The sequence below is a fragment of the Myxococcus sp. CA023 genome (assembly GCF_010998615.1).
Taxonomy (GTDB): Bacteria; Myxococcota; Myxococcia; order Myxococcales; family Myxococcaceae; genus Myxococcus.
The window spans coordinates 1-89,642 of the sequence record NZ_JAAEAH010000032.1 but is presented as its reverse complement, the minus strand read 5'-3'; the positions used below and the strand labels follow the sequence as shown (position 1 = coordinate 89,642).

84 protein-coding genes, 1 tRNA gene and 2 pseudogenes are annotated in these 89,642 nt (G+C 66.5%); 52 read left to right on the top strand and 35 right to left on the bottom strand.

What is annotated here, in order from left to right; genetic code table 11:
- The first annotated feature begins 173 nt into the window (after positions 1–173).
- Both F8M74_RS16140 and F8M74_RS16135 read left to right on the top strand, forming a co-directional pair.
- The gene (locus tag F8M74_RS16140; protein WP_141255328.1) at positions 174–1,439 is read left to right on the top strand and encodes a hypothetical protein; all 1,266 of its coding nucleotides are present in this window, start codon (positions 174–176) and stop codon (positions 1,437–1,439) included.
- Positions 1,440–1,462: 23 nt separating this feature from the next.
- On the top strand, positions 1,463–2,077 hold the full coding sequence (locus tag F8M74_RS16135; protein WP_141255329.1) for a polysaccharide biosynthesis/export family protein: 615 nt from the start codon (positions 1,463–1,465) through the stop codon (positions 2,075–2,077).
- A gap of 14 nt (positions 2,078–2,091) precedes the next feature.
- Here F8M74_RS16135 and F8M74_RS16130 read toward each other — a convergent pair whose 3' ends face one another.
- From F8M74_RS16130 to F8M74_RS16105, 6 genes are all read right to left on the bottom strand, one after another.
- Positions 2,092–2,913 (bottom strand): inositol monophosphatase family protein, encoded by an 822-nt coding sequence (locus F8M74_RS16130; RefSeq protein ID WP_141255330.1) that lies wholly within the window; start codon positions 2,911–2,913, stop codon positions 2,092–2,094.
- An 11-nt stretch (positions 2,914–2,924) separates the two neighbouring features.
- Positions 2,925–3,482 (bottom strand): TlpA disulfide reductase family protein, encoded by a 558-nt coding sequence (locus tag F8M74_RS16125; RefSeq protein WP_141255331.1) that lies wholly within the window; start codon positions 3,480–3,482, stop codon positions 2,925–2,927.
- A gap of 1 nt (position 3,483) precedes the next feature.
- The gene (mpl, locus tag F8M74_RS16120) at positions 3,484–4,956 is read right to left on the bottom strand and encodes a UDP-N-acetylmuramate:L-alanyl-gamma-D-glutamyl-meso-diaminopimelate ligase (protein ID WP_141255332.1); all 1,473 of its coding nucleotides are present in this window, start codon (positions 4,954–4,956) and stop codon (positions 3,484–3,486) included.
- Positions 4,949–6,130, bottom strand: coding sequence for a serine hydrolase (locus F8M74_RS16115; protein ID WP_141255333.1), 1,182 nt, complete (start codon positions 6,128–6,130; stop codon positions 4,949–4,951). The genes mpl and F8M74_RS16115 overlap by 8 nt, the downstream gene beginning before the upstream one ends.
- Positions 6,127–7,038: an LD-carboxypeptidase gene (locus F8M74_RS16110; protein WP_141255334.1), complete on the bottom strand. Its 912-nt coding sequence runs from the start codon at positions 7,036–7,038 to the stop codon at positions 6,127–6,129. Before F8M74_RS16110 ends, F8M74_RS16115 begins: the two co-directional genes overlap by 4 nt.
- A 108-nt stretch (positions 7,039–7,146) precedes the next feature.
- The gene (locus F8M74_RS16105; RefSeq protein WP_141255335.1) at positions 7,147–8,430 is read right to left on the bottom strand and encodes an RsmB/NOP family class I SAM-dependent RNA methyltransferase; all 1,284 of its coding nucleotides are present in this window, start codon (positions 8,428–8,430) and stop codon (positions 7,147–7,149) included.
- Positions 8,431–8,481: 51 nt separating this feature from the next.
- On the opposite strand from F8M74_RS16105, the gene F8M74_RS16100 reads away from it, so the two are divergent.
- Positions 8,482–8,554: transfer RNA gene (locus F8M74_RS16100), tRNA-Asn, on the top strand.
- 1,042 nt (positions 8,555–9,596) lie between these two features.
- Here F8M74_RS16100 and tnpB read toward each other — a convergent pair.
- The 4 genes and pseudogenes from tnpB to F8M74_RS16075 all read right to left on the bottom strand — a co-directional run.
- Positions 9,597–9,800 carry an IS66 family insertion sequence element accessory protein TnpB gene (gene tnpB / locus F8M74_RS16095; RefSeq protein ID WP_141255336.1) on the bottom strand — a complete coding sequence of 68 codons (204 nt, stop codon included), beginning with the start codon at positions 9,798–9,800 and terminating at the stop codon, positions 9,597–9,599.
- A gap of 1,850 nt (positions 9,801–11,650) precedes the next feature.
- Complete coding sequence (locus F8M74_RS16085; protein ID WP_141255337.1) at positions 11,651–12,916, bottom strand: hypothetical protein; 1,266 nt, start codon at positions 12,914–12,916, stop codon at positions 11,651–11,653.
- 634 nt (positions 12,917–13,550) lie between these two features.
- On the bottom strand, positions 13,551–15,443 hold the full coding sequence (locus tag F8M74_RS16080) for an AAA family ATPase (RefSeq protein ID WP_162295003.1): 1,893 nt from the start codon (positions 15,441–15,443) through the stop codon (positions 13,551–13,553).
- 1,044 nt (positions 15,444–16,487) lie between these two features.
- Positions 16,488–16,697 (bottom strand): annotated as a pseudogene (locus tag F8M74_RS16075) (hypothetical protein); the annotation flags it as partial.
- 377 nt (positions 16,698–17,074) lie between these two features.
- Between F8M74_RS16075 and F8M74_RS16070 the strand changes: the two are divergent.
- On the top strand, positions 17,075–18,094 hold the full coding sequence (locus F8M74_RS16070) for an SMEK domain-containing protein (RefSeq protein WP_162295004.1): 1,020 nt from the start codon (positions 17,075–17,077) through the stop codon (positions 18,092–18,094).
- A gap of 243 nt (positions 18,095–18,337) precedes the next feature.
- Here F8M74_RS16070 and F8M74_RS16065 read toward each other — a convergent pair whose 3' ends face one another.
- The 6 genes from F8M74_RS16065 to F8M74_RS16040 all read right to left on the bottom strand — a co-directional run bounded on the left by F8M74_RS16065 (position 18,338) and on the right by F8M74_RS16040 (position 28,425).
- Positions 18,338–19,591 carry a putative sensor domain DACNV-containing protein gene (locus tag F8M74_RS16065; protein WP_141255340.1) on the bottom strand — a complete coding sequence of 418 codons (1,254 nt, stop codon included), beginning with the start codon at positions 19,589–19,591 and terminating at the stop codon, positions 18,338–18,340.
- A gap of 150 nt (positions 19,592–19,741) precedes the next feature.
- On the bottom strand, positions 19,742–21,076 hold the full coding sequence (locus tag F8M74_RS16060; RefSeq protein ID WP_141255341.1) for a hypothetical protein: 1,335 nt from the start codon (positions 21,074–21,076) through the stop codon (positions 19,742–19,744).
- Positions 21,073–23,409, bottom strand: coding sequence for a hypothetical protein (locus tag F8M74_RS16055; protein ID WP_171410484.1), 2,337 nt, complete (start codon positions 23,407–23,409; stop codon positions 21,073–21,075). Before F8M74_RS16055 ends, F8M74_RS16060 begins: the two co-directional genes overlap by 4 nt.
- A complete protein-coding gene (locus F8M74_RS16050) occupies positions 23,399–24,835 on the bottom strand; it encodes a hypothetical protein (RefSeq protein ID WP_141255342.1) in 1,437 nt (478 codons plus the stop codon). The genes F8M74_RS16055 and F8M74_RS16050 overlap by 11 nt, the downstream gene beginning before the upstream one ends.
- A 637-nt stretch (positions 24,836–25,472) precedes the next feature.
- A complete protein-coding gene (locus F8M74_RS16045; RefSeq protein ID WP_141255343.1) occupies positions 25,473–26,393 on the bottom strand; it encodes a DUF2381 family protein in 921 nt (306 codons plus the stop codon).
- A 73-nt stretch (positions 26,394–26,466) separates the two neighbouring features.
- Positions 26,467–28,425, bottom strand: a complete 1,959-nt coding sequence (locus F8M74_RS16040) for a serine/threonine-protein kinase (RefSeq protein WP_141255344.1) — start codon at positions 28,423–28,425, stop codon at positions 26,467–26,469.
- Positions 28,426–28,678: 253 nt separating this feature from the next.
- Here F8M74_RS16040 and F8M74_RS16035 point away from each other — a divergent pair, with 253 nt between their 5' ends.
- Together F8M74_RS16035 and F8M74_RS16030 are read left to right on the top strand one after the other, a co-directional pair.
- Positions 28,679–28,996, top strand: a complete 318-nt coding sequence (locus tag F8M74_RS16035) for a helix-turn-helix transcriptional regulator (RefSeq protein WP_228560062.1) — start codon at positions 28,679–28,681, stop codon at positions 28,994–28,996.
- A 51-nt stretch (positions 28,997–29,047) separates the two neighbouring features.
- On the top strand, positions 29,048–29,395 hold the full coding sequence (locus F8M74_RS16030; protein ID WP_141255346.1) for a helix-turn-helix domain-containing protein: 348 nt from the start codon (positions 29,048–29,050) through the stop codon (positions 29,393–29,395).
- Between the two features lie 196 nt (positions 29,396–29,591).
- Here the strand turns inward: F8M74_RS16030 and F8M74_RS16025 are convergent, their stop codons facing one another.
- Together F8M74_RS16025 and F8M74_RS16020 are read right to left on the bottom strand one after the other, a co-directional pair.
- Positions 29,592–29,975, bottom strand: coding sequence for a hypothetical protein (locus F8M74_RS16025; RefSeq protein WP_141255347.1), 384 nt, complete (start codon positions 29,973–29,975; stop codon positions 29,592–29,594).
- Between the two features lie 7 nt (positions 29,976–29,982).
- Entirely contained in the window at positions 29,983–31,152 is a 1,170-nt protein-coding gene (locus F8M74_RS16020) for a serine/threonine-protein kinase (protein ID WP_141255348.1), read from the bottom strand.
- Between the two features lie 254 nt (positions 31,153–31,406).
- On the opposite strand from F8M74_RS16020, the pseudogene F8M74_RS16015 reads away from it, so the two are divergent.
- Positions 31,407–31,783 (top strand): annotated as a pseudogene (locus F8M74_RS16015) (DUSAM domain-containing protein); the annotation flags it as partial.
- A gap of 39 nt (positions 31,784–31,822) precedes the next feature.
- On the opposite strand, the gene F8M74_RS16010 reads toward F8M74_RS16015, so the two are convergent.
- The 10 genes from F8M74_RS16010 to F8M74_RS15965 form a co-directional block, all read right to left on the bottom strand.
- On the bottom strand, positions 31,823–32,380 hold the full coding sequence (locus F8M74_RS16010; RefSeq protein WP_141255349.1) for a PspA: 558 nt from the start codon (positions 32,378–32,380) through the stop codon (positions 31,823–31,825).
- A 116-nt stretch (positions 32,381–32,496) separates the two neighbouring features.
- Positions 32,497–32,922: a hypothetical protein gene (locus F8M74_RS16005; protein WP_141255350.1), complete on the bottom strand. Its 426-nt coding sequence runs from the start codon at positions 32,920–32,922 to the stop codon at positions 32,497–32,499.
- Positions 32,919–34,466 (bottom strand): recombinase family protein, encoded by a 1,548-nt coding sequence (locus F8M74_RS16000; RefSeq protein WP_141255351.1) that lies wholly within the window; start codon positions 34,464–34,466, stop codon positions 32,919–32,921. Before F8M74_RS16000 ends, F8M74_RS16005 begins: the two co-directional genes overlap by 4 nt.
- Positions 34,463–34,666, bottom strand: coding sequence for a hypothetical protein (locus F8M74_RS15995; protein WP_141255352.1), 204 nt, complete (start codon positions 34,664–34,666; stop codon positions 34,463–34,465). Before F8M74_RS15995 ends, F8M74_RS16000 begins: the two co-directional genes overlap by 4 nt.
- Positions 34,663–35,223: a DUF2924 domain-containing protein gene (locus F8M74_RS15990; RefSeq protein ID WP_141255353.1), complete on the bottom strand. Its 561-nt coding sequence runs from the start codon at positions 35,221–35,223 to the stop codon at positions 34,663–34,665. The genes F8M74_RS15995 and F8M74_RS15990 overlap by 4 nt, the downstream gene beginning before the upstream one ends.
- A gap of 380 nt (positions 35,224–35,603) precedes the next feature.
- Positions 35,604–38,792 carry a hypothetical protein gene (locus F8M74_RS15985; protein ID WP_141255355.1) on the bottom strand — a complete coding sequence of 1,063 codons (3,189 nt, stop codon included), beginning with the start codon at positions 38,790–38,792 and terminating at the stop codon, positions 35,604–35,606.
- Positions 38,793–38,815: 23 nt separating this feature from the next.
- A complete protein-coding gene (locus F8M74_RS15980) occupies positions 38,816–40,333 on the bottom strand; it encodes a DEAD/DEAH box helicase (RefSeq protein ID WP_141255356.1) in 1,518 nt (505 codons plus the stop codon).
- Between the two features lie 87 nt (positions 40,334–40,420).
- A complete protein-coding gene (locus tag F8M74_RS15975) occupies positions 40,421–41,155 on the bottom strand; it encodes a hypothetical protein (RefSeq protein WP_141255357.1) in 735 nt (244 codons plus the stop codon).
- A 5-nt stretch (positions 41,156–41,160) separates the two neighbouring features.
- Positions 41,161–41,439: a hypothetical protein gene (locus tag F8M74_RS15970; RefSeq protein WP_228560064.1), complete on the bottom strand. Its 279-nt coding sequence runs from the start codon at positions 41,437–41,439 to the stop codon at positions 41,161–41,163.
- Between the two features lie 259 nt (positions 41,440–41,698).
- Positions 41,699–42,460, bottom strand: coding sequence for a sigma-70 family RNA polymerase sigma factor (locus F8M74_RS15965; RefSeq protein WP_141255359.1), 762 nt, complete (start codon positions 42,458–42,460; stop codon positions 41,699–41,701).
- A gap of 1,563 nt (positions 42,461–44,023) precedes the next feature.
- Between F8M74_RS15965 and F8M74_RS15960 the strand changes: the two genes are divergently transcribed.
- The 6 genes from F8M74_RS15960 to F8M74_RS15935 all read left to right on the top strand — a co-directional run bounded on the left by F8M74_RS15960 (position 44,024) and on the right by F8M74_RS15935 (position 48,713).
- A complete protein-coding gene (locus F8M74_RS15960) occupies positions 44,024–44,635 on the top strand; it encodes a hypothetical protein (RefSeq protein WP_141255360.1) in 612 nt (203 codons plus the stop codon).
- Between the two features lie 130 nt (positions 44,636–44,765).
- Positions 44,766–45,941, top strand: coding sequence for a PD-(D/E)XK nuclease family protein (locus F8M74_RS15955; protein ID WP_141255361.1), 1,176 nt, complete (start codon positions 44,766–44,768; stop codon positions 45,939–45,941).
- Positions 45,942–46,601 carry a 3'-5' exonuclease gene (locus F8M74_RS15950; RefSeq protein ID WP_141255362.1) on the top strand — a complete coding sequence of 220 codons (660 nt, stop codon included), beginning with the start codon at positions 45,942–45,944 and terminating at the stop codon, positions 46,599–46,601.
- Between the two features lie 68 nt (positions 46,602–46,669).
- On the top strand, positions 46,670–46,936 hold the full coding sequence (locus F8M74_RS15945) for a hypothetical protein (protein ID WP_228560066.1): 267 nt from the start codon (positions 46,670–46,672) through the stop codon (positions 46,934–46,936).
- Complete coding sequence (locus F8M74_RS15940; protein WP_141255364.1) at positions 46,912–47,742, top strand: hypothetical protein; 831 nt, start codon at positions 46,912–46,914, stop codon at positions 47,740–47,742. Before F8M74_RS15945 ends, F8M74_RS15940 begins: the two co-directional genes overlap by 25 nt.
- 8 nt (positions 47,743–47,750) lie before the next feature.
- Positions 47,751–48,713, top strand: a complete 963-nt coding sequence (locus F8M74_RS15935; protein WP_141255365.1) for an AT hook motif domain protein — start codon at positions 47,751–47,753, stop codon at positions 48,711–48,713.
- Positions 48,714–48,983: 270 nt separating this feature from the next.
- On the opposite strand, the gene pru is transcribed toward F8M74_RS15935, so the two are convergent.
- Together pru and F8M74_RS15920 are read right to left on the bottom strand one after the other, a co-directional pair.
- The gene (pru, locus tag F8M74_RS15925; protein ID WP_141255366.1) at positions 48,984–49,517 is read right to left on the bottom strand and encodes a fruiting body spore coat protein U; all 534 of its coding nucleotides are present in this window, start codon (positions 49,515–49,517) and stop codon (positions 48,984–48,986) included.
- 1,807 nt (positions 49,518–51,324) lie between these two features.
- A complete protein-coding gene (locus tag F8M74_RS15920) occupies positions 51,325–51,939 on the bottom strand; it encodes a tyrosine-type recombinase/integrase (RefSeq protein ID WP_141258634.1) in 615 nt (204 codons plus the stop codon).
- Between the two features lie 129 nt (positions 51,940–52,068).
- On the opposite strand from F8M74_RS15920, the gene F8M74_RS15915 reads away from it, so the two are divergent.
- The 5 genes from F8M74_RS15915 to F8M74_RS15895 all read left to right on the top strand — a co-directional run bounded on the left by F8M74_RS15915 (position 52,069) and on the right by F8M74_RS15895 (position 55,307).
- Positions 52,069–52,605, top strand: coding sequence for a hypothetical protein (locus F8M74_RS15915; protein WP_141258635.1), 537 nt, complete (start codon positions 52,069–52,071; stop codon positions 52,603–52,605).
- A gap of 11 nt (positions 52,606–52,616) precedes the next feature.
- Complete coding sequence (locus tag F8M74_RS37845) at positions 52,617–53,627, top strand: terminase family protein (RefSeq protein ID WP_228560070.1); 1,011 nt, start codon at positions 52,617–52,619, stop codon at positions 53,625–53,627.
- On the top strand, positions 53,509–54,051 hold the full coding sequence (locus tag F8M74_RS15905) for a terminase (RefSeq protein WP_240462291.1): 543 nt from the start codon (positions 53,509–53,511) through the stop codon (positions 54,049–54,051). Before F8M74_RS37845 ends, F8M74_RS15905 begins: the two co-directional genes overlap by 119 nt.
- A 324-nt stretch (positions 54,052–54,375) precedes the next feature.
- Positions 54,376–54,828 carry a hypothetical protein gene (locus tag F8M74_RS15900; RefSeq protein ID WP_162295005.1) on the top strand — a complete coding sequence of 151 codons (453 nt, stop codon included), beginning with the start codon at positions 54,376–54,378 and terminating at the stop codon, positions 54,826–54,828.
- A gap of 32 nt (positions 54,829–54,860) precedes the next feature.
- The gene (locus F8M74_RS15895; protein ID WP_239004920.1) at positions 54,861–55,307 is read left to right on the top strand and encodes a TIR domain-containing protein; all 447 of its coding nucleotides are present in this window, start codon (positions 54,861–54,863) and stop codon (positions 55,305–55,307) included.
- An 86-nt stretch (positions 55,308–55,393) separates the two neighbouring features.
- Here the strand turns inward: F8M74_RS15895 and F8M74_RS15890 are convergent, their stop codons facing one another.
- Positions 55,394–55,663 (bottom strand): hypothetical protein, encoded by a 270-nt coding sequence (locus tag F8M74_RS15890; protein ID WP_228560074.1) that lies wholly within the window; start codon positions 55,661–55,663, stop codon positions 55,394–55,396.
- 262 nt (positions 55,664–55,925) lie between these two features.
- Between F8M74_RS15890 and F8M74_RS37840 the strand changes: the two genes are divergently transcribed.
- Entirely contained in the window at positions 55,926–56,678 is a 753-nt protein-coding gene (locus F8M74_RS37840) for a thrombospondin type 3 repeat-containing protein (protein ID WP_228560076.1), read from the top strand.
- 937 nt (positions 56,679–57,615) lie between these two features.
- On the opposite strand, the gene F8M74_RS15870 is transcribed toward F8M74_RS37840, so the two are convergent.
- Complete coding sequence (locus tag F8M74_RS15870) at positions 57,616–57,828, bottom strand: hypothetical protein (RefSeq protein WP_153881041.1); 213 nt, start codon at positions 57,826–57,828, stop codon at positions 57,616–57,618.
- Between the two features lie 244 nt (positions 57,829–58,072).
- On the opposite strand from F8M74_RS15870, the gene F8M74_RS37835 reads away from it, so the two are divergent.
- From F8M74_RS37835 to F8M74_RS15855, 4 genes are read left to right on the top strand one after another with little or no spacing between them, the layout of a single operon-like run.
- Positions 58,073–58,273: a hypothetical protein gene (locus F8M74_RS37835; protein WP_163973518.1), complete on the top strand. Its 201-nt coding sequence runs from the start codon at positions 58,073–58,075 to the stop codon at positions 58,271–58,273.
- Positions 58,270–60,069 carry a phage portal protein gene (locus F8M74_RS15865; RefSeq protein WP_163973517.1) on the top strand — a complete coding sequence of 600 codons (1,800 nt, stop codon included), beginning with the start codon at positions 58,270–58,272 and terminating at the stop codon, positions 60,067–60,069. The genes F8M74_RS37835 and F8M74_RS15865 overlap by 4 nt, the downstream gene beginning before the upstream one ends.
- Complete coding sequence (locus F8M74_RS15860) at positions 60,066–60,347, top strand: hypothetical protein (RefSeq protein ID WP_141258646.1); 282 nt, start codon at positions 60,066–60,068, stop codon at positions 60,345–60,347. The genes F8M74_RS15865 and F8M74_RS15860 overlap by 4 nt, the downstream gene beginning before the upstream one ends.
- Entirely contained in the window at positions 60,328–61,407 is a 1,080-nt protein-coding gene (locus F8M74_RS15855; RefSeq protein WP_141258641.1) for a head morphogenesis protein, read from the top strand. The genes F8M74_RS15860 and F8M74_RS15855 overlap by 20 nt, the downstream gene beginning before the upstream one ends.
- 32 nt (positions 61,408–61,439) lie before the next feature.
- Here the strand turns inward: F8M74_RS15855 and F8M74_RS15850 are convergent, their stop codons facing one another.
- Positions 61,440–61,958, bottom strand: coding sequence for a hypothetical protein (locus F8M74_RS15850; protein ID WP_141258642.1), 519 nt, complete (start codon positions 61,956–61,958; stop codon positions 61,440–61,442).
- Positions 61,959–62,484: 526 nt separating this feature from the next.
- On the opposite strand from F8M74_RS15850, the gene F8M74_RS15845 reads away from it, so the two are divergent.
- From F8M74_RS15845 to F8M74_RS15775, 15 genes are all read left to right on the top strand, one after another.
- A complete protein-coding gene (locus F8M74_RS15845; RefSeq protein ID WP_141258643.1) occupies positions 62,485–62,670 on the top strand; it encodes a hypothetical protein in 186 nt (61 codons plus the stop codon).
- On the top strand, positions 62,663–64,015 hold the full coding sequence (locus tag F8M74_RS15840; RefSeq protein WP_141279690.1) for an XkdF-like putative serine protease domain-containing protein: 1,353 nt from the start codon (positions 62,663–62,665) through the stop codon (positions 64,013–64,015). The genes F8M74_RS15845 and F8M74_RS15840 overlap by 8 nt, the downstream gene beginning before the upstream one ends.
- The gene (locus F8M74_RS15835) at positions 64,012–64,692 is read left to right on the top strand and encodes a hypothetical protein (RefSeq protein ID WP_141258998.1); all 681 of its coding nucleotides are present in this window, start codon (positions 64,012–64,014) and stop codon (positions 64,690–64,692) included. Before F8M74_RS15840 ends, F8M74_RS15835 begins: the two co-directional genes overlap by 4 nt.
- 45 nt (positions 64,693–64,737) lie before the next feature.
- Entirely contained in the window at positions 64,738–65,598 is an 861-nt protein-coding gene (locus F8M74_RS15830; RefSeq protein ID WP_141258999.1) for a phage major capsid protein, read from the top strand.
- 88 nt (positions 65,599–65,686) lie between these two features.
- On the top strand, positions 65,687–66,064 hold the full coding sequence (locus F8M74_RS15825; RefSeq protein ID WP_141259000.1) for a hypothetical protein: 378 nt from the start codon (positions 65,687–65,689) through the stop codon (positions 66,062–66,064).
- 1 nt (position 66,065) lies between these two features.
- A complete protein-coding gene (locus tag F8M74_RS15820; protein ID WP_141259001.1) occupies positions 66,066–66,704 on the top strand; it encodes a hypothetical protein in 639 nt (212 codons plus the stop codon).
- On the top strand, positions 66,704–67,228 hold the full coding sequence (locus tag F8M74_RS15815) for a hypothetical protein (RefSeq protein WP_141259002.1): 525 nt from the start codon (positions 66,704–66,706) through the stop codon (positions 67,226–67,228). Before F8M74_RS15820 ends, F8M74_RS15815 begins: the two co-directional genes overlap by 1 nt.
- Positions 67,225–67,533 (top strand): hypothetical protein, encoded by a 309-nt coding sequence (locus F8M74_RS15810; protein WP_141259003.1) that lies wholly within the window; start codon positions 67,225–67,227, stop codon positions 67,531–67,533. Before F8M74_RS15815 ends, F8M74_RS15810 begins: the two co-directional genes overlap by 4 nt.
- Positions 67,530–68,171, top strand: coding sequence for a hypothetical protein (locus F8M74_RS15805; protein WP_141259004.1), 642 nt, complete (start codon positions 67,530–67,532; stop codon positions 68,169–68,171). Before F8M74_RS15810 ends, F8M74_RS15805 begins: the two co-directional genes overlap by 4 nt.
- 7 nt (positions 68,172–68,178) lie before the next feature.
- The gene (locus tag F8M74_RS15800) at positions 68,179–68,784 is read left to right on the top strand and encodes a hypothetical protein (protein WP_141259005.1); all 606 of its coding nucleotides are present in this window, start codon (positions 68,179–68,181) and stop codon (positions 68,782–68,784) included.
- Positions 68,784–69,686 (top strand): IPT/TIG domain-containing protein, encoded by a 903-nt coding sequence (locus F8M74_RS15795; protein ID WP_141259006.1) that lies wholly within the window; start codon positions 68,784–68,786, stop codon positions 69,684–69,686. Before F8M74_RS15800 ends, F8M74_RS15795 begins: the two co-directional genes overlap by 1 nt.
- The gene (locus F8M74_RS15790) at positions 69,683–70,015 is read left to right on the top strand and encodes a hypothetical protein (protein WP_141279692.1); all 333 of its coding nucleotides are present in this window, start codon (positions 69,683–69,685) and stop codon (positions 70,013–70,015) included. The genes F8M74_RS15795 and F8M74_RS15790 overlap by 4 nt, the downstream gene beginning before the upstream one ends.
- A complete protein-coding gene (locus F8M74_RS15785) occupies positions 70,012–71,547 on the top strand; it encodes a phage tail sheath protein (RefSeq protein ID WP_141258072.1) in 1,536 nt (511 codons plus the stop codon). The genes F8M74_RS15790 and F8M74_RS15785 overlap by 4 nt, the downstream gene beginning before the upstream one ends.
- Positions 71,438–72,229 carry a phage tail sheath family protein gene (locus F8M74_RS15780; protein ID WP_228560080.1) on the top strand — a complete coding sequence of 264 codons (792 nt, stop codon included), beginning with the start codon at positions 71,438–71,440 and terminating at the stop codon, positions 72,227–72,229. The genes F8M74_RS15785 and F8M74_RS15780 overlap by 110 nt, the downstream gene beginning before the upstream one ends.
- Positions 72,230–72,240: 11 nt before the next feature.
- Positions 72,241–72,702: a phage tail protein gene (locus F8M74_RS15775; RefSeq protein ID WP_141258074.1), complete on the top strand. Its 462-nt coding sequence runs from the start codon at positions 72,241–72,243 to the stop codon at positions 72,700–72,702.
- Here the strand turns inward: F8M74_RS15775 and F8M74_RS38460 are convergent.
- Positions 72,671–73,114 (bottom strand): helix-turn-helix transcriptional regulator, encoded by a 444-nt coding sequence (locus F8M74_RS38460; RefSeq protein ID WP_228560088.1) that lies wholly within the window; start codon positions 73,112–73,114, stop codon positions 72,671–72,673. The two genes, F8M74_RS15775 and F8M74_RS38460, sit on opposite strands and share 32 nt — an antisense overlap.
- 721 nt (positions 73,115–73,835) lie before the next feature.
- Between F8M74_RS38460 and F8M74_RS15765 the strand changes: the two genes are divergently transcribed.
- The 9 genes from F8M74_RS15765 to F8M74_RS15720 all read left to right on the top strand — a co-directional run bounded on the left by F8M74_RS15765 (position 73,836) and on the right by F8M74_RS15720 (position 82,754).
- Positions 73,836–75,014, top strand: a complete 1,179-nt coding sequence (locus F8M74_RS15765) for an MFS transporter (protein ID WP_141258076.1) — start codon at positions 73,836–73,838, stop codon at positions 75,012–75,014.
- 277 nt (positions 75,015–75,291) lie between these two features.
- Positions 75,292–76,065: a hypothetical protein gene (locus F8M74_RS15760; protein WP_141258077.1), complete on the top strand. Its 774-nt coding sequence runs from the start codon at positions 75,292–75,294 to the stop codon at positions 76,063–76,065.
- A gap of 191 nt (positions 76,066–76,256) precedes the next feature.
- On the top strand, positions 76,257–78,941 hold the full coding sequence (locus F8M74_RS15750; RefSeq protein WP_141258078.1) for a phage tail tape measure protein: 2,685 nt from the start codon (positions 76,257–76,259) through the stop codon (positions 78,939–78,941).
- Positions 78,942–79,026: 85 nt separating this feature from the next.
- The gene (locus F8M74_RS15745; protein WP_228560082.1) at positions 79,027–79,470 is read left to right on the top strand and encodes a peptidoglycan-binding protein; all 444 of its coding nucleotides are present in this window, start codon (positions 79,027–79,029) and stop codon (positions 79,468–79,470) included.
- Positions 79,470–79,811 (top strand): hypothetical protein, encoded by a 342-nt coding sequence (locus F8M74_RS15740; RefSeq protein WP_141258080.1) that lies wholly within the window; start codon positions 79,470–79,472, stop codon positions 79,809–79,811. The genes F8M74_RS15745 and F8M74_RS15740 overlap by 1 nt, the downstream gene beginning before the upstream one ends.
- Before the next feature lie 29 nt (positions 79,812–79,840).
- Positions 79,841–81,091, top strand: a complete 1,251-nt coding sequence (locus F8M74_RS15735) for a phage late control D family protein (protein ID WP_228560084.1) — start codon at positions 79,841–79,843, stop codon at positions 81,089–81,091.
- Between the two features lie 10 nt (positions 81,092–81,101).
- Positions 81,102–81,680: a phage baseplate assembly protein V gene (locus F8M74_RS15730; RefSeq protein WP_141258082.1), complete on the top strand. Its 579-nt coding sequence runs from the start codon at positions 81,102–81,104 to the stop codon at positions 81,678–81,680.
- Between the two features lie 8 nt (positions 81,681–81,688).
- A complete protein-coding gene (locus tag F8M74_RS15725) occupies positions 81,689–82,363 on the top strand; it encodes a hypothetical protein (protein ID WP_141258083.1) in 675 nt (224 codons plus the stop codon).
- 10 nt (positions 82,364–82,373) lie between these two features.
- Complete coding sequence (locus F8M74_RS15720; protein WP_141258084.1) at positions 82,374–82,754, top strand: GPW/gp25 family protein; 381 nt, start codon at positions 82,374–82,376, stop codon at positions 82,752–82,754.
- A 110-nt stretch (positions 82,755–82,864) separates the two neighbouring features.
- On the opposite strand, the gene F8M74_RS15715 is transcribed toward F8M74_RS15720, so the two are convergent.
- Positions 82,865–84,754, bottom strand: a complete 1,890-nt coding sequence (locus tag F8M74_RS15715) for an HNH endonuclease (RefSeq protein WP_141258085.1) — start codon at positions 84,752–84,754, stop codon at positions 82,865–82,867.
- A gap of 344 nt (positions 84,755–85,098) precedes the next feature.
- Here F8M74_RS15715 and F8M74_RS15710 point away from each other — a divergent pair, with 344 nt between their 5' ends.
- The 5 genes from F8M74_RS15710 to F8M74_RS15690 are packed head-to-tail and all read left to right on the top strand — an operon-like array spanning position 85,099 to position 89,542.
- On the top strand, positions 85,099–86,628 hold the full coding sequence (locus F8M74_RS15710; protein WP_171410379.1) for a baseplate J/gp47 family protein: 1,530 nt from the start codon (positions 85,099–85,101) through the stop codon (positions 86,626–86,628).
- A 1-nt stretch (position 86,629) separates the two neighbouring features.
- Positions 86,630–87,160, top strand: coding sequence for a hypothetical protein (locus tag F8M74_RS15705; RefSeq protein WP_141258087.1), 531 nt, complete (start codon positions 86,630–86,632; stop codon positions 87,158–87,160).
- 7 nt (positions 87,161–87,167) lie between these two features.
- Positions 87,168–87,863, top strand: coding sequence for a hypothetical protein (locus tag F8M74_RS15700; protein ID WP_141258088.1), 696 nt, complete (start codon positions 87,168–87,170; stop codon positions 87,861–87,863).
- A 5-nt stretch (positions 87,864–87,868) separates the two neighbouring features.
- The gene (locus tag F8M74_RS15695; protein ID WP_141258089.1) at positions 87,869–88,264 is read left to right on the top strand and encodes a hypothetical protein; all 396 of its coding nucleotides are present in this window, start codon (positions 87,869–87,871) and stop codon (positions 88,262–88,264) included.
- Between the two features lie 9 nt (positions 88,265–88,273).
- Entirely contained in the window at positions 88,274–89,542 is a 1,269-nt protein-coding gene (locus tag F8M74_RS15690; RefSeq protein ID WP_228560086.1) for a phage tail protein, read from the top strand.
- Positions 89,543–89,642 lie beyond the last annotated feature (100 nt).

Below are 89,642 nucleotides of genomic sequence, written 5' to 3'. Positions count from 1 at the left end.
CCCGTCCCCCTACGCCCGACATCGTCCTGGTGCGCCCACCTCCCGCCAGCCCCATCCGGTAACCCCGCCAACAAACGTTCGGTCCGGCCTGACCCGCATGTTATGACGCCGCCGGCCGCAAGCACGAAAGGTGGGAGGAGATGCGCCTCACACCTGGGAAGCCCTTCTGAGCCATGAAGCAGCCCGCGACATTCTGGGGAGGACTGGGTGCACTGGCGCTGCTCGCGCTGGGCGGCACGGCCTCCGCCCAGGGCATCGCGACGCCGCCCACCGGGGGCAACGGCTTCAAGGTGGGCAACGGGCGGCTGCACCCCTACTTCGACCTGGAGACGCGGCTGGACAGCGGCGTGGGCTACTTCTCGCCCACCTCCAACGCGGAGCCCAACAGCGACCCGGTCTCGGCCAACCTGGCGAGCGACGTGGCGCTGCGCTTCCGCCCTGGCTTCCGGCTGGAGATTCCGTCGTCCACGCTGGCGTTCAACCTGGGCGCCAACCTGGACTACGTGCTGTACACGGGCCTGGTGACGAAGAACTCCAGCGCAGCCTCGCGCATGGAGGGCGCGGCGGACCTCAACGCGCGCCTCAACCCGGACGCCCCGCTGTCGCTGGAGGTGTCGAACCAGTTCGCGCGCTCGGACCGCACGCGCACCGCGGCCGTGGGCGTGGGCGTGCTCAGCCTCTTCAATGAAGCGCGCGTGAAGGCCCCGTGGCGCCCCGGCGGCGGCGCGCTGGAGCTGACGCCCAGCGTGGCCTACGCGGTGGAGTTCTTCCAGCCGCTGAGCTCGGTGAGCCCCGTTGGCTGCGCCGAAAGCGTGTGCGACCCGGCCGCCGTGGAGCGCTTCGACTACGGCAACCTGCGCGTGGGCGCGGAAGGCCGCTGGCGCTTCCTGCCGAAGACGGCGGTGGTGCTGGACACCCACCTGGACGTGCGCAGCTACTTCAACGACAGCACGCCGGGGGCCTCGCTGTTGCGCATCATGGGCGGCGTGGCGGGCCTCGTGTCCCCCAAGGTGGCCGTCACGGCCAAGGCGGGCTGGGGCCAGAACTTCGGCAGCACCGGCGGCGGCACCTTCCTGGGGCAGATGGAGGGCACCTACCTCTACAGTCCCACCCTGAGCTTCAAGGCGGGCTACCTGCGCACCCTGGAGCCCGTGGCCGCCTACGGCTTCTTCACGGACAACCGGGGCTACGGCGAGGTGCGCGCCCTCTTCGGCGGCAAGCTGACGGTGTCCGGCGGGCTCGCCGTGGACTTCCTGCGCTTCGACGGCGGCCGGAAGGACACCGTCGTCGGCGTGAATATCGGCCCGGAGTACCAGTTCTACCCGTGGCTGACGGGCGCTGCAGGCTACATGCTGGGTCGCCGCTCCTCCTCGGTGGATGGCGGCGGTCTCAACTACTCGCGGCACGAGGGGTACGCCCGCCTCTCCGTGACGTACTGAGTGAGCGTCTGTCCCTCCTGGAGATGAACAGCTTCCGCGCCGCCCTCACCGTGCTGTCCCTGCTGACGCTGCCCGCCTGCTTCGGCACGTCGCAGCGCCCGCCGCCGCCCGCTCCCACGCCCGCCGCGGAGGCGGAAGCCGCGCGCTCCAGTGGCGGCAAGCTGGGGCCCGGAGACGTCGTGGAGGTGCGCGTCTTCCAGGAGCCCGAGCACTCCGGCACCTGGCGCCTGTCCAGCGAGGGCACCATCGACTACCCGCTGTGCGGCAAGGTGCCGCTGTCGGGGACGACGCCCAGTTCGGCGGCGGACCAGCTGCGGGACTGCCTGGCGCGCTACGTGCGCCGCCCCCAGGTATCGGTGCTCATCCGCGAGTACAACTCGCAGAAGGTGTTCGTCTTCGGCGAGGTGCAGAAGCCGGGCACCTTCTCCGTGGACAACGAGATGTCCATCGTCCAGGCGATTACGCTGGCTGGCGGCTTCACCAAGCTGGCGGCGAAGAACAACACGCTGGTGACGCGCGTGGTGGACGGGCAGGAGCGCAAGATTCGCGTGCCCGTGGAGGACATCGGCGTGGGGCGGGAGAAGAACTTCATGCTCCAGCCCGGCGACATCGTCTTCGTGCCGGAGAGCTTCTTCTAGCCTTCGCCTGAACCTCAGCCGCGCGGAGGCTGTTCGCGAAGCCCGTCCACGAAGCGCTTCGCCTCGGACAGCAGCGCCGGGGCCAGCGCGGGCGCGGAGGCAATCACGTCACCGCGCAGCACGTCGAAGGGCTCGCCGGAGATGTGGCGGACGACACCGCCCGCCTCCTCCACCAACAGCGAGCCCGCGGCGATGTCCCACGGCTTCAAGCCGAACTCGAAGAAGCCGTCGAAGCGGCCCGCGGCCACGTAGGCCAGGTCCATGGCGGCGCTGCCCGTGCGGCGCATGCCCTGCGCGTGGAGGATGAGGCGGGTGAAGAGGCCCACCGGCCCCTCCGGGCGTTCGCGCACGTCGTAGGGGAAGCCCGTGCAGAGCAGCGCCCGGTCCAACGAGGACACGGTGCTGGCGCGCAGCGGACGGCCGTTGAGCGTGGCGCCCTGCCCGCGCGCGGCGGAGAACAGCTCGTCCAGCATCGGGTCATAGACGACGCCAGCCAGCACGCCGCCGGGGCCCTCCACCGCCACGCTGACGCAGAAGTGCGGCACGCGGTGCGAGTAGTTGGTGGTGCCGTCCAGCGGGTCCACCAGCCAGCGCAGGCTGTCGGTGCCCTGCGTGGCGCCGCTCTCCTCCGCGAGGATGGCGTGGTCGGGGTGGCGCTCGCGGATGAAGGCGAGCAGCGCTTCCTCGGAGGCCTTGTCCGCGTCCGTCACCAGGTCGATGCCACCCTTGAACTCGATGGTGCGCTCGCCCAGGAACCGGTCCGCGAGGATGCGGCCAGCGAGCCGGGCCCCCTCCTCGGCGGTGCGGCGCAGGCTGTCGGGCGAGTCCTGGGACATGACGCTCTCCTCTACGGGGTGGGCTCGGCGAGCAGCGCCTCGAGCTCCGTCTGGTACTTCGCGAGGAACTCCTCGGCGAAGCCTTCATGGACGTGGCGCACCATGCCCTTGCGGTCGATGAAATACGTGGTGGGCATGCCCCGCACCTTGAGGGTGCGCTCGGCCACCTGGGCGTTCTGGTCCAGGAGGATGGGCAGCGTCACGTTCGTCTCCGCCAGGAAGGCGGGGATGGCGCGCGGGTCCTCGTCGATGTTGAGCGCGTACACCTTCAGGCCCTGGGCCGCGTACTCGTTCGCGAGGTCCTGGTAGTAGGGGAGCGCGTCCTTGCAGGGCTCGCACCAGGTGGCCCACACGTCGAGCACCACCACGCTGCCCCGGTCCGAGGCGAGGTCATACGGCTCGCCGCCGGGATAGCGCTTCACCTGGAAGTCCAGCGGCTGCGAGCCCTTGAGCCCGCTGCGCTGCGAAGTCCCCTGCCCCTCTGGCCCCAGAGGCGGAATGGAGGGAGCGCTCGCACAGCCGGACAGCGCGAGCGCCCCAACGACGACGGCGAATGGCAGGCGCGGCATGTCAGGCTCCCTTCTGCGCCCGGGCCGCGAGGGCCGCGAGCACCTTGTCGATGAAACCACCAAAGGCCCCGTTGCTCATCACCAGCAGCACATCGCCGGGACGGGCCTCGCGGGCGGCCAGGTCCACCAGGGCCTGCACGTCCGTGGCGCCCTCGGCGGGGATGCCCTGGGCCTGGAGGTCGGTGACGAGCTTGCGCACGTCGAGTTCCTCGCCCACGGGCACCTTGTCGTGGCGCTCGGGCACCTTGAGGCTGGCGCGGGCCGCGCCGGGGAAGGCGTGGGCGTAGTCCTCCTGGTGGATGTTGCGGCGGCTGGTGTTGGAGCGCGGCTCGAAGATGGCCCACAGCCGCCGCTCCGGGTAGCGGTGGTGGATGGCAGCGATGGTCTCCCGCACCGCCGTCGGGTGGTGCGCGAAGTCGTCAATCACCATGACGCCGTCTGGCTCGCCGCGAATCTCCTGCCGGCGCTTCACACCGCTGAAGGTGGCCAGCCCCTGCGCGATTTCGTCGAAGGTGAGCCCCAGGCCCTGCGCCGCGGCGATGACGGCCAGCGCGTTCTCCACGTTGTGCGCGCCGCCCATGGGGAGCTGCACCGTGCCCTGCACCTCGCCGCGCGCCACCACATCGAAGCGCGCGCCATCCGGGCCGAAGGACAGGTTGCGCGGCGTGTAGTCCGCGTCCGCGCCCTCCTTCGCCACGTACGTCACCACGCGCCCCGGGCAGCCCTCGCGCGACAGCTTCACCGCGTTGGGGTAGGCGGCGCAAACGACCAACTGCCCGTCCTGGGGGATGAGCCGGACGAACTTCTCGAAGGTCGCCTCGTAGTGCGGCAAGTCGCGGAAGATGTCCGCGTGGTCGAACTCCACGCTGGTGAGGATGGCGGTGCGCGGCCGGTAGTGGAGGAACTTGGAGCCCTTGTCCCAGTACGCGGTGTCGTACTCGTCGCCCTCCACGACGAAGTGCGGCCCCTTCCCCACGCGGTAGTTGCCCGCGTAGTTCTGCGTGACGCCGCCCACGAGGAAGGACGGGTCCTTGCCCGCCGCCACCAGCACGTGGGCCATGAGCGAGGACGTCGTCGTCTTCCCGTGCGTGCCGGCCACGACGACGGAGTGCGACCGGTCGAGGAAGAGCGAGCCCAGCGCGGCGGGGAAGCTCATCTGCTTGAGGCCGCGCTCGCGCACGGCGGTGGCCTCGGGGTTCACGCGGCGGATGACATTGCCGATGATGACGAGGTCCGGCTTCGCCGCGTCCAGGTTCTCCGGACGGTACGGCGTGGCGGCGGGGATGCCCCACGTCCGGAGCATGTCGCTCATGGGCGGGTAGACATTCTCGTCGCTGCCGGTGACGTCGTAGCCGGCGGCCTTGAGCATGCCGGCGAAGGAGCCCATGCCCGTGCCCGCCACGCCCACCAGGTGGATGCGGCGCACGCTGCCGGGTTCGAGGGTGTCGAGGACGTTTCCGTTGTCGTCAGCCATGGTGTCCCTGCTTCGTTTCAGTGAGTTCGAGCGCCTCCACGACGAAGTCATGGAAGAGCGGTCGGAAATCCCGGATGCGCGTTTCCTGGCGGCCGTTGGCCACGCGGTTCGTCACCAGCGCCACCACCAGCGAGCGGCGCAGGTCCACCCAGAGGCTGGTGCCGGTGAAGCCCAGGTGCCCCACCGCGCCCGGCGGGGTGTCGCCAATGTAGTGCCCGGCGCTGGACACGCCCTCGGAGGGCGAATCGAAGCCCATGGAGCGGGTGCTGGCCTGCACCTTCGGGTCCGTGGCCAGCGCCCGGTGCCACAGCGGCCCCGGCGCGATGATGGCCCCACCCGCGCAACCGTCCAGCACGGCCTGGCCGAAGCGGGCCACGTCCACGGCGGTGCCGAAGAGGCCCGCGTGGCCGGCGACGCCGTCCATCACCCAGGCGTTGTCGTCGTCCACTTCGCCCGTGCGCGTGGGCTGGGTGGGCACGTCCTTCCACAGCGTCTCCTGCCCCGGAGCGGGCTCGCGCGGGCGGGTGGCGCCGGTGGGCGCGGGCATGGCGTCCGCGGGGAAGTCGGTGAGACGGTGGAAGCGGGCGCTGAGGCCCAGGGGCTCGGCGATGTGGCGGGAGAAGAGCGTGTCCAGCGGAGCGCCCGCGGCCCGCGAGAGGATTTCGCCCAGGAGGATGAAGCCCACGTCGCTGTAGGCGGCGCGCGTCCTGGGCTCGGCAGCGAGCGGCGTGGCGGCGGCGGCCTGGATGACCTCGTCGCGGACGCGTGCGCGCAGGGCGGAGGGACAGTCCGCGTCCAGCAACTCGGGGTGCGCGGTGAGCGCCTGCGCGAAGAAGGGCACGAAGGGCGGCAGCCCGGAGCGGTGGTAGAGCAGGTCCGCCACGGTGACGCCCGCGTCGCCCACGGGCGTGCCCGGGAAGTAGCGGGACACCAGCGTCTCCGGCCCCACCTTCCCTTCCGTCCAGAGGCGGAGGAAGAGCGAGGTGGTGCTGATGACCTTGGTGAGCGACGCCAGGTCGAAGCGCGTGTCGCCGGAGACCTTGCCCGCGACGCCGCCGAACACCTGGACGCCCCGGTGCAGCACGACGGCCTGGGCCGAGGGGAAGACGCCCAGGTCACAGGCGTCATCGAGGACCTTCTGCAGAATCGCGATGGGGTGGGTACCGCCACTCATGCCCGCACGGCTCCTTCGAGGAAGGTGAGGCGCGCGGCGTCCGCGTCCAGGCGGACCTGGGTGCCGAGCGCCACGGGGTAGTTGATGTCACCGTGGCCGATGGGGAAGCCCGCCGCGCAGGGAAGGCCCGCCTCGCGCGCGAGCTCACGGAGCACGTCGGCGCTGGAGTAGTCCGCGCCCTTCTCCTCGCAGCCGGTGAAGTCGCCCAGGACGATGCCTCGCACGCGGGAGAAGACACCCGCCAGGCGCAGGTGGGTCCACATGCGATCGATGCGGTACGGGCGCTCGGTGACGTCCTCCAGCAGCAGCACCGCGCCGTCGAGCGGCGGCATGTACGAGGTGCCGATGAGGCGCGACAGCACGGACAGGTTGCCTCCCACGAGGTGCCCCTCCGCCATGCCGGGCACGTAGGTCGCCGAGCCCGTCAGCGGGGGCGGCGCCTCGGGGGACTCGAGGAGTCGGAACAGGTACTCGCGCACCGCGGGAGGCTGCCGGCCGAGCTGCGTGAGGACGGGCCCGTGGAAGGAGACGCGCCCCAGCGCCTGGAGCGCCCCATGCACGGAGGTGAGGTCGGAGAAGCCGACGAAGGCCGCGTGCGAGGCGTCCGCGAAAGGAAGGTCCGGCAGGAGCCGGGCGCTGCCGTAGCCACCGCGGGCGCTGAAGATGGCGCGGGCGTCCCGGTCCAGCAGGGCGCGCGACAGCTCCCCGCCCCGGCGCGCGTCATCCCCCGCGAGGTAGCGGTGGGCGGCGAAGATGTCGGGGCCGTGGACGGGGCTGTAGCGCTCCGCGATGACGGCCAGGCCGGCCTCGAAACTCGGGCGGTCGAAGGGCCCGGAGGGGGCGACGACATGCACGGCGTCGCGAGGACGGAGCGGAAGGGGCTTGAGCCAGCGCACGGGGCGCTTCATAGCACCCGGGGCCCGAGGGGCACCGTGATTCGAGGCCCGGACGGGCGAAGCGTTGAGTTCCCCCGTCCGTCGGGACACGGACACTGCGACCGCCTGCCGCCCCCGCCCCTACCCTGCCGACCGCTCCAGGACCGCCGCGAAGAAGGCGTCCGTGCCATGCCGGTGGGGCGCGACGAAGAGGAATCCGTCGCGGAGACACGCGTCGGAGAGCCACCCCGCCCCGGGCCGTACGAGGCGGAAGTCCAGGCGAGAAGCCAGGAAGGCGGCGACGACGTCCTCATTCTCCGCGCGGTTGACGGTGCAGGTGGCGTAGACGAGCCGCCCGCCGGGCCGCACCAGACGGGCCCCACGCTGGAGGATGTCCTGCTGGAGCACCGGAAACCGGGTGAGCACCTCCGGCTGGATGCGGAAGCGCTGGTCGGGGCCCCGGCGCAGGGAGCCCAGCTCCGAGCACGGCGCGTCCACGAGCACCCGGTCCGCGTCCAGTCCCTCGGGAAGGCTCCGGAGCACCTGGACTCGGGTGAGGTGAGCCCGGGCGGAGCGCTGGAGGAGCCGGTCGAGCCGCTCGGGGTCCGGGTCATAGGCCAGGAGCCGCCCCGAGTCCTTCATGTCCGCGCCCAGTTGGAGCGTCTTGCCGCCCGCGCCGGCACAGAGGTCCAGCACCGTCTCCCCGGGCCGGGCCTCCACGAGGAGCCCCAGGAGCTGGCTGCCCTCGTCCTGGACTTCGAACAGGCCCTCCTGGAGGGAACGGAGCCCATAGAGGTTGGGCCGGGGACCCTCGATATGGAGCGCCAGCGGGCTCCAGGGCCCCGGGCGCGTCTCGACGCCCTCGGAGCGCAACCGCTCGGCAAGGGCCTCCCGCGAGGTGCGCAGCACGTTGGCCCGGAGGGTGATGGGCCCGGGGACGTTCAGGTGGGCGCAGAAGTCGTCGGCCTCGGGACCGAACTCCCGGGCGAAATGGTCGGCGAGCCAGTCCGGCAGGGAGGCGCGGAGTGCGAGCGTGGGGGGGAGCGCCGAAACCAACGGGGGCGGCGCCTCAGCCCCGAGCCCGGCCAGGGCGGCGGACTCCACAGCCGGGACGCCCGAGAGGCCGTGCATCAAGGCATGGAGCAGAAAGGGAGGGGCGGCATCCTCGCGGCCCAGGAGGAACCCGAGGTGGCGCCGCCAGAGCCCGACGTTGAAGACGGCCTCCTTGAGGGCCTGGCGCTGCTCTCGGGTCAGGGAGCGACGGTCACGTAGAGTACGGTCGAGCACGCGCTCAGCGGCAGAGCCGGCGAGCACCTGGGCGATGGCATCGGCCGCCACGGGGCCCAGGCCGGTGAGTGCGGACCAGGGCTGGAGGCGAAGCCGAGAGAGCGGATCAAAAGGGACTGTTGACAGAGCGGGCACCATTCTCTAGAAAGCGCCTCATCACGGCAACGCGGTTCCGCCGTGAGGACATATTCCCCGATAGCTCAGCCGGTAGAGCGGGTGACTGTTAATCACTAGGTCCGTGGTTCGAGTCCACGTCGGGGAGCTGAACGAAGGGCCCTACCAACCGGTAGGGCCCTTTTGTTTTACACGGGCCTCGCGATGAATATCGCGGGGCCTTCGTGCTTAAGCCCCTGAATCACAAGGGATTCTGGCTCGCGGTGCTGCAGAGGGCGCTCTTGGCTCTCCGCTCTGCAGAGCGAGATGCCCCCTCTCCTCCGCCGCCAATTGGGCTCTCTGGACCGCTCTTTCACCCGTTCTGGGGAGAGAGAGGCCGAGAGTGGTTAACAGGTGCTGTTAACTTTTGGGGAGGCGGTTAACAACATTCCCCTGGAGACCCGCTCTTTCCGCTCTGAATTTTCTGAGAAGGCGTCTCTCTCCGCTCTCTAGATTCGTCTCTCACTTGGTTTGCGGCTCCCGGCAAGCGCGCCGCAAGGCGGCGATGGACGCCTCAACCCCATACTACCGGTGATATCGTATGCAGCGGGCCACTGATCGCGCAGCGCCAGTCCACGTCGCCGCCTCTGCGCGCCCCGCGATGCCACCGGTCTAGGCATCAGTCCGCTTTCGAGAGCGTCTCGCCGAGACCTTTGAGCCTGTGGAGCACAGGCAATTGACGTTCGCAGTCGTTCGCTGTCTCCGGCTCGCGACTCCTTGTGTTGGGCCTCGGCCCGAGCCGCCGTCGAGTCCACGTCCCCTCGCAAATCAGGCGCCACCGCCGGCACCGTCTCCGCCCTACGGCCGAAGACGTGGCGCTGCAGTGCAGCAAGCTGCCACTTGCGCGCGCCTACCTCGCTACCCATGCGGCTCACCTCGGCCTTGAGGTACTCAGCCTCCTCACGCCAAGCACAGCAGTGGCCTTGAGGCAGCTCTTGAGTCACCAGGCATCAACACACCGCAGCCGCACCGCATACCGGGCCGGGCACGTCAGGTATCCGTACGCCCCGGAGGAGCCCGGGCAGGCTGGCGCCTGACTTGGGCCAAGTAGCTGCCGTCCACCAGCATCGCCAACTGCGTTGCGTCCAGGTGCACCGTCTGCGCGCCCTCGCCACCGGTGGCAGTTGGACGCGCCCCGTCTCCAGCCGATTTTAAAGCAACACGAAGCCGCCCCGGCGCCACGTCAGCACTTTGATTCTGTCCCCTTTGTGCGAGACAAAGGCGAAGAGGTGGTCCGAGTAGACGTCCTCGCCCCACGCTGCGCGCACCAGCGCCGTGAGGCCATCTATCGGCTTGCACATATCCACCGGCTGAGTCGCCAGCACCACGCGCACCGACGCAGGCGGCGAGAACACCGCCTCACCGCCTCACCGCCCCAGCGCGGCGACGGGTCTGGACGCGAACTCCACGTCGGTGCTGTCCGCGAAGCGCACCCGCGCCGATTGCCATTACCACATTGAGCTGCATCGTGCGCGGCTGCGACGCACCAGCCACCTCCACCGGCAGTAGGCGCACCGGCTCCGTCTTCCCAGCCTCCTGGCGCCGACGCCAGTACATCCACGACTGCAACGTGCTCAACCGCATGCATCTCTGGTGGGAGAACTCCTTCTGCGTCAGTCGGCTCGTCTCAAAGGCTTCCGCAACCCGCAACCATTCCGGCTTCGACATGCACGCCAGCGTCCACGGCGCCGACGCCTCACTCAACACCTCTCAGCACGTCCTTGGCCGGACGGACACAGTGCAGACGCACCCCAACTCGCGCATAGGAGAGCTGCTACCCCACGAGTGGAAGCGGCGACGTGCCGCCGACCCGGTCGAGTCGCCCCTCCAGCCCAGTCCCTGAACACCTCCCGGTGCTCGCCGAACACGGTCCTCGTCCGCCATAAAGCGTCACGGCACTACGTCCACCGGACGGTTACGAAACAACTCCACTACTTGTGAAGGATGATGAGCGACTCTCGAAGTGGAGGTTTCGCTCCGGGAGAGAGATGCCTCCAGTGTTGGCCTGAGGCCCTGAGCCCCCTGAGTACATTGACTGAAGTCAATGACCAGCGCTGGCGCGTCGCAATATCTGCGATGATCAGGTCAACTGGAATCTCGACTCCATCGTAAGCTGATGTGCTCACTACGATCCACGCTTGGCCACCTTTCCTCGTCACACGGTGACCCTCCCGAAGGATGATCTGCATGTCCTCGAAGTATGCCTGTACCATGCTCGGGATACGATGGTCCCACAAACGCTCCGACCCCACGAGCCGTTCCAACAATGGAACAAGCATTGGGGATACAATATCGCGCGGTTTCCGCCAGTTAGCCTGAACGTGAGAACGAATGGTGCGCAATCGAACCTGATAGAGTTCTTGATTGTTCTGCACAAATCCGCCCAGAAACATTTCCGGGCGGTAGACATCGGTATAATCGAAGGAGTTGAGGTACGGGGGGGACGTCACTAGGAGGTCATGGCTCTCGCTTCGGAGCCTCCGGATTAATGACCTAGCGTCTCCATGGCGTACCTTTACGGCGTTGCGAGAGAGTGGCTGGGCATTCAAGTCATCGAAGATGATGCGCGCCCGTCTCTGAAACGAAGAACGCAGGTCCTCAGAAGAATAGCCGAGAGATTCCCAATTCTGCCTGTATCGAAGACACTTGCCGTCAGGCGTAGCGTTGCAGCACTCCATTGCAGCCGCTAGTAAGGCAAGTTTAAGAGGCGCATAGGGGCCAATCCTTCGGTCCAACCTGGAATTGATCGCAGAGAAGCCGCGGGCAACGCTTCGGTTGAACAACCACCGCGAAGCACCCTCGCGCTGAGTGAAAGTCGAAAGCCCCTCCAATGGGGATCGGATTTCAAGCCGCCCTTTGCTGCACAGGCGCTCAAGCGTTCGATTGAAGCCCTTCTCTGCCCAGGCACCGACATGACACTTCGCGCCAGCCGCGAACGCTAGAAAGGGATTTACCTCAAGCCCCGTTGCCGAATGCCCCAAACGCGCGGCAGCAACAAGAGATGTCCCACTACCCGCGAACGGGTCAAGGAGTCGAAGTCGCTTGCCGTATCCGCGCATCTCTGCAAGCGCCTCCTCAACAAGTTCATCGGAGAATCCCTCTTTGAACTCGTACCATCTGTGCCGTGGCTTGCCGCGGTTGGGGGCAAAGACAGAGAGTTCTCGACCCACAAAACGATTATCAAAATTCGGCTGAATCACTTTATCTAGACTTTCTTCTTCCGCCTCTTTGGTGTTGAAGAGGCGCTGCGAAGTGCCTTCCGCATAGATGGCTTGGCTGCACTCGGCGATGAGTTCTTAGGCGCAGTTGCCGCCCGACTCTTCTTCCGCGTAGATGGCTTAACGGCACTCGGCGAGGGGCTCTTGGGCGCAGTTGCCGCCCGGATTTTCTTCCGAGTTAAAGGTTCAGGCGTGCTTGGTGAAGACACTTTCAGGGCAACTGCCGACCTGCTTGACTTCTCAGCTGATTTGCTCGGGGTGTCGCTCTTGAGAAAGACGATGTGCGGAATGGAACACTTCAGATGCCGAATCCGGTCGTCGTGGGCAGAGTTTGACGCATGTATATCAGGCTCCCGCGCGTCGTATACGACAACGTGTCCAGCCACCAGTTGCGGGTCTTTCTTAAGATAGGTGTCGACCTGAGCAAGCCCCTCATTGATCCTGGGCGGGTGCTTGTATTCAGTCGAGGCTTCGTTTCGACCTAGCCACTTAATCTCGATAACGTGACTTCCTGATGCGGTAATCACGGTAATGTCGGTTGCGTCCTGCCCTAAACCCCGAGTTTCGCCAACTACCTTAAGCGCATCATTCACATAGTTATCGAGCCACCAGAAAAGAGGCAAATGGAAGATGTGCTCCGTTCCCTTCCTGCCTGCCAAAAGAACTCTGTTCTTCTTGTCCGCCCAGTATTCCACTCCCCGCTCATAAGATATGCTGTTCTCCACATGATCTTTGAGGATTTTGTCAAAGTCTCCAATGGGGCGGTTCCAAAGCGCAGACAAGCGGCGATTGTTCTCATCTGGGGGTTGCCAAACAGCAACCAGGACCCCCTGAACTACAATCCGTGAGTACCCCCCCACTGCCGTCAGCACCTCGACGATACCTTGTTGCTCCGAACGTTGCGTAACGTCGAGCTCGGAGACGGATGCCGTTTCGACCTGAACCAATCTCAGCTTAAGGTCCACTGTAAATCTATTTAGCTTCAGGGCCAAGGATGCCGCAATCGTTGCGCTAGTTAGGGTGGCCGAACCGGTCCCCGTCGGAAGCAGTGCAACGGAGTAATCACCCTTCGCGATTCCTCGCGTATCTTCTGTGTGCTTTCGCAGGAGGGCAAAAAACTCCTGAGTAATGTCGAAGTCCAGGCCAAGGCGGCTTCCCACCTTGGTCCCCAGTTCTCCTAGCACTGACTTCAGAACTTGCTGTTGGTCAATTGTGAGGCTCAAGCTCAGCTCCCTTCGGAGTTGAAGTTCCACGTCTTGAGTAGGCATCCAAGTAGCGAAAGAAGACGTCGGCAATAGCATCTTCGCTGACTCGAAAGTCAGACCAACCGGCCTCAAGAGCCTCGCAGATTACGCTAACAAGCTCGCGAGTAGATGCGTCGAAGGCAGTCGCAGGGGAAAGCTCCTGACCGTATCCAACTGAGGCGCGTTCGACAAACGTAGGCTCTGCGTAAACTAGTTCGCGAAGCCGCGTCCACCCAATCCGCTCAACTCGTCGAGCGATAGCATCCCCAGCGCGAAACCTCCGACTCAACAATTCTGTTTGGCGAAGAGAGTCAACCCAATAGTTACCGTCACCCGTGAGACGATATCGGGCCATCACACCTCCGCCACCATGACGCTTAACTGCTTCAATTCTGACCAGCCCCCGAAAGGAAAGACTGTCAACCGCGTCTTGAATGGCCCAATCATATGGACCATGCAGATAAGTGCGGTGCCCCTCCGAGGGAGCCAATGTTTCAAAGACCCCACCCAGGGCGTCAAGCAGGTAAATGTACTTTTGTAACTGGAGCTTACCCAGCGGCTGATTGAACACGCCAGCTGAGGCAAGTGCTACGCCGACATCGCGCATTCGCAGCGCAATCCGAACTGCTCTCATAAAGCAACCTCAGATTTTCGGGGAGTGTTTCCGCAAGTCGTTGACCGCAGCCTCGTGGACTTTGCTGAGACGCCCATAATCCAGCAGATTCAGCACTCGCTGTTGAATTTGTTCCCGCTTAATGCCGCTCAGGAGATGATGATACAGGCCTTGCTCTTGGATATTTGCCGTAAGCACAACTGAGTGACGCTCTTTGGCAAACGCGGTAAACATAGTTGCCACATTCTTGACGTAGCTCATATCCAGGGCATTCTCCGGCGTCTCGCACAAGAAGGTTGCAGGCTCTCCAGAGAGCGTCCGGCTAAGGCTGATGAATGCCATGCGAAGCGCAATGTCGAGGAAGAACTGCTGCGCTTCAGAACAAGACTCCGGCTGATGCCGAACGACACCATGAAAACGCGGGACCAGTTGCTCAAGGCGAAACAGTCGGTCGTTATTGGGGACATCCACGAGCGAGCATTCGTATCCCAGGAATGCGGTGGCATACTCGGCATATAACTTACGCAGCTCTTCGAGACGGTCCGCTATCCCCCCCTTGAAGCGCGAGTATGATCTAGCGAGTCGATGCTGGTAGCCCTTCACCTCCGATAAAAGCAGGGCTTCAGTTTCTTGAGCAGTTACAAGCCGTTGGCGCAGCTCTGTTGGGCGCGGTCGACCCTTAACGTCACTAGTAGGCGACAGAGGTTCGATTCGCGCCGGCGATTTGAGCGCTCTGGCAGTGACTCGCAGAGACAGTCGATCCTCCTCGCGCTGGGCAAGTTGTAGCTGTCCCAGTGCGGCGCGCCTTCGCTCGTCCAGTGCACGTTGAGCGCGCAGCTTTTCGGAAAGCTGTGAGTGCAAACTCGAAAGATTCTGCCAGTCAACAGATTCCTCTGCCGTCCCGCAGACTAGACACTGGGAGTCATTGGCGTGCTTGTGTGCGAGCCGCTGCAACTCTGTGCTATGCGTCCCGCACGCGGGGCACAGCCCTCGCTCCAGCAGCTTTGCCAGCGGGAGTCGCCGCTCAGTCTCGATTTCGCCTAACGATTCCTGAACAAGAGCAACCTCCGCTGCGTCGATTTGTGCTCGAAGTTGGTCAACTTCGTTGCTTCGTTGGCCGAGGCTGCGATCAAGTTCCTGGAGCACCTGCTCTGCAGCCGCCCGCGCGCTAATTGCGCGTTCGAGCGATTCAAGCACTGCTGTTGCACTTACCTCGGATTCGTCCTGATCGTCCGTTCCAAGGACCGACTGTGGCACTTCATTGGGTCTAGGCTTAGGAGGTTCCGCCTTTTGCCCAAGCAGGCTCTGAAGCTTGCCCACCGCAACATGCGCGTGCCGTCGGCTCGAATCCACCCGCTTAAGGTTCTCCCTGCTCTTTCGGAACTGCTCCTCGCTAATCGCTTCAGGGCTAAGCAGCATCAGGAGGCGTACTTGGGCAGATGCATCCCAGGCTATCGCACGCCGGTCTTCTGCAAGGTAAAGCAACCGATGCACAACAAATGCAAAATCATCCACCGAGCTAAAGCCCGCAACTGCCAATTCATTCGCAAGCGCAGAGGCCGCTTCTGGCTTATCCGTGATCCACTCGCTTGAATCAGCAAGCTTTACGGCGGAAACGGCTGATGAGGAAAACTGCCTGCGGATCCCAATACGCCGCTGTCCTAGATAGAATTCAATCTCAACGAATGCACTTGATGCATTGTCTGGGTCAACGCGTCCGGAAAACCACTTGTGGTTCCAGCGAAAGGAGCGATCAGGCTCGAAGTGCTTTGTGATGCCGCCGCTCAGTGCGAATACAAGGGCCTGTATGGTGGTGGTTTTTCCGAGACCGTTGCCACCTAGAATGAAGTTGATACCTGACGTAACCTCTCGCTCAATGTCGCTTCTGAATACCGGTGAGGCACCGGAGACTTTGAAGGACACGAGCCTCGGAAGTAGCACCTTAGTGTTCATATCGACTTCTCTGGGGCATGGTCCCCCAAGGGCCTCCATGGGTCTGAATCGACTCAGCAGGTTCTGCTGAAGTATCCACTTGGCGGAAAGTGCAGTTCCGTACAGTCGAAGCGTGCCCTTTTTGGAATTCCCAGTAAAGAGGGGACACCGCTTGGAGCCGGTTTTTCTCATTTCACGAAAGTTCTATGCTGGTGCTCGTGCCACCAGTCGCTGCCGACCCAGCCATACATGGGAGGGCGCCCTGTCGGTGATTGAGAAACGGGTGGTGTCAGGGTCGACTGAACGGATCGCAGCCGCAGAGTGCTCAGGCCTGGCCGCTGGCAGTCGGTCGCCCTACGCCCGCGCCCAGAGGGATGTTCAAGGGCGCAGAACCGTTCGGGATTCGGCGCAGCCTTCGCTTAACGCTGCTGATGATTCGCGAGAGATACGACCGGGTCCCCCATGACTGCTTAGCACGCGCCGCCCGTCGGCGTTTTTGCGCCTTTCGATATGCCTCAAGCTCGAAAATGTGCGACGACTACATGAATCCGTCCAATGCCTTTCCTGGAGCATCGGGAAGAGGTGCCGACAAGCCGGTGTGCCCCTCCATCTGCTGCGTCAGAGATGCGCATGACAACGCCCTGTACGAACCCTTGACATCCAGATTGGATAGAAGAAAGGCAAGGAACAGCGTGGCTCAAGAGTGCGTAAGCCCGAGCTTGCGACACGGTCGGCAACGGCGCCTCGGACGATGGCGCCCCGCGGGCGGTGCTTAGTGGTGAGCATCAAGGCAACCCACCGCCATCGCGGACTCTCGGTAAACTCGATGCACAAGCTACTAAGCCTTAACAGAATGCCGTAAATACCTAACGGCCAGACAGCGGCGTGTTCTTCGTGCTTCCTCTGCCGCGCCCAAACGTCGGCACCGACCTCTCCAGTTCCTCTTCGTAGGCGCCACACTCCTCGTTCACACAAACTGCCGCAACCTGCGCGCCAGCCGCCACTGCCTAGCGCGCAAAGAGCGGCAGCACCAAGTCAGGGCCAGTACCGCTCCGCCTCCTTGAAGAACTGCGTGAGCGAATACTCCAAGAGCGATTCGCGCGACTGCATGTACCGGCGAGTTCGCAGGAAGGGCAGCCAGACGCGCATTCCAACGCGCAACTGGGGCTCCTCCATCTCCTGTCGCTGCACCCACGGACATCCCTGTCGCCGCACCAGCACCGCTCCCAGGCAGGCTCCAGTGGCCCCAGGGTAGGAGTAGTGCGGCGCGTTCGAAGGCACCGCCGAGCCTCCTGGTCCATACCACTCAGGGGTTAGGCCCGAGCGGCCAGCCGCTCCTCGACGTCTCATGGAGGGCTCGCTACTGTCCCCACGGTGAGCGGCAGCAGCGCCATGCGCGCGGGGAATGCCCAATGCCCAAGAGGGTCCAGAGCGAGCTGAATGGCTGGCCTGGGGGGTAGTGGCCGATGCTGCGAAGAAGCAGGAGGTGGAGCTGCCGCCAGAGCCGGGGCAGAATCCACCGCGTCCTGCTCCAAGGGGAAAGCGCCCAATATACTCACTCACCAGGAACGCCTGGCGGAGCGGCTACAGTTCAAATCGCACCAACCACACAGGAATCAGAAATGCTTACTCGAGGCCACCTCATCGGCCAGATCGTCGATGACTTGTCGGGCATTGCAACGCAGGCCAAGCAGCGGGCGCGCCTACACCTGTTCGACATCCACACGCATGTCGAAAACTTCGCCATGGAATTGCTCAATCGAGTCCTCAGCCTCGGGCTGTCCAACCTCAACGGCGAGCGTTCCAACAATCCTGGTCTTGATCTCGGAGACGCCACCAACGGATGGGCCTTCCAAGTCACCACCGACAAGTCCGGTGCCAAGGTAAAGGAGACGCTAGAGAACATCGACGATGTAGAGCGCGCGAAGTATCCGAACATCCGCATTCTGATTATCGGGGAGAAACAGGGCTCCTACACCATGAATGGTGAGCCCTATGAACGCTTCGGCTTCAAAGAAGAGATGGTCTGGGACTTCAATGACGTATGCAGCCGCATCATGACGCTTTCGATTGACGCCCTGGTGGACCTTGCCCGCTATGTATCGAGCGAGACACGTCGAGTCAAAATTGAGCTGGAGATACCCGACGAAGAAGGTCGTTTCCCTACCAGCATAGACAATCTTATTGAAGCGCTTCCGAAGCCGCAGCTCTCGGACGCCTCTAAAATGGAGGCACATTTTGCCGCCAAGAAAGAGCCGATTGATCGCAACGAAGCGAAGAACGCGATTGCCGAATTGAGTACCAAGCTCGCAGCGCTGCCTCGGCTGACGCGCGAGGTATTCAAGCTCCTCATTGAGCGCCGAGACAATGAATTATCGAGAGCCACCGAGGATTATCGGATCAGCGAACCCAAGCTGCGCCGCATCTATCATGGCGACGACCTCGACGGAGATCTGGCGCTTCTGACGGAAGCCGGCCTGATCGACATCAACGAGCCACATGATTCAGACGGCACCTATTATTACCGCATCCTTTTCCCCGGCCGAGGGAACGCTTTCCATCTGCTGTTCATCCCGTATGCAAAGGAACTGGGGCTCAACCTTCGCAAGTCGCTCGTCACTCTTGATTTCTCGGACTTCTAAATTTCGTGTCCATCGCGAAGGAGGAACCGCGTGGCCGGTGCGCTTGCGGTTCACAATTAGGGGCGTCGGCGAAAGTTGGGCGCCTAGCTTGAGCATGCCGCCAGGAGCGAGCCCGACTGAACCGGGCCCCTCCTGCGGCGATCACAACTGCTAGTACGACCTGGTCACGTGTCCCGGGTCGTACAGCGGCTCTGCTCCTGTAACTCGCCAGCGCTTCACCCGATGACGCGCAGGCGGACGACCTCAGTACTCAGGAAGCTCCACGCGCCAAAGGAGGATACGATCCTCGTGGCGTACGAGGACCTTCAGCGGCCCATCCTCGGAGGCGATGAACGCGAACCCACCACTCTGGGAAACGAAAGTGGCTGCAGCCTTGTGCCGCGCCCCATGTTGTTCGAGTGCATACGGCTTCTCGCTGACGCGCTTGCCCTCGGCGTCGGAGGCTTCAAAGATGTCCAACACCTTTCCCGTTCCGGTGCCCGTCACCATGTAGCCAGCTCCGAGGACGGCGAACTCAGGCCCCATCAGTAGCGCACCATCCGGGGCTGTGAGCCGCGCAATGTCGTCCACTGCCGCCTCGAGGTTTGCTTCGGCGACGTCCTCTTGCTGCTTCCACCGTTCGAACGGAAACTCGTTCGGGTCCTCCGCACCAAACTGCGCCTTGAACCTCTCAGTGTGGACGTCGACGTACGCTTGGGCTTGTACGGCCAGCACGTCCGCTCGAAGCAGTCGGTACTTCGGCTTCGGTGCCGCCTCGCCGTCGGGAACCGCAGGCAGAACGAGTACAGAACCGCCATGTCCTGTCGCCCGCATCCCCCGCACCAAGCGCGAGAAGACGCGCTCCCCAACGTTGTGAGGCGAGAAGAGGGAGTTCTTCATCCGCGCCAGAAACTCTGGAATTGAGCTGCGGATTGCGCGGGTCACTACCCCAGCCTCCGAGAAGACGTCCACCACGGGCGGCACGAGCAGTCCACGCTCGTAGCGCATGATGCGTCGCCCCTCGAAGTAGACGGACACCGCACCCGGTGCCGATGTGGAGACGACGAGCACCCTGCCGCCATTTGTTCGAGGATTGCGTCGTGCAACTCCGAAGATCCAGAGCTGGCCATCTTCGTTGCGCTGGTCGAGCACCAAGGCCGTGCGCCCGAACTCCGTAGCCCCTGCGAGTTTCACGAGGGCCTTGGGGTCGACCCGGTGCGGCTCGATCCGCATGACCGTCCAGGCCAGCTCCTGCTCCTGCTCCGGGATGGCGTCAGGCCACTCCGTGTCCGTCACTTCCTCCAACTTCTTCTTGCCTGCGACGACCACATGGAAGCGGAGGTTCTCGCCCTCCTCCGTCGCGAGACTCGCGAAGAAGACCTGGTCCACTAGCTCGCCGAGGTCCTCAAGAAGGTCGGCGTGCTCGAGCCATTCGGGCACAGAGGCTGCCAGGGCAGCGTGGAGGTGCTCCCTTGGGTATTTTGGTTTATCCATAACGTGGTGGTGTAGCCCGGACACGTCGCTTCGGCGCACCCTAGAAATGCGCCGTCACATCGACCGCGCTGACGGGCGAGAAGCGCTTGTGAGAGAAATCCTCTGCGTCCCTGGCACCCAAGCTCCATGCTGCCAGATGACCAGGTAGTACTAGGCATCCATGTCGGAATCGCTTCAGGGCCGGTACCGCTCCACCTCATGGAAGAACTGCGTGAGCGAGTAGTCCAGCAGCGACTGGCAGGACTGCATGTACCGGCGGGCGCGGAGGAAGGGCAGCCATACGCGCTTGCCCACCCGAACCTGGGACTCTTCCATCTTCTGCCGCAGCACCCATGTCCCGCCCAACCGCCGTACCAGCACGTCCCCCAGGTAGGCTCCGAGCGCCGGTGCGGTGTGTCCATCGATGAGGTGCCGCTCGTACCGTTCGGGGAAGTCTTCCCTCCAGAAGAAGAGGTCGAGATCCGTGAGGGACTCGGCCGTCTCGTCCATGATGGAGGGCACCTTCGTGTGCAGCGCTGCCACAAGACTTTCGGACAGGTCTCCGTAGGATTCGAGGACGCGCTCCGGATTCGCCACGTCCGATGGAAGGGCGACCGGCAGCCACTCATCCGGCACAGGAGGCTGGAAGGCGTTGAACTCGGCGATCTTGCGTTGCCGCTCGCTGATGGCGAACTCGTCCGTCAGCCGCGAGAGGAACGGCGCCACGTCGGGGTGGAAGCGCGACTCGACGGGTACGAGTGCGGCGCTCCTCTCCCGCAGCGTGCGCAACACCGTGTCGAAGTCGAGGTCCGGCCGCAGGTGAACGTGCGCGCGGGCCTGGGCCACACGCGCCTCATCGCTCGCGAATTCGGCGGGAGTTGGCCACAGCACCAGGAGGACAGAGCCATTGGGCAGTTCCTCCACGAGGTGCACAGGAGTCGAGAGCATCCGCTCGCGACCTACATTTTCCACGAGCTTGGGGCCGAAGACGTTCAGCCAGAACAACTCATAGATTCTGTCGAACCCATCCCGTTTCCATGTCGCGTCGTCACGACCGAAGGAAGGAGCCCCCGAAAGTTGCCGGTCGGCCACACCATGCGCTGCAGCATGTTCCGCCGGATATCGGGATGCCCAAGCCCGAGCCATTGCCACCAGGCCGCGGCAGGCGTCCACATCTTCAAAGAAAGAAAGCGGCTGCACATCAAGACTGGCGCGCAAGGTGGACTGACCTTGTGCAAGCGTGAGATTGAGCACCAGCGACACTGCCGGGCTCTCTGAACGGTACAGTCCGATGATCGATCCATACTCATCGCGACGTTCCTCTATCGCACGCCACACGGCCTCTCTTGAATACCTACGCTTCCGGGTCGACTTGACGAGCGTCGGCATCCATCTGTCCGCATACCTCTCAAGAGCATCAACCAGAGGCGTCAATGCAGGTTCCACTCCCTCGGTCGAGTCGAATGCGCCCTTGAAGGAGAAGGTCAGGCTATCTGCCTTGTTCAAGTCGTTCAGCGTCAGCAGTTTCATTGAAACAGCACCTCCACGCCCTTGATTCTCTCCTGTGCCGCATCGACCGCATTGACCAGCATTTCCCGATCTTTAGGCAGAAGCTTTTCGCCCTCGTAGACAAGGCGCACCCGCTTCACAGTCGCTTGCTGTCGCATACCGTCCCGAAGAATTTTTAGCGACCCACCGTAGTACCTCGTCGCATTGCTCGCATCCGTATTCACCTGCACTTCCAAGTCCTCCTTTTTCAGGATGCTGAGGTTCCGGCTCTTGAAGCTGAACGTCTCCACCCGGGGCGACTGGCCCGCTGGAGGGCGCTCCTCGATGACAAGGACGTCGGCATACCGGAAGTCCACCTTCGACACGCCCACGTGCGTCTCGATGCGCGGCTGCTCGAAGTCGCCGAGCCAGCGCCGCTGTGAGCGGGGCAGCGCAGCGTCCGCCTCCAGGATGGCGACCATGGTCCTCTCGAAGGCCATGCCCCGAGCATAGTAGGCGCGCATCCCTTCGTAGCCCTCCCACTTCAGGGGGCCCTTGACGGCGTCGCCGTCCTGAATCTCCTTCAGCCTCCTCTTGCGGTAGGCGACGTACTCCTGCCAGAGCGGCGCCCCCTTCTCGACTCCCGGCGGCGGCGCCTCCAGCTTCGGGGCCATCTGCTTCAGCAGCTTCGCGTCCTTCGGGAGACGGGGCCCCTGGGACTCCAGTTCCGCCAGGAACAGCTTCGCCTTCGCGGCCTCAGCAGCGCCTACCTTGGCGTCCTGGGCGAAGAGGTCCAGGTTGTCGAACTGCTGCCTTTTCGCCGATGACCGGGCGGGCTCGCGATTCGCCCCTTCCCTCGTCGTTGCAGCTTTGGAGGACTCGCGGCTGGCCGCCTGCGACTCCGCGGCGGACACCTCGGCGTTCTGCTCGAAGAGGTCCAGGTTGACGGGCCGCTTCCCCGCAGAGCCCCTCGTGGCCACGGCCTGGGCGGCCTCGCGGCTCGCCGTCTCCATCAGCACGGCCTGCGCCTTCGCGGGGTTTCCGCGGGCCTCGTACAGCGCCAGCAGTCCCGCCTCCCCCCACTCAGCGGCCAGCAGGGCCCCCTCGCGGCTCGCCTGGAGGTAGCGCAACAAATCGCGCGCGGCGTTGATGCCGACCTGCTCCTCCAGGCGCGCCAGCAGCGCCTTCATACCGGCCACGTCGAGCGCCGGCATCTGGAGTCGCCTCAGCCCTCCGCGTGACTCCACCAGGGCCCGCGCACCCTTCCCCCCGGCGTACACCGCTACCGCCAGCGCGGCCGGCGCAAGCTCGCGCGTGGCCTGCTCGTACTTGCCTTGCGCCAGCGAATACGCCCCGTGCCCCGTCCCCACCGCCAGGTGGTAGAAGCCCACCGGCACACCGAAGGTGAGGGAGTCAAAGGCTCCCGCCGAGACACTTCCCGGCGAGTAGTGCCTCTCCAGCAGGGCCTTCTCCACCTCTTCGATGGCAAATTGGTAGGGCGACGGCATGTGCTGACGCCTCGCCATGAGTTCCGTGTACCGGGCCTCACCACTCACCAGGCTGCTGGAGAGCATGTCCCGACCCGCTCGCCCCAGCCCGCGCAGCACGTCGCGAGCTCTCTCTCCCCGCTCCGGGAAGCCTTCCAGCTTCAGGCCCCGCCGCTTCAACTCCTCGCGGACAGAGGCCATGGCGCCCAGTGTGTCTTCCAACTGTTTGTCGCGGGCCAGCCGCTGCACTACCTCGCGCAGTTCGTCGTCGAAGGATGCGTGGAAGACGAAGAGGGTGAACACCTCGGCGTACGGCACGCCGTACCTCTCCACGGACGCGACGATGAAGTCCGCGCGCTTGCGACTGAGGACTTCCGAGGCGTGCTCGTCCAGAGGCCCCAAGGCGCCCAGGCGGACCGCGTCCCAGGGAGAGAGGGACTGCACCAGCGCGGCCATGTCCACCCCACGCTGCATGGCAACGAACTCCGCAGGCGAGGTACACGCCAGGAAGGGCGCCAGCACTTCGCGGCTTTGAGTCAGGCGGGGCCAGCCCGAGGGCAAAGCCTTGCCGCCACAAGCGAAGGCCCCGCCCCCGCCGTTCGAGCCGCGCGCGCCCTCCTCGTTGAGGGCCCTGCCGATGACTCCACGTCGAAAGCCCATCGGCCCTGGCTCTGGCGTCCCATCCGCGGAGTCCGACGCATCCCCCTGGTACACACCCGTCGCCGCGCTCCTCGCCGCCTGGGAGGGCACGGAGAGGGGACTGAAGGCCAGGATGGCCCCACGGCCCGCCGGCCCCGGCCTCGCCGGCAACGAGGCGCACCCGGAGGCCAGGAGGGCCACCAGCAGCGCCGCGCCAAACCCGCCGCACCAAGGCCGCTCAGCGCGCATTGTCCACCCCCAGTCCCACGGAGGCGAAGGCGCCTGGCCGCAGCGACCCTTCCGCCGTCGGGAACAGCAGCGTGCCCCCCTGCCCCACCGCGTACAGCTTCCCGCCCAGGAAGCGCCACCGCGCGTCACCCGAGGCGAGGTAGCGCGCTCCTGGCTGGCCCGCGCCCACCGCCAGGCCGCCCACGCCCACCGAGAGGTTGCGGTGGAAGAGCTGCGTCTCCAGCCGGCCGTCCACGTCCACCCGGCCCCAGTTGAACACCTCGGCGCCCATCGACAGTCGGAAGTGGCGCTGCCCCAGCACGCCCAGACTCTCCGCGTCCCAGCTCACAATCAGCTCGCCGTGGGCCGAGTACCCATCCGGAAACGGCGCGTCCGCCTGCGGCAGGGCAGTCGGGCCCGCCACCTGGAAGCGCGCCAGCTCGTAGTCCGGGCCGAAGGCGCCCTGACGGAAGCCTCCACGCTGAAGGCGGCCCTCCAGGCGCGCGCGCATGTCCACCGTCGAGGACATGTACTCCGCACCCAGTCCCGCCACCGCGCCCCACGCGCCGCCCTCTCCGGGACGCCCGCCCCAGCCCGCGTTCGCCTGCAGCTCGAAGCCCCCTTGCCCTTTGCGACGGCTCACGAGGATGGCCGTCCCGTCGAGGTGGGCCAGCGTCATCGGCTCCGACACCCCTCCCGCCTTGCCCCAGTCGTGCACCGCCGACAGCGACAGGGCGTATTTCATGGGGTACGGCTGGCGGCCCATGAGGATGTGCTGCACGTCCAGGACGACTTCCGCCCCCATCAGCCGCGCGCCCAGCACGTCCGAGGCGAAGGCCTCGACGTAGAGGGGCCTCAGCATCCCCGTCACCACCGCACCGGCTGGGTTGTAGTTGGGGTTGCCCCGGTTGTTGTAGCGGCGCACCAGGTGCCCGGACAGCAGCGTGTACGACTCCAGGGCGCCCACCCACACGAAGTTCGGCGCGTCGCCTCCCACCATCAGGTTCTGCACCACCTGGCCCCAGTCGGAGAGCTCGTCCCAGTCCTCTTTGCGCACCAGACTGCCCCCCGCCTCCCCGCCCCACATGCGCAGGCGCACCGGAGCGCCCAGTTCGACTTGGAGAAAGCCCGGCTTGACGAACTCCAGCCGCGGATGCACCTGCAGGAAGCCTTCGTCCCTTCCGGCCCCTCTCCGAGGCAGCAGTGCCCACGTCGTGGTCTCCAGGCTCAGCCGGTTCGCCCAGCCAGAGCCCAAGCCGGACGTGGCCGGCGCCTCCTCGACCAGGGCATTACCCTCGTCCATGGAAGGCTCGAGCAGCGCATCCCCATCTGCCTCGACAGGGTCGACTTCCTCTTCGGCCACGTAGTCATCAGGATAGACAATCTCCTCCGCCCACCCCGCTCCGGGAACCACCAGCAGCAACACGACGACCCAGCGCATGAACATCGACGTCTCCTGTGAAGGCCCCGAAGGAGGGGCAATGGACAGAGGCCTCCCGTTCAGTCCGGCAGGGCGCCGGACTGCGGGGTGAATGCATTGCATTGCGGGAGCCGTCGGCAGGCCGACTGGGCCAAGCAATAGGCAGACGTGTCACGTCTCGGCGCCAGGAAGCCCGGCCCGACCCGACAGCGGACAGACGCGTCACGTCTCGGCGCCCGGAAGCCCGGCGCCGACCATGACTCCAAACGCGAATAGGGATGACTGAGGAAGGGCTCCTCAGCGCCCGTCAGGCATGCGGCCCAACGAAGCGCAGACGGCATCTCGGCGCACGATGACCGTCCACACGTGCCTCACATGACAAGTGCGGGAGGTCCTCTGCGCAGCGCGAGAGCCCAACGCCTACTTCGATGCGGAGTTAGGAAGGTGGATCAAGCGCGTCGCCCTCCGGGCGCTCTCCGCAGCCACCAAGGAAGCGCGCAGCCGCGCGCATGCACTCCAGCACAGTGGGGAACACATCGCCCTCCAGGGCACGCCAGAATGGACTAGACCAATAGGTATAGTCCATTGGACCCCAGATTGGTATTCGGCACAAGCCCCCGATGCCGGAAACCCACGAAAGGGTTTGGAGGTAGTGCTCGCAGGGCTAAGGAAAGGTGACGTTGCCCAACGTGACGGTGCGGCGCCCGTCCGCATCCCAGAGCTTCAGCGTGAAGGGTCCTCGAGGAGACTCGGATGCTGCCTCAGCCTCTACCACTACGCGCTGGGTATCCGCTCCCGGTGCGATGGGGCCCGACTGCCATACTTGAAGCACCTTCAGCTCCTCGTTGGCCTTGCCCCTGAGCATCGCCCCCACTGCTGTCCATGGTTGGGCGTCCCCGCCTGACTTGAGGGTGACCTCAACAGCTACCCTGCGGGCTGCGCGATATGCATAGACATACTGCTTGGCTGCGGCCCCTCCTGGGGCCTGGGTCACCCCCTCGGCCAGGTCGCGGAAGTCAACGCCTCGCTTGCTAAGGACTGCTGTCGAGATGAGTCCCGTCAGCCCATCAGGAGCACTTCGCTCCGCGCGCAGACGCTCATTCTCCTCTTTGCACTTCTCAGCTTCGATGCGTGCCTGACGGACTTCCTCCTGGTACGTCTCGACGCTCCTTTTGCGTCGATAGACTTCGACCTGCGCCTCCGACCGTGCGGGGTGCGCGACCAAGACAAACGTCGCACTTGCCGGGGCCGCGCCATCCTGAAAGCGCACCGTTAACTTGAGCCGCTCTCCCGCCGAGATTTTCTCTGACGGAATCAGGCGCAAGGTAGTGAGCCCAGCGTCCACCATCACGAAGCGCTCGCGTCCCTCGAGCGTCAGCCCCTCTCGACTCACCTCCGAATCAAAGAGGAACACCGTCGAAAGCCCTGGGCTCACCGCCACTTCAACTGCTGGCTCAGCATCATCCGAGACCAGCTCGATTCGGCGAAGGCTCAGCCCCACGGTGGATGCGGGCGACTGCGCTAGGGCCGTCCCCTCTCCTGCGAGAAGGAGGAAAAGCAGCACGGCCGACACGGAATGATGCACTCGACGTTTCTCCTGGACCAAGCCAGCGGCGGCACCGCTGGCGACTCACGAGCGCCTGCCCAACAGCGACACCTCACTCAAACTCACTCACTGCCTTGACGGAAACGGCAGAGAACACGCGAGCTTTTCCGGACTCCCCTCCTCCGTCCTTTATCGCCAGCCCGCGGTTGCCTGAGCTGTCCAGCACCTCCAAGCACACGGGAAAGCTCTCTCCGCGAAATCGCGCTCGAGTCAGTCGGACATAGACGCGGTCGGCAATAACGAGCCGCCCAGACAAGGTGGCCTTGTCCGAGCCAAGGATGATCTGCGCAGTGCCTTCCCTCACCGTTACGGGCTTTTCTTCTCCCCTGACGAAGCTCGCCCCCGCATCGTCCCCAATCTCCATGCCGAGCTTCTTCATGCCCTTGGTGGCGCCTGCCGGGCACGGTTCAGGGTCCGGAGCCGGGCGCACCTGGGGACCAGAGCAGGCCAGCGCGCCGCAGAGGGCCGTCGCCGCCAGGGCAGTGCGGACGCTCCTCGCGGCCTTCTTCGCAGGCACTGGCTGGGAGGAAGCGGTGTCGTTCTGGGGGGTCGTCACGGTTGCAGTCACCTCGGGAAGCGTCGCAGGGGGCGCGACGGCCGCAGGTGTTGCCTCCGGCCCGATGGGAGCTGCGGCCGGGGCAGCTTGAGGTTTCTTGGCATATGTCGCTACTTCTTGGCCGGGGCCGGCCTGCGGCTGCGGCGAAGCCGTCCGCTGTGAGAGGTACGCCCCAGACGCGAGGGCCATGGCCAGCAGCCCAGCGCCCAGCAGCCGCCCTTTCCTGATGCGAGCGAAGAGGGAGCGCCGTCTCACTTCGACGACGGGGCCCACGAGCGCCGCTTGCGCGGCTTCCGCCTCCATTGCAGCTTCCGCTCCCACCCCCGCCTCATGCGCCAAGCCCAGCACCTGCGTCTCCACGGGCCACGTGGCCGCAGGCGCCAGCGGGGCCTCGGGCGGCAATGCCGCGGGCCTGCCTTCGCCTGGGACTTCCGGCAGCTCCGGCCCCGGCGCCTTGCCACGACGCATCTGACGCAGGGGCCGCTTCGCCCACCGAGCGAACCCATTCACCTTGCCCTCATTCTCCGTGGTGGCCGAGTTAGGGCCATACGTGTCGAACAAGGGGGTGTCCCACGCCTCGCCTTCTGCCCCGGGCAGCAGCTCCTCCAGGGCCGCACAGACAGCGCTCGCGGTGGGACGTGCAGCAGGCTCCTTTTCCAACAACCGCATGCACAGCTGACTCAGCCGCTCCGGGACGAAGCGGTTGACGAGGTGAGGGGGCACAGGCGACTTGCCCATGACGCCCTCGACGTACTCCGCGTCCGTCCCCGCGTCGAAGGGCAGCCTCGCCGTGAGGAGGCGGTAGAGGACAGTGCCCAGGGCCCACATGTCGTCCGAGGGGACGGACACGTAGCGGGCGCCCGACTGCTGGCCCAGGTGCTTCCTCATGAAGGCCCAGGCCTCGGGGGGCCGGTACTCCATCGTCCCGGGCGGCAGCATGGACTGGGTGACGCCGGGGGCGCCCTTGTAGTCCCCAATCCCGTAGTCCACCAGCACCGCCAGGCCGTCCGCGTCACGCACCATGACGTTGGCGTCCTTCACGTCCCGGTGCACCACTCCCGCCTCGTGCGAGGCCTCCAGCGCCCGCGCCATGTCGAGCGTCACCTTCGCAATTCGCCGGGCACAGGGGTTCTCATCCTTCACCCACGCGCTCAGCTTCCGGCCCTCCACGTACTCCATTGCGATGAGGGCGAAGTCGCGCTCCTCGGCATGCCAGTAGGTGAAGCCGCGAATGCCCACCACGTTCGGGTGCGTCAAGCGCAAGAGGATGGAGACTTCCTTCTCCACCCGCCCCTCCACGCGCTGCCGCTCCACGAGCTTCAGCGCGCAGGGCTGCCCGCCGTTCGTCGCGAGGTACACGGTGCCGAAGCCACCTCGGTCCAACTGCCTCACCACCGTGTAGCCCATCACCGAGTCCCCAGGGGACAGCACGGCTGGGGGGCCGTTGTCCCTCATGGCGACTTCCTCGAGACTCTGTAGGACAGCAGGACTGCGGCCACGCGCATGCGACTCCCTCCCCGGCGCCGGCCCACGCTACCAGAAGCCCAGGGAAATCGCGCGAAGTCTTATCCCCCCCAGCCACCAGCCGCAGAGGGTTTCAAGCCTATCTCAAGGTAAATCAAACTATACTATCAGGTACAGTTGATTGGGAATGTACATCCACCCTGACGCCCGTGGCTTCGCCCTTCCGAAGGAGCCCTCCCGTCCCTTGCCCAGCATCGTCGGCGGCACCCTCCGCGCAGCCCGCCTTCGCGCTGGCCTGAAGCAGACAGAGGTGGCCCAGCTCATCGACATCTCCCCTATCGTCTACAGCCGAATCGAGCGCGGCCGAATGCTTCCCAGCGTCCAGACGCTGTACCGTCTGTGCTCCGCGCTCCGCACCACTCCCAACGAGTTACTTGACTACCCCGCCTCACTGCCACCGGACGTCGTCACCGCCGCCAAGGAGGCCCTGCTCCGCCGTGTGCGCCAGTTGGACGCGCACCAGGCGCTCGCCCTCATCCAACTCCTGCCGGACGTGCGCTGATGGATGATACTCCCTTGACAACTAGCAATTCAGGTATACTCCCTTGTACCTATGAACGAACAGCTTGCAGCGCACCTGGGCTCCATCGCCCGCCTTGCTCGGGAGCAGATGAGTCTGACGCAGGTCCAAGTCGCGGAGCGCGTGGGGCTGGCCTCTGCCGTCTACAGCCGGATTGAGCGCGGGCACATGATTCCCAGCGTCGAGACGCTGAAGAAGTTGTGCATCGAGTTGATGGTTAGTCCCGAAGACATGATGGGGCTCACCGAGTCCCCCAACAGCGGGAGTCCAACTCGTCCGGACGACGACGTCACCTTGCGCCGGCTTATCTTCCTCGCGCGGAAGCTCGATGCGGCGAAGCTGGACGCCCTCGTCCGCATCACCACCGAGCTGGCCCGCTGAAGCTGCGCCCCGTGGGCGCCCGCCCTTGCAGCGCCAAGGCTGCTTGCGGCCGGCGCTCCGGCGTCTCCGAGCAGGGAGCAGGCCTGGCGGGCAGAGCCCCATACCTCGGGGCTCTGCACCGGAGCACGCGCGCCCCCAACCGAGCGGACCCCGGCGATGACGGAGCGACTCCCCGTCCGAAGGAGGAGGCACCCCGCTACGCCGCGCCGCGCTCCCGCAACTCCGCATCCACCTCAGCGAGTAACTTCTCCAGGCGCGTCTTCTGCAACTGAAGGCGGGAAACGTCGTCCAGCCCCGCCTCTGGGTCGCTGCGGCGCTCCTTCGGTGGGTCGGCTTCCAAATCCTCACGCACCTCCACGATGAGGACATCGCCCGCGCGGATGTTCGCGTCACACCACGTCAGGTGCTCGCGGTACTCCCTACCTTCAGAGCCGCCCACGTGGAGTGTGAATTCAGGGATGGCGCTGGTCTCGTCGTCAGGGCGGCGCACCCACGACAGGATGGTGTGGAGGACTCCGAAGTCCGGCAGCCCCGCGGTGGTGAGGTGCTCGCCATTGCGAAGGACGCGAAAGCAGAGCATCGGCGGCCTACTCCTTCTTCGGGAGACCCAACTCGTGCTTCTCCAGCCCATCCGGGTAGATGCCAGCCTCGCCGAACTCCACCTGGTCGCGCAGTACCCCGCCCTCGGACACGACACGGGCGGCCTCCTTGGCGGCTTCCGCTCGCCCATAGGGCTCGAGGAGCTCGGCGTGGGCGACACCACGCAGCGCATCCCTCATGTCCGCCGCCGTCGCGAAGCGCTCCTCGGGGTTGCGGCGCAGCGCGGTGTGCAACACCGCCTTGATGTCCTGGCTGAGGTGGCCCACCGCCTTCTCGACGACGTCCGGGTTGAACGCCTCCATGAGGGCCTGCATCTGCTGCAGCGGCAACGAGGGCTGCGACTCCGCGACAAACCGGCTCTCTTTCGCCACCACTGGGACGTCGCGCACCTCGAAGAGGTGTTTGCTCGTCAAGACTTCCACGAGCAACACCCCCAGACTGAAGACGTCGGAGCACGGCGTCAGCCCTTCCTTGCGCAGGTACTCCGGAGAGGCGTAGGCCACGTCCCCTCGCAGCAGATTCTCGGGCGACTCCTCCCGCCCCACCAGCAGCGAGAATGCCGAGCCGAAGTCCAGCACCTTCACCTCTCCATGGAGACCCAAGGCGATGTGCCGGGGACTCACGTCACGGTGGACGATGCCCAGGGGCACACCCTTCTCTGACGTCAGCGTGTGCGCGTAGTGCAGCGCGTCCGCCACCTCCGCCCCCACGTACAAACCAAAGCCCTCGGAGAGGGGCTGCCCTCGCACCAACGCCGCACACACCAGCGTCTCCAGCGAGGGCCCACCCACGTACTCCATGATGGCGTAGGGGGCGTCCTCCTCCTCATCCACCTGCATATGGAAGACTTGCGCAATGTTGGGGTGATTGAGGCGAAAGGCCAGCTGCACCTCTTCAATCATCCGCTTACGCATCATGTACGTGGATGGGCTGGCAATTCGGCGAACGAGGGAGAGGCCAGCCAAGACTCCATCCGCCACTCGCCGCTCCACCTTCAGGAGCTTCTCGCCATTCGACCGCACCTCGACCTCCCGCACCGCCTCGTAACGCACGCCCTCCACTTCGAAGAGGAAGCGCGGCGCGCTGGGGCTAGGCGGGGTGGAGAGTCTGGACGGAAACTCCTCCGTCGACACTTCATCTTCCGAACGCTTCGTCATGGCTGTGAATCCTCCTGAAAGCAGGGGCGCGGCCCCACGGACACCGAGATTCGCCGCCGCGGCAAATCTCCCGGGGCAACAAGGTCTAGTTGACTCGACCGTCGAATTAACATGACCTTTGGGAGTCTGTGAAGCCCTCTACCACTCGTAGCGAACAGGCCACCCCAAGCGCGCCTATCCCTATCCAGGGTGAAAGAGACCCAGCCTCGGCCTCACGCGCTGGGCTGGGCAGCCCCGCAAAGGAAACATGCATCGTGAGTAAAACCATTAACGGGGGGCAATTCGCACATTGGCGCGTCGTGTCCTCACCGAAGGAGAGCGCCTGGCCCTCACGCGGAAGGAGAAGGCGCTGCTGAAGCGCACGGCCGCCGAGGTGGGCATCAGCGCCAGCGAAGCCAAGAGCGCGCTCGCTACGGAAGAGGTGGCGCTGGGCCTGTTGCAAGAGGAGTCTCAGCGCATCCGCGAGGGCACTCGCCGGCTCATGGACGCGCTGCACCGGATGTACCAGCACAAGGACAAGGGGGACTTCGTCAGCGCCCGCCAGGAGATGCGGGACGTGCTCGAGGTGGAAGTCGTGCCCCACTACCGCGCCATCGCCCAGGGGCAGCTCGACGCCATGGCCGACGAGCCGCAGGAGCGCCCTCCGAAGAGGGCGCTTCGCGGCCCAGACTCAGGCTGGCGTCACCTTGTCGAAGGGACGCACCACCTGCTTGCCGTCGGAGACGCGCTCCACCGTCACCGTCTTCGCCTTCTCGTCGACGGCCTTCACCTTCGCATTGAAGGCGCCCCGCCCTTGCTTGTAGCGCACCTCCTGTCCCACCGCGAAGGAGACGGGTGCCTCGGGACTGGGACTGGCGCTGGGGGCTGCGGCCGTCGCAGTGCGTCCCGCTGCGCGCGGGCGCCCGCGGCTCTTCTGGGGCGCGGGGCCGGCCCGCGTGGGCTTCGGCGCAGCCTCCGGCCTCACATACTTCCGCACGGGCACCGAGGGCGTGCGCTTCGGCGTGGACGCTGGCGCGGGCGCGGGTATGCGCTTCGACGCGGGAGGCGGCACGGGGGCCCGCTTCGGCGCGGACGCCGCATGAGCCGAGCCGGACTCAATCCCCAGGAACTGAGCAATCTTCCCCAGCAGCTCCAGCTGCCGCTCCTGTAGCTCCAGTTGCCGGCCCATCGTCTTCTCCACCGCCTCCGCCACCGCAGCCTGGATGATGCCCTTCATGTCGTTCTGCATGTGCTCTCGCTCACTTTCCTCGCGGGGCTTACAGCCCGCGCACTCTCAACGCGTACAGCAATTCAGCCTCTTCCACTCACGCTACACCAAGGATTTCGAGTATTCCGGCTCCAGCTTCAAAATGAAGCCTTCACCTCGCGCCAACGCGAGCGCTGCACCTCCCACGTCCCCGCGTGTGCAACAGCCCGGAGGACTCGCTCGCTGAGGGGCTCCTTCCCTTCGACGGCTTCGAGAAACAGCACCTCCTCCTGGATGTCCGGCGCCAGCAGCAGCAAGTCCAGCAGGTGCGTCACACGCGCTCGAGTAAAGCCCAGTTGACCTGCGACGTCCGCTGCGCTCGCCACGAGGCCCCGCCCAATGGCGGACTCCAGATGGTGCGCCAGGGCCAGCATTCGCGCGACGTGTGCTGGCCGGCGCGCCACCTCTCGCGGCGGGGGTGGCGCCCCCCCTCGGAGGCGCACCACCTTCGCGCGACGCACGCGGTGGAAATGCGCACTGACGAGGCCGGCCTCCGCCGGCTGAGACTCCGGACTCGCGCTCACGCCGCCACCTCCTCGCGCCCAGTCGCTGCGGCCTCACCAGCGTGGGCCATATGCACGTCGACCTGGCCCGTCGCCTCGTTCACCACCACCCGGCCAACGAGGGCCCGCAGCAGGCGCCCCCGATTCGTAGAGGTGAGGGCGTCCCACACCGCGTCGAAGTTCGCCAGAGCCTGGGCCACCCACTCCGCCTCCACCTTCTCCCCCTCAATGGCGTCCAGGGCGCGCTCCACCTCCGCCAGCCGCTTCCGCATACCGGCGACCTCCTCTTCCGCGGCCGTCAGCTTCTCCTCAACGAGGCGCCGGGCTGGGCCCTCCAGCTTCGAGAGGGAGTCCACCCACTTCGCGGACGCCGCAGCGCGCTTGGCCACGTCTCTCGGAAGCTGCGCGCGCTCCGCGCGCAGAGCCTGGTGCTTCTCCTCCAACCGCGCCGTGAGGCGGGCATGCACCTGGGCGGCGAAGCCGTCACCTACCGAAACCTCCCGCAGCTGCGCGACGACGAAGTCCTCCAGGGCGCCTGCCGGCAGGGGAGCGGCCCGGCACCCCTCCTTCCCTTGCTTGTCCCGGGTGACGCAGCGGTAGTAGCGGTACTCGCGCTCGCCCTTGCGCGTGCTGCCGGGCGTCATCGCCTCGCCGCACAGGCCGCAGCGCAACAGCCCTCGCAGCACGTAGTCGGGGTTGCGCCCGTGATACTGGAGGCCAGGGCCCTCCAGCATGTCCTGCACCCGGTGGAAGGTGGCCCTGTCTACAATCGCCGGGTGCTCGCCTGGGTGCGTCTCCTCCCCATAGGGAACGAAGCCCGCGTACAGGGGACTCCTCAAGAGGCGCAGCACATCCTGCGTCGTCCACCTCCGGGCCGCGCGTGTCGCCCCGTTCTGCGCCTCGTACCGCTTCGTCGTGCGCCCCTTCTCGTTGAGGAGGCGCGCCACCGCCGAGGCCTGCTGGTGTTGGAGGTACAGCTCGAAGGCCTCCCGCACCACCACCGCCTCGTACTCATTCACCACGAGGCGCTTGTCCTTCACCTCGTAGCCCAGCGGCGCGCGGCCTCCCGTCCACTTCCCCTTGCGTCGCGCAGCAGCCACCTTGTCCCGCGTCCGCTCGGAAATCATCTCCCGCTCGAACTCGGCGAAGGACATCAGCATGTTCAACGTCAGCCGGCCCATGGCATCCGCCGTGCTGAAGTTCTGCGTCACCGAGACGAAGGAGGCGCCTGCCGCGTTGAGGCGCTCCATGACTTTCGCGAAGTCGAGGAGGCTGCGGGAGAGGCGGTCCACCTTGTACACCACCACCACGTCTACCCGGCCCGCGTCCACGTCCTGCAGCAGCCGCTGGAAAGCGGGCCGCTCCATGTTGGCGCCGGTGAAGCCACCATCGTCGTAAGACTCGTCCACCAACACCCAGCCGGGCTGGCGCTGCACGTAGGCGACACAGGACTCGCGCTGGGCGTCAAGGCTGTTGAATTCCATCTCCAGGCCCGCTGCCGTGGACTTGCGCGTATAGACGGCGCAGCGCTTCTCCTCGGTAAGCGGTGCTTTGCTCTTCCTCATGGCTCCTCCGTCCCCGCTGTCGTTGTCGGCTGCACCGGCTCGGCGCTCGAGGCATCCTTCTGCCCGGCGAGCTGCTCCGCGACGGCCACAAGCCGCTCCAGGTTGTTGTTGAGGCGCGTCAGCTGGCGGACGAGCTGCGGCATCGTCGTCTCGTAGAAGCGCTGGCCCATGTACGTCTGGAAGAAGGCGGGGCCGCTCACGGTGTCACCGCGTTGGTGCTGCCGGCCTTGAGGCCGAAGAAGGAGAAGCCATTCCAGGCCGTGCCCGTAATCAGCTTGGCCACGCTGGAGAGGCTGCGGTGAAGCTGTCCCTCGTATTCGATTCCGCCCTCGCGCACCGTCACCCGATGCTGCGTGCCCTTGAACACGCGCGTCAGCACCGTGCCCAGCGGAGGAAGGCGTGCGTCGCGCCCGTCCGCAGCGGCTGCGCGTCCGGCCCCAACGGCAGGCGAAGGCGGCGGCGCGCAGGGCTTCGTCTCCTCCACCTGCCGCATCCGCCAGCGCTCGGGCAGCTTGTCTCCCAACTCCGAGATGCGTGCGACGGCGCGCGCGGAGAGGCCCCCTTCGGCCAGCTCCTGAATTCGGAAGGCCAGGCGCTTCTTCAGGTAGTCCCGGTTCCGGCTGCGCGTGGGCTCGCCGTACACCTCCAGATACTTCTCCGCCAAATCCGGCACTGACATGCTGGCCAACGCAGCCAGTTGCTGCGGAACGTCCGCCAACTGCTTGCGCGCGGCGCGCGCAGTCTCCTTCTTCGCCATGGTGGTGTCTCCTTCGTCCGGGGCAGCACGCCCTCGGGCGAAAGCCATGGACGCTCTGTCCCCAGAAGAAGACAAGTCGAGAGTCTGCGGCTCAGCCATGCGCGCTCTCCTCCGCGCCCCACGTTGGCGTCTGTCGTTGCGACTGCGCATGTCGACGCAGCCACAACTCCCACAGGACCTCGGCCAGCACGTCGACGGCATCCTCGCGGCGTTGCCGCCGGAGGCTCGGCCGCTCAGCCACCGTGGCGTCATCCTCAACCTGCTTTGACATTCTCGGGTCCATCACCATGACAAGAGCCACCTGCAGGCATTTGGGGACACGCCCACGCGTCTCCACGCCCCACGGCTGCCAGCCGTAGGGCACTCACCGCTCGGGCCGGCTATCCGTTGACGTCATCCGCCGTGTAGTCGCCGTTGCGCGCGCGCCAGTCGTGGGAGTGCGGGAAGTCCTCTGCCGAGACGAGGCGCGTGCGCGACAAGTCCATCACCACGGCGCGGCGGCGGTTCATTCTCCCGTCGAAGCAGACGCGCTCGTTCAGGGCGACGACGTAGCCCCCCTCGCGGAGATTCTCGTGCATCAGGCGCCGCAGCGCCTTCGTGTCCACGATTTCGCCCTCGTAGTCGATGCGCTTGCAGTGGGCGCGGAAGGCGTCGTAGGCGCTCTCCAGGTGCAGGCAGAAGCGCTCGCCCTCGAAGGCGTAATGCACCCGGTGCCGCAGCTCCCCCTGAACGGCCATGACGCCCAGCATCTCCAGGAAGACGTCGAGGGCATTCTTCACCCCGGCTTCCGTCTCAAGGATGTCCGCCAGCACGGCGTTGACTGCTTCGCGGGCCCCCAAGTCCACGGGCAGCTCGTAGCCGCACTCTTGGGCGAATGTCTCGAAGAGGTGCAGCCCCAGCAGCATGGCCACCACGTTGTCGACGACGCGCGGTGGCACTTCACGTCCCTCAAGGAAGTCGTCCGCCACGGTGCGGGCCACGCGGTAGTCCGCGTCGAAGTTTCGCCCCAGGCAGAATTGAATGTAGCGAGGCGCGAAGAGGGCCAGGTTGGCGGCCTTCAACTTGCGGAAGGCCGCCCGGCAGTCACGCCGCTTCAGCGTCGCCTTCTCGGGGTTGACGGTGAGAAGGCGCTCGAGGAGAGCGGCCTCCGTGGGGCGTGTCTCGCCGGCCACGCACAGCGGCGCTTGCAAGCGGTAGCTCACCACCGACAAGTCCGAGCGGCCACGCTCCTCTGTCTCCCCGCGGTAGAGGCGCCGCATGTAGCGGTGCAGCATCTGAAGGCGGTGCAGCGGCATGTCGTAGGGCTTGTACTCGTCGGCCACCACGGGCACGGAGCGCGTGGCGGACAGCAGCTTCACCAAGGCGAACTCCGTTTCCGTCACGCTGTAAGCGTCCGAGGCCGGCACGCCGAAGAGGGGCCAGAAGACGTCGGTGCACATGCTCGACTTGCCGCTACCTTGAGTCCCGTGGATGAAGAGGAGCGGGAAGGAGCCCACCTTCTCCATCAGGCGCGGCTTCATGGGCGTGGCGAAGAACCAGCCCAGCATGGGCAGCACCACCTGGGGCGTGTTGATTTTCAGGAGGCACTCGAAAACCGTTCTCGCCACCTCGTGAAAGGTGTCGTCGTCCGTGGCCTCGTAGCGAATGCGCGATTCCAGCGAGGTGCCATTCGGCAGGTACGCCACGGGGGAGTCTGAGAGGAAGCCTCCCACCCCAATGGTGCACTCAGGCGCCACCCAGACGTGGTGCGCTCCCCGCTTGAAGTCCCCAAGCATCGTGGTGCCTGGCAGCCGCGGCGCCGGCCGGCGAGCCACCACGCGCAAGAGGCCCTGCACGTTGTTGTCGCTGCCCGTCCACTGCGTGTGGACGGAGGGCAGGTGGTGCAGCAACTCCTTGCGCGAGCTGAAGGCCCGTCGCGGCAAGCGCGCCCCGTCCAGGTGGGTGCCCTTGTCCGTGCGGATGTCCCCGAGGAACACCTCCCCCTCCTCGGTTTCGACGACGGCCCTGGGCGTGAAGGTGAAGGAGGAAATGGCCTTCGCCTCACCCCGCTGCGTCACCGTGTAGTAGCAGTAGGCGTCCTCGTACACCTCGCCGTCGATGGTGTCGTCGCCGCTGCTGCCCTTCCCGCCTCCCTTGGAGTCCGCGCCCTCCGCACCCTCTCCCGCTGCTGAAGTGCGCACGGCACGGGCCATGGACAGCCGCAGCTTCTGCGCGGGCAAGCCCGTGCGCACCTCCAGCAGGCCCAGGTACTTCTCCTGTGCGGACGGAGGCCGGTGGGCGATGGCCTCCAGAATCGGCTTGAGGCGGTACTCGACGTCCTGGGCCGGTACCGTGGCGAGCGCCTCCACGGCCTTCTCCACGTCGAAGACGACGTCGTAGAGCTCGCAGCGCACGTCCGGCTCGCGGTTGACGCGGCAGTAGCCCATGCCCTGGAGGGAGTGGCAGGGCGGCGCCACGGCGCCATCCTCGCGGGCGGTGGCCACCACCTTCTCGTAGGCCTTGCGGATGTAGCCGACGCCGTCCCGGCCCTTCAGCTTCCCCAGGCCCCGCCTGTCGTACTCGAGGACGAGTTCGGTGATTTCGTCGAGGCCCAGCCCCTTGTGCGCGAAGAAGCGCACCATGTTGAAGATGGCGACGCTCCGGTCCTCCGCACCCTCCTGCCACAAGCGCAGCACCGGGCCGCACATCTCCACCGGCTGCGCCCAGTCGTACTCGCCCGTCGCCGTCCGGCGGGCCTTCACCGTCCCCAGCGGTGCCGAGGCGGAGGGTGCCAACGGCAACGTCACCTGGGCCGGACGCGCCAGGTTCGCCACGGGCTGCTGCACCGGCGCGCGCAGCAGGCGCTCCAGGAGAACTGCGTCTTCCATGCGCTCGAAGCCGGCGAGCGCCCGAGCTGCTCGGTGAGGCCGCTCCGCTGTCCCCACCCCTTTCCGGCTGACGGTGCCCACCACCTTGATGATGCGGGCCACGTCGTGGATGGAGTCCACGTGCACGCATTCGGAGGCGAATCGGGCACGCACCTCGGCTTCGAAGGCCTTCAGGCCCGCCTGCACCCGCTCGTGGCTCTCGCCCTCCAGGGACTGCGGCGGCAGGGCGAACCAGAGCTGCGCCCCGTTGCCGCTCATCATCAGCCGCGGCCGAACGAGGCCCTGCTCTTCGCACCAAGCCGCAGCGGCCTCAGCCACCTGGAGCGTCAGCGAGAGCTCGTGCTCGGTGCTGGCCGTGTCCTTGGGGCGCACCGGGTCCAGGTCCACCACCGTGGCCGTCACCACCTCGATGTCCTTGCTTCCCGCCCCAGTCCGCAACGGGCGCAGGACGTTGGGGGCCAACTCCAGCAGGCGCCGGGGGCGCGGCTGAATGCCCACGTACACGTTGCCGGCAGCATTGGCCTCGACGCATGCCGCGACGAAGGACTCCTCGTCGTTGAAGTAGCCAATGCCCACAATTCCTCCGCCACCCGGGCGGATGACGCGGACTTCGCTCACACCATGCGGCGCGTGTGCCAGCCACCGCCAGATGGAACGAATGGATTCGGGATTGGGAGTGGTTTCAGTAGGTGTCGTCGTCATGGGTGTGCACTCCTTGCTTCAGTTCAATGAGGGACAGCCGCGGGCGCTGCTCCTACCCCCAGCACTGCGGCGTACTGCTGGCGGCGCTTCACGTGGTGGCGCCGCAAGAGCGGCACCTTCCTGTCGAGGAAGTCGATGAGGACAGCGCTCTTCTTCTCCGGATGGGGACGCATCAGGCGTCCGAGGCGCTGGACGGTGCGTCCCTTGGCGCAGCCGGGGTACGCCACGAAGACGCGCGAGAGGCGCGGCAAGTCCAGCCCCTCATCCGCCAGGCTGGTGGCCACGAGGACGCGGACGCGTCCATCACGAGCCTTGTCCAGGAGGGCCTTGCGCTCCTCGCGCGGCACCGCGCTCGTCAGCGCGGCGGCGGGAATGCCCGTGGCCGACAGCCGCTGCGCTAGCAGTTCGCAATGGTCCACCCGCCCCGTGAGGACGAGGCACAGGTGGCCTGCCCATGCTTCGCGGGCCACGGCGCCAAGGACGAGGTCATTGCGAGCCTTGTCCTCCACCAGCGCCCCCAGCATGGGCGCGTAGTCCGCCGAGCCGACGTAGGGGTACTCGAAGGCCGTCTCCACGGCGCGCACCTCGGGCACCACCAGCACGCCGCGCGCAACGAGGTCCTCGTGCTTCACCACGGCCAAGGGGGCGCCCAGGTAGAGGCGCAAGAGGGGAGTCAGCCCGTCCTCCCGCGCGGGCGTCGCCGTCAGGCCCAGCCGGTAGCGCGCCGGGCAACGGTCCACGATTCGGTGGAAGGCGCTGGCGGCGATGTGGTGGGCCTCGTCCAGGACGATCAGGCCGAAACGGTGGAGGAAGGCGTCGAGCTTCGCGTCCTCCCATCGGGTGAGGGACTGGACGACGGCCACGGTGACGGGCTGCACATCTTCCTCGCCCGCGCCCACGAGGCCTGCCTCCAGGCCCAGGCGCTCACGCACGTGCTCTCGCCACTGCTCCGCCAGGTCCAAGGTGTGGACGAGGATGAGCGTCGGCGTGCGGAGCCGAGAGATTGCGCCGACGGCTAGGACGCTCTTCCCCGCCCCGCATGGCAGCACTGCCGTCCCCTGGGTGGCCTTCGCCAGCCGCTCCACAGCCTCGGCCTGGTAGTCGCGCAAGGACACCGCCGGCAGCTTCGCCAAGCGCTTGGGCGGCAGCACTCGCGCGTCCTCGAAGGACAGCGTCAGGCCCGCCTCGTCGGCGGCCCGGCGCAGCAGGTGAATGGCCCCGCGCGGCAGCACCAGCTCGCGCCCCTCCTGGCGGAAGAAGTACAGCGTCTGGGGCTCTGCCCCCGGGCGCTTGCGTAGCCGCACCAGCTTCCAGTACGCGGGGTTGGGCAGGGAGAGCGCGCGGCAGAGGCCCTCCAGCACCTTGGGCGGCACGTCGCCCACCGCGAGCCGCAGCCCGGCATCCACACGCACGCGCAGCGTCCGCTTGCCCGTGCTCGTGTTGCGCGTAGGCGCAGACGGCGCGGCCCCCACGCTGGAGTCATGGGTGCGAGAGACAACACGTCCCCCGTCCCCGCGCATTTCGGAGAAGTCTTCCACCATTCTTGTCTTCCTCAGAGAAGCGCGTCGGGGGCACGCAACAGGCCCCCTTCGCGCACAGCTACGGCAACCAACTTCAGTGGGGCGTGCTTACGGCCCGAAGGGGTCCACGTCCGCGACACTCTCCGCGGAGTATTCGGCGACGAGGGAGTCGACGAAGGCGCGCGCCAGCTCGCCCTTCGACGCCGGGATGTCCCGGATGCGCTGGACGGCGAACTTCTGGAGGAAGCGGTCCACGGCCTCTCGCGGCAGCGCCTTCAGCGCGGTGGCCATGGCCTGCGCGAGCTTCACGTCGACAGGCTCGCTCGCCTTCGCGCTGGAAGCGCCCGTTGGCGACGCGCCGCTCACCGCGCCAGCCGCCTCCGCCGCGTACAGCTTCGGCAGGTCATGCTGGTGCAACGACTGAAAGGCCGACATCTCCTCTGGAGTGAGTTGCCGGTCCGGGAGAATGCTGTACGTCGTCTTCGGGTCCTTCGGCGCCCCGCGCCGCTTCACCTCGAAGGCCCACTTCTCCAGCCCGTACTTTGCCCGGAGCTCCATCAGCGTGTTGAAGAAGGTGACGGCCTGCTCCACCACCTTCACCTCGCGGCTGTCGTAGAGGGCCACGTTGAGGGACACCCGCAGCGAGGGCTTGTGCCCCTGGGCCTTCAGCTTCTCGTCGAAGGGGACGAACTTGTTGTCGACGAAAACCACCTCGCGCGGGTGCGGCTCCCCGAGGAAGACGACGACGGCGGTGTCCCCGTCATTCGCGAGCTTCAGCCAGGCACCGCCCTGCTGCTCATTCTGCTTGGCCATTGCGGCCGTCTGTTCCCACATGTTGGCCATGTGCTTCACTCCTCCTTCTGGCAGTGCGTGGTGGTGGGGTGCTCGCGCCGGTACACGGAGAACAACTCAGTGCCATCCTCCGCGCAGCCCGCAGGCTCGACGTTGAAGTCCGCTTCGGCGTCCACCACATGCTGAATCTCCCAGCGGCGGTAGAGGCCCGGCAGGCGGACATAGTCATTGTCCTCGGGCGCTGCGTACTCACTGCAGTGGCATACGCCCCTGTCGGCCGCAGCAGTCCCTGCCTCGTCGCCAGCGACTCGGAGGTAATGGGAAATGAGGCGCACATGCGTCTCCTCACGCTCAAATGGTCTTCGCGTGGCTGTCTTCACTCCAGCCCTCCAAGCCCTCTCGGCAATAGGAATGCGGCGCTGTCCACGGGAGGTGGACAGGCTGCGTAAATGCACTTCCGGAATGGGGCCCGAGAATGGCCCCGTCATTCAGTCAAAGGCAGGCTGTAACGAATCGGGGACATCAGCCGCCTGACATTGCAGGCCACCGCGCCGTCTCCCGCTCTGCTGAGCCTTCAATCCCGTCCAGGTTGTTTCAAATCTCACCACTACTAAAAGCACTTTCGCGAAGCGATTTGGGACAACGAAATTTTCCGGGCATTTTTTTCTTCATTTTTCGCAGACGCCCCAGGGCCCGCTGGACGCGCTTGCGCACTGCCGCAGGCGCAAGCCCCAAGCTCGTCCCCACCTCGACATAGCCCTCCTCATAGAGAAGGACGGACACCAGCAACTCCGTGTCTTCTCCAACAAGTGGGCGGAGCCATGCGCGCAGCTCCTCCACCTCCGACTCGAAGGAGAGGACGAGTGACACGGAAGGTGTCGGTAGGTCCAGTTGGGGCTCCCCGCTCCCCGACGCTGCCAGCACGCCATGGAGTTCAGCCCCTCGCTCCTTGCTCAATGCCTTCAGGACGTCGCGCTCCGTGCCCAGCACGAGTGTCGCGGCTACCCGCTGGACGCTGGACAGGTTGACGCGCGTCACCAGCCCCAGGAAGGACGCGGCAGTCGCGGAAACCACTTCCGCGGGCGAGACACGTAAGCGCCTGAGACAGCGGCGGTACACGCCGTCCAGCCCGGGCCATACTCCCAGCCACAACAGCGCCGTGAAGAAGCCAGACTCCGCCCGCATCTGCACCAGCGTGACGAGGCCGGCAAGCACCGCGTCCTTGACGTGGGAGTCCCCCTCGCGCGCGGTGAGAAATGCAACAAGTGCCTCCGGCTGCTCGAAGTCCGTGAGCGCCGCCCAGTTGCGGCGCAGCAGGCGGTAGGCGCGCTGCGCCTCGGCCGTCCGAATGGACACGCCGAGTTCCTCGTGAAGTCTGTTCCAGCATCTACGCACAGGCGCACGTCGTCCCGGCCCAGCGCTCGGCAGGGGCCAGCGGAATGGGGAAGCGTGGCGAGTCCCACAGGAGAAGCGACGTCAGCGTCCAGCAGCTCCCGTATTCGTGGGAGCGCCAGGACGCTGTGGGGACTCAATCGGGATTCGGCCAGACGCGGCACAGGCCCAAGTCAGCGGCCAGTGGCTCCGCGACAGCAACGAGCGAGCCCTATTGAGACTATCGGAGCGACTGCTTGGGCAACAGGAGCAGGACAGGCCAGCCCCCACAGGTCGCGCCGAAGCCGGGCGACGACTTGGACACCCAACACCACCGACAGCACCAGGCCGGCCGCAGTTGTTCCACACATCTCGCTGAATCCGGAATTCGCGGCACCTTCTCCACAACCCTCAATACCACCGCGCTGATACATGCCCGCACACTACGGACGAGATGTCGAAACCTGAGCGCGACAAGCCCGACAACACGGACAAACGCAGTACCGGCGTCGCCATACCGGGGGCATTCACACGTCCCTTCCACGGGATGCAGACCACGCGCACCATGCAGCCTTCGAGCATTGGCATACACGGCCAAACGCGAATTCAGTGCTATGCCGACGCACCCAGATTCTCGGGCGAAGGCGCCGTCACGTGAAAAAATCTGCTGTCTCAGCGTCGGGGACATGCGAGCGCCGCTCTGCGACTTTCATGCCGAGACGACACCGCCCGGGGCACCCTCTACACGGGAGGGAGAAGCTCCAACGGCTCCATCCGCCATCCACGCAGGCAGAGACGCGCCGTCCATGAATCAGGACGCGCACTCCGTGAAACACAATCCCCTCACAGCTCAATCATATCCACCGCCCAGGGGCTGCGGCCCTTCCGTTGGCCCTCCCCAGGTGGATAACGGCCCAGCAAGCCCCAGGAATCGCCGAGGGCCCTCTCCCCAGGGGGGAAGGCGCCCCCTGCCCCTTTCTCGTGCCAGGAGGCCGTTTCCGGCCGTTCTGAGGCCATTCACAGGCCATGGCATAGCCGCGGCCACCCACGCCACGTGCACGCTCGCGTGCGCCTTCACAACCAGCCACACCCGCTTTTACATCGCGAGTGGGTGTGGACAGCACTCTGTCCACACTTAACTCCATGAGTTCTTTAAGGAAAACACCACTGTGGACAGTGTGGACAGCTTTTATAGGGAGAGACACGTATGCGTGCGCGCGCACTTGTACATAGAGCCTTCGCGTGCGCGCGCACATGACGTAGGGGTACTCTTCAAAAGCTGTCCACACTGTCCACAGCCACTTATCCCCCGGCAATCACTCGCAAAACCTGTGGACAGCAACCTGTCCCAGGGCTGTCCCGGGGCTGTCCACAGACGAGGGGATGTCCCCGATTCTTCGCCGGATGCCTTTGTGCTTCTTTCCCTCGGCGCTTCGCTCGTCCGGGAAAATCAAAAATAAAATCGGGCAAAAAGATTTCTTGTCCCAAATCGAAGGGATGGGGTGCTTTTAGGGTGTATCGGCAAACACGCGCCGCCGACCTCCGCGCATGGCCCTTACACACCTCCTCCAGCCCACCCCCGCCCCGCAACGTCCGTCCGGCGTGACGTGCGAGGCCTACGTCCGCGGCGAGGGCAAGCACTGCCTGCACTACCGGCCTGGCGGTGGCTGCACGCTGCCCGGCGTGGGCACCTGCACCGAGTGGCTGAAGGTGAATCGGCAGGCACGGCCTCATCGTGACGTGGCCGCGCCGCCCGCCCTCGTGCCTCCGGCGAAGGCCGCTCCAGTCGCTGTGGATCTCTTCGGTCATCCCCTTCCCGAGTCGGACTCGAAGAAGCCCGCCCCGGCTCCCGCCTCCAGGCCCTCGACGCCAGCGGCGTCTCCCGATGTGAAGCTGCCGGAAGTAGAACCCTCGCTCTCCGCCCTGCGCGGCCTCGCCGACGAGGACATCGCCAGCTTCAAGTCCCTCAACGCCGAGGTGTGCTTCCGCTCCGAGACCTACGGCGAGGTGTGGCTCGTCCCGGCCTACACCGGCCAGGCTCGAAAGGAGCTCACCCCGGAGCACGCCGCCACCCTGGTGCGCGTCCTGTCTGCCTTCCCGGGCTCTCGCGTCATGTCCTTCGAGAAGCGGCAAGCCTCCGCGGACGAGGTGTCGCCATGAGCGCGCCCCGCGCCTGTGAAACACACGCAGGTGGCCGCGCTGCCTGCCCCCTTCGACTTGATGTGTCTCTCGAAAAGAGCGTGATGACTGTCTCGCGACACGCGACTGCACCGGCCCGGAGGCCCACGTCATGAGCGCTCTGCGAAACGAGCATTTGTCATACAGCCGGCTGAGCCGCTTCGAGGCCTGCCCGCTGTCCTACCAACTCCACTACCTCGACAAGCGCACGGCGGAACCTGGCGTGCCGCTGAGTTTCGGCAAGGCGCTGCACGCCGTCCTTGAGCGGCTCCTCCAGGAAGTCATCGACACCGAGTACGCGGGCCCGCTCTCCGAGGAGCGCGCCCTCCAGCTCTACCGTGAAGCGTGGGCCGCCTCGGGCCTATCCGGCCTCACCCTCTTTCAGCAGGGCCTCGGCATCCTCCAGGACTTCGTCCGCCAGCAGGGCCGCGTGGACTCCCGCGACATCCTCGCGGTGGAAAAGGAGTTCCGCCTGCCGGTGGGGCCATTCACCGTCCTGGGCTTCATCGACCGCGTCGACTGGGTGGACGATGAGACAGTCCACGTCATCGACTACAAGTCCAACCACCAGCTCTTCACCCGCGAGGAGCTGGACTCCAGCCTCCAGCTCAGCCTCTACGCCCTCGCCGCGCGCCGCATGTGGCCTTGGGCGAAGAAGGTGCGGCTGTCCATGTGGATGCTGCGCCATGGCGTGCGGCAGGAGACGACGCGCACCGAGGAGCAGTTGGACGCTTCCCTCGCCTATGTCGAGACGCTGGGCCAGCAGATGGAGAAGGCGGAGTCCTTCCCCGCCCGCCTCAACCCCAACTGCGTGTACTGCGACCACCGGCGCAACTGCCCCGCCTACGCCCAGGCGCTGGAGGGCCGACGTGAAGTTGTCTGCGAGGACACCTCCGACCTGGAGTCCGTCGCCCGCGAGCGCCAGGAAGTCGCCCATCTCGCGAAGATTCTCAACGCGCGCAAGGCGGAGCTGGAGGGCGTCCTCCGCGCGCACCTCGCCGAGCAGGACGAAATGGTCCTCGCCGGCACGCGCTACCGCATGTTCAACACCACCAGCCTCGACTACCCGCTGGAGCCCACCGTCGCGGTGCTGGCCCGGGCCACCGGCCTCCCCCGTGAAGAGCTGATGCGGCGCCTCGCGAGCGTCGAGAAGAAGGCCCTCGACGCGCTGCTGAAGGACGCGGGCAAGCGCCTGGGCACCGCGCGCGTCGCGCTGCTGAAGGCCGAGCTGGACTCCCTCGCCGCCAAACACCACTCGCCCAGGTTCTGGGCCAAAGAGGTCGCATAGATGCTGCTCGCTCATCCTGCTTCCGACACCACTCCTGTCTCCGCTCTCCACCAGCCGCTCTTCCCCAGCCTCCCGCCGCACCTGCGGACGCTCGCCTTCATCGACCTGGAGACGACAGGCTTGGACGCCTCCCGGCACGAGGTGCTGGAGGTGGCCATCCTCCGCGTCGACGCTCGCAGCCTCAAGGTGCTGGCTGAGTACGAGGCCCGCGTGAAGCCCACCCGGCTGGCCGACGCGCACCCCGAAGCCCTGGCCGTGTGCGGCTACTCCGACGCGGAGTGGCGGGATGCGTTGCCGCTCCAGGAAGTCTTGGCCACCGTGACGCCTCTTCTGGCTGGCACTCTCGTGGCCGGCCACAACACCAGCTTCGACTGGGGCTTCCTCACAGAGGGCTACCGCCGCACCGAGCTGCCCCTGCCCTCCGTCGACTACCACCGCCTCGACACCGCCAGCCTCGCGTGGCCGCTGCTCGCCACAGGCGAGGTGGAGTCCCTCTCCCTCAACGCCCTGGCGAAGCGCTTCGGCCTCCACCGCCCCACGCCGCACCGCGCCATAGCGGACGCCCGCTGCGCGCTGGAGGTGGCCCGCTGCCTCGCGGTGCGCATGGCCCGGGGCGGCCACATGGAGCGGCTGATGGAGGAGTCGGGAGGTGTCTCGTGAGTGGCGCGTCCTCCCGTCGAAAGGGTGCAGATTTTGAGAGAGCCCTCGTCCACCGCTTCCGCGAGGCCATGCCCGAGGCCCTCATCCGCCGCGGCCTCCAGTACCGCACCGGGCAGGAGATGTCCGACGTCGAGGTGCCGTGCTTCTGGGTCGAAGCAAAGGCCCACCAGCGCACCAACGTCCGGGAGGCCATGCGACAGGCGGTGGAGACGTGCCCGCCGGGCCGCTGGCCCCTGGCCGTGTGCAAGGACGACGGGCAGCCGCCCCTCGTCACCATGCAGTTGGATGACTTCCTTGAGCTGCTGCGCGAGTGGTGGGAGGCCCGTCCTCGGTGAGTGACTTCTTCGGCCACCTCCTGGGCCTGCTGCGTGTGGAGGCGCTCGCCTCTCGGCACCAGGCCGTCTTCGCGACTGCGCGCACGCGGCGGCCGGCCTTCGCCCGCCATGCCACGCTCGAATCGGTGCTGGCCGCCATGGCTAACGCATGCGAGGAGACGTACCCGGAGCGGGAAGCCCTCACCCGGGCCCTGGTGGCCGAAATCCAGGCCTCCTCCAGCCCGGCGTGGACGGCTGCCCTCGCCTCCGCCTACGCCCCCATGCTGACGCGTCTGCGCCGCCGCATCATCGGCAACGCGGTGCCCCGGGAGGACCTCGACCAGCTCGTCCTCGCCACCTTCCTCTCCGTCGCGCGCGCCTTCCCCCTCTCGCGCTGGGGCGACTGGACTGCCGCCCGCCTGCGCCAGCAGACAGCGCGCGAGGTGTTCCGCTACCTCCGCAAGGAGCGCGCGGAGCAGCACGACACGTACACGCAGGCGCAGCTCGCTGAGTGGCTGCCCGACTCACGCCCCTCCGCGCCGGTGGAGAGCGTCAGGCGGCCCAGCGTCCGGCGGAGCTTTGTCCGGAGGGACGCGGTGCTGGTACACCTCGCCCGGGCCACGCTGCCTCGCAGCGACGTCGAGGTCCTCATGGCCACCGTCGTTCGGAGGGAGAAGCTGCGCGCCTACGTCAGCCGCCTCGTCGAGGGCGACGCCGCCGAGGCCGAGAGGACGTACCAGCGGCTGAAGCGCCAGCGTACACGGCTGATGCAGCGCCTGCGCACCCAGGACGTGGACGCCGCAGCACAGCCCCCCGGAGGCTGCTGAGGGAAGGCATGGCCCAGAAGAAGCCCCTCAAGAAGCTGGGGCGCCCCACCAAGGCCGAAGGCCCTCGGCTGCCTCATGACGAGGTGGACAGGCTCCTCGTGGAAGGCGAGGAGGTGCCCACCACGCGGGGCCGTGTGAAGCGGCGCTTCCCCTCATTGCGCGAGCTGGCCGAGCGCTTCGGTGTCGCCCACAGCGCCGTCGCCCGGTACGCCCAGCAGCACGACTGCCTCGGCCGCCGCAAGCGCCTCCTCGCGGGCCAGCAGCCGGACGAGACGCCCGCGCCGGCAAAAGCACCACCTCCCCCACCTCCGAAGCGCAAGACGGGTCGCCCCCGCAAGTCCGAGGAGCCCGCGCTCCCGCGCCAGGAGTTGGACCGCGCCCTCGTCTTCGGCGACGTGAAGACGCTGCCCGATGGCTCCACCATGACGAGCTACGCCTCGTACCGCGAGCTGGCGGAGCGCTTCGGCGTCGCGACCTCCCTCGTCGCGAACTACGCCAAGGAGCACAACTGCCTGCGCCGCCGCGAGGAGGCCAAGACGCGCATCGCCACCAAGGCGGACCAGAAGCTGATTGAAATGCGCGCCAACGCCATCGCCGTCTCCAAGGACGACGCCCTGAAGATGATTGACGGCTACCTCCTCGGCTTCGAGGAAGCGCTGTCCGAGGGCCGAGTGCGCGTCGACAACCCCACCGACTTCAACACCATGGTGAGGCTCAAGGAGTTCGTCATGGGCGGCGCCGACTCCCGCCAGGAGCTGCACGCCAGCTTCTCACTGGAGGGCCTCCAAGCCCGGCACGCCCACGCCCTGCGTGCTGCGCGCGAGACGACGCCCGCCGAGCGCGGCGAAGTGGACGCGGAGGTGACGGCAAGCGACGACGAAGACATCGACACTGCTTCACCGGAGGACTTGAGGGGCGACGGCCTCGTGGCTCCTTCCGAGGACGCCATGTCCCCCGCCGCCCCCGATTGAGACACCCCTCCGGGACTCACCGACGACGGCGCGTACCGCCTGCCTGGAGGAGTTCGGTGTCCTGTGGAGCCGAGAAGCTGTCCACCCGAGTGGGGCGGGACTCCCCGGGCTCATCACCACTCCACAGGCGCCGGAATCAAGCTCAAGCCGGACCAGACTGGCATCGAGCTCGGGGGCGCTCGCGATGACGGCCCATTCCAGGGCGGCCGTTGCCGTCAGACCGCCAGTCCAGAACAGAAGATGGTTACGAATGCTCTATCGCCCTCCAAATCAGAACGTGATGGTGGCAACCACGGTGTCGTTGTAGGTGCCAGAGGGGACGTTCTGGCCGCGCGGAACCGTGCCATACACGAGCACGGGGACGGGCAGGCCCGTGCCGAGGAACGGGAGGCCCGTACCGGCGGTGTTGCCCGACGCGATGAGCCGGGTGACGTCCATGTACAGGCTGTACGCGAGGTAGTCCGCCGAGGCCGTGTTGCGCATCCGGCGCAGCGGCGCCGCGTCAGTCGAGCCCGCGGCCGGGTACACACCCTGGCCCAGGGTGATGACCGCGGTGCGGAGCAGGGTGCACTGCACGCTCAGCGAGCCCGTGCCGAACAGGTCGATGCCCAGCGCGGAGTTGACGATGGTGGGGTCGTACGTGCCGAAGTTCAGCGTGCCGCCGCCGGAGCCGATGCGGCAGGCGCCTCCGACGTTGGCAGTGACGTTCAGGTTGGCGGTGGCGGTGGCGGCCTCGGCGGGCGGGAAGGCGACGAGGGACGCGGCGGCGGTGACAGCGGCGACGGCGGTCTTGATTGCGTTCATTGACGATGCTCAATCGGGCGGCCGGTAGATTCCGGCGGAGGAGGCGCATTGTAACGAGCCCGCCAGCCCTCAAGCAGTCCTACGCGCCCCTCCCTTCGGCGCATGTCGCACACATGCCTGCCATGCGTCTCCAGACAATAGAGGAAAGCGAAACACTAACTATTTTTACAGGCAAACATACACATGCACTCAAAGGGAGGGACGAACAAGCGCAGGAGGCAACGCAAATCCGTTGGCACGCGGATTCCAGGGGCGGTGCCTGCCCAGCCAGGAAACCTCCACTTCCTTGGCGAGGGAGAAGAATGCCCACTGTGGGTATCCCGCGAGTCCATGCGCGGTGGCGTCCAGCCGATGACACCCGTATGCCCCCGCCCGATGGAAGCGAGCCGCCGAGCTGGCTCCCTGTTGCGGGACAGACGGATGAGCACGGCGCGCGCTCTGTCCACCTTCGCCACGCAGCGGCGGTCTTCGAGGAACTCCTCCATGCCCCAGGGAATCGTCTTGGTTGCAGCAAACGCCCTTTCCCGACGACACGTTCTCCGGAGTGGCCAAGCGGATGGGATAGCTCGGCCGCCGCAATCGCATCCTCGCGGGCCAGCTACCTTCCTAGACGCAGGTGCCGCACGAAGCGCTACCGCCTCCACCACCTCCGAAGCACAAGACGGGCCGCCCTCGTCTTCGGCGATGTGAACCTCCCCGGGAAGCCCCAAGGACAACGGCCTCGTGGCTCGTCCCACGGACGTCACGCCCCTGCCGCCCCCGCTTGAGACAGCCCTCCGGTAAGTGAACGCGGACACTTTCGCGTTCAGTTTCGCCGTTCACTTTCGCCGCGTCTGGCCAGGCCTGGTCACTTTCCCCGTGGAGCTCCTGCCTGGCGCGCGGATGCACACGCCTGGCGCCACAGCCCCCGTAGTTTCGCGAGGTTAGGGCGGACAGCCACCAGGTGCTCGAGCGCCGCGGTATCGCTCCGGGCCATAATTCGGGCCCGGAAGCACACTCCGTCCAGCGGACCGGACGCCAGCGCGCCGTTCACTTCCCGGCCCGTTTGCCCGTTCCCCGCCGAAGCCCCGCTGGCCGCCACGTGGCCCACCTGGCGCGCGCCCCCGGTTAGCCCCGCGCGCCGCGCCTGTCGCCGCGTGGCGCCCCTTTCGTGCGCGCGTGTCCCCCAGCGCTTCGGGCCGCCGGCCTTTGTCCTCCTCGTGAGCCCCACGAGCCCCCGAGCTGCCCTCGAAGCCCCGGCCCTCCGCCCCGCGCGCACCTGGGCACGCGTGCCGTTACCAGGGCCGAGCCGAATGGCCGAAAACGGTTGGAAGCGGCCATTCGGCGTCACGGCCCCCACGCTGTTTCGCGCACTTACGACGCCTCCTGACGGGCCAAAGCACCGAGGCCAATGGCCGCTTTCCGCAGGTTGGCGCCACCTGCCGCCCATCACGCGGCCCAGCTCCTCCCCAGTCACCTTCACCGCCTGCCCCGGCCGGGCGCAACCATGCCTACCGATGACGCCAGCACGCCTACCCCGCCTACCCCTGACGCCAGGGTGGGGGGTGGTGCGATTTTTCGTGGGTGCCTCGCCTCCGGGGCGTGTACCTGGGGCCCTTTTCGAGAGAGTCACCCCCGAAAAAGTGAACACCCCTCCCCTGTTCATTTGCACCCGGTAAGTGAACGCCTCGCGCTGTTCACTTTCGCCGGCTGCGCCTGGGGCAGTCCGCGCGCGCCCCGCGCACGACCACCCCTCACCGCCTCCGCGCGGCACCACGGCCCAACCAGGGGCTCTCGCGGGCGCTCAGCGCGGAGGCGGCGTGCCCCATCAGCAGGGCAACTCTTGCGTCACGCTCACCAGCTCGTCGTCCGAGGGGTGCGTGTAGATGACGGTGGAGTTGATGCTGAGCTGGCGCGCGAAGCGCTGGGTGAGACGGATGTCCTTCGTCCTCCGGTACACCCCGGTGCACGCGGTGTGGCGCACGGCGTGGAAGTTCAGGTGCCGCTCCAGCCCCGCGCGCTCCTGCCACACCGCGAAGCCGTGGCGCACCTGCCGCGTGGACAGGCGCAGGCCCTTGCGGCTCAGGAAGAGCGGCGCCAGGGGCCCCACGTCGTGCCCCTGCGAGCGCTTCAGGCGCAGCAGCTTCTCCAGCTTCGCGCGCACCGTGTCCGACAGGACGATTTCCTGGGGGCCCGGGTGCCGGCGGCTGCCCTTGAAGACGGTCAGCGTCACGTGCCGGCGTGCGCGTCCACGCTCGTTGAAGATGTCGCCGATGTTGAGAGCGACCAGCTCGTGCTCACGCAGGCCCGAGGCCAGCGCGAGGCTGTACAAGCAGTGGTCTCGGAATCCATCCCGGTGTTGCCCCGTGGCGCGCAGAAGGAGGTTCACCTCCTTCTCCGTGAGGGTACGCGGTGGGCGGGCGACAGCGGCATAGGCAGACATGGCGACTCCTTCGTGAAGAGGACGCGGCCATACGCGCTCTGTCGCCCCCACAAGACAAGTCATTAACCACGCTGTGCATTCTTGAGCCGGGCCCCGCGCGGCCTCGGCATTTCCCCAAGAGGAGTCGCTGTGCATCCGCTGGCCCATTTCAACTTCGAGGCACACCGCAAGACGGGCAGCCACACGGCGTCAGGTGCTCCGTCACCACAGCCACGCCTGGCCCCCGTCTCACCGCTCCAGGACCTGGTGCTGGCCCACCTGGAAGTGGCCAGGACGCTCGCTTCGTTCATCCCGGGCCTCACGCCGGAGCTAGCAGCGACCCGCGCGCTCGACGCCATCCACACGGACACGGGGCTGACGATGGAGCCCCATCGCAGGGGGCTGTCGGCCGCCGCCGAGCCACCCGCGCGGCTCACCGCCACGCAGCTCGGCCAGAAGGTGGGGCTTTCCGCCAGGAAGATGAACCTCCGCCTGGAGGCGTGCGGCCTCCATCGGCGCAACGAGCACGAGGAGTGGGAGCTGACGGACGCGGGCCAGGACTACGCCGAGGCCGTCCCTCACACCCTCCAGGACCATTCCGCCTACCAGCTCCTCTGGCAGCCCGAGGTGCTCGGCGTCCTGGAGGATGCCGCTCGCTCCTCGGCCATTTCCGTCGGCCTCGGCTGAAGGAGGACAGCGTGACGCTCGGCATCGTCAAGCGCACCGAGGACGACCTCACCCAGTGGCTGGCCACCGAGTCCGGATTCATTTCCGGGCTGTGCCAGTACGACAACGAACCCGTGGTGCTGGAGCCGTACCAGCAGTCCTTTCTCGGCAACCGCTCCCGATTCAGGTGGGTGGCGAAGAGCCGCCAGGTGGGCTTCTCCTTCCTCTTCGCCCTCGAGGCCCTGGCGCGGTGCCACCTGCGCGACGGCCACACGGCGGTCTTCGTTTCGTACAACCTCTCGGACGCCGTCGAGAAGGTGCTCATCGCCCGGCAGGTGTACGAGGAGCTGCCGCTCGCCTACCAGAAGAAGCTCGTGACGGATGCCAAGACGGAGCTGGCCTTCGAGTCGAACTCCCGAGGCAGGCGCCTCTCGCGCATCATCTCCGTTCCCGCCAAGCCTCCGCGCGGCAAGCGCGGCGATGTCTACCTCGACGAGCTGGCGCACCTGGTCAACGACCGCGAAGTCTATACAGGCAGCACCGCCCTCATCCTGCGCTCGCATGGGCAACTTACAGGGGGCAGCACCCCGCTCGGCCGGCGAGGCATCTTCTGGGAGATAGACACCCAGGAGCTGCGGAAGTACCCGCACCACACCCGCCAACTGGTGCCCTGGTGGCTGTGCCGCTTCTTCAGCCTGGATGTGAGGCGCGCCGCAGTGGAGGCCCCTCTCATGTCCACCGAGGAGCGCGTCGCTCGCTTCGGGCGCCCCGTCCTCACCGAGCAGTTCGACTCCCTGCCGCAGGAGGACTTCCAGCAGGAGTTCGAGTGCCTTTTACGTCGACGAGTCCTACAGCTTCCTCCCCTACGAGCTCATCCTCCCGTGCACCACCGACGAATTGCACTTGGCCCAGGATGCCTCCGACGTGCCCGTGCCCCAGGGGCGCCTGGTCGCAGGCTTCGATGTGGGCCGCACGAGAGACCGCTCGGAGCTGGCCGTCTTCGAAGAGGTGGAGGGTCGCTTCACCTGCCGCATGCTGCGTAGCTTCGAGGGCGTCCCCTTCGCGGAGCAGGAGGCCCACCTGCGCCGCCTCCTCTCCGTCCTGCCCGTGGCGCGCCTCAGCGTCGACCGCAGCGGCATCGGAATGAATCTCGCGGAGAATCTTGCCCGCGACTTCCCCCAGGTGGTGGAGGAGAACTTCACCAACGAGGCCAAGGAGCGCTGGGCCACCGACTTCAAGATTCTCCTCCAGCGCCGCGACGTCACCCTGCCGCGCCAGCGTGAGCTTGTCGGGCAGATTCACTCCATCAAGCGCCGCGTGCTGCCCTCAGGGAAGGTGTCCTTCGACGCCGAGCGCACCAACCGCGGGCACGCGGACAAGTTCTGGGCCGTCGTCCTTGCCTGCCAGCGCGAGCGGGGGCCGGAGAGACGAGGTACCGGGGAGATTGGGGTGAGGGTGATTGGATAACCAAACACATCACATTGCCTCAGTTCCGCACTCGACTACTCAACCAGACTCCCCCTGACTTCCCAACACCACCAAGCGAGCCTCACCCCCACCCACAACCCAACCAAAGAACCCAGAAAACAACAAACACAGAACAGCCCGCCACGACAACCACTCAACACCACCAGCAGCTTTCACGCAAGCCACCAAACACCCCCACACGCCCACGGACAACAGACAGCGGAACCACAATGCCCCAATTTCATGCCGCGCGCTAGCAGACACACAAAAACCAAACAAAAGACAAAATCCCACAAAGCAACTTGTCGATTTTGGACTCTCCATATGGCCGACCTGGATAGCGTTCTCGTGGAACTCGAGGCAGCCGCGAGCCAAATGGGCGAGCTTGCACGTCGCCTGGAGGATGCGAGTGCCTTCTACGAGGAACACAAGCTTATACCCCGCAATCACCAAGTCGCTTACTCGGACATGCTGATGACCGAGCAAATCTCCGCAGCAGCACTCAAAAAAGCAGAGGCTATACACCCCGGCATCAGCGAGCAATGGATCCCCGTTACCGACCAGCAAATACGCGTCACGCTCATCGATGGCCTGGCGACACATTTTGGCGAAAAATACAGACAACTCCAACACGCGGTCGCAATTCTAAAATACAGCAAAACACCCCCTCCGACACGGAAAAGCAAAAACAAAACAACCCCGCACACACGCCAAGACCCCAAGCAACAACAAAAACACAAAGAGCGAAAATGCCAGACCCGAGCAAGGTTTTCGTAATCCACGGCCGAGACGAGCGTTCACGAAAAGCGATGTTCGCATTCCTGAGAGCCATAGGACTCAAGCCGCTTGAGTGGACACAAGCACTCGCACTGACAAAACAAGGCGCCCCATACATCGGAGAGATCCTTGATGCAGCGTTTTCAGAAGCGCAGGCAGTCATAGCTCTATTTACTGGCGACGACGAAGCGCGCCTCCGGGAAACATCATTAGGCGGTCCTCAAGAAGCACTGACACCTCAGGCACGACCGAACGTAATATTCGAGGCGGGCATGGCAATGGGGCGCTGTCCTGACCGCACTGTATTTGTCGAAATCGGAATACTACGCCCCTTCAGCGATATCGCAGGCAGGCATGTTATTCGTTTCGACGGAAGACACCAAACCCGGCATGCACTCGCAAAAAGGCTTCGACTCGTCGGATGCGAAGTAAATACAGTCGGCAGCGACTGGCACGAAGCTGGAGAGTTTGAAAAATAGCCCCAACATCACCCAGTCACCTCTGAGCCTTCCCGAGGGGATTTCTCAAGAGCCGGTGGACTCCCTCGGGATTCAACCGAAAGTAGTTAGAGCTCCACCAACTTGCGCTTCTTGCCCCTCAACCAAGCCTGCCGCCGGAGTGGGTACGTCGAGCAGATGCGGCGCCACGTCCACACCTCGCTTCGCGTCCACCAGTCCGCAGGCGGCTGGAGGCCGACGTCCCGCAAGTTGCCGAGGCCACGGTAGCCGACGCCGTCGAGCCCGTAGGCCACGTTGGACTCCAGCACCAGCACCTTGTGCGTCTCTGAGTGGTGGCCCAGGATGGGGAAATACTGCCCGGAGCGCACTATTCGCACATCCCTGAGATCCTTCGACGCCGAGCGCACCAACCGCGGGCACGCGGACAAGTTCTGGGCAGTCGCCCTGGCGTGCCAGCGCGAGCGGGGGCCCGAGCGACGAGGCAGCGGGGAGATTGGGGTGAGGGTGATTGGCTGAAATGTAGTCCCTCACTCATCAATTCCGCCCCCCTACCTCCACCGGCCAATGAATCTCCTTCCCAGTCGGACAAATGCCCTCCGTGCTATGAAACAGGTGGGTAGACTGCGGCCAGGAGGATGCATGCCCCCGCTCGTCATCCGGCCCCAACCGCGTCGCTTACTCCAGCCCTGGCTGGATGGGTTCGCACGTTATGCCTTGCTCACCGCGCTGGCACTAACGCTCATCGGTGGCGCCGCGTGTACCGGAAACGGTGCCTCGGGGGCCCATCCAGACAGCGGTTTGACCGCACCATCACTCTCCCCACCACTCGCCCGCCTCCCGGTGCGCTTCGTGCCAGAGGATGAAGCCCCCATCGACATCGAGAAGCTGAGCCTACTCGACACGGATGGTGATGGCGTTCCCGATGGCGAGGATAATTGCCCCAACGTTCCCAACAGCGCCCAGGCCGATGCGGACGGAGATGGCTTTGGCGACGCCTGTGAGCCCCAACCACTCCGCGTGGATACCGCCACATTCCTGAGTATCGCCCCCTCGCCCGCCCGAGCGAATCAACCGCTCACTCTGACAATGGCCGTCATCAATTCGGGCTCGCAGGACGCCCTGTTTATAGCGGCAGCGATTCCACTCCCCAGGTCGCTCGACATCGTCTCGCTGACAACTAGTCAGGGCTCGTGCACTCACAGCAAACAGAGCGTCATTCTCTGCAAGCTCGGCGACCTCGCTCCGGGCCATGAACTTACGGTGACCATCCAGTGCATCCCACGCACCCCGGGGAACCTGACCATCAAGGCAATCGCGAAAACCGAAACCCTGGATCATGATGCAAACAGTGGCAATGATACTGCGTCCACCGGTCTGACCATCGTGCCCTGAGTTCCTCGCTGACAAAGCACTATACCCACGTCTCACGTGCCGCATGCTGCGCAGGTTCGAGGACGTGCCCTTCGCGGAGCCAGGAGGCCCACCTGCGGCGCCTCGTCTCCGTACTGCCCGTGGCGCGCCTCAGCGTCGACCGTAGCGGCATCGGCATGAACCTCGCCCGCGACTTCCCGCAGGTGGTGGCCGAGAACTTCACCAACGAGGCCAAGGAGCACTAGGCCACCGACTTCAAGATTCTCCTCCAGCGCCGCGACGTCACCCTGCCGCGAGAGCGCGAGCTCGTCGGGCAGATTCACTCCATCAAGCGCCGCGTGCTGCCCTCGGGGAAGGTGTCCTTCGACGCGGAGCGCACCAACCGCGGGCACGAGGACAAGCTCTAGGCTGTGCTCCTTGCATGCCAGCGCGAGCGGGGGCCGGAGCGACGGGGTAGCAGGGAGATCGGCGTGAGCGTCATTGGGTAACAAACGTTCCCAATTCAGGGCTCGATCCTCGCTCGCCCTGGGTTCGGAGCTTCCTATTCCCGCCCATAACTCACATTCAACGCCCCTCCTCATATACTAAGCACCTTCCTGCGAAACTAGGCAAGCGTGCTCAGCACGAGAGAAGGGGGCGAAGTGATTGAAGAGCGGATTGTGCGTGTGGGCCGGGACCAAGCGATGTCGGAGCTCAAGCCGATGCTTAACGGCTACCGGCGCTCGTGGAACCGAGTCTACATCGGTGTCACGGCGAACCCACCGCAGCGATGGACCAAGCACATGCGCAACGGTTGGTCGAAGATGGTCCTCCTATACGAGGCATTCAGGCCAGACATTGCCATCGACCTGGAGCGAGACTTGATTGACTATGCTCGACGATGCAGATTTCAAATACCCCCTGAGAACATCAATCCTGGCGGGGAGGGAATCGGAACCAACCAGCAGACACACTTCGTCTACGTGCTCGTTGGCCAATAGCACTTCCTCAGCCAAACATGTCGCCACTCCCAGAAACCAAACCACCAGTCGGGCGTAGGGTGGCGGGCCTTCTCCTCAAGCACGAGATAGTCGCCGGCCTCGACATAGCCTTCGGGTGAGGTGCTCGTGTCCGGCAGCGCGAAGCCACGCAGGCGCGCGGGCAACCTCGCGACACGGTAGGTGGTGTCCATGGCGTCTCCTCCACGTTGAAGAGGGGCTTCAACGTGTTCGCCAGGGACGGCACCGCAGAGCCCTCCCTGGTGCGTCGCAGTTCGTCTCGACACAACTGCAAAGCACTCCCACCCGATGTCCCCGAAATTGGGCCCGAGGCCTTTGTCCTCGCTGGAGGTAAGGCGCGCGGCCCCCAACGCCCCCGCACGTCGAGGGCGCCCCTCCCACCGCGCGCCTTGCCTCCACTTGGTGCGGGAGGCCCGTGTGCAGCGCGTCGTCAAAGTCTTCGTCCTCTCCTCTGCCTCGGGCGCACCACACCCCGGGGCGGACTTCACCGTCGAGGCTTCCACCCTCGACGGACTGCTGGAGGCCGCACGCGCCGAGCTGGCGGCACGCGGCCAGCGCGTGCGCGCCATCTCTCACACTCCCACGGGCCTTCTGGCCTACGTGGAGGACCGTCCGTGACGGTGCCAGCCGAAGTCCACCAGGCCGAGGAGCGCCTCCAGGCCATCCTCAAGGCGGTGGTGGTGGGCGCCCGCGTGGACGAGCCCGCCAGCCGCCCTGGAGGCGAGGACGCCCTGGCCTTCAGCGAGGCCGGCGCCCTCCACCCCCCGTATGAGCCGGAGGCGCTCTGCCTCCTCGTCGAGCACTCCAACTCCCTTCGGCAGAATGTCGACGCCTACGCCACCAACATCGACGGCTTCGGCTACCGCTTCGAGCCCGCCATCGACTTCGACGCCGACGGGGCGCAGGAGAAGGTGGCCGACGCCATGGCCCTGGAGCGCCTGGCCGCGCGCGACGCGGGCACGCTGCCTTCGGAGACACCCCTGCGTCCCACGGACGAGGAAGTCGCAGCCCATGCGGAGGAGGTGCGGCAGCAGGCCCGGGTGGAGAAGGCCCGTCTGGAGTCCTTCTTCGACTTCTGCTGCTTCGACTCCAGCTTCGTCGAGCTGCGCCGCCGCACCCGCCATGACTTGGAGGTGACGGGCAACGCGTACTGGGAGGTGCTGCGCGACGGCAAGGGCGACATCGCCCGCTTCGTCTACGTCCCCTCGTACACGGTGCGACTCCTCCCCCTGGACAAGGAGGCCGTCGAGGTGCGCGAGCGCGTGCGCATCTCCGCCGTCAGCTTCGACACCCTCACCACCCGCCGACGCCTGCGTCGCTACATCCAGGTGCAGGGCAGCGAGCGTGTGTACTTCAAATCCTTCGGGGACTCGCGCGTCATCTCCCGCCTCACCGGCCGCACCTTCCAGGACGTCGCCGCCCTCAAGGCCGCGGACGCCTCGGACGGCCCCGCCACGGAGCTCATCCACTTCGCCATCCACTCGCCGCGCTCGCCCTACGGCATTCCTCGCTGGGTGGGCACCCTGCTGTCCGTCCTCGGCTCCCGGCAGATGGAGGAGGTCAACTACCTCTACTTCAACAACAAGAGCGTCCCGCCCCTGGCGCTGCTCGTCTCCGGTGGGCGGCTCTCCGATGCCTCGGTGCCGCGCATCGAGCGCTTCATTGAGGAGAACCTGAAGGGCAAGGCCAACTTCCACAAAATCCTCATCCTCGAGGCGGACGGCGCGGGCACGGGCGATGGGGGCCACGCGAAGATTGAGCTACGCCCCCTGACGGACGCGCAGCAGCAGGACGCCCTTTTCCAGGAGTACGACCAGCGCAACATCGACAAGGTGGGCAGCGCCTTCCGCCTGCCGCCGCTCTTGCGTGGAGACGGGCGCGACTTCAACCGCTCGGTGGCGGAGGCGCAGCTGCGCTTCGCCGAGGACCAGGTCTTCCAGCCCGAGCGCGACGAGTTCGACTTCCTTCTCAACCGAAAGGTACTCGCCGACATGGGCGTGCGCTTCTGGCGCTTCCGCAGCCAGACGACGGCCACAAGAGACCCGGAGCGCATGACGGAGATGGTGGAGCGTCTGGTGCGCGTGGGCGTGCTGACACCCGAGGAGGGCCGCCAATTGGCCGGCGACATCTTCCACCGTGAGTTCCGCAAGATTGCGGACGACTGGGTGAAGCGCCCCATCACCCTCACGCTGGCGGGCATTCAGACTGGCGTCGAGGACCTGCGGCCCTTGAAGGGCCAGGGCTCGCTGCTGGGCGAGGCGAAACTCCTCCTCGGACTGCGTGAGGAGCTTCGCGCGGAGGAAGAGCGCCTGGCCCAAGGACGCCTGGCGCTCGCACGCCGGCACATGGACACCGAGCACGTCCCCGTGCCGAAGGAGGAATTCGACAGATGGTTCTCGGCGAGGGCGTCATGACGCCCGAGCAGCTCCAGCGCGCGTGGGTGCTCCAGGCCCAGGCTGACGCAGAGCGCGGCGTCCTGGAGTGCCGCATGTGCCGTAGGCGCAGCCCTTTGGAGGAGACGACGACGCTGTGGCGCAACGGCCTCCTCGTCTTCGCCCTGTGTGACAGGTGCTCGGCCAGCCACGACGTCGTCTTCTCCCCCACCCCGGCTGGCGTTGAGGTGCGCGCCAGGCGCCGCAGTCCCGCGGAGCTGGTGGCGCAGGAGGTGCCCCGTGTGCACGGCCTCCGCTGACAGCCTCCTCCTCCTGCACGAGGCGCGGGCGGTGGCGGACACCCTCCTGAGAGATGCCCTGCGGCTGCCGGTGACCAAGGCCCTGGACGTTGGCACCGCCGCGGGCATGGACCGCGCCGTGGCCCTGCTCGCCGCGCGCCTCCGCCGTGCCGTCGGGCGCGCGGATGTGGACGCTATGCGCGAGGCAGTGGCCGTCCTCGACGTGGACTGGAAGACGACGACGGCCGCCCAGCGCAGGCGCCTCGTCGCCCAGGCGCTGGAGGCCGCTGGCCGGCAGACAGCCATCATCCCTTCCCGCATCCAGGCGCCCCTCGGTGACGCAGCCGAGGAGGTGGTGGCGTCCACCCGCAGCCACGCCCGACGCGAGCAGGGCCTCGCCCTCGCCGCGCGCTTCAACGCCGTGGACGGGCGCGTGGCGCAACACATCGTCCGAACCCAAGGAAACTTCGTGCGGGACGAGTACGGGCGCCGGCTGGACACCTTCGGCCAGGAGGCCCGGCGTCTCGTGGCCGAGGGGCTGGAGGCCGGCCTCGGGAGAAGCGACATCGCCGAGTCCTTGGAGCGGGCCGCGCGCGGCGCACTCTCCGAGCGCGCCCCCTTCTACTGGGAGGTGGTGGCGAGCCACTTCATCGGCCAGGGGCGCTCCTTCGCCCAGGTGAGCAGCTACGCGGAGGCCGGCGTCCGCCGCTACCGCATCGAGGCGGTGCTGGACGAAGCCACCACCCAGGTGTGCCGCTTCCTCCACGGGAAGACATTCTCAGTGGCGGATGCCCTCCAGCGCTTCGAGCGCGTGGAGTCCCTCTCGCGCCCGGAGGATGTGAAGCAGGAGCTGCCCTGGGTGCGGGAGCGCCTCGACGCGGACACCGGGCGCACCATCCTCTACGTCAACCGGGGAGGCCAGGAGACGCGCCTGGCCGAGGTGCTTCGCTCCGCCGCTGGCACCCGTGACGACGTCGGCGAGTTCCGCGCCCTCGCTTCGGACAGGCAGCTTGCGGAAACGGGCGTGGGCTTCCCGCCGTACCACGGCCTCTGCCGCACCACGACGCTCGCCCTTACATGAGGGAACGACAACGAGCGAAGGAAGTCATCTGCCTAAGGAGGAGAGATACGGAAGAAGAACCGAAAGTTCGCAGCCCGAAGGGCAGTAAATTGGCGAACGAGTGCGTCATCTCCGTCATCAAGCATGCGTAGTGAGTCCAGGTCGGCACGCCACGGGTCAAGCGCGTGGGTATTGAAGTCCCAGACGTTGGCACCGAGATACGATGCGAGTTCATGGGCCGCCTTGTCGTTCTCGTACACCTCGAATAGGTGGACGATGACTTTCGCACCATCGGGCACTCCCGCATACATCTCTGGTTCGTAGTCAAGAAACGTGGCGATGGCCCGGCTGAAGGGGCCCACAGCGATGAGCTCCACACTCGTCTCACCGCTGCCCGTCTCGCGTAGGCGACCTGCTTCATGAAGTACCGGGAGCACGGCCGCATGCGCTTCAGCGAGGCCGACGTCTGCAACACGTCGGACGTACAGCACGGCCTCCAGGAGGCCTTTCTGGTCGAACACACGGACGACTTCGTCCCGCTCCTCTTGAGAGTTCAGTAGCGATGGGGACATGCAGCTACCCATTGGGACAGAAGAAGAACTCGAAACCGTCTTCACGGAGCATGATGAATCGGTCAACCGCAGATGCGCATGCGCGCTCACACGATATGCACGCAGCCACAGCACCGGACATCTCGTGTTCCGCGCATCGGAAGTAGCCCTTGGTGAAGTTCCGGAGAGCCGTCAGGTCCACCTGCCATGGGTCGAAGGCATGAGCTTTGAAGTCCCACGGCTCCACACCTACGTAGGATGCAAGCTCGCGGCTTCGGCTGCTTCCCTCCGGGGCCCTGAAAACGGACACGACGAGAACGGCGCCTTCACGGGTTGTGGCGTGACGCTCAGGAGGCTGGTCCAGAATGGACAACAACCTGCGGTGGAACGACCCAATCGCGAGCACTTCGGCAGACATCCCCATGAGGGGGACCATCATAGGCTGCCCCTGATGCCATAGGGAGGGCGCTCGCGTCACAAGCGTTGTACTTGAAGATGTCCCCGATTTCGCGCCGCAGGCCTTTGTCTCTTCCGGAGACGAAACGCCATGCAGGCCACCTCGACCCCTACCCCCACCTCACCTCCGACGCCGGAGGGCAACGCGACGACGCAAGAGTCGGCATCCACGGCCAAGGCCGAGGCGACTCCAGTCGTCTGGCCTCGCGACCTCAATCTCCCCACCTCCGGGGAGCTGACGTGGGGCTTCGACCCGGAGGGCCTCCAGGATGGGTGACACCCTCTCGAAGGCCCTCGCCCGGGCCCGGCACGTCCTGGAGTCCCTTCAGGGCGAGCCGGTGGAAAAAACTATCTGGGGCAGCCCCGCGGGCAAGAAGCGCCTGGCGAAGCGGCTCGTGGCCATGCTGCCCGCGCACAAGACGTATGTGGAGCCCTTCGCCGGCAGCGCCGCCGTCCTTTTCGAAAAGGCCCCCTCGGACGTCGAGGCCATCAACGACGCGGACACCGAAATCGCCGACGCCTACCGCCTCCTCCAGAAGCTGACGCCCGCGAGCCTGGCCAAGCTCAAGAAGCTGCCGTGGGTGGGCGACGAGAAGACGTTCAAGAGCCTCTTCGACGCCAAGCCCCAGGGCGACGTGGCGCGCCTGCACCGCTTCCTCTACCTGACGCACTTCTCCTACGGGAAGCTGCGCGGGCGCAGCTTCAGCCCCAACGGTGCGGGCGTCGAGGCGAAGACGCTCGCCCGCATCGAGCAGTTCGTCCCGCGCCTCAAGCGCGTGAAGGTGTACGGCGGCGACTACGAGAAGGTGGTGCGCAAGTACGACGGGAAGGACACCGTCTTCTTCCTGGACCCGCCCTACCCTGGCTACAACGTCGACGTCGGCGAGGGCCAGTTCGACGAGGAGCGCTTCTACAGCGTCCTCAAGTCGCTCAAGGGCCGCTGGCTCATGACGTATGGCATCCGGGGCAAGCTGCCTGGGCTGCTGAAGGGCTCCGACTTCTTCGTGAAGCGGATTCGCACGCCCCGCACGATTGCGGCCATGCGCGGCGTGGGCGGCTCCTCCGTGCTGACGCAGTTGCTCGTCTCCAACTATCAGCCCACGGAGAAGTCGCTGGAAGGCGACGGGGACTTCACGCTGGACGACTGGCAGCCGGAGGAGTCGCCCGGCACCGCCCCCTTCGTCACGACGACGTCCCTCCTCAAGGGCGTCGCGCCCGACGACGAGCGCTACGTCCTGGGCGTCGTCCTGGAGCCGGAGACGGTGGACGCGCAGGGCGACATCTACTCCGCCGCGGAGATTCGCCAGGCCGCGCACCGCTTTCTCGAGGAGTTCGGCGGCCTGGGCCTCATGCACCAGATGCGCGTTAACGGGCATGTGAAGGTGCTGGAGAGCTACCTGGCGCCCGTCGACTTCAACCTGGGCGAGGTGCCGGTGCGCAAGGGCACGTGGCTCCTCGCCGTGCGCGTCCTCTCCGACGAGCTCTGGGGGCGTGTGAAGGACGGGCAACTGACGGGCTTCAGCATTGGCGGCACCGCGCGCCGGCTCCCCGAGGCCTCCCCCGCCACCGAGCCGCCCCCTTCCGAAACACCTGCCGCTGACTCCCAGCCGGAGGCCGCATGACGAGCACCACCCAAGGCTCCGCGTCCGTCCACCGCCTCGTCGACATGGTGGTGGAGGAGGTGTCCCTCGTGGACAGGGCCGCGAACAAGCACCGCTTCCTCCTCGTGAAGCGAGACGGAGACACCATGCACGACGCTCCCCAGGACACCGCGCCGGCCGAGGACGATAGCCACGCCACCTCGGACACCTCCAAGGCCGAGGACACCCTCCTCGCCGCTGCCCAGCAGGCCCTCGAAGCAGTGACGGCCCTTGTCGAGGCACTGACGTCCGCAGACGGCGCCGACAGCGTGCGCGTGGTGGAGGTGGCCCAGCACCTGCGCGCGCTGGCCGACGCACTGGAGGACGAGGACGAGGACGAGGACGTCGAGGCGCGCGCCAAGGCCGCCAATCCTGCGCCGCCTCCGCAGCCGGCTGTACCCGCGCCGGGCCCCGACGCCTCCGTCGTCATGGAAGGCCTGACGAAGCTCACCGACGCCGTCCGCGCGCTGGAGGGAAGTGTGAAGGAGCAGCACCAGCGCCTGGGCCGCGTGGAGAAGCAGTTCGGCCTGCCCAACAGCAGCGCCCCCGCTGAGCGTCCGCCCAAGCCCGCCGTCGAGGACGTCGGCTGGCCCCTCGACCTCAACAAGCCCCTCAACCGGGAGAGCGTCGACAAGGCCCTCTCCTTCCATGACGTCTGACGTCCCCACCCGCCACCAGGAAGCCTCAACGCCGAAGGAATCCCCATGAGTCGTCTCGACAACAGCACCCTCTTGGCCAAGGCGGACCTGGCCCTCGCCGACCTCACGGCCGGCGGCGGCATCCTCCAGCCCGCCCAGGCGCAGAAGTTCATGCGCCTGCTGATTAAACAGTCCGTCCTGCTGCAGCAGTGCACCGTCGTCCCGATGGCGGCCCCCAAGCAGCAGTTCAGCAAGCTCAAGTTCGGCAGCCGCATCCTCCGCCCGGGACAGGAGGCCACCGCCGTCCCCGCCGCCCAGCGCGTGAAGCCGGACCTCTCCCAGGTGGAGCTTGACGCCAAGCTCTTCAAGGGCGAGGTGCGTCTCTCCGACGAGGTGCTCGAAGACAGCATCGAGCGCGGCGAGCTGCGCCAGACGCTCATGGAGATGATGGCGGACGCCATCTCCCGTGACATGGAGGAAATCCTCGTCAACGGAGACACCGCCTCGGCGGACCCTTTCCTCGCCACGCTGGACGGAGTGCTGAAGCAGGCCACCAGCAACGTCGTGGACGCGGCCGGCGCGGCCATCTCGAAGGACGTCCTGGGAGACTTGCTCAAGTCGCTGCCCTCGGAGCACCTGCGCGACAAGAGCAGCATGGGGTTCCTCTTACCAGCGTCGACGCGGACCTGGACTACCGCAGCACGCTGGCGGAGAGGGCCACGGCTGTCGGCGACAAGTTCTTGGAGGGCGACGCGCCGGTCCTCTACTCGGGCGTCCCGCTGCGCCCCATCCCTCTCTGGCCGGAGAACCTCGGCGCGACGAATGACCGCACGGCCGTGTTGCTGTGCAACCCGAAGAACATCCACGTCGGCATCTGGCGGCAGATTCGCATCGAGTCTGCGCGCGACATCTCCGAGGGCACGCTGAAGGTGGTGGCCACGCTGCGCTTCGACGTGAAGTTCGCGGAGGAGCCGGGCACGGCCAAGGCCATCAACGTGCAGCTGTGAGGCCCACCATGGACAACACCTATCTCGTCCGACTCAAGGCATACGACGCGCGCCGGGGCCACGTGCTGCGGCGCTACACGTATGCCGGCATCAAGTTCCAGGAGGAGCGCGGCTGGTACCGGGTGGAGAAGCCGGTGGCGGACTACCTGCGCACCGTCCACCAATTGCCCGGCGACACCTACTCGCCGCTCGCCTTCGACGTGTGTAGCGAGTCGGAGGCGAAGGCCCTCGACGTCACTGAGGCCGACGAGGCCCGCGTGAAGCGCAGCGCCAGCGACGAACTGAAGCTGAGTGCAGCGCGGCCCGCCGGCACGCTGACGACGGAGGACCTCCCGAAGGCCAGCGAGGAGAAGGACACGCGCCGCGCCAAGCGGGAGAAGGACTGACGTGTACGCCACGGTGGCCGACATGCGCGCCGAGGGCGTCACACCGGCCATGGCGGGCGACACCCGCCTGGCCGTCCTCCTGGAAGAGGCGACGCGCACCATCGACAAGGTGACAGGGTGGTACTTCGAGCCGCGCTCGGCAACGCTGCACCTCGACGGGCGCGGCACTCCGTCCCTCTGGCTGCCGGTGCCCCCCATTCGCCTCTACCGCCTGGCGCTGTACGGGGCGGACGTGTCCTTCTCCAAGGAGCGCCTGGTGGTGGTGGGTGCTCCGGTGGGCCCTGGCTTCGACGGGCCCCGCCTCACCTTCCGGCATGGCCGTGTCTTCCCGCTTGGCGAGAGCAACGTCACGGTGGGTGCGCGCTGGGGCTACACCGAGGCGGACGGAACGCCCGAGGGGCGCACGCCGCCCGCCATCCGGCGTGCGTGCATGCTCCTCGTCTTGCGCAGCCTCTCGCCCTTGGCGGATGAAGACTCGTTGGAGGAGCGCACTCGCTGGCGCGTGGTGGAGGAGCGCACGCGAGAGCAGAGCTACCGCCTCGACAGTGTCCGCCCCGCGGTGCGGCCTCTCACCGGAGAGCCGGAGGTGGACACCCTCCTCGCCCCCTACGTGAAGCCCTCCTTGCCCGGAGCGGCCTGATGAGGGGCAGGCTCATCTTCCCCTTTCTCGCGGAGCTGCACCGCTTGGACACCGCCGCCATGGCGGGGCTCGGCCCGGGCCCCCATGCCAGCGGGTACGACGCGGACTTCCGCGAGCCGGTGCTGGAGGACTCGGACGACGACGGAGTGGCCGAAGCCTTCCGCCGCGAATTTCCGCCCGTGCGTGTCCCCTGCCAGGTGGAGCCGGATGCCTTTGAGTCATTGCGCATGACTCCTTCCGGCAACAGCCCCCGGACGAGCTTCGAGCTCGTCTTCCACTTCCGAGACTTGGAGCGCCTCGGACTTGTCGATGCGGCCACGGGTGACGCCCTCATCCGCCCCAGCGACAGGCTGGGTGCCCTCTACGACGTCACGGGCGCCCTCGCGCAGGCCGTGAGGACGCCTCCCGGGCTGTACGTCACCGAGGCGCGCCCCACGGGCTTCGGACTCCACCGCCGGAGGCCTCGCCGGAATCTCTTGCTCGTCACCTTCAACGACAGGCCCCAAGCCCGAGGACTCGCATGAAAGCACTGCTACTCGCCCCACTTCTCGCCACCGCCCTCCTCACCCGCTGCCGCGCGCCGGACGGCTGCGCGCCGGTGTCCACGCGCTGCGCCGGCAATGTCGCTGAAATCTGCAACGGCGACGGCAACTGGCAGGTGCTCGCCGACTGTGACGCGGTCAGCGAGCACAGCAACGCCGCCTTCACCTGCGCCTACGTCAACGAGGAGGGCGTCGCCGGCCACACCTGCCTGCCCACCACCGTGGACGCGGGCACCTTCGACGCTGCCACCGTGGACGCGGGCGCCGAGGAAGGCGGTGTCCTGTGAAGGGCTACCTCCAGTCCCTGCCTGGCGTGGGCGGCCTCTTCCAGCGCGACATCCAGCCCGCGGAGGTGTGGGCCTTCTACCAGCACATGCAGTCGCGCCTGCGCACCAAGACGGCCAACAAGGCCGACTCCCTCGAAATGCAGTTGGCGGCCGAAGCGCTGCAGCGCATGGGGGTCCTCGACAGGCAGCGCTTCCTGGAGAAGTACGCCACCACCGTGGGCCGCACCCTCTACCTGCCCTTCGAGGTGGGCGTGCCGAAGGGGGGCTGGGACTTGTGGGCCCAGGTGGTGGTGTGCGTCCACGAGCACCAGCACGTCGTCCAGCACGACGAGGAGGGCCCCAGCTACGAGCTGGCCTACCTCACCAGCTCCGCCGCGCGCGCCCGCTACGAGGCCGAGGCCTACACCTGCAACCTGGAGCTGCACTACTGGCGCTACGGCACCATGCCCGCTGTGCGGCCCATCGCCGAGGGCCTCAAGCACTACGGCTGCCGGCCGGAGGACGTGGAAGTCGCCGCGCACACCCTGGCGCTCACCTCGGTGTCCGTCCGCCACAGCGCGGTGGTGAGTGAGGCCACCCACGTGGCCCTCGAGTGGCTCAACTCGCACGTCCCCCACCTGCGGGCGAAGAAGGGCTGAGACTCCCATGGCCGTCTCGCGCACCGGCGACTGGGCACGGGCCCGCCAACTGCTAGCGACGGGCTCGTCGCGCCTTGAAGGGGCGATGCAGGCGGCCCTGCGTCAGGAAGCGCACGCCCTGCGCAAGGAGGTGGTGCAGGGCCTCACCCAGCAGGCGCCGGGTGGAGAGCAACTCCGCCCGCCCTCGCCCCTCACGCTGGCGGCACGCCAGCTCGCGGGCTTCAGCGGGACGAAGGCCCTCCTCGTCTCGGGCGCGCTGCGCAACTCCATCTCCGTCGTCGTCGAGGGCGACGAGGCCTTCATTGGCGTCTCGCGCACCGCGAAGAGTCCGGACGGCGAGTCCCTCGTCGACGTGGCACAGCTGCAGGAGTACGGAGGTCCGCCCGTCGTCATCCCCATGACGCCGAAGATGCGGCGCTACCTCTTCGCGCTGCTGCGCCAGGCCGGCCTGGCCGGCCAGTCGCGCAATGGCGGCGGCGGGCGCGGCGTCATTGTGACGCAGACGCCCGCGCGGCCCTTCCTGCGGCCCGCCTTCGCGCGGTTTCGTCAGGGCGCCAGTCGCCGCTTCCTCGCGCGCGTGGCGAAGGAGCTGGGCCTCGGAGGGCCGGGGTAATGGCCGTGCCCACCCTCACCTCCGTGACGCCTTCCTCGGGGCCCACCAGCGGTGGAGACATCCTCCGCCTCGCGGGCACTGGCTTCGCTGCGCGAGTGGCCGTGCGCTTGGGCGGACTGCGCGCGGAGGTGCTCTCCGTCCGTGAAGAGGCAGGCACCCACTTCGCGGACATGCGGACACCGGCCCATGAGGTGGGCACCGTCGACGTGGAACTGCTCAACCTCTCCGCGGACGGGCGCCCCATTCCAGGTGAGGCCGCGCTCCTTCCGGGCGCGTACCGCTACCTGCGCCCGCGCGTCGCTCGTGAGGCGCACCTCACCCGCCTCGTGCGCACCTTGCTGCGCGAGCTGAAGCGCCAGGTGGTGGCCAACGTCAGCGCCAGCGTCTCCGTCGACTACGACGACACGGTGGCAGACGGCCTCAACGTCATCGCCATGGCCTCGCTGCCCTCGGTGGTGCTGTCAGGCCCCACGCTGCGCGAGAGTCGTCGCTACTCCACCAACGTGTTGCACGAGGACGTCGTGCAGGGCCCCTCTGGCACGGAGTTGGTGCGCAGGCGCCCCGCGTACACGGTGGATTTGGCCTTCACCCTCACGGTGGCCTCCGAGCGCACCGCCGAGCTCTTCAACCTCATGGCCGCCGTGGCCACCTTCCTCAACCGCAACCGCTGGCTGTCCATGGCCCGGGACGCCGAGGACGCCTCGCGCGGCACCGTGCGCTGGGAAATGGACGCGGACGGCGAGGTACGCACGCAGCTCGGCAGCCGCGACGACGTTCGCGCCTTCACCTGGGGGCTTCTCGTGCGCGGCTTCGACGTGGACGAGGGCCTGCCCCTCGACATCGGCAAGGCCGTCGCCGGCACTCACCTCGAAACGGACTCTCTCTCCGGAGGCACCTCATGAGCGTCACCCTCACCAATGCCCTGGGCAGGCTCGTCACCTTCCTCCTGCCCCATGAGTCGTACTGCGTGGCGCGCGGCGCGTGCGCCTGCGGCGTGCAGCCGGGCCGTGGCGGCCGGCGCCTGCCCTCCTCCCTCACCCTGGCCACGGGCGTGACGCTGGAGGACGTCCACGAGGCCGCTCTCTCTGTGCCCGCTGTGGCGGCTGCCATTCGCCGGGGCGAGCTCGCGCTGAAGCGGCAAGCCCCCTCCGCCCCGCCGTCCTCTCCATCCCTCCTCCCCGCGTCGGAAGCGTCCGCGCGCGTGTCCCGGAAGAAGCGAGGCGCCTCATGAGTCGTGAGCTGCTGTCGTCGAAAATCGTGGTTGAAGAGGAGGAGCCGCGCGTCCGCGGCATTCCCTCCGCCCCCACCTCCGTGGCGGGTGCCGTGGGCCTGGCGGAGCGCGGCCCCATCGGCCAGGCCGTGCTGTGCACCTCCTTCGAGGAGTACCAGGCCACCTTCGGAGGCTTCACCCCGGACTCGGACCTCGCCCTCGCCGCCATGGGCTTCTTCGAGCAGGGCGGCAGCCACCTCTGGGCGGTGCGCACCGTCCACTACGAGGACGTCTCCAACCCCGAGTCGCACACGGCCACGCGTGCGGCGGCGGCCCTCACCACGGGCGGCGGGCCCACGCCCGCTGTCGTGCGTGGCACCCTGCGGCCCCCCTTCACCCTGGCCGACGGCCAGCGCCTGGAGGTGTCCGTCAACGGCGCCGAAGCGGTGGACGTCATCTTCTCCGGCGCAGCGGCTTCCGTCTCTGCTGGCCGCCCGGGGCCCTACGCCCTCACTTCCGGACAGGCGCTCCGTGTGCGTGTGGACGACGGGCGGGACGTCTTCATCCCCTTCCTCGAGGAGGACTTCGACGACATCGGCCAGGCCACCGCGCAGGAGGTGGCCGCCGTCCTCAACGCGGGCCTCGTTGGGGGCCGCGCCACCGTGGAGGACGGTGTGCTGAGCATCGCCAGCGACACCCAGGGCGTCTCCAGCCGTCTGGAGGTGGGCGACGAGGTGGCGGGCACCGTCTTCGGCTTCCCTGGCGGCCCGCAGGTGGGGAGCGGCAACGTCCAGAGTCTGCGCGCCGTCGAGCTGGCCGAGGTGCGGGCCCTCGTGGAGGCGGCCGTGGCGGGCGTCCGCGTGGCGCCCTCGTCCCTTGGAACGCTGCAGGTGCGCACTCAGTCCACGGGGCCTGGCGCCTCCTTGCGTGTGCAGGGCGACGCGGGCCCCGGCCTCGGCCTCGACGCGCTGCCGCACACGGGCGACGCCTCCGGCGCCATCGACGTCCTCCATCTGGAGGCCAAGGACGCGGGCGCCTACGCCAACCGCCTCGAGGTGGTGGTGCGTCCCTCCACCAACGGTACCCCCGACACCTTCGACGTCCTCGTCCTCGAGGACGGCACCTACCGCGAGTCCTTCCCCAACCTCTCCTCGGCCGAAAACGACGCGCGCTACGTCGAGCGCGTCCTCAATGACGAGCGCACCGGCAGCAGCTACGTCCAGGCCTTCATGGTGCAACCGGACGCGGTTCCGGACGTGCAGACGGTGGCCCTCTCGGGTGGTACCGACGGCCTCGTCGGCCTGGACGACGCCGACTTCATCGGCTCCGAGGCTGGCCGGAGTGGCCTTTTACGCGCTCGACGAGGTGCAAGACGTCTCCCTCCTCCTGGTGCCCGGGCGAGCCACGCCTGCCGTCCACAACGCCATGGTGCGCTACTGCGAGGTGGCCCGCGACGGCCTCGTCTTCGCCGTCCTCGACTCGCCCGCGGGCTACAGCGCCACGGACATCGTCTCCTACGTCTCGCAGGAGGCCGCCCTCGAAGGACTCTCTGAGCACGCGGCCCTCTACTGGCCGCGCGTCAAGGTGCTCAACCCCGCCCGAAGCGTCTTCGGCAACGTGGAGCAGCTCGTCGTCCCGCCCTCCGGCATCATCGCTGGCGTCTTCGCGCGCAACGACGGCGCGCGCCCCGGCGGTGTGTACGACGCGCCCGCGGGCATCGAGGCCGGGCGCATGTTCGGCGTCCTGGGCTTCGAGTCCAAGGAGTGCCTCGAAGAGAAGAAGCGGGACGTCGTCTACCCCCGCCGCATCAACCCGCTCACCACCGGGCCCGGCCTCCCGCGCTTCATCGACGGCAGCCGCACGCTGAAGGCCAGCGGCAACTTCCCCTACGTCGCCGAGCGCAGGGGCGTTTCCTTCATCGAGCGCAGTCTCAAGTCGGGCCTGCAATTCGCCCGGCACCGCAACAACACGGAGGGGCTGCGCGCCCAGGTGCGGCGCTCCATTGCCGCCTTCCTCCTCGCGCAAATGCGAAACGGTGCATTCCGCAGCCAGGAGCCCGCCAAGGCCTTCTTCGTCGACGTCTCGGACGCCCTCAACCCACCGTCCGTCGTCTTCGCCGGAAAGCTGGTGGCGCGCATCGGGCTCGCCACCAACAAGCCGGCCGAATTCATCGTCCTGCGCATCGCCCAGGACACCCGCGCCCTCGAAGCCGAGCTGGCCTCGGCGGGCCTGTGAGGAGACTGGCCATGGCCATCATTGGACAGCCGCGCAGCTTCCATAAGCGCTTCAAGTTCCTCTGTGAGGTGGACGGCCTCGGGCACTCTGGTTTCCAGAAGTGCTCCGAGCTGTCCGTCGAGGTCGCCAACGTCCAGTACTTCGAAGGCGGCTCCTTGATTCCGAACAAGAGTCCGGGGCGCCTCACTTTCTCCGACGTCACGTTGGAGAGAGGAGCCACGCAGGACCATGAGCTCTTCGACTGGTTCCAGGACGTCGTCCACACCGCCAGCGGCCTGGGCTTGCCGGACAGCCTCTACAAGCGCAACCTCGACATCGTCCAGCAAGATAGGGACGGCACCACGCTGCGCCGGTGGAGCCTCTCCCGCGCCTGGCCGGTGAAGTTCGTCGCGGGCGAGTGGGACAACGAGAGTGACGAGAACGTCATCGAGTCCGTCACCCTCACATACGACTTCTTCGAGCTGGCGCAGTAACCAATGCGTCGTGGGCGGCCGGAAAACTTGTGACGAACTGCCGAGGGCTTGTTCCCATCAAACGACGGAACATCGCGATGAACGCTGATGAAGTCGCGTAGCCTAAATCCAATGCGACCGACTCGACACTGCGGCCCGCTCGAAGCAAGGGCAATGCATTTACGAGTCGGAGTCGCTGTCGCCACTCCGTGAGCGACATTCCCAACTCACGTTCACAACGTCGAACCAGCGTCCGCTCGCTCATGTGAAACGCTCGCGCAAGCTCACCTAGCGTACGATTATCAGCTGGGTTCTTCTTGAGGGCAGTCAGCACGACTTCGAGTTCTTCATCCTCAGTGCGAGGAACGTAGCTCCCCGTCGTCGCGCAGGTGGAAAGTTGATCGACGAGCACATGCAGCAGTCGCGACCTCATCGGAGTCTCTGCTTCAGATGGCACCCAATCTCGCAGCCGCTCAATGATGGTACGGACCAGTGGCGAAACGATTACGGCGCAGAGCATCTTAGGCATCTGTCCACAAAGGTCGCGACTAACATAGACAGAGCAGTGCACCGCCTCGTCTTCATTGAAGCCCGCATGCTCCGTGTCGGCCGGAATCCAGAGGCCAAGGTGCGGCGGAGCAATGAAGTGCTGAATGCCAGCGGTAACTTCGGTGACACCGCTAAAGGAGTACAAGAACTCCCCCCAACGGTGAATATGCACTGGATATGCCCCGTGAGACGGCATTCGCTCTATTCTGAAAAACACAGGTTCCGGCAAGGACCCGCCGGTGAACGGAGGGGTTTTCAGGTATCGCGGAGATGACTGGAGGTGGGACATCTTCATGAACTGGCAGTCCGGCATTATCGAATGGCAGTTTAGCGCTATATCACTCTAATCCACCGGGCTTAAAGTCTCAACCCGTAGAGCATCCTTAGCCCCAAAGCAGAAGAGCGCAGCGTGCTCGACCGCACCTGTATCGCCGACCTGGCACTTCGTTTGTGTCAGTACAGCAAGCCCCGCCCTGCCTGCTTCGGCCCACGATTCCGCCTATGCGTCTTCTCACTTGAGGAGCACGCACGACCTGCCCGCCAATCTACTTCCGGCCAGAGGACGAGTAACACCCCTGACTCCTCAGCAAACAGAGCCCTCTCGCATGACGAATTCACGACTACTCCTCGTTGTTGGTGTACTGCTCATAGCGGCCAACTTGCGCGCACCTATCACTGGGGTGCCACCACTACTCGGCTCAATCCAGGTGGACTTCGGCTTGAGCACGACAACTGCTGGAGCGTTGACCACACTGCCACTCCTAGCATTCGCTGCCATGTCGCCTGCCAGCGCGCCGCTCGCCCGTAAGTATGGCCTGGAGCGAGTTCTGCTGGGCGCGTTAATGACGATTGCACTGGGAATCATGTTGCGGTCGGCTGGTGCCTCATGGTTCCTGTACATTGGAACCTGGATTGTCGGCATGGGTATTGCGGTCGGCAACGTCCTACTTCCGAGCCTCGTCAAACGCGACTTCTCGCACAACGTCGCCGCTATAACCGGCGCTTACTCGTTGTCCATGGGGGCAGCCGCAGCGCTAGGCTCGGCTGCAGCCGTCCCCCTCGCGAGCGCCTGGGGCTGGCGCCCCGCGCTTGGGTCATTCCTCATCCTCCCATTGATGGCGCTCACCGTCTGGCTCTCTCAGCTCAGCGCGCGGACGGCGCCGGCCCGCGACACTGCTGCGCCGCTGCACGGCGTCAGACTTTGGCGCTCCCCGCTGGCTTGGCAGGTCACACTTTTTCTCGGGCTCAACTCCACAATCTACTATGTGGCCATCAGCTGGCTGCCTGCGATTCTGACCGACGCAGGCCTCTCACCTGCCAAGGCGGGCTCTCTGCATGGCCTGATGCAACTGGCGACTGCAATCCCAGGGTTGGCGCTCGCACCGCTCCTACGACGAATGCGTGACCAATCTCTCCCCGCCGCCGTGGCGGCAATCTTCTCCGCCATTGCACTACTGGGTCTCTTGACGGTGCCGCAATATGCGCCCACCTGGGCAGTCCTGTTCGGCATCGGGACGGGCGCGGGTATCATTCTAGGCTTAACGTTTTTCGGCCTTCGAACCGAGAACGCGCAACAGGCCGCCGCGTTGTCAGGAATGGCCCAGTGCATTGGGTATCTAATGGCGGCTGTGGGCCCCATGGCGATTGGGGCACTCCACGACTTTCTCGGCGGGTGGAGCGTTTCCCTTGGGCTGTGCACGGCCTTGGCGCTCCTTGCGGCCGTCATGGGTGGCTTGGCCGGCCGCTCGCGCCACATCGACAGCCCAAGGCAGCAGGGAGCATAGTCTGCGAATCGTGTTCGACGCCAAGATGGGGAGTTCAAAGGAGTCGTCCGAGGAATGGACCGTCTTCTTGAGAGCTGAGCTGAAAGATGGTGCGTTCCGCGACCAGGTACACGCAACTCCCTGCTGGGGTTGGTCCTTCTCCATGCCCGGGCCAGCAGCGCTGAAACAGCCCTGACCACACCAACGCGCTCATGAGTCCCCCACGCAGGTTGGGTGCTGCACCTGTCGATGTCCCCGATTTGCCGCCCGAGGCCTTTGTCCTTCCCGGAGGAAGGACATGGCGGACATTGTTTCGTGCCCCTCGGGGCTGACGGGCCGCATTCGCGGCATGCGAGTGCGGGAGGAGCGCGTCCTCGCGGATAGGAAGCTGGCGAAGAGCGGCAGCCAGGTGGATGAGCTGCTCTCCGCGTGCTGGGAGGAGATACTGGAGGCAGGCCCCTACACCTTCGCCGACGGGAAGGTGGATTGGGGCCAGGTGCTTCAGGGGGACCGCTTCTACGCGCTCCTCCAGGTGCGCGTCCTCACGTACGGGCCCGAGTACGCCTTCGCCGTCCCCTGTCAGAGTGCCGCCTGCCGCTCCCGCATCGACTGGGAGCTGGACCTGACGCAATTGCCGGTGCGCGCCCTCTCAGACACCAGTCGCGCGGCCTTCATGGCCGGCAACCGCTTCGAGACGACGCTGCCGGACGCCGGCACGCGCGTGCGCTTCAAGCTGCTGACGGGTGAGGACGAGCGGCGCCTGCCGCAGCTCCAGCGCGCGGCCCCCGAGAAGCTGCTGTCCTCCGTCCTCGCCTACCGGGTACTGGACGTCGACGGAGTGGATGCGCGCGACAAGCGCCGCTTCCTCGAGGACCTCACGCTGCGCGACGCCGACTTCCTCGTCGACGAGTTCGACCGCGTCGACTGCGGGGTGGACACCACCCTCGAAGTCGAGTGCCCCGAGTGCTTCATGCGCCAGGAGGTGGAGCTCCCTTTCGACCGGGGCTTCTTCCTCCCGGGGACGCAGCGGACGACGAGGCGACGGGACCGCTCCACCTCTTCCCCGGTGTGACGCTGGAGACGTGGCGAGAGGGCCTCTTCAACCTGTGCTGGCACCAGCACGGAGGCAGCGGCCTCGCAGTTCCTCTCGGTGACGCCTTGGAGCTGCCCACCTCGGACAGGGACTGGCTCCTCGAGCGCATCGGCCAGCAACGCAGTCGCGAGGCGAAGGCCTTGGAGAAGTCCGCGAAGCGGAGGTAGCGCGTGCTCAACAACCTCGGCCTGGGCTTCGTCTTCACGGCGCGGGACTTGGCCTCTGGCACCTTCCAGGGAGTGGAGCGCAACTTCATGAGCCTGGACAGGCGCGTGGGGTTGGGCACCGCGCGCATTGAAACCGCCGTCCAGCGGCTCGGCGTCGCCATGGCCCTCTTCACGGCCGGCGCCGTCACCCTGGGTGCATCCCTCTCTCTGGCAAACACCGCCGGCGAGTTCGAACAAGCCCTGGCGGGCGTGGCCGCCATCTCCGGCGCCTCGGCCGAGGTGCTCGGGGAGCTGCGTGACGCTGCCGTCAAGGCCAGCCTCGCCACGCAATTCACGCCCACCGAGTCCGTGCTGGGCCTGCGCGAGCTCACTCAGGCCGGCTTCACCGCCGCGGAGGCCATGAAGCTGCTGCTGCCGGTGTTGGATTTGGCCGGTGGCTCGCTGGGAGAGCTGACACCCCAGGGGGCGGCGGGCCTCGCCTCCCAGGCCATGAAGGCCTTCGGCATCTCCACCGACAAGGCCGCCATCTCCGTCGACCAGATGCTCCAGGCCGTCAACGTCTTCGCCCTCAGCGCGAATGAGTTGCCCCTGGCCCTCGGCACCGCCGCGCGTGGTGCGCAGGCCCTCAACCAGTCCCTGCCCGAGACACTCATCGCCCTCGGCCTCGTGAAGAACGTCGTCCCTGGCGTGGAGCGCGCGTCCACCGCCGTCGCCGTGGCTATGGAGCGCATGGCGGACCCGCAGGTGCAAGAGCACCTGCGCGGTCTGGGCGTTGCCGTCACCGACTCCAAAGGCAACTTCCTCTCCTTCCTCGGCATCCTCGACAAGCTGTCGCCAGCCCTCGAACGCATGACGGCGGCGCAGCGCTCCGCATTCCTGCTGAAGGCCTTCGGCCGCGAGGCGCTCGGTGGCGTGAATGCCATCCTCACGCAGTTCACCAACGGCATCCGCAAGGACACCGGCGAAGTCGTCCGCGGCGCCGAGGCCCTCAAGTACCTGCGCGATGAGTTCGAGAATGCGGGCGGCACGGCCGAGGCGTTCCGCAAGCAGATGCTGGACACCTTCGAGGGCCAGAAGACGCTGCTCGCCGGCAACCTGGAGACGCTCGCCATCGTCCTCGGAGAGCCCTTCGGCCAGGTGCTGAAACCCCTCGTCACCCTCGTCGCCAGCGCAGTGCAGCAGGTGCTGGGTGTCTTCCAGGCGTTGCCCGGCCCGGTGAAGCGCGCCTTCGCCGCCTTCGCGCTCGGAGCTGGCGGACTGCTTACTCTCGTCGGCGCTGTCATCTCCGCGAAGGTGGGCCTGGCGCTGATGGTGGTGGGCCTCAAGGTGCTGGGCCTCACGCTGGGCGGCCTCCTGGCCACGGTGCTTCCGGCCGTGGGCGCTGTCGTCCTCCTGGGCGTCGCCGTGGCCGGCCTCGCCTACGCCTTCCGTCACAACCTCGGCGGCCTGGGCGACTTCGCGCGGCGTGTGCAGGAGCAGGTGACGCTCGCTTTCCGCGGCCTCGTCCAGCTCTTCGAGGACGGGGGCTTCTCCGGCGCGGTGCGGGAGGAGTTGGGCCGGGCCGAGAATGCCGGGCTCAAGGACTTCCTCATCAACCTCTACCTGTGGGCACATCGCGTCCACAGCTTCTTCTCCAGCCTGGCCGACGGCTTCTCCTCCGGACTCGAAGCCGCGCGCCCCACCCTCGACGCCTTCCAGGCGACGCTGGGGCGGGTGGGCGAAGCGCTGGGCTTCCTCTCCGAGAGGGACGACGCGACCACGGCCGCTGCGAAGTTCGCCGCCTTCGGCGACGCGGGGGCCACGGTGGGACGCGCCCTCGCCCGCGTCTTCGACTTCGTCGTCAGGGGCCTGACGGCCGCAGCGGAGGTAGTGGAGGGCCTGGCGGGGCAATGGCACTACATGAAGGCCGGAGTCGACGTCCTCCTGGGCAGCCTGGCGCACCTCGGCCGCGTCCTCGGCGGGGCCCTCTCGGGCCTCTTGGGCACCAACTCCGCCTTGCAACAGGGCAGCAGTGGGTGGGCGCTCATGGGGCAAGCCATCGGGTTTGCCATCGGCAACATCACCACCGTCGTGGGCGTGCTGGTGTCCGCCGTCTCCCTCGCAGTGTCCGTGGTGGGGGGCATCCTCAACGCGGCCCTGGCGGCCTTCTCGGGCATCGTCGACGTCTTCTGGGGCGTGGTGTTGACGCTGAGCGGAGCCCTCACCGGCAACTGGGCCGAGGCGTGGACGGGCATGAAGCTCATCGTCTTCGGCGTGGTGGACGCCATCTCCGGCGTCCTCCTGGAGTTGGTGGGCGCCATCCTCGGTGTCGTGGACGCCGTGGCGAGCCTCTTCGGCAAGGACACCGGCCTCCAGCAGGCGCTGCGGACGGCCCGGCTTACCCTCCACCGGGACTTGTCCGTCGCTTTCGGCCTCGAGGACTCCCCCGCCGCGGCCCCGGCGCCCGTCGCCTCCATGGCCTCCACCTCGCCGGCAGAGTGGCCCCTGGAGTCCTCGTCCATGCCGGCGGTGGCGGCCCTCCAGGCCTCGCTGCCCCAGCCCGAGGTGCTCTCCTCGCAGCCGGCCGAAACTCCCGCCGCGCCCGTCCTCGTCAGCCTGCAGGTGGACGGAGAGGTGATTGCCCAGGCCACGGCGCGCGCCGAGAGGGACGCCGCCTCCCGCAGCTTCTCCCCCATGCCGGCGTACTGAAAGGCAGGCCCCCCACGTGTCCATCGCTGCCGGCCTCGCTCGTCCTCCTCGCTGCCTCCTCGTGAATGTCCTCACCGGAGAGGCCATGGAGTGCCTCTTCAACCCCACGCAGTTGGTGGAGAAGCTCCAGGTGAATTGGAACCGCCTGGTGGTGCCGGGCCTCTCTCACCAGGTCCTCCAATTTCAGGGCACCTCCAACCGGCAGCTGGCGGGAGTGGAATTCGACCTGGACGCCTTCTTCGCCACGCAGCAGGCCGACACGTCCAACATCATGGCGTTCCGCGCCTTCTTGCGCGCCCTCACTGTGCCTCCGGCGGGTACCGAGGGTGTGCTGGCGACAGCACCTCCACGCGTCCTCGTCCTCTGGCCCGGTGTCCTCACTGTGGAGTGTGTCGTCGCCAGCGTGGAGTTCCAGTACCGCCAGCTCGCCGTCGACGGCCGTGTCCTCGTCTACACCGCCACCGTCACCTTCGAGGAGATTCTCGACACCCGCGTCACCTCCGAGCAGCTCCGTCAGGAGGTGCCGTAGTGGCCCCTCACGCCGGCAGTCGCTACTCCTTCTCTCTCGGCCTTCGGGACGAGGCTGGCCGCCTCTTCCTCACCGAGAGAGTGCCCTACGGCTTCCAGCCGCACGCGGACACGTGCGTCCACCTCGTCGCCCAGGGTGACTCCCTCTGGGGCCTTGCTGGGCGCTACTTCGCGCCCCTGCCGCGCGCCTGCGGCTTCTGGTGGGCCATCGCCGACTTCCAGCCGGAGCCCATCATCGACGCGACGCTGGAGCTGGAGGCTGGGCGGCGCGTCTACATCCCCTCGCTGCGCGTCCTCACCGACGTCATCCTCGGCGAGCAGCGACGGAGGGCGTCCGAATGACGCGGCCCCTCGACAGGAGCGCGCCTGGCGTGCGCCTCACTCTGCTGGCACACGAGAAGGCCCGCAGCGGTGAGCCCCTCTCTCTTGAGGGCCGCGTCCTCGGCCTCACCTTCGAGGACTCCGCCACGAAGGCCGACAAGCTGTCCCTCCAGTTGGACAACTTCGACCTGGCGCTCTTCGACAGGGCGGAGCTGGTGGGCGGCGCGGTGCTGGAGGTGTCCTGGGGCTACCCGGGCCTCATGGCGCCTCCGCGGCGAGTCGTGGTGAAGAAGCTGAAGGGCTTCCAGGTGCTCACCGTCGAGGGCCAGGCCCTCAGCGCCCTCATGCACCGCGAGGCGAAGACGCGCGCCTGGAAGGGCAAGACGCGCGCCCAGGTGGTGCGTGAGGTGGCCGCCGAGTACGGCTACGAGGAGGACTCCGTCCACGTCGAGGACACCGGAGAGTCCTTCGACACCATCCACCAGGCCGGGGAGACGGATGCGCGCTTTCTCCGGCGCCTGGCCGCGCGGGAGGAGTTCGAGTTCCACGTCGACGACAGGGGCCTGTCCTTCAGCCCGCGCAACCAGGCCGCCGCGCCCACCCATGTGCTGTGGTGGTACGCGGACGCGGGCCGGGGCGACATCCTCTCCGTCAACGTCGAGTCGGAGCTCGGGCGGCGAGTAGGCCAGGTGGGTGTGCGTGGCCGGGACGCCATGGCTAAGGCGAACATCGAAGCCCAGGCCAGCAGTGCCACCGTGGAGCGCACCACCCTCGCGGACTTCCTCGAGGTGGTGGACAAGCGCACGGGCACCACGTCGCTGCAGCTTCGCAACAGCACCACCAGCGTCCAGCCCACCTCGGCCTCGACACCTGCCCAAGCCCAGCGCGAGTCCGCGGCCCGCTTCCGGCGCGCGGAAGCCGGCACTGTGAAGCTGTCCCTCCAAGTGGTGGGCAACCCCAGCTTGCGTGCGAAGTCCGTCGTGGAGGTGCGCGGCATCTCCAGCTTCCTGTCCGGCAGGTACTACGTCACCGAGGCGAAGCACGTCCTGTCCGCGTCTGGCTACACCACGGACTTGAAGCTGTCGCGCGACGGCACCGGCCGCCGTCAGCAAGCCAGCCCGGAGAAGCAGGGCCAGCCCCAGGGCGGGCAGCCAAACACCAGCGCGTCCGTGACGACTGGGGCGCTGAAGGAAGTCGAGTCCTTCGAGAGGGACACCGGCACCCGGTACATCGAGTACCGCCGCGACGGGCAGCCCATCGGTGTCGAGGACCCCGAAGCCGGAATGAGTCTCCCCAGGTAGCGAGCCCACCATGCGCACCTTCGACGACGACATCCTTGCCCATGACACGCGCCTGCTCGGCATGTACGTGGGCTACGTCACCAGCCGCGAGGACGGGGAGCAGCTCGGCCGCGTCCGCGTGTGCATCCCCGGTGTCCTTGAGCCCGAGTCCGCCTGGGCCTGGCCCCTGGGCACCTCCGGCGGGGGCGCCAAGGACACGGGTTTCTTCGCGGTACCGCACGTGGGCGCCGAGGTGGCCGTCTTCTTCAACCAGGGCGACGTCGACGCGCCCTATTACCTCAGCGCGCACTGGGGGAAGCCGGGCGGCCAGAGCGAGGTGCCCGAAGAAGCCCAGGTGTCTCCGCCCGACAATCGCGTCCTCGCCACGCCCACCTTCCGCGTCGAATTGGACGAGTCCGCGGGGAAGAGGAAGCTGAAGCTCACCAACCGGAAGACGGGCGACTGCCTCACGTTCGACGCGGAGGAGAACACCGTCACCCTGGAGGCCACCACCGCCCTCACCCTGCGCGCGGTGGGCGCCATCTCCCTGGAGGCGGCTCAAGTCACCATCGCCGGCCGCATCGTCCGCCCCATCGCCGAGCCAATTTGAGGACGCCCATGGCGCTGCCCATCTGCATCCGCATCCCCCCACTGCCCGAGGCGCCCACCCTCACGCTGCCTGGCGGCGCCACCCTGCAGCACCACCAGCTCCTGCAGGCCGTCCAGCCGGCGCTCGCGCCGCTCACGCCCCTCTTCGACATCATCGGCGCGGTGCTGGCCGTCTTCGAGGTCGTGAAGGCCATACCGGACGCGTTGGGCCCGCCTCCGGACCCGACAGCCATCGCCGCAGCCCTCCCGAAGCTGGCCGAGAAGGTGTCCAAGCTGCTCCGCCTCGTCCCCCAGCTATCGGTGCCGTACACGGTGGTGGGCGTCATCGACATCCTCCTGGGCGAGCTGAGCCATGCCCGTGGCCAGTTCGTCCACCTGCAGCTGCGCATGGCGAGTGTGGCGCGGGCCAGGCAGCGGGCCGTCCAACTTGGGGACGCGGGCCTCCTGGCGGTGGCCGGCTGCGCGGAAGCCAACGTCGCCGAGGAGGCCGCCAACGTCGGCAAAGCCCTGGCGGCCCTTTCTCAGCTCATGGCCCTCCTCAACGTCTTCCTGGGGCTGGTGGGCGGCCCTCAGGTGCCAGACTTCTCCAGCCTCGAGGGGAGCCCTCTGGAAGAAGCCCTTGCGCCGCTCGACGCCATCGTCCGCACGCTGCAGCAGGTGCGCGCGGCCATCCCCATTCCGTGAGGAGGATGTCATGAGTCGAGCGCCCCAGAATCTCCTCATCCCCTTCCGTCGTGACAGGAAGCGCGACTTCGCCGTAGGTACCGGGCCCGAGTTGCTCGCCTCGAAGGTGCGGCAGGTGCTGCTGACGGAAGGCGCTACGCCTCACTCCACCGGCGAGCTGCCCTGGCGCACCAGCTTCGGTGCGGGACTGTCGCGGCTTCGCCACCAGCGCAACAACACCGTGCTGACGGAGCTGGCACGCGTGTACGTCCGAGACGCCCTTGCTCGCTGGCTGCCTGGCGTGCAGTTGGTGCAGATCGAAGTGGAACAGAATACGGCAGAAATAGCACTTCGAGTCCGCATTCATGAGCGTGACTCATCAGTGACGCTGGAGGTATCCTCCGTCAAGTGAACGAGCCCTCAAGGCTGCTCGCGAGGTTAAGTTCGTTTTGTACCAGAACGCTGCCTCTCGGATTTATTTGCGCCCACCAAGTCCAACGACTCCGCGTCCATGCTTCGGCCCTAGTCTTCGGCATCATCAATCTGAAATGCGACCCCTGTCGGCCGTCTAAACATATACAGCCAATGATACCGCCACGACTCAGTATTCACCTTGTGGCGCGACGACAGCCGAAGACTATTCCGAAAAGACTCTGTCACACCAACAGCCCTAACTATTGTCCCATTGGCCGTAACCCCGATCGCACCAAGGTGGAGCAGGCGATGACACAATGGACAGAGGCAGGCGACGTTGTCCTCGGCATCAGCCCCATCGTGCGAAAGCGGCTGGACGTGATGCGCTTCTGAATAGGGCCGATTCGAAAGAAAATCAAAGAGCTTTCGATCGCAAATCTGGCAACTATTGTCCTCAGCTTCCTTTACACGTTTAACCACCTCGGTATCGCGTTCGCGGAGGGTTACAGTACGAACATACTGTGTCGACGCCACCTGTTGAGATGCAGATTGTGGACTTCCCGTCCGAACGCCAGACGCTGCATCAGTGGAAAACGCCGAACTCAAAGTCGGAAAATCGACCTGACTGTTTTCAGACGCAGCGGCGCGACTGAAGGGCAACGAAGGCTCCGCGACCGCAGACAGCGGTACATTTTCCGCTTGGTCAGAGCCACTCTGCGCTCCATCCGACAAGGCGACAGCAAGTGGAAACTTTTCGGGTTGAGGAACGGCCGTGGCTGACGACTCCACCATCGGGACAGCTTGGCTCGTTGGGAAAGTGCCTACAACTTCCTCTATCGTTTTACCGGGCCAGAGAGCCTCGGCTCGCATACGCACCTTTGTGACGAGCTCCTGATGCCCAGAGCGCAATATGTAGGCTGCCAGATCCGCCGCACGGCCTCCATAGAGGAGGACGCCTTTCATCGCAAGATTGAGCTTCGCGCGCGCATCTGCACTGACAAACTCCTCACGAAGCAGTTCTAACCCGACGCTACTACGGCTTTTTCTGGCGAAATCAAAGACAGCCTCAGCGTGCTCATGACTCCGCTGAAAACTTCGAAACCGAGAGAGCCACACTTCGTCCTCAGCCTGAAGAAGAAGACGCAGAACATGCTGAATACGCTCGTCCGACAGGCGCACATACCATGCCTCCGGGCCCATCTCCGGAAGACATGCAGCCCAACTCCTAATTGCAGCCAATGCCTCAAAACTGCCTCTCCCAACCTGATAGCAACGGACAGCAAGCGCGACACTTTCAACTGGACTCGCAGCGAGAACAAAGAGAACGGTCTCCGGCACATCTGAGTCCGCATCGGCAAATGCGGCACGAACAGCAAAGATTACCGCATCAAAGGAAAAACTCTCCTCCGAACTCGCAAGCAACTCCAGCGCCTCCCCTGGCGCGCATTTGGCGAGAGACTTCAAGGCCGTGTTGCGCATATCCCTATCAATCGACCTATCGCGCGCAAGCGCCTGAAGCACAGAGAGCGTCTCCGCTCGCGCCACACCAAACGTCCAATTTGACGCAAGAAGACGCACACTCGGCTGAACATCCCGGAGAAGAAGCCGCAATTCCTCCTCGAAGCCATATTCACTGCCTGCCACCAACTGCCCAATCATCTTCCGTGCATCGCTTGGAACATCCTCAGGATAAATGGCACACAAACGAACGAGTTCCAAGAACGCGATGCGTTCGCCAAGGCGACAGAGCAACTTGGCGAGGACATACTTCTCATCAATGGAATGTGGCCGTTGAAGCTCGCGTCTAAGTGCTGGGATCGCGACGGTGCCGTACCAAGCCCGAAGGGCACGGCCGATTGCGCGCCGATGATCTCTACTGACGAAAAGCATCGCGGCCAGCCGCGATGCGTTCTCTTCGGACGGACGCAGTTGGAGCCGACCGAGCATTTCGCCCACTTGCCCCCCTCGCGCTTTTTTCAATGCACGCAGATCAGTCATGAATTTCCTAGTGGGGAATGAGAGGAGCCATTCGTCGTTCGTAGGCGGTCGAAAACTGCCCGGCCAGTGCGAACGGCACGATGAGAGTAGTGATTGACGTCACCCAACGCATTGTACTCGTACTGGTTGCACCAGCTACAACGTGCCTAACTCACCATCGGGGGTCACAAAGCAGTACCAAACCTGCGACCCTGTCGACAAGTGTATGAATAGGTAGACCCAGCAACTAAGTCCTGCTCGCTCCTCATCACATGACTCGACGGCCCACACGAGAAGTCCCTCCCCACGTCAGGACATGTCCCCATGTCCCCGAAAAGAAGTGGGCCGAAGGCCTTTGTCTCCCGGTGGAGGCCTTCGCCTACGTGCCACTTCTTCCCGCGTCCACCGACTATACCTACCGCGACTTCGACGCCCTGCGCGCGCGCCTCGTGGCGCTCGTGAAGAGCGTCTTTCCTGACTGGACTGACTTCGACGTCGCCAGCTTCGGCAACCTGCTGCTGGAGATGTACGCCTTCGTCGGTGATGTCCTCGGCTTCTACCAGGACAACCTCGCCCGCGAGTCACGCCTCTCCACGGCTACCCAGCGCCGCAACGTCATCGCTCTGGCCCGCATACTGGGCTACCGGCTTCACGGCGCCCAGGCAGCCACTGCCGAGGTGGAGCTGCGCCTGGACCAGCCTCCCGCAGCCCCCGTCACCTTCCCTGCCGGCACCGTCGTCCGCACCCAGGAAGTGACGGAGGCTGTCCGCTTCCAGCTCCTCTCGTCCGTCACCATTCCGGCCGGCGCTAACCCGCCGCGCGTCGTCGCCGTGGCCGAGCACTCGAAGACGCACACCCAGCTCTTCGACTCGCGCGGCCTCGCCGACTTCGAGGCGCACCTGGACTTCGCCCCCTACCTCGACGGCTCCGCCCGCGTGTCCACCGCCCAGGGCGCCTTCACCGAGGTGGACACCTTCCTCAACTCGCGTGCCTCCGACGCCCACTTCCTCGTCAGCGTGGACCAAGGGGACAAGGCCACCGTCCGCTTCGGCACCGGCACCAACGGCCTGCCACCCGCTGGCACCGTGGCGGTGGTGTACAAGACAGGGGGAGGCGCGGCCGGCAACGTGGACGCGGGTCGCCTCGTCGTCGTGGAGGGCAGCTTCCGGGACGCCCACGGCCACGCGGTGCAGGTGTCCGTCCACAACCCCACCCCTGCCTCGGGTGGCGCGGACAGGCAGACGGTGGCCTCCGCGAAGTTGCTGGCCCCCGAGAGTCTCCGGGCCCTGACGCGCACCGTCGCCCGCGAGGACTTTGAAATCAACGCCCGACGCCTGCCCGGTGTGGCGCGTGCCCTCATGCTGACGTCCAACGAGGACGCCACCATTGGCGAGAATGCCGGCATCCTTTACGTGGTGCCCAATGGCGGCGGAATGCCCACGCCCGCGCTCAAGGCCCAGGTGCTGCGCCAGGTGACGGAAGTCTACCCCTGCACCCTAACCTTCCAGGTGAGCGTCCAGGAGCCGGTGTACCGGCGCATGGACGTCTCCGCGCGCCTCTTCCTGCGCCAGGGCGCTTCGGCCCAGGACGTCGCATCCCGCGTCCGCCAGGCGCTCGCCGCCCACTTCCGCATCAGCGAGCCGGACGGCACGCCCAACCCGCGCATCGACTTCGGCTTCAACCTCAAGGACGCCCAGGGCTTCCCGGCCGGAGAGGTGGCCTGGTCCGACGTCTTCAACGTCATCCGCGACGTGCCCGGCGTCCGGAAGCTGGGTGATGCGCGGATGGACCTGACACTCAACGGCCTGCCCGCGGATGTGAAGCTGACGGTGCGGGAACTGCCGGTGCTGGGCAGCGTCACCCTGCAGGACGGGGACACCGGAGGGCTGCTCTGACATGGCCCTCCTCAACCCCAGCTTCGAGGACGCGGGCGGGCGGCCCGGCGAGGCAGAGCACTGGACGCTGACGGCGGTGATGCGCCTTGAGGCCCTGGCGGGCTTCGGTGTGCCGGAGGAGGCATGCGAGGACTTCGAGCGCTGGTACGTGTGGCGCGCCGCCCTCTCCGACGTCCCCGTGGCCCTCGCCTTCTTCTCCGGGCAGCGCGACGGCTTCGAGGCCTTCTCCCGGGGCTGGGACAACGACGGCTTCCTCTTCGAGCTGCCGCCCGCGCAGATTGTCCCGCACCGCTTCGAGGGCCAGGCCGTCGAGACGTGGGGCCAGGGGCCCTTCCTCACGGGCTGGGCGGACGTCGCCTCCGTAGCGGGCCTTTTCAGCGACTCGCCGAGGGAGGACTTCGAGCAGCGCTGGCACACCAACGAGGGCTACGCCTGGCGCTGGGAGGACGTGATGGCGCGCGTGGCCCTCTTCAACACCACGCAGCCCTCCGAGGACTTCGACACCGGGTGGACTGCAGCCACCACGCAGTGAGGACACCATGGCACTCGAAGACTGGACTTACCTCAACGGAGGACTCGACATCGCCACCGTGGACAGGGGCGTGACGGCGGGCATTGCGCGTCCCCCGGGCGGTGGCAATTTCCTCTTCGCCTTCAACTCCCTCACCCCCGCGCAGGGCGCAGTTGGTCTCTTCGCCAACCTCCCGGACTTCGCCCCCATGGCCAAGGGAGGCAGCGTCCGCGGCTGCCTTCAACGCGGGCCCGGAGGCGGCCCCACCGGCTTCTCCCCCTTCCTCTTCCTGTGCGGCCAGGGCACCTCCGTCAACGACTCCGCCTACCTCCTGGGCCTCTCCGACGATGAGCCGCACCGGGTGGTGCTGCGCAAGGGTGCGGTGGCCACGGGGCTTCCCGACGCAGACGGGCCGGGTGTCCTCCTGAAGTCCTCGGCCAGCTTCACCCAGGGCACGTGGCTGCACCTACGGCTGGACGTCATCGTCAACGCCAACGGCGACGTCGTCCTCAAGGCCTTTCACAATGACCTGGCCGCGCACCCGCTCGGCGCGGCTCCCGACTGGCAGCCGGTACCAGGCATGGCCGACTTCATCGACGATGCCCTCGGCATCAACTCCGGCAGCCAGCCCCTCACCTCCGGCCGTGGAGGCTTCGGCTTCTCTGTGCGGGACGTCACCCGCCGGGCCTACTTCGACTCGCTCGAGCTGTCCCGACAGGTGTGACGCCCATGGCCCTCACCGCCTTCACCAGCCGCCTGGGCATGGGCCAGGGGCGCATTCGGCCCCAGCGGGCCACGCCCGCCTCGGGCGAGTACCTCTTCGTCCTCGGAGACGAGGAACCTGGACGCCGCTTCGAGCTGGTCCCGGGGGACTTCGCCGAGGTGACGCAAGCAGTGGACGTCACTGGCGTGTCGCTCGTCCGCTGCGCCCTGCGCCTCCGTGTGCCTGCAGGCGCCCCAGCGGGCCTGGCCTGGGAAGCGTCCCTCGTCGTGGACGGGGTGAAGTACGCCCGCTGCCTCGGACGCCCCGGCCGAGAGCGCCTCGTCGGAGACATGGCCGCCAACGTCTCGAAGCTCTCCGGCGTCCACACCATGGGCGTCCGCCTGGAGCTCATTTCCCCGTGAGGACGCCCCATGGCCACGGTTGAGCTGCCCGCCCTCTACGTCGACACCGTCTCCCTCTTCGCCGAGACGCGCCGCCCTCTCCTCCTCAACCGCGCTCCGAGCCCCGAGGAGGAGGACGTCCCCGTCGATGCCGCGCTGGAGCTGGAGGTGGTGGACGTCGGCGTAGACGGCATTGCCCGGGCGGCCACCCGCGTCTGGGTGGATGGAGTCCTCGCCTTCGAATGCGGCGACAGCGTCGAGGTGCAACCCGCCTTCGCGGGGCCCCTGGCTGAGGTGACGCAGACAGCGGATACCCTGCGCGTGGTGCTCCACCCGGCGGTGCCGCTGGCCAGCCAGGCCACCGTCTCCGTCCGCGTCGTCTCGGCCACGGCCGGCGGCGCGCACCTCCTCGACGAGACGTACACCTTCACCGTGGAGGACCGCACTGCGCCCCGCCTCGTGGTCGCCCAGGCCCTTGCGCCGAAGTCCGTGCGCCTCGCCTTCGACGAGGACGTGCGGGTGCCGCCCACGGCGCGCTTCACCTTCACGCCTCGTGGCGCCCCCGCAGTCCCGGTGGCCTCCCTCGAGGCCGCGGCCGACGGCCCCCTCGTCCACCTCATCCTCGACACGGAGCTGACGCCGGACGTGGTGTACGAAGTCCGCGTGGAGGGCGTGACGGACGCGCACTACAACCCGGTGCTCGCCCCCTACCACCGCGCCACCTTCTCGGGCTTCCGTCCAGCCCGGCCGCCCGCCCGGAGCTTCCAGCTCTGGGACATGTTGCCCCGCCACAACCGCCGGGACGATGTGACGGGCGACCTGCACCGCTTCATTTCCTGCCTCCAGGAGGTGACCGACTTGCTCCTCGCCGACCTGGACGCCTTCCCCGACATCTTCGATTTGGAGCGCGCGCCGGAGTCCTTCCTGGATGCCATCCTCCAGGACTTGGGCAACCCCTTCGCCTTCGAGCTGGACGTCCTCGCCCAGCGCCGGCTGGCCTCCGTCCTCGTGGACATGTACCAGCAGAAGGGCACCGCGCTGGGACTGCGCAACGCCATCCGCTTCTTCCTCGGCATCGAGGTGCGGGCCATCTCCCCCTTCGCCTCGGACACCCTCGTTCTGGGTGAGTCCGAGCTGGGGGTGGACTGGGTGCTGGGGCCCTCGGAGCGCTTCGCTCGCTACGCCTTCAACGTCGAGGTGGAGCGTCTCCTCTCTCCGGCGGAGTGCCAGCGCCTACGCACCCTCGTCGAGTACCTCAAGCCCGCTCACACTGTAAGCGTCCGGCCAACGACGTGCTGAGGGGCGTTGAGTGGTGAGTCGCCGCCATGGTCCCTGGCGCGTATGTCGAAGCCGTTGGAGAAGCAGGAGTGGTTCCGGGTCGCCGAAGCATTCGAGGCGA

Coding starts and splice junctions, on each gene's coding strand:
- F8M74_RS16030 (WP_141255346.1), top strand. CDS start 29,048: ATGAACGAACAGCTTGCAGCGCACCTGGGCTCCATCGCCCGCCTTGCT.
- mpl (WP_141255332.1), bottom strand. CDS start 4,956: ATGGCTGACGACAACGGAAACGTCCTCGACACCCTCGAACCCGGCAGC.
- F8M74_RS15795 (WP_141259006.1), top strand. CDS start 68,784: ATGGCCGTGCCCACCCTCACCTCCGTGACGCCTTCCTCGGGGCCCACC.
- F8M74_RS15985 (WP_141255355.1), bottom strand. CDS start 38,792: ATGACGACGACACCTACTGAAACCACTCCCAATCCCGAATCCATTCGT.
- F8M74_RS16050 (WP_141255342.1), bottom strand. CDS start 24,835: ATGTTCATGCGCTGGGTCGTCGTGTTGCTGCTGGTGGTTCCCGGAGCG.
- F8M74_RS15775 (WP_141258074.1), top strand. CDS start 72,241: ATGGCCATCATTGGACAGCCGCGCAGCTTCCATAAGCGCTTCAAGTTC.
- F8M74_RS15860 (WP_141258646.1), top strand. CDS start 60,066: ATGACGCCCGAGCAGCTCCAGCGCGCGTGGGTGCTCCAGGCCCAGGCT.
- F8M74_RS15725 (WP_141258083.1), top strand. CDS start 81,689: ATGGCGCTGCCCATCTGCATCCGCATCCCCCCACTGCCCGAGGCGCCC.
- F8M74_RS37840 (WP_228560076.1), top strand. CDS start 55,926: ATGCCCCCGCTCGTCATCCGGCCCCAACCGCGTCGCTTACTCCAGCCC.
- F8M74_RS15895 (WP_239004920.1), top strand. CDS start 54,861: ATGTTCGCATTCCTGAGAGCCATAGGACTCAAGCCGCTTGAGTGGACA.
- F8M74_RS15955 (WP_141255361.1), top strand. CDS start 44,766: ATGAGCGCTCTGCGAAACGAGCATTTGTCATACAGCCGGCTGAGCCGC.
- F8M74_RS15785 (WP_141258072.1), top strand. CDS start 70,012: ATGAGTCGTGAGCTGCTGTCGTCGAAAATCGTGGTTGAAGAGGAGGAG.
- F8M74_RS16055 (WP_171410484.1), bottom strand. CDS start 23,409: ATGCGCGCTGAGCGGCCTTGGTGCGGCGGGTTTGGCGCGGCGCTGCTG.
- pru (WP_141255366.1), bottom strand. CDS start 49,517: ATGAACGCAATCAAGACCGCCGTCGCCGCTGTCACCGCCGCCGCGTCC.
- F8M74_RS16115 (WP_141255333.1), bottom strand. CDS start 6,130: ATGAGTGGCGGTACCCACCCCATCGCGATTCTGCAGAAGGTCCTCGAT.
- F8M74_RS15975 (WP_141255357.1), bottom strand. CDS start 41,155: ATGGCCAACATGTGGGAACAGACGGCCGCAATGGCCAAGCAGAATGAG.
- F8M74_RS15920 (WP_141258634.1), bottom strand. CDS start 51,939: ATGTCTGCCTATGCCGCTGTCGCCCGCCCACCGCGTACCCTCACGGAG.
- F8M74_RS15765 (WP_141258076.1), top strand. CDS start 73,836: ATGACGAATTCACGACTACTCCTCGTTGTTGGTGTACTGCTCATAGCG.
- F8M74_RS16025 (WP_141255347.1), bottom strand. CDS start 29,975: ATGCTCTGCTTTCGCGTCCTTCGCAATGGCGAGCACCTCACCACCGCG.
- F8M74_RS15760 (WP_141258077.1), top strand. CDS start 75,292: ATGGCGGACATTGTTTCGTGCCCCTCGGGGCTGACGGGCCGCATTCGC.
- F8M74_RS15980 (WP_141255356.1), bottom strand. CDS start 40,333: ATGGTGGAAGACTTCTCCGAAATGCGCGGGGACGGGGGACGTGTTGTC.
- F8M74_RS15715 (WP_141258085.1), bottom strand. CDS start 84,754: ATGACTGATCTGCGTGCATTGAAAAAAGCGCGAGGGGGGCAAGTGGGC.
- F8M74_RS15695 (WP_141258089.1), top strand. CDS start 87,869: ATGGCCCTCACCGCCTTCACCAGCCGCCTGGGCATGGGCCAGGGGCGC.
- F8M74_RS16125 (WP_141255331.1), bottom strand. CDS start 3,482: ATGCCGCGCCTGCCATTCGCCGTCGTCGTTGGGGCGCTCGCGCTGTCC.
- F8M74_RS15800 (WP_141259005.1), top strand. CDS start 68,179: ATGGCCGTCTCGCGCACCGGCGACTGGGCACGGGCCCGCCAACTGCTA.
- F8M74_RS15960 (WP_141255360.1), top strand. CDS start 44,024: ATGGCCCTTACACACCTCCTCCAGCCCACCCCCGCCCCGCAACGTCCG.
- F8M74_RS16135 (WP_141255329.1), top strand. CDS start 1,463: ATGAACAGCTTCCGCGCCGCCCTCACCGTGCTGTCCCTGCTGACGCTG.
- F8M74_RS38460 (WP_228560088.1), bottom strand. CDS start 73,114: ATGAGGTCGCGACTGCTGCATGTGCTCGTCGATCAACTTTCCACCTGC.
- F8M74_RS16070 (WP_162295004.1), top strand. CDS start 17,075: ATGCTTACTCGAGGCCACCTCATCGGCCAGATCGTCGATGACTTGTCG.
- F8M74_RS16020 (WP_141255348.1), bottom strand. CDS start 31,152: ATGACGAAGCGTTCGGAAGATGAAGTGTCGACGGAGGAGTTTCCGTCC.
- F8M74_RS16130 (WP_141255330.1), bottom strand. CDS start 2,913: ATGTCCCAGGACTCGCCCGACAGCCTGCGCCGCACCGCCGAGGAGGGG.
- F8M74_RS15900 (WP_162295005.1), top strand. CDS start 54,376: ATGGCCGACCTGGATAGCGTTCTCGTGGAACTCGAGGCAGCCGCGAGC.
- F8M74_RS15845 (WP_141258643.1), top strand. CDS start 62,485: ATGCAGGCCACCTCGACCCCTACCCCCACCTCACCTCCGACGCCGGAG.
- F8M74_RS15690 (WP_228560086.1), top strand. CDS start 88,274: ATGGCCACGGTTGAGCTGCCCGCCCTCTACGTCGACACCGTCTCCCTC.
- F8M74_RS15950 (WP_141255362.1), top strand. CDS start 45,942: ATGCTGCTCGCTCATCCTGCTTCCGACACCACTCCTGTCTCCGCTCTC.
- F8M74_RS16040 (WP_141255344.1), bottom strand. CDS start 28,425: ATGAGGGACAACGGCCCCCCAGCCGTGCTGTCCCCTGGGGACTCGGTG.
- F8M74_RS15730 (WP_141258082.1), top strand. CDS start 81,102: ATGCGCACCTTCGACGACGACATCCTTGCCCATGACACGCGCCTGCTC.
- F8M74_RS15705 (WP_141258087.1), top strand. CDS start 86,630: ATGGCCCTCCTCAACCCCAGCTTCGAGGACGCGGGCGGGCGGCCCGGC.
- F8M74_RS16060 (WP_141255341.1), bottom strand. CDS start 21,076: ATGAAACTGCTGACGCTGAACGACTTGAACAAGGCAGATAGCCTGACC.
- F8M74_RS15720 (WP_141258084.1), top strand. CDS start 82,374: ATGAGTCGAGCGCCCCAGAATCTCCTCATCCCCTTCCGTCGTGACAGG.
- F8M74_RS15745 (WP_228560082.1), top strand. CDS start 79,027: ATGGAGTGCCTCTTCAACCCCACGCAGTTGGTGGAGAAGCTCCAGGTG.
- F8M74_RS15840 (WP_141279690.1), top strand. CDS start 62,663: ATGGGTGACACCCTCTCGAAGGCCCTCGCCCGGGCCCGGCACGTCCTG.
- F8M74_RS16140 (WP_141255328.1), top strand. CDS start 174: ATGAAGCAGCCCGCGACATTCTGGGGAGGACTGGGTGCACTGGCGCTG.
- F8M74_RS15815 (WP_141259002.1), top strand. CDS start 66,704: ATGAGGGGCAGGCTCATCTTCCCCTTTCTCGCGGAGCTGCACCGCTTG.
- F8M74_RS15850 (WP_141258642.1), bottom strand. CDS start 61,958: ATGTCCCCATCGCTACTGAACTCTCAAGAGGAGCGGGACGAAGTCGTC.
- F8M74_RS15990 (WP_141255353.1), bottom strand. CDS start 35,223: ATGGCGAAGAAGGAGACTGCGCGCGCCGCGCGCAAGCAGTTGGCGGAC.
- F8M74_RS16000 (WP_141255351.1), bottom strand. CDS start 34,466: ATGAGGAAGAGCAAAGCACCGCTTACCGAGGAGAAGCGCTGCGCCGTC.
- F8M74_RS16105 (WP_141255335.1), bottom strand. CDS start 8,430: ATGGTGCCCGCTCTGTCAACAGTCCCTTTTGATCCGCTCTCTCGGCTT.
- F8M74_RS15945 (WP_228560066.1), top strand. CDS start 46,670: ATGCCCGAGGCCCTCATCCGCCGCGGCCTCCAGTACCGCACCGGGCAG.
- F8M74_RS16110 (WP_141255334.1), bottom strand. CDS start 7,038: ATGAAGCGCCCCGTGCGCTGGCTCAAGCCCCTTCCGCTCCGTCCTCGC.
- F8M74_RS15700 (WP_141258088.1), top strand. CDS start 87,168: ATGGCACTCGAAGACTGGACTTACCTCAACGGAGGACTCGACATCGCC.
- F8M74_RS15790 (WP_141279692.1), top strand. CDS start 69,683: ATGAGCGTCACCCTCACCAATGCCCTGGGCAGGCTCGTCACCTTCCTC.
- F8M74_RS15935 (WP_141255365.1), top strand. CDS start 47,751: ATGGCCCAGAAGAAGCCCCTCAAGAAGCTGGGGCGCCCCACCAAGGCC.
- F8M74_RS15830 (WP_141258999.1), top strand. CDS start 64,738: ATGAGTCGTCTCGACAACAGCACCCTCTTGGCCAAGGCGGACCTGGCC.
- F8M74_RS15825 (WP_141259000.1), top strand. CDS start 65,687: ATGGACAACACCTATCTCGTCCGACTCAAGGCATACGACGCGCGCCGG.
- F8M74_RS15810 (WP_141259003.1), top strand. CDS start 67,225: ATGAAAGCACTGCTACTCGCCCCACTTCTCGCCACCGCCCTCCTCACC.
- F8M74_RS15870 (WP_153881041.1), bottom strand. CDS start 57,828: ATGGACACCACCTACCGTGTCGCGAGGTTGCCCGCGCGCCTGCGTGGC.
- F8M74_RS16010 (WP_141255349.1), bottom strand. CDS start 32,380: ATGCAGAACGACATGAAGGGCATCATCCAGGCTGCGGTGGCGGAGGCG.
- F8M74_RS15835 (WP_141258998.1), top strand. CDS start 64,012: ATGACGAGCACCACCCAAGGCTCCGCGTCCGTCCACCGCCTCGTCGAC.